The sequence below is a fragment of the Streptomyces sp. NPDC052109 genome (assembly GCF_040680195.1).
Classification (GTDB): Bacteria; Actinomycetota; Actinomycetes; order Streptomycetales; family Streptomycetaceae; genus Streptomyces.
This window is the reverse complement of sequence record NZ_JBFAWF010000002.1, coordinates 509,142-617,921: the sequence shown is the minus strand read 5'-3', so window position 1 is coordinate 617,921 and position 108,780 is coordinate 509,142. Positions and strand designations below refer to the sequence as shown.

Below are 108,780 nucleotides of genomic sequence, written 5' to 3'. Positions count from 1 at the left end.
GCCGCCCCGGCCGTAGGACCGCCCGCAACCGGGGCGTTCGCCGTGAGCTGCGGCTGCTGCGGCGCCGCAGGCAGCAGGACCTGCTCTATGCCCGCCGCCGCCAGCCCCGCCGGGGCCGTCTCGGCCAGCGGAACGCCGTACCGGGCCAGCCGCAGCGGCATCAGGGACTCCACCGGAGCCTTGCGGCGCCACGCCCGCCCGAAACGGGAACGCAGCCTCGCCTGATAGACGAGACGTTCCTGCTCCAGCTTGATGACCTGGTCGTAGGAACGCAGCTCCCACAACTTCATACGGCGCCAGAGCAGGAACGTGGGGATCGGGGAGAGGAGCCAGCGCGTCAGCCGGACCCCCTCCATGTGCTTGTCCGCCGTGATGTCGGCGATCCGGCCGATCGCGTGCCGGGCCGCCTCCACCGCGACCACGAACAGCACCGGGATCACCGCGTGCATACCGACACCCAGCGGATCCGGCCAGGCGGCCGCGCCGTTGAAGGCGATCGTCGCCGCCGTCAGCAGCCACGCCGTCTGGCGCAGCAGCGGGAAGGGGATGCGGATCCAGGTCAGGAGGAGGTCCAGAGCGAGCAGGACACAGATACCCGCGTCGATGCCCACCGGGAACACGTACGAGAAGTTCCCGAAGCCCTTCTTGATCGCCAACGCGCGGACGGCCGCGTAGGAACCGGCGAAACCGATACCGGCGATGATCAAGGCGCCGGTCACGACCACGCCGATGAGAACGCGGTGCATCCGAGTCAGCTGCAGTGGCGCGGCCACTCGTACTCCCCTCCCATTGCCTGTTGTTGCGCGCAACAGGGTGGCACACGCACACGGCGAACGTGGTACCGGTCGGGTCTTCCGACCCCTCGGTCAGCTCTTCTTCGTGGCCGACTTGGACGGAGAAGCGCTGGAAGAGGCCGACTTGGCGGGCGACTCGGACGGCGACGCCTTCGACGCCGACCGCGACGGCGACGCCGGGGCGCTCGAGGCGGAACCGGACGACGAGGAGCCGCCGTTGGCGGAGGACACCGACGCGACCGCCTCCTTGAGCGCCTGCTCCGCTGCCTTCGTCAGATCGTCGGCGTCCGGGGTCTTCTCACCCGCGAGACCGGCGCCGTTGTAGTCCAGCGTGACCACCGCGTTCTCGACCCGCGCGACCACCGTCTGCTGCTTGAACAGACCTTCCTTCTTCTTCAGGTCGTAGCGCACCGCCGTCGCCTCCGTGCCCGTGCCGGACAGCGGAGTCTCCTTGGTGTTCTGCGCGCCGGCCACCGACTCGGCGTCCTTGACCTGCTGGGCGAAGTACGTGTGGGCCTGGGTGTCACCGGAACCGCGCGCGGTGTCCGAGTCGAAACGGAGCAGGGAGACGTTCAGCCAGCGGAACTGCGACCCCTTCACGCCGTTGTTGTCCAGGCTGCTCCAGGAGCAGGAGGCCCGCGACGGGTCGTTGGAGCTGCCCTTCTTGGCGGACGACACGCCCTTCGGCACCAGATCGCCCAGGGTCTTCTTCGTCAGCGCCGCGCACGCGTCGGGAAGCTTCTTGTAAGCAGCCGCCTGCACGGTCGGGGACGCGCTCGCCGAGGGCGCGTTGCTGCTGCTCTGGGACTGCTGCGTGCCGCTGTCGGCACCCTTGCCCTTGGAGTCACCCGAGTCCGACGAACAGGCGGCGGTGATCAGCACCGCCGGAACGGCTGCCGCGCAGACAAGCACACGGCTCAGGCGCTTACCACGCGTCTGCTGCTGGGCACGGTCTTCTCGCTGGGCTGCTCGCTGCATGGTTCCTTCACTACGCTCGGTGTTCGTGCGGGTTCCTGCGGGGCCACGGTACGCGGTGAAGGAGCTGTGCGGTTTCCGTTCGCGTGCATCGCGAACGGGTGGACGACGGGCCTCGGCGGACCTCAGCCGCCGAGCTTGTCCGCCAGTTGAGAGGCCAGATTACGGGCCCTGTCCTGCATTTCCTTGCTGTCGGGGACCGTTCCGGTGGCCGTCGGCTGCTCCTCGTACTCGAGAGTGACGACCACGTTGGACGTGCGGAACACCACAGTCACCGTGCGCTGCTCGGCGGTCGAACCGGACGAGGCGAGCTGATCGTCGATATACGCCTCGTCACCGAGACCCGACAGCACCCGCGGCTGCAGATCGTCCGTGGAGGAGGCGGAGCCGGAAGGGGAGGAAGCGGAGGAAGAGGAAGCGGAGGAAGCGTCGGAGACCGGGGTGCCGCCGTTCGCGGAGGACGAGGGAGCGCCACTCGACGGGGGCGCGGCGGTCGGCGTCGGCGACCCGGACGCCGCCGAGGACCCGCTCGGCTCCGGCAGGTGCGCCGCCGACTCCTTGCCCTCGAACAGCGTCTGCGCCTGGTCGTCGTCGCTGACGGTGTTGTCGTACGACACCACGCGCTCGAAGTCGACCGAGAGACGGTCGGTGGCGTCGGCGGACTCCACCTTCCAGTGGCAGCCGACCTTGCGATCGGTGTCGTAGGTGAGTTCGGCCTCGCCCTGGTAGGCCTTGTCCCGCTGGTCCGGGTCGGTGATCTGCTTGATGCCGGGCAGCATCCCGTCCAGGGTGTCGTGGCCGACCGCGCCACAGGGTTCGGGCAGCGTACGGTACTTGCCCGGCTGGGCGGCGACCGTGGTCGTGCCGGCGTCGCCCGGATTGGCGTTGTCCGTCGGGCTGTCACCGCCCGAGCCGCTCGTGCAGCCGGCCAGCAGCGCCGCGAGGAGGGCGGCGGTGCCGGTTACGTACGCCTTCCGCTGCACGGTCGGGCTCCTTCCGGTGTGCGCTCGCTTGGTGCTCCAGTGTCCCCGCTGGTTATTCGCTTGCCGCAGCGGGGCGTCCCCTGGAGACAATGTGTATCGCACGCACTGCCGTGGCCGCCGGTCCCTTGTCCCTTTTCAATGACCCTGGCGCCGATTTTCCGCTTTGTTGCTTATAAGGCTTGCGTAAGCCTTTGTTGTCGTTTTCGGGGGAATGAGGAACGTATGTCGTACAGCGAGATGCCGGGCGCGAAGGTCCCGATCCGGATGTGGACCGACCCCGCGACGGTCGAGGACGTGGCCCTGCGTCAGCTCCAGAACGTGGCGACCCTGCCGTGGATCAAGGGCCTGGCCGTGATGCCGGACGTGCACTACGGCAAGGGCGCGACGGTCGGTTCCGTCATCGCCATGCAGGGCGCGGTGTGCCCGGCGGCGGTGGGGGTGGACATCGGGTGTGGGATGTCCGCCGTCAAGACGTCGCTGACGGCCAACGACCTGCCGGGGGACCTGTCGCGGCTGCGGTCGAAGATCGAGCAGGCGATTCCGGTGGGGCGGGGGATGCATGAGGACCCCGTGGAGCCAGGGGACTTCCACGGGCTGGCCACGGCCGGGTGGGGGGAGTTCTGGGGGAGGTTCGACGGGGTCGCGGAGGCGGTGAGGTTCCGTCAGGACCGGGCCTCGAAGCAGATGGGAACCCTCGGCAGCGGAAACCACTTTGTCGAGGTTTGTGTGGACACGTCCGATGCGGTGTGGCTCATGCTCCACTCCGGTTCCCGGAACATCGGCAAGGAACTCGCCGAGCATCACATCGGTGTGGCCCAGAAGCTCCCGCACAACCAGGGCCTGGTCGACCGTGACCTGGCGGTCTTCGTCTCCGACACCCCGCAGATGGCGGCCTACCGCAACGACCTGTTCTGGGCGCAGGAGTACGCCAGGTACAACCGCACACTGATGACGGCGCTGCTGAAGGACGTCATCCGCAAGGAGTTCAAGAAGGCCAAGCCGACCTTCGAGCCGGAGATCTCCTGCCACCACAACTACGTGGCGGAGGAGCGGTACGACGGCATGGACCTGCTCGTCACCCGCAAGGGAGCGATCCGGGCCGGCTCCGGCGACTACGGGATCATCCCCGGTTCCATGGGTACGGGGTCGTACATCGTGAAGGGTCTCGGCAACGAGAAGGCCTTCAACTCGGCCTCCCACGGCGCGGGCCGGCGGATGAGCCGTAATGCCGCCAAGAAGCGCTTCTCGACGAAGGACCTGGAGGAGCAGACCCGGGGCGTGGAGTGCCGTAAGGACTCCGGCGTCGTGGACGAGATCCCGGGCGCCTACAAGTCGATCGACCAGGTCATCGACCAGCAGCGGGACTTGGTGGAGGTCGTGGCCAAGCTGAGGCAGGTCGTGTGCGTGAAGGGCTGACCTGCCGTCAGTGGCCGTGCCGTACCGCGTAGATCATCACGAACGCCACGAGGTGGATGCCGAAGAGGAAGTAGCCCAGGAAGTACCAGACCCTGCGTTCGTCCCTGGTCTCCTGGGCCAGTCGGCGTTTCTCGAGGGATTCGAGGGGACTGTCCTCCCGCATCAACGCTCCCGGTGGACCTTGGTGTTGGAGGCCTGGGCGCGGGGGCGGAGGATCAGGAGGTCGACGTTGACGTGGCTGGGGCGGGTGACCGCCCAGGTGATCGTCTCGGCGACGTCCTCCGCCGTGAGGGGCTCGGCCACGCCCTCGTAGACCTTGGCCGCCTTCGTCTCGTCGCCGCCGAAGCGGGTCAGGGCGAACTCGTCGGTCTTGACCATGCCGGGCGCGATCTCGATGACGCGGACCGGCTGGCCGACGATCTCCAGGCGGAGGGTCTCGGCGAGGACGTGCGCGCCGTGCTTGGCGGCCACATAGCCCCCGCCGCCCTCGTAGGTGCCGTGACCGGCCGTGGAGGAGACCACGACGACCACGCCGTCGCCGCCGGCCACCAGTTTCGGCAGCAGGGCCTGGGTGAGGTTCAGGGTGCCGATGACGTTCGTCTCGTACATCGTGCGCCAGTCCGCCGGGTCGCCGGTCGCCACCGGGTCCGCGCCGAGGGCGCCGCCCGCGTTGTTGACCAGGACGCCGATCGTCTGGAAGGCCGTCGCGAACTCGTCGACCGCGGCGCGGTCGGTGACGTCCAGCTGGTAGGCCATCGCCGAGTGGCCCGCCCTGGTCAGCTCGTCCGCGAGGGCCTCGATACGGTCCTTGCGGCGGGCGGTGAGGACGACGCGGTAGCCGGCCTCCGCGAGCTGCCGGGCCGTGGCGGCGCCGATGCCGCTGCTCGCACCCGTGACGACGGCGATGCGGGAGGCGGGGGCCATGGATAGCTCCTCTGGGCCGGTGGCGATGGTCTTCGTCCAGCCTAAGTGAGGCTCAGCCGCCGTTCCTCGGCGCCCACATGATCACGGCCATCCCGGCGAGGCAGATCAGCGCGCCCGTGATGTCGTAGCGGTCGGGGCGGTAGCCGTCGGCGACCGCGCCCCACAGCAGTGAGCCCGCCACGAAGATCCCGCCGTACGCGGCCAGGATGCGGCCGAAGTGGGCGTCCGGCTGGAAGGTGGCGACGAAGCCGTAGGCGCCGAGGGCCAGGACTCCACCGGTCATCCACAACCAGCCCCGGTGTTCGCGCACGCCCTGCCAGATCAGCCAGGCGCCGCCGATCTCGAAGACGGCGGCGACCACGAACAGGGCGGCGGAGCGGAGGATCGACATGGGCAGAAGCCTGTCACCTGTTGGAGGGCGCCTTTCCTCGTGGTCTGCGTGGCATACATCGGTGTGCCAGTCGGATCGCGAGCGTGGAGTCAGGTGAGCGGCGTGCGGATGTGGACGTGGGTGGTGGCCGGGGCCTTGTCCGGTGTGGCCTGGCTGCCGGGGGCCGCCGTGGCCGTTCCGGCCCTCGGGGCCGAGGCTGACCTGGCCTTCCACGGGACGGCGGTGATGAACGGCGACCGGGTGGAGGTGAAGCTGACCCCGCGCAACAACGGTCCGGCCGCCGTGGCGGACGGGACCGTGCGGTTGCGCTGGTCGGCGGCGCTGGCGGAGGAGCAGCAGTGGCCGGCGCGGTGTGCCCGGGAGGACGAGCGGACCGTGGTGTGCGGGACGGGCGCGCTGACGGCGAACGCGGTGGGCGAGCAGCTGGACGTGCCGGTGCGGCTCAGGGACAGGCCGTCGGAGGTCACCCTGCAGATCGAGACGGTGTGGGGCGGCGGCACGACGGACAAGGACCACTCGAACGATCAGCTGAAGGTGCTGGTCCTGGACACCGGGGACGCGTACGCGTTCTGAGGTGCCGCTGCTCAGCCGGGGTTCTGGGCGTCGTAGCGCTCGCGGGCCTCGCGTACCTCCTCGAAGTGGGTCTCCGCCCATGCCTTCACGGCGGTCAGCAGTCCGGCGAGGCCGGAGCCGAGCGGGGTGAGCGCGTAGTCGACGCGGACCGGGACGGAGGGGGTGACGGTGCGGCTGACGATGCCGTCCCGTTCGAGGGTGCGCAGCGTCTGGGTGAGCATCTTGGGGCTGACCCCGGCGATCTTGCGGGCGAGGTCGCTGTAGCGCCGGGGGCCGGCGGCCAGGGCGGCGACGACGAGGCTGACCCACTTGTCGCTGAGCCGGCCGAGGAGCTGGTTGGTGGGGCACTCGCGCAGGAAGGCGTCGTACTCGGCGCGGGCCTGTGCGCGGCGCTGGTCGGCGGTCATGGTCGCCATGGGCCCTCTCCTTGGAGTCTGCTACGCACTCTCAGGTAACTACTTACCATTCGATAGTAGCTCTCCTACGGTTGGTGTCGCGGCCGGAAGGTGCCGCGGGAATCATCAACCGCCTTGTGCTGGGGGAGAGTTGTCATGCGTGCTGCTGTGGTGCGGACGTTCGGCGGGCCGGAGTGCGTGGAGATCGCGGAGGTGCCGGTGCCCGAGCCGGGTGCGCGGCAGGTGCGGATCAAGGTGGCCGCGGGTGCGCTGAACCCGGTGGACGCGGCGGTGCGCGCCGGCGTCTTCGGCGGGGCCGGCAAGACCCTGGGGCTCGGCTGGGACGTGGCCGGCACCGTGGACGCGGTGGGCGCGCCCGCCGCCTGGGAGGCCGGGGATCCGGTGGTGGCGCTGGTGCCGGGTGTGGCGGACCCGCTGGGTGCGCACGCCGAGTACGTCGTGGTGGACGCCGGCGCGGTGGCGAAGGCGCCCGCGTCCGTGGACGCGGCTCACGCGGGCACCCTGCCGCTGAACGGGCTGACCGCGCTGCAGGCCCTGGATCTGCTGGGGCTCGCGCCGGGCGAGAGGCTGCTGGTGACCGGTGCGGCGGGTGCGGTCGGCGGGTTCGCGGTGCAACTGGCCGCGCACCGGGGGATCGAGGTGACCGGCCACGCCCGGGCGGGCGACGAGGAGCTGGTGCGCTCGCTGGGAGCCGCGCACTTCACGGTGGACGGGGTCGGGCCGCGGAGTGTGGACGGGGTGCTGGACGCCGCCGTGCTGGGGGCGCCCGCGCTGGAGTGGGTGCGGGACGGGGGTGCGTTCGTGGCGGTCCGTGACGGGGTGCTGCCCGAGGCGGAGCGGGGGGTGCGCGCGGAGAACGTGTGGGTGCGGGCCGACGGGGCGCAGCTCGCGGAGCTGGTCCGGCTGGTGGACGAGGGGGTGCTGACGCTGCGGGTGGCGGAGGCGTTCGCCCTGGCGGAGGCGGCGAAGGCGCATGCTCGGCTCGCGGAGGGCGGGACGCGGGGGCGGCTGGTGCTGGTGCCCTGAGGGCCGCACGCCCACCCGCACCGTGCGCCCCGGGGCGCCCGGAACGCGCCCCCGGAAGGGGGCCCGGAATAACCCGGCCAGGGGGACGGTTTCGAGAGGTATAGTTGAACCGTCAACCACTTGAAGGGTGAGCGACCATGCAGTTCGGGATCTTCACGGTCGGCGACGTCACGCGGGACCCCACCACGGGGCGTACGCCGACCGAGGCGGAGCGCATCAAGGCCATGGTCGCCATCGCGCTGAAGGCCGAGGAGGTCGGCCTGGACGTCTTCGCCACCGGCGAGCACCACAATCCGCCGTTCGTGCCGTCGTCCCCGACCACGATGCTCGGCCATGTGGCGGCCCGGACGGAGAACCTGATCCTCTCCACGTCCACCACCCTGATCACCACCAACGACCCGGTGAAGATCGCGGAGGACTTCGCGATGCTCCAGCACCTGGCCGACGGGCGCGTCGATCTGATGATGGGCCGCGGCAACACCGGGCCGGTCTACCCCTGGTTCGGCCAGGACATCCGGCAGGGCATCAACCTCGCCATCGAGAACTACGCCCTGCTGCGCCGGCTGTGGCGCGAGGACGTCGTCGACTGGGAGGGGAAGTTCCGCACCCCGCTGCAGGGCTTCACCTCCACCCCGCGCCCGCTGGACGGCGTACCGCCGTTCGTCTGGCACGGCTCCATCCGCTCCCCGGAGATCGCCGAGCAGGCGGCGTACTACGGCGACGGCTTCTTCCACAACAACATCTTCTGGCCGGCCGACCACACCAAGCGGATGGTCGAGTTCTACCGGAAGCGGTTCGCGCACTACGGGCACGGCGCGCCGGAGCAGGCGATCGTCGGCCTGGGCGGCCAGGTGTTCATGCGGAGGAACTCGCAGGACGCGGTGCGCGAGTTCCGCCCGTACTTCGACAACGCCCCGGTCTACGGCCACGGGCCCTCGCTGGAGGAGTTCACCGAGCAGACCCCGCTGACCGTGGGCTCCCCGCAGCAGGTGATCGAGAAGACGCTGTCCTTCCGCGAGTACGCGGGCGACTACCAGCGCCAGCTGTTCCTGATGGACCACGCGGGACTGCCGCTGAAGACCGTACTGGAGCAGATCGACATGCTCGGCGAGGAGGTCGTGCCCGTGCTGCGCAAGGAGTTCGCGAACGGCCGCCCGGCGAACGTGCCGGAGGCGCCGACCCACCAGTCCCTGCTCGCCGCCGCACAGAAGGAGAAGGCCGCATGAAGCTCGTCGTCGTGTCCGCGGGACTGAGCGTCCCGTCCTCCACCCGGCTGCTGGCCGACCGGCTCGCCACCGCCGTGGCGCGGCAGGCCGAGGTGGACGTGGAGGTGGTCGAGCTGCGGGACCTCGCCGTCGAGATCGCGCACAACCTCACCAACGGGTTCGCCGGGAAGGCGCTCGCCGCCGCGCAGGACGCGGTGGCGGGGGCCGACGGGCTGATCGTGGTCACGCCGGTGTTCAGCGCGTCGTACAGCGGGCTGTTCAAGTCGTTCTTCGACGTGCTGGACAAGGAAGCGCTGGTGGGCAAGCCGGTGCTGATCGCCGCCACCGGGGGCACGTCCCGGCACTCGCTGGTGCTGGAGCACGCGCTGCGGCCGCTGTTCGCCTATCTGCGGGCCGTGGTCGTGCCGACGGGCGTGTACGCCGCTTCGGAGGACTGGGGCGAGGAAGGGCTGCCCGGGCGGATCGAGCGGGCGGCGGGGGAGCTGGCCGGTCTGATGGCGGGGCTGTGGGCGGCCGCGCCGCAACGGGAGGCCGAGCCCCTGGTCGTACCGTTCGAGGAGCAGCTCGCCCGGCTCGGCGCGCAGGCAAGGTGAGAAGACGGTAGGGCGGCCACCCGGGTTGCCCGTGTGACGGTGAGAGGCCGGTAAAAAGGGTGATCGTAGGTCCGCTCGTCCCGTCCGAACCACCGGAGGCCTTGGCAGACTGGGTGCGTGCCCCAGACTGTGCTGCTCGCTGAAGACGATCGTGCCATCCGTCATGCCCTGGAGCGTGCCCTGACCCTGGAAGGGTACGAGGTGACGGCGGTGGCCGACGGCGTCGAGGCGCTGGCTCAGGCCCACAAGACGCCGCCGGACGTCCTCCTGCTCGATGTGATGATGCCGGGGATCGACGGCCTCCAGGTCTGCCGGGTGCTGCGCGCCGAGGGCGACCGCACGCCGATCCTCATGCTGACCGCCCTCGTGGAGACCGCCGACCGCATCGCCGGCCTGGACGCAGGCGCGGACGACTACGTGGTCAAGCCGTTCGACGTCGAGGAGGTCTTCGCGCGGCTGCGGGCCCTGCTCCGCCGTACCAGCCCGGTGCCCGCCGGCAGCGGTGGCGGGGGCGGCGTGGACAACGGCGGCCGCGAGCCGCAGATCTCCGACCGGCAGGTGGAGGCCGCCGGCATCCGCATGGACCTCCAGGCCCGCCGGGCCTGGCGCGGCAAGCGGGAGCTGGAGCTGACCCGCACCGAGTTCGAGCTGCTGGAACTGCTGGTCCGCAACGCGGGCATCGTGCTCGACCACTCCACGATCTACGACCGGATCTGGGGCTACGACTTCGGCCCCGGCTCCAAGAACCTCGCCGTGTACGTCGGCTACCTGCGCCGCAAGCTCGACGAGCCCGGCGCCCCGCAGCTGATCCACACGGTGCGGGGCGTGGGTTACGTGCTCCGGGAGGACTAGGTGGGCCGCCTGCGGCGGCTGCTGGCCCCCGGCCGGCCCAAGCTGGTCTCCCTGCGCACCACCTTCGCCGTCTCCTTCGCGGCGGTCACCGCCGCCGTCACCATCCTCGTCGGCATCCTGTCCTACGGCAGCGCCGCCCGGCTGGTCCGCGTCGACCAGCAGTCGGTGTTCACGCAGGTCGTGCAGGACGTCCGGGACGAGGTGCGACAGCACGAGATGGTCCCGGAGGACTTCTCCTCCTCCCGCCCCGGGCACGACCTGGTCCGGCCCGCCCGCACCGACGTGCAGGTGCTGGGCGCGCAGGGCCAGATCGTGGACCACGGCAACCCGAGTCTGCCGGTCACCTCCCGGGACAAGGCCATGGCGCTCGCGACGACGGCCGGGAAGGTCGTCGAGCACAAGGACGTACCGGTGGAAGGGGACCTGTTCCGTATCGCCACCGTCTCGCTCGGCGACGGGCGGGGCGCCGTCCAGGTGGCGCAGGAGTTCAGCGACACCGAGGACCTGCTGCGGACGCTGCAGCAGCGCACGCTGATCCTGATGGCGGCGGTCGTGGTGGCGGCCGGCCTGTTCGGCTGGTGGCTGGCCCGGCGGATCACCCGGCGCCTGGTCGTCCTCACCTCCGCCGCCGAGGACGTGGCCCGCACCCGGCAGCTGGGCATCGAGGTGCCGGTGGCCGGGCTGGACGAGGTGGGGCGCCTCGGCCGCGCCTTCGACCGGATGCTCGGCCGGCTCGCCCAGTCCGAGGAGGACCAGCGGCGCCTGGTCCAGGACGCGGGCCACGAACTGCGCACCCCGCTGACGTCCCTGCGCACCAACATCTCCCTCCTCCGCCGCATCGACGAGCTGCCCCCCGCCACCCGGGACGAACTCGTCGCCGACCTCGGCCAGGAGGCGCGGGAGCTGACCGACCTGGTCAACGAGCTGGTCGACCTCGCCGCCGGGCAGTCCGACACCGAGCCGCCGCAGCGGGTGGACCTCGCCGACATCGCCGAGGAGGTCGTGGGGCTGGCCAAACGCCGTACCGGACGGGAGATCGTGCTGCGCACCAGCGGTGACACCGTGACCGACGGGCGGCCCGGGATGCTGCAGCGGGCCATGTCCAACCTGGTGGAGAACGCGGCCAAGTTCGACCGGGCCGGGAAGGCGCCGATCGAGGTCAACATCACCGGGCCGGCGCGGTCGGGGACCGTGCGGGTGGAGGTGCTGGACCGGGGGCCGGGCATCGCCGAGGGCGACCTCATCCGCATCTTCGACCGCTTCTACCGGGCGGCGGACGCGCGGTCCCTGCCGGGATCGGGTCTCGGCCTGTCCATCGTCCGCGAGGTCGCCATGGCCCACGGCGGAGCACCGTTCGCCTTCCGGCGCGAGGGCGGGGGAGCGGTGATCGGTTTCACCGTGGGCGGGTGAGGGCCACCGAGCGCGGGTGCGGGGTGGGCGAGGGGCGTCTCTGGCCTGGGTCGCGCCGGATCGCCGTGGCCGGGGACACGCACCACGTACTGCCCTCCTGCGGGACGTGCTCGCCGAGGCCGGCCCTACGTACCGGCCCTTCGGGCGGGCCGGGTTGATCGACGCGGTGGTGCGCGGGGTGCCGGGGCTGGTGTGCGCAGGGCCGCCGTTTCCGTGGATGGAGACGGCGCAGCGGCGCGGGACGGCCCCGGGGTGGGGTGGCTGGACGCGACCGCCGAGCAGGAGGCCGTTCCCCTCGGCTCCCCGGCGCCCGCCCGGCCAGACCGTGGCGATCTTCTTCAGGTCGACCTTGCTGCAGGCCCCTCTCGCCGCGTGAAGAGGACGCTGATCGCCGAAAACCCGGCGCTCGCCGACCGACCGTGGCCCAGCCGACGAGCCGACGACAAAAGGCTCAGCGGGCCAGCAGGTCCTGGATCGCCGCCGCGATCTCGTTGGGTGCCTCCTCGGCCATGAAGTGCCCCGCTCGGGTCAGCCGGTGGTCCAGGTCCGCCGCCCACGCCTTCCACACCCCGGCGGCGTCGTAGCCCAGCTGCGCGCCCCAGTCCCGCTGGACGACCGTCACGGGCATGGCCAGCTGCGACCCGGCGTCCAGGTCCGCCTGGTCGTGCACGACGTCGATGTCCGCCGAGGCCCGGTAGTCCGCGACGATCGACGTCACTGCCGCGGCGCTCGCGCGGAGGTATTCGGCACGCACGTCCTCGGGCATGGCGGTCGGGTCGTTGGCCCAGGCGTCGAGGAACGAGCCGAAGAACGCGTCCGCGCTGCCTGCGATCATCGCCTCCGGCAGGCCCGGCGGCTGTGCCATCAGGAAGAGGTGGTAGGCGACCGCCGCCGAGACGCCGTGCAGGACGTTCCACATGTCGAGCGTCGGCACGATGTCGAGGATGCCCAGGTGCGTGATGGTCTCAGGGTGGTCCAACCCCGCCCGGAAGGCGACCAGGGCGCCCCGGTCGTGGCCGACGAGGGCAAACCGCTCGTGGCCGAGCGCCGCCGCCAGGGACAGGACGTCGGCGGCCATGGTGCGCTTGGCGTACACATCGGGGGCGGTGGCCGCCGGCTTGTCGCTGGCGCCGTAGCCCCGCAGGTCAGGGCAGATCACCGTGTGCTCGTCGGCGAGCCGCTCGGCGACGTGTCGCCACATCAGGTGGGTCTGGGGAAAGCCGTGCAACAGCACGACCGGGCTGCCGCTGCCGCCGACAGCCGCAGCCAGTTCCACACCGTCCGCACCCGGCAGGCGGATGTGATCGAAGCCGGGAAGGGTGAGCGTCATGAGGGACCGTCCTTGCGGTCGGGGATGTGACTGGATCAGCGTGGACGACGTCGATCAGCAGCCGATCAGTACGGTTGGGCGCGGCCGGCCCCCGGCACGGAGGATGGGGGCATGCGAATCGACGTGCTCGGTGCGGTGCGGGCCCTCGGCGACGACGGCAGCCCGGTTGACCTGGGGGGACCCCGCCATCGTGAGGTACTCGCCCGGCTCGTCGCCGCCGAGGGGCGGATGGTCACCACCGACACCCTTGTCGATGACCTGTGGACCGATCCGCCTGCCCGCGCCGTGGGCGCTTTGCGTACGTTCGTCGCCGCGCTGCGCCGCGCTCTCGAACCCGACCGGCCGCCCCGCAACCCGCCGCGCGTCATCGTCACCGAAGGTCCCGGCTACGCGCTGCGTCTGCCACGCGAGGACGTGGATGTCCATCGGTTCCAGGACACCCTGGCCCGAGCCCGGCGCAACGCCGACGCGGTGACCGACCTCGGCGCGGCACTCGCGGCCTGGCGCGGCCCCGCCTACGCCGATGTGACCGGCTCCGCATGGGCGCAGCGCGAGCGGACCCGGCTGGAGGAATTGAGGTTGGAGGGGGTGGAACTGCGCGCCGGCATCCTCCTCGGCTCCGGGGCAGGGGCTGATCTCGTCGCCGAACTGGGCGCCCATGCCGCCGAACACCCGTGGCGCGAGCCGGCCTGGGAGCTGCTTGCCCGCGCGCTCCACCGCGCGGGCCGCCAGGCCGACGCGCTTGCCGCTCTCCGCCACGCCCGCACGATGCTCGTCGACCAGCTCGGACTCGACCCCGGTGCCGGCCTCCAGCGCCTGGAGACGGACATCCTCAACGGGGCCACACCCCTCGAAGGAGCAAGCACCGCGTGGACCGGCCCCGGTACCCGGCTCGGCCCGCGCACCACGGTGGACCTGGCCCGTACCCTCGCGCTGGCGGGCGGCGACGCCCTCGTCCGCTCGCGGTGCGACCGCCTCGCCGCCATCCAGGCGGCGGAACGCACGGGAGACCTCACCCTGACCGCCCGGATCATCGGCGCCTACGACGTGCCCGCCATCTGGAGCCGGGCCGACGACCCGGAGCAGTCCCGCGCCGTCGTCGCGGCTGCCGAGCGCACGCTCACCGCACTCGCCCCCGACGCCCCCGCCGACCTACGCGCCCGCCTCCTGGCCACGGTCGCAGTCGAGAGCCGCAGCGCCGATCTGTCCGCGACCGAGCTGAAGCGTGCGCAGCAGGCGGCGCGTCAGGCCGAGGAGCTGGCACGGGACCTGCCCGATCCCGCTCTGCTGGCCTTCGCCCTCAACGGGGTGTTCCTTCAGTCCTTCACCCGCCCCGGACTGGCGGCAGTACGGGACAGGACCGGCGCCGAGATCCTCGACCTGGCCGACCGGCACGAGCTGCCGAACTTCGCCGTCCTCGGCCGATTCGTCCGGCTGCAATCCGCCTCGGCCCTCGGCGACCTCGACGCCGCCACCTCGCACGCCCATGCAGCCGACCAGCTCGCCGCCACCACCGAAGCGCCCCTCGTCTCCGTCCTCACCGCGTGGTTCAGGGCCCGGGCCATGGCCGCCCGCAGCACCGAACCCGGCGGGCCGGCAGCGGCCGAGGTCGCAGCGCACTACCGCGCTGCCGAGGAAGCCCTCCAGACGGCCGGAATGGCGGGGCTGCACCGCGGCCTGTTCCCGCTCGCCCTCCTGGGACTGCGCCTGCTGCACGACCGGCCCGCGCCCACTGACCCGCACCTCGACTGGGGCCCGTACCGACCCTGGGCGCGACCCCTCGTGCTCCTCGCCCAGGACCGGGGCGAGGAGGCCCGTTCCGCGCTCGCCGCGGTGCCCGAACCGCCGCGTGACCACATGCAGGAGGCCATGTGGTGCCTGACCGCCCGCGCCGCCGTACGCCTCGGCGAGCGCAAAATCGCCGCAGACGCCGAGGCTGCTCTGCGTGATGCCTGTACAGAACACGCCGGCGCTGCCAGCGGCATGCTGACCCTGGGCCCGGTGGCACGGTACCTGGCGGAGGCGGAGGCATGCGTCGGAGCGGGGTGAGCGGCCGCAAGCGTTCGCGCAGGGCGCCGCGGTGGGCGACAGCCCCGGTGGTCTGCTGTCAACTGCGCCGAGGGGCCCAGCGGGCCGTCGGCAACCGCTTGGTGATGAAGCCGCAGGCCGTCGTTCGCAGAACCCTCTCGAAACCCGTATGTCGTGCGAGACAGTTCTGACGGACCGCCGCGGTGGACCTGACGTCCGATCAAGCCGCAAACGCGGTAGAACGAAATGACTGTCCGAAGTGTGAAGTCCCGGCCGGCAGCGCCTGCCGCACCCGGAGCGGGAAGTGCGCGACGAAGCAGCACACCGCCCGGGTCGTCCGGGGCAGCCCTACGACCCCGTCCGGGGCAGCCCCTACGACTCCGTCCGGCCACCCATCCCCGGCAACGTGAGGAAGCCCTCCGCCCGGGCGGAAGCCAGGCCGATCCTCGGGATGTCGCTGGACTTCGCGAACAGCAGGAAGCGCGGCTCCCACACCGGGCGGTACTTGGCGTTGGCCCGGTACAGGGACTCGATCTGCCACCAGCGTGAGAAGAAGGTGAGGGTCGAGCGCCACAGGCGCAGGACCGGGCCCGCGCCCAGGCGGGCGCCGCGTTCGAAGACCGAGCGGAACATCGCGAAGTTCAGCGACACCCGCTGGATGCCCAACTCCTTCGCGTGCAACAGCAGTTCCACGACCATGTACTCCATCAGGCCGTTCTCGCAGTCGCGGTCGCGGCGCATGAGGTCCAGGGAGAGGCCGTGCTCGCCCCAGGGGACGAAGCTGAGCAGGGCGCGCGGTTCGTCGTTCGCGTCGCGGCACTCCAGCATCACGCAGCGGCCGTCGGCGGGGTCGCCGAGGCGGCCGAGGGCCATGGAGAAGCCGCGTTCGGTGGCGCCGTCGCGCCAGTGGTCGGCGCGGTCGACCAGCAGGGCCATCTCGTCGGCGGGGATGTCCTCGTGGCGGCGGATGCGGACGGTGTAGCCGGCCCGCTTGACCCGGTTGTGGGCCTGGCGGACCACGCGCATGGCACGGCCCTCGAGGGTGAAGTCGGCGATGTCGACGATCGCTTCGTCGCCGAGTTCGAGGGCGTCCAGCCCGTGCCGGGCGTAGATCGTGCCGGCCTCCTCGCTCGCGCCCATGACGGCGGGGGTCCACGCGTGCCGGCGGGCCTCGCTGAGCCAGGCGTCGATGGCACCGGGCCAGGCCTCGGGATCGCCGATGGGGTCGCCGGAGGCGAGGGAGACCGCCCCGACGACGCGGTAGGTGACGGCGGCCTTGCCGGTGGGGGAGAAGATGGCGGCCTTGTCGCGGCGGAGCGCGAAGTAGCCGAGGGAGTCGCGGGCGCCGTGCTTGGCGAGCAGGACGCGCAGCTGCTCCTCGTCCCCCGGGCTGAGCAGCCGGCGGCCGCGCGGAGAGCGGAAGCAGGCGTACAGGACCAGGCAGAAGGCGGCCGCGAGCAGGAGGTTGATGATGATGTCGACCCAGCGGGGCGCGTGCACGGAGTCGACCTGGTCGGCGAGCGGGCCGACGCTGATGCCGCGCAGCAGGGTGTAGGCGAGCTCTTCGAACAGCGGGGCGTGCGGCAGCTTGTTGGTGGCGTGCACGAGCAGCGTGCCGACGCCGCCGGTCACCAGGACACCGCCCACGCCGACGGCCAGCGCCAGCTTCGGGCTGGACGGGTCGCCGATGGCGTTGAACTCACGGCGGCCGATCAGCAGCGCGACGACGAAGAGACCGGTGAGGGCGGTGGAGACCCAGTTGAAGGCGTGGTCGCGGAACGGGTGCTGGGTGAGCGCGAGGACGTAGAGCACGAACAGGGGGCCCGCGCACAGCAGGTTGACCACCCACGCGGCCCGCTTGCCGCGGCGCATCACCAGCGCCAGGAAGATCGCCGCAGCGGCGGAGACCAGGCCCGCGGTGGCCAGGTACGGGGTGAAGAACTGGCCGGCGTGGTGCACGTGGGCGTGCACGTGGCGGGCGGTGAAGAGCTTGCCGTCGTTGTGCTCCCGGACCTCTTTGCGGAACGGCAGCGACATGACCGCGATGATGTTGAAGACGGCGATCAGCCGCAGGTACCACACGGTGGCCGAGGCCGCCCGGGCACGCAGGCGGGGGCTGGGCAGGGGCAGCCGGGGTGCGCGACGGGGACCGCGCTGGGCGGGAACCTGCGGGGAGGTCACGGTCTGCTGCTGAGCGGGCATGGTGACTGGTCACCTTGGGAGAGGGGGACGGAACAGCCCCGGTCGGGGCAAGCTGACCCTACAGCTTGTAGGGTAGTCCGCCGGGCGGACTACGGGAGAGGAGCGTACCGGGATCCGCTCTTACCCGATCCTTCCCGTGCCGCCCCTCTTACCCGGCCTTACCGCGTCCTTTCCCGGCCGCCGCCAGATGCCAGGCCAGGTTGCCCACCGCCGCACCGGCCGCGACGACGGCGACGATCACCCCGCCGGTCGCGAGGCCGTCGCTGAACAGGTGCGGGCGCCGGTCGAGGCTGTGCAGCCCGAAGCCGCACAGCTCGTACACGCCGACGGCGGCGACGAGGAGGCTGACGACCAGCAGGGTCAGCGTCGGCGCCAGGGTACGCGCGCAGACCTCGCCGCCGGCCTCCGTGTCCGTGTCCTGCATGCATCCCCCGGTGAACAGATATGTGAACAGCCCTGCGGCCGCTGGCGATTGGGAACCTACAATACGTAGGGTCGGCTAGCGTCGACGCCGTGCGCATCTACATCAGCGTGGACATGGAAGGCGTCACCGGGCTCGTCGACGCCGAGGACGTCCAGCCGGGCGGCCGGGACTACGAGCGTGGCCGCTCCATGATGGCCGAGGACGTGAACGCGGCCGTGCGGGGCGCGCTGGCGGCCGGCGCCGCCGACATCCTGGTCAACGACGCGCACGGACCGATGCGCAACCTGCTGCCCGAGGCGCTGCACCCGGCCGTCCGGCTGGTGCGCGGCAAGCCCAAGCAGATGGGCATGCTGGAGGGTCTGACCGGCGAGTACGACGCGGCGCTGTGTGTCGGGTACCACTCCCGGGCGGGTGCCCCGGGCGTGCTCAGCCACAGCTTCATGGGCCACGAGATCGAGGACATGTGGCTGGACGGCCGGCCCGTGGGGGAGATCGGTCTCGCCCATGCCACGGCGGCGGCGCTGGGCGTGCCGGTGGTGGCCCTCACGGGTGACGACGTGGCGTGCGCCGAGATGACGGCGTGGGACGCCTCGGTCGTCACGGTGCCCGTGAAGTACGCGCACGACCGGTTCGCGGCCGAGCTGCGCCCGGAGGCGGAGGCGTGGAGGGCCGTCGAGGCCGGGGTCGCGGCGGCCTGACCCCGGCCCCGCCGCGCCCCTGCGCCTCCGCCGCCGACGTGACCCTCACCGTCCGCTGGCAGTCCGCCTCCGTCGCCGCCACCCTCCTCGGTATCCCGGGTGTGACGGCCGACGACAGTCGCACGATCCGGGCGACCGGCGCACTTCCGGCCCTGTACCGGCAGTTCGGGGTGTGGCTGCGGGTGGCCGCCTCGCTCACGCACCAGCGGCCGTACTGCTAGGCCCCGGCCGGGAGGGAGTCGAGCCAGCGCAGCAGGCGGGTTCCCTCACGGGTCATGACGTCCGGGTCGCGCAGGGCGTTGGCCAGCAGGGACATGCCCTGGTACGTGGAGACGAGGGTGAGGGCCAGGTCGTCCGGGTCGGGCAGCCCCAGCTCGCGGAACTGCTGCGCCGCCCAGTCCAGCAGCCGCCGGATCACCGCGCCGGCCTCCGCGTCGAGGGTGCCCTCAGCGCGCTTGTCGAGTTCGACGGCCAGGGTGCCGGTGGGGCAGCCGTGGCGGGCGGCGATGTCGCGCCGGTCGATCCACGCTTCGATCAGCCCCTTGAGGCGGTCGCGCGGGTCGGCGAGCCGCTCCAGCCGGCCGGTGAGCTCGTCCAGGTGGGCGCGGTGTTCCGAGAGCGCGGCCTGGACCAGCTCGTCCTTGGTCTTGAAGTAGTAGTACACGTTCCCGACCGGGACGTCGGCCTCCCGCGCGATGTCGGCGAGGGTGGTGCGTTCGACCCCCTGCACGTGCAGGACCCGCGCCGCCGCCGCCGTGAGCCGTTGCCGCTTCTGTGAGGCCCGCGCCCGCCGATTCACTGAGTTGGTCACCCAACTGACTATAGACAACCCCGTAAGGCGGCGTGTTAGATCTAAGTGAGTCAACTAACTAACTGGATGGGGGTCGCAATGATCACAGTGACGGGCGCAACCGGCAACGTCGGGCGGGCGCTGGTGGAACTGCTGGCCGGAGCGGGCGAGGAGGTCGTGGCCGTGTCGCGGCGGACGCAGCCCGCGCGTGCCGTGCAAGGCGTCCGCTGGGCCCGGGCCGACGTCGGGGACGCCGCGAGCATGCGGCCCGCCCTCGCCGGGGCCCGCGCCCTGTTCCTCCTGCTGGGCGGCGAGCTCAACATCCGCGGCGAGCGCCCGGACGCCCTGCTGGAGGCGGCCGTGGACGCCGGGGTCGAGCAGGTCGTCCTGATCTCCTCGCAGGCCGGCGCCACCCGCCCCGACGCGCCGGCGCACGCCCGGCTGCGCGCGTGCGAGGCGGCGGTGCGCGCCTCCGGGCGGAACTTCACCGTCCTGCGCCCCGGCGGCTTCGCCTCCAACGCCTTCGCCTGGGCCGAGACGGTCCGCACCAAGCGCACGGTCTTCGCCCCGTTCGGTGACGTGGCGCTGCCCGTCGTCGACCCGGCGGACATCGCGGCGGTCGCCGCGGCCGTACTGGGCGAGGGCGGGCACGCGGGCCGCACGTACGAGCTGACCGGCCCGGAGCCGATCAGCTCGCGCGGGCAGGCCGCGGCCCTCTCCGCGGCCCTGGGTGAGGAGGTGGCCTTCGTGGAGCTGTCACGCGAGGACGCGCATGCTCACATGGCGAGGTTCATGCCGGAGGAGATCGTGCGCGGCACGCTGGACGTCCTCGGCGCCCCGCTGCCGGCCGAAGTGAGGGTCAGCCCCGACGTGGAGACCGTCCTGCACCGCCCGGCCCGCCCCTTTGGCGAGTGGGCCGCGCGCAACCTGCCGGCGTTCCAGTAGGACCCGGGCGCACTCCCGGGCCGGGGGAGCGGTGCGGGCGGTGTCCGCGCCCGCGGCTCAGTCGCCCTCCGTCCGCCCCGTGCGGCGGGCGTAGGCGCGGGCCGCACGGGCGCGGTCGCCGCAGCGGGTGGAGCACCAGTGGCGGCGGCCGTGGCGGAGCAGATACCGGTTGCAGGGGGCGGAGCCGCAGGCGGTGAGGCGGTCGGCGTCGGGGCCGGTGAGCAGGTCGGCGGCGTCGGCGGCGAGGACGGCCAGAGCGTGCTCGACGATCTGGGTGGCGGGGTGGGCGGAGGCGCGGTGCAGGCCGCGCTCGGGCGACCAGTGCAGCAGGGAGGCGGCCGGGGCGAGGCTGAGGGCCTCGTTGACGGCGGCGAGGGCGTCGGCGGGCGCGGGGCGGCCCTCGGCGCGGGACGCGAGCAGTGCGCGGAGGTGTTCGCGCAGCGACCGCAGCCGGCCGGCGCACGTCTCGCGAAGGCCCGCGCCGGCCGGCGCGAGCCCCCGCTCCACCAGCCAGCGCTCCGCGGCGGCGGGCGTGTCCAGCAACTCCGCCCGCTGTCCGCCGGGCAGCGCGATCGCGCTGTTGGCCAGGTCGAGGGCGGGGTGCTGGGCGGCGCCGGGAGCGGGCGGCAGGGCCGGCGCGGCGCTCTCCTCGACGGGGGCGGGGGTCGCAGGGCTCACGGCTGTCATGGTACGGCTTGTCGGCATCCGTGAGAAAGAGGTACGGTCTCTCACGGATGAACTTCCTTCTGTCCGTGAGGAGACCGTCATGGCCGCCCTTTCCGACCCTCTCGGCGATTCCGGCGAGCGGATACCCGTCCACGTGCTCGGCGGCCCCACCGTCCTCATCGAGTACGGCGGACTCCGCTTCCTCACCGACCCCACCTTCGACGACCCCGGCGACTACCCCTCGCCCAGCGGCCGCACCCTCACCAAGACCGCCCCACCCCGCGTCGGCCCCGCCGAACTCGGCCCCGTGGACGTCGTCCTGCTCTCGCACGACCAGCACGCCGACAACCTCGACCACTCCGGCCGGGCCCTGCTCGCCGCCACCCCGCGCACCTTCACGACACCCGCGGCGGCCGGCCGGCTGGGCGGCGGCGCCGAACCGCTCACCCCCTGGCAGTCCGTCGACCTGGTCCGCCCCGACGGCGGCACGGTCACCGTGACCGCCGCCCCGGCCCTGCACGGGCCGAAGGGCTCCGAGCCGCTCGTCGGCGAGGTCACCGGCTTCCTGCTGACCTCCGCCGATCTGCCGAGCGTCTACGTCAGCGGCGACAACGCCTCCCTGGAGCTCGTCCAGGAGATCGCCGACCGGTACGCCCCGGTCGACACCGCCGTCCTCTTCGCCGGGGCGCCCCGCATGCCCGTCCTCGACGACGCCCTCCTCGTCCTCGACGGCAAGGGAACGGCCACCGCCGCCCGTCTCCTCGCCGCCCGCCGCGTGGTCCCGGCCCACTGCGACAGCTGGGCCCACTTCACCGAGACCCGCGAGGACGTGGTGAAGGCGTTCGAGGAGGCGGGGCTGGCGGACCGGCTCCGGCTGGACTGACCGCCGTACCGCCGAAGGGCCGGGAGCCTCAGGCCTCCAGGCCGCGCAGAAACACCGCGAGACCGCCGAAGAACTCCTGGTCGGCGTCGACTCGTCGGGCGTGCGCCGCGGTCTCCGCCATGAGCGGGAACTCCTCCGGTGCCAGGGCGGAGATGGCCGCCGTGCCCTCGCCCGCCAGGGAGCCGAGCTGCGCCAGTTGCAGCGCGCCGTTGACCTGGGCGACCAGCCCGCGCAGGGCCACGACCCGGCGCTCGCCCTCGAAGCCCGCGCCCGTGAGGATGCCGAGCACCGTCTCCGACCAGCGCAGCACGGCGCGGGAGTGGTGCCGGTGGGCGACCGACAGGGGGATCACCGAGGGGTGCGCGCTCAGGGCGTCCCGCAGCCGCCGCACCATGATCTCCACGCGCTCGCGCCACGGCAGGTCCGCCGACGGCGCCCCGGTGTCGACCGCGCCGAGTGCGAACTCCACGACCAGCCGCTCCAGTTCGTCGCGGTCGGCCACGTACCGGTAGAGCGCCATCGTGCTCATGCCGAGCTCCTTGGCCACCGTGCGCATGGACAGCCCCGCCAGTCCGTCACGGTCGAGGACGGCGAGTGCGGCCGAGGCGAGCCGGTCGGGGGTGAGGGAGCGGGGTCGAGGCATGGCGCTTGACAGCGTACGGCATACGCTTACGCTCGTAGGTGTATGGCGTACGCCTACGTCGGTGCTGCACGAGGGAGGCACAAGTCGATGTACAAGTCCGCGCCCCGCAAGCCCTTCGGTCCCGGCTCGCGGGTCGGTCCCCGCGAGCTCACCCCCGTCTCCGGCCCGCCGGTCCCCGTGCCCGACCCGGTCCGGCTGGTCCATCTGCAGTTCCGCCGGTTCGCCGGCTGCCCGGTCTGCAATCTGCATCTGCGGTCCGTCGTACGGCGGCACGCGGAGATCGAGGCGGCCGGCATCCGGGAGGTAGTCGTCTTCCACTCGCCCCCCGAGGAGCTGCGGGAGCACACGGCGGACCTGCCGTTCGCCGTCGTGGCCGATCCGGACAAGCGGCTCTACGCCGAGTTCGGCGTGGAGCCGGCGCCCCGGGCGCTGCTGGACCCGCGGGTGTGGGGGCCGATCCTGCGTGCGGTGGCGCGCACTACCTGGGCGATCCTGCGCGGGCGGGAGCGCGGGCCGGCGTCCCGTCCGGCCGGCGGCCGCCTCGGACTGCCCGCCGATTTCCTCATCACCGCCGACGGCAGCGTGCTCGCCGCGAAGTACGGCGAGCACGCGTACGACCAGTGGGCGGTGGACGAGTTGCTGAGGCTGGCGCGCACGGCACGACGAGACGGTGCGGCCCGCGCCTGACGGGCGCCCTTCCGTGTCGCGGAGGAGCGGGGGCGGCTCCGCCGTGTGGGCGCGATCGGCCGACGCGCCCGCAGCGCACCCACCGGGACGTCCGCCGCCCAAGGAACACCCCACTGGCCGGCGTGCCGAGCGCGACCAGGGCCGCGCACGCCCGGCCACACCCCCGAGCCGCGTCGCCCTGTACGAGGAGCGCACCGGCGCGCTGTCCACCGGCGACGCGCTCCACGAGGGCGACCTCATCGACCGACCTGCCCGATTCGGCTCCGGCCGCCTACCGCCGGAGCCTCGCGCGCCTCACGGACCCGGACGTCGCGGTCGTCCTGCCCGGCCACGGCTGTCCCTTCGGTCCCGGCCGGTCGCGTGAGCCGGCCGACGCCTACGTGCGCCGCCCGTTCCGCGTGCCGCCAGGGCCTACTAGGACCGTGGTGACGGCGGCCTGACCCCGAGGACGTCGAGCATCGCGCGGGTGGCCGGGCTGGGGTTGAAGCGGCTCCAGGCCAGGTATTCCAGGCGGCGCGGCCCGTCGGCCACCGGGACCAGGGCCAGTCGGGGATCGGCCTCGGCCAGCGGGCGGATGAACGCCTGCGGCAGGAGTGCGATGCCGAGCCCGCGCGCGGCCAGTTGGACGATGAGCTCCACGACACCCGCCTCGTACGCCACGTCCCGGACCAGACCCGCCGCCGAGAACGCCCGGTCGGACTGGGCGCGGGCGGGCGTCCCGGCGACGAAGTCCACGAACGTCTCGTCGGCGATCTCCGCCAGGGTGATCCGGGAGGCGCCCGCCAGCCGGTGCCCGGCCGGCACCACCAGTACATGCCGGTCGTGATCGAGGACGATGGTCTCCAGACCGGCCGGCCGCTCGCCCTCCGGCAGGCCGAGGAAGGCGATGTCCAGCTCCCCGGCGCGGATCGCCGCCGCCAGCTCGTCGCTGCGTCCGGACCGCAGGACGACCCGGACGTCGGGATGCCGGGCGCGGTAGCGCTGCAGCACCTCCGGTACGTCGACGGCGGCCGTGGTCACGATCACGCCGACGGCCAGCCGCCCGCGCACCACACCGGTCGCGGCCGCGGCGTCGGCCACCGCGCGGTCGGCGGCGGCCAGGCACTCGCGTGCGCCCACGAGGAAAGCGGCGCCCGCGCCGGTCAGTTCGACCCGGCGGCTCGACCGGGCGAAGAGACGGGCGCCCACCTCGCGTTCCAGCGCGGCGATCCGGTGGCTCAGCGCGGACTGCACCACCTGACAGCGCTCCGCGGCACGGGTGAAGTTGAGGGTGTCGGCGACGGCGACGACGTAGCGCAGTTGCTGGAGATCCACGCATTCATCGTGGTCATTCATGGCTGCGATGACAACCATGCTTTGGAATCATGGCTGGGCGGGCCGAGACTCCCCCCCATGCATCGGAACAAGGCGCAGGCGACGACCGTCCTGCTGACCGCGCTCGCTCCCGCGTCCTGGGGCACCACCTATGTGGTGACCACGCGGCTGCTCCCGCCCGGGCATCCGCTGTTCGCGGGCCTGATGCGGGCCCTGCCCGCCGGGCTGCTCGCGCTGGCGATCACCCGGGTGCTGCCACGCGGGGAGTGGTGGTGGAAGACCGCCGTCCTCGGCGTGCTCAACATCGGCGCCATGCCCCTGCTGTTCGTGGCAGCCGAACGGCTCCCCGGGGGCGTCGCCGCCACCCTCGGCGCAGCCCAGCCGCTGCTGGTCGCCGGTCTCGGCCTCGCGGCGCTGCACGACCGGCCCACCCTCTGGCGGCTGACCTGGGCCGTGCTCGGCGTGCTCGGCGTCGGCCTGGTCGTGCTCGGGCCGCAGGCCCGGCTGGACGCCGTCGGGGTGCTCGCCGGCCTCGGCCATACGACCACCATGGCCTGCGGGGTCGTCCTCACCAAGCGCTGGGGCCGGCCCGCGGGCGTCGGCCCGCTGACCCTGGCCGGCTGGCAACTGACCGTCGGTGGACTGCTGTTGCTGCCCCTCACCCTGGCCGTCGAGGGGGTGCCGCAGCGGATCGACGCGGGCGCCGCCGGCGGCTACCTGTGGCTCGGCAGCATGGGCGGACTCATCGCGTACGCGCTGTGGTTCCGCGGGATCGGCAGGCTGCCGGTCGCCGCGTCCGCACCGCTGGTGCTGCTGTCCCCGCTGGTCGCGACGGTCATCGGGATCGCCCAGGGCGAGTCGCTGAGCCCGCCGCAGACCGTGGGCTTCGCCCTGGCGCTGACCGCGTTGCTGGCCGCGCAACTCGGCCCGGCCGCAGGGAAGAACACCGAAACCGAGGAGAGGACGCCCGATGACGCAGCAGATGACGATCGCCGTGCTGGGGGCGACCGGGATGGTCGGCCGCCGGGTGGTCACGGAGGCGAGCCGGCGCGGACACCGCGTGTCGGCGTGGTCGCGGAAACCGCCGGCGAGCGACGACCCTGACGTGACGCCGGTCGCCGTGGACGCGACCGACCCGCACGCCGTACGGGAGGCACTTGCCGCTTCCGTCGCCGACGCCGTCGTCCTGACCGTGCGCACCTTCCCGGCCGACGAGGACTTCCTGGTCACCGCCACCCGTACGGTGCTCGACGCCGCGGCCCGCCTCGGGATCCGTGTCCTCGTGGTCGGCGGCGCCGGCGCCCTGCGCAGCCCCGGCGCCCCGGACCTGCCGGTCGCCGACAACCCCGCGTACGTGCCCGCCGCGTGGCGGGCCGTGGCCACCGCCGGAGTCGCCCGGCTGCGGACCTGCCCGGCCCACGCCGGCGCCGGCCGGGTCTACCTGAGCCCACCTGCCCTGCTGGAGCCCGGCGGACGCACCGGCCGCTACCGGCGCGGCACCGACACCCTGCTGACGGATGCCGATGGCCGGTCATGGATCAGCGCCGAGGACCTGGCAGTCGCGGTGCTGGACGAGCTGGAGCGTCCCGGGCCGAACCGTCACATCACGGTCGTGGGGCACGCCCGGGGCGCGGGGCCGTCCCTGGAACGCGGCTGCCGTCGCGATGGCCGTCCTCCCCCGGGTTCGAGCGAAGCCGAGAACTCGGGGAGTGACCGGCCACGACGGCGCGGCAGACGAAGCACGGCCCGGCCCGGCCGGGCCGGCGGAGCGCCTAGTCGACGTCCACCGGACCGTCGTCCGACCGCTGCTCCCGGCCCGAGCGCAGCTGGAGCAGGCCGTTGCCGTCGGTCCTGTTGCCCTGGGGGGTGCCCTGGGTGCCCTGGCCGTCCTTGTCCTGGCCGCCCAGGTTCTGCCGGACCGAGTCGAGGATCGTCAGACCCTGGGACACCAGGCCGGCGGCGATCTCGCCGAGGCCGTCCGCGCCGTTCAGGACGTTGACGTTGGCGCCGGCCAGTCCGCCCGCGGCCTCCTTCACGATCTGCGGGAGCTGGTCGATCAGCATCCGGTCCAGCGCGACCCGGTCGTAGGAGGCCGCGGCCTCCGCCTGGATCTTCATGCGCTGGGCCTCGGCGGCGGCGAGGATCCTGACCCGCTCGGCCTCGGCCTCGGCGGGCTTGACCACCTCGGCCACCAGCTGCTGCTGGCGCAACTGGGCCTGACGCTGGGCCAGTTCCGTCTGGGCGTCCAGCACCTCCTGCTGGGCGTGCGCCTGCGCCAGCGGGCCGGCCTGCGCGGCCTGCGCCTGGGCGCGGTCCACCTGGGCCGAGTACTCGGCCTTGACGATGGCGGTCTGCCGCGCGTATTCGGCCTGCTTGCGGGCCGCCTCCTGCTCCGCCTCGACCGAGGCCTGGGTGGCCTGGGCCTGGGCGATCTGGGCCTGCCGCTGGATGGCCGCCTTGTGCGGCGCGGACATCGCGTCGATGTAGCCGGTGTCGCCGTCGTCGATCGACTGGATCTGCAGCGAGTCGACGATCAGGCCGATCTTCGCCATCTCCGTCTTGGACGTGTCCAGTACTTCGGCGGCGAGCTTCTGGCGCTCGGTGACGATCTCCTCGACCGTCATCGAGCCGATGATGGCCCGCAGATGGCCGGCGAAGATCCGGCCGGTCAGCACCGACATCTGGTCCTGGTCGGAGAGGAACCGCTGACCGGCGTTGATGATGCTCTCGGCGTCGTTGCCGACCTTGAAGGCGATGACGGCGCGGACGTGCAGGGCGATGCCCTGCCTGGTCACACAGGTCTCGGTGACCTCGGCCTCGCACATCGCAAGGGAAAGGAAGCGGGTCTTGCGGAAGAACGGGACCACGAACTTGCCGTGCCCCGTCACCACTCGGAACGGCGCGCCCCCCAGTCCCCGCCGGCCCCCCGAGATCAACATCGCCTCGTCGGGAGCGGGAACGCGGTATCCGAACATGCTCAACTCCTCAGCCTGCGCCGGCGGCCTCTCCACCGAGCGCGTCCAATGGATCCACCCACTCGATGACGCCGACTTCGCGGCATCCCCGTGATTCGATCACGAGGACCGTGGCGCCCGCGGGCAGGGGATCCTCGGACCATGCCAGGAACGTCTCGGAGCCGCCCCTGACCCGCACCAGCACCTCACCGGGGCCCGCGGCTCCGCGCGTCCCGATGAGCACCTTGCCCATGCGGCCGACCACGGCCTCGTCCTGCGGCATCACCGGCCGTCCTCCTCGTCCTGGCCTCAGAGTTCAGACGATAGACCCAGCCGGGCCGGGACCCAACGGTGCGGTCACCGTTGCCCCGGCCGGTGGGCGGCCAGGCGTTCGCGCATCTCCGTGTAGGTGTCGGTGTCGATCTCTCCCGAGGCGTAGCGCCGGTCGATGATCTCCTCCGGGGTCTCCCGGTGCTCGCCGCCGTCCCAGCCGTGGCCACGGCGTGCGGTGCCGCCGGACGAGCCGTGCGTCAGGCGGACCACGGCCCACACCGCGAGGCAGATCAGTGCGATCCACAGCAGGGGCATGAAGGCCATCCAGGCCCAGCCGCCGTACCAGTACATCACCGCGCCCTCCTTCACCCGCGAGGTTCGGACAACGCCCGTCACCACCATGGTGGGCCCCGCCGCGCCCCGGTGCCGAGTGGGCCGGCGGGCAGCCGCGCGGCCTGGCCGCGTGCAGGATCTGGAGCCACCGCGGCCCGGCCTCCGCGCGCCGCACCTCCAGGACACCACGGTGGAGGGCGTCGGCGTCCTCCGCCCGCCACAGCATCCTGGTGGCCCAGCGACCCGGGTCTCGCCACAGCGCGAGGCCCGGCCCTGGTCGACGAGTTCGCGCACCCGAGCGCGTGCGCGGCTGCCGGCAGCCGCTCGCGGTCCTCCACCGCCCGTCGGCGGGCCGGAGGGCTGCGGTGCGCAGCGAGAACGGACCACCGGCGGCTTCCCGGGCTGTGTGGTTGGAGCCTGCGGGTTCTGTGCACCTGTCATGCGAACGGCTGTGATTCCGTTGGAACTTCCGGCCGAGCGTGACCGCCTTCGCGGTGGGCCCCGGAGCCTCCGCAGAAACCTGTTGGCGGACCACGGCGACCGCTGCTAGCTTTCCGGAGGCCGTGCCAGAGACGAGGAGGTGGTACCCGTGAACGTATCGACGTGGGTGCTCCCCTCCGGGGTCGCGGTCGGGCGATAGGTCGTCCGGGAGCGCCGTCCAAGCGCACTCCCGAAAGGCACGACCATGCGATTCACTTCCGAACGGCGCCTCGACGACGGCGTCCTCGAGCGCGAATTCACCCTCGGCGAGATCCCCGGCACCTTGTGGACGCCTGGATCCGAACCGGCCCCGCTGATCCTGATGGCCCACAACAACGGCCTGCCCAAGGGGGAATCGCGGCTGGTGGCCCGGGCCCGGCAAGCCGCGGCGTACGGCTACGCGGTGGCCACCATCGACGCAGCCGGGTGCGGCGACCGGCCCCGTTCCGCCGCCGACGAGCAGGCTCGCGCCGACCTCCGCCGGGCGATGCAGGCCGGCGAGCCGGTCGATGAGATCTTCGAGTCCTTCATCGGCCCGCTGGTCGAAAAGGCGGTCCCGGAATGGCGGACCACCCTGGACGCCCTCCTTTCGCTGCCCGGGATCGGCGGCCCGGTCGGGTACTCGGGGTGGACCGCCGTCGGCATTCGGCTGGCGGTGGTCGAGCCGCGCATCGCTGCCGCCGGCCTCTTCGCCGGGGGCTACGTGCCCCGCGCCCAGCGCGAGGAGGCCCGGCAGGTCACCATTCCGCTGCTGTTCCTGCTGCAGTGGGACGACGAAGGGAACCCCCGGCAGCGGGCCCTGGACCTGTTCGACGCCTTCGGCAGCAAGGAGAAGACGCTGCACGCCAATCCGGGCGGGCACACCGGGACCCCGTGGTTCGAGGTGGAGGACGGGAACCGGTTCTTCGGCCGCCACCTGAAGTGAGGCCGGGCCGCCGGGCCGGCGGCAGCGCGCAGGCGGTGTCGGCCGGGCCGGCGGATGCGCAATCGCCCCGATCGCGGCGGTGCCGGCCATAGGCGGTACCGGCCGGTCAATCCGGGGACGCGCCGCCCCGACCGAACGCCCTCGGCGGGGTCTACGACGAGCGCCGGCCCACCTGCGGCCGAGTCGGCGTTGAACACGGGAACGGTCGGTCACTTCCTCACTCCACGCGGTGCGGCTTGTGGCGGACGACGTGTAGGCGGACCTCGGTGGGCATGTCGGGGAGGCCGGTGGACCGACGTGCGGTGCGGAGCGGACCTTCGCAGAGGGCACCGAGAGCGGCGCCGGGCGTGCCCTCGGGGGTGAGGGTGAGCCTGACGCGGGTGCGGTGGTGGGCAGGTCGGCCGGTGATGCGTACGGTCGCCTGGCCGACCCCCGGCAGGGCGCCGGCTTCGGTCGCGATCGCGTCGCTGAGCGCACGGTCGCGAAGGTCGACGCCCTCCTGCGGGGGTGTGCCGCCGACGGGCAGTGAGCCGGGGCGGTGTCGGCTCAGCTGGGTGAGCAGCCACCACAGGGCGAGCAGGGCGGAGACGACGAGGGCGGCGATGACCGCGGGCCACCACCAGCCCTGGCTGCTCCAGCGGGCCCGGTCGGCGGAGCCGAGCAGGACGTCGTCCGGGGTGATCAGGGGCCAGCCCGCGGGCGGGACCAGATCGTGTCGCCGGTAGAGGTCGAGTCCGGGGAAGAGGATCAGCAGCCCGCCGCCGAGCAGAACCAGTCCGGCGAGGGCCAGCAGACTGCGGTTGAGTACGGATCGCGGCGTCATGGTGCGGGCTCCGGTGCTGCGGGTTCTCGGTCAGTCGGTGCGTCGCCGCAGGCGTACGACGATGCGGGGGGGACGGGCGAGGGCCAACCGGTCGCGTTCCTCGTCGAGGACGGCGGTGAGGTCGTCCTTCACCTGCCGGGGGTCGCGGAAGCGGACGTCCGCGCGGGCTCGGATGCGGTGGCGGCCCACCAGGACGCGCGCCGAGCCGACTCCGGGGACCCGCATGGCGGCGTCACGCAGCAGCACGGCGGCCCCGTCGCGGTCCAGAAAGGCCCGCACTCCGGGGCAGCCGGCGGGGGAGCGCAGCGGCAGCCAGCGGCGCTGACCGGGAGTGAGGGCCAGGACCATCAGCCAGACACCGACGGCGGCGGCCACGGCGGCTCCCGTCAGCATCCACACGTCGTCCACGGGGCGGGTGGCCAGCTCGTCGGCCAGATGCCGTCGCCAGGACGCCGCCGGACGTCCCGCCCGTACGGCGATGACGTCGACCAGCGCCGCGACCGTGACCACGAGGATCACCGCGGCGACCAGCGCCGCCGTGATGCGACGCGCGGACCACGTGCGGTGGGCTCGGTGCCCTCCGCCGGGCTCACCGGGTGGGAGGTCCGAGGTGGGCACGGCGCGTTCCGGCGGATCGGGGTCCTTCGTCAGCGGCACGGCGCCACGGTGCGCGGACGACGCGGAGCTGCGGTCCGGAGGTCCGGGATCGGGGGTCATCGCGATCGCCCCTCCTCCACGGCGTGCCCGGCGACCCGGTCCGTGTGGCCGCTCACTGGACCCGCCCCCGGCTCCCGCCGGCGGCGGTCACCAGCCGCCGTACCGTGAGGAGGACCTCTCCCACCCGCAAGCCGGTCAGCTGGGCGACCCGTTCGGCGACGTCCTGCCGGATCCGCTCGCAGACATGGGGGATGTCGGTGGGGTAGGGCAGGTCCATGGTCAGATGCAGGCGCACCGATCCGGTACGGACGGCGGCGGAGGCACTCGGCGTCGCCGGTCCGCCGCGGTCGGGCGGTACGGCGGCGCGCCGCGACTGCGCCGTGCGCGCGGCCTGGGTGGCGATACGGGCGACCACCCTGTCCGGGATGACGGTGGCGCCCCGCTCGGCCGGGGGCGGCAGGCCGGCGGCCGGCGACGGTGGGCCCGGCGCCTCGCCGGGGGAACCGGGCCGGGTCTTCACCGCTGCCTCCGGGTCCGGAGGTCGAGGTCGCCCTGCACGACGAGGCCGACGATCAGCCCCGCCGCACCCAGGACCAGAACCAGCAGGAAGGCCCAGAAGCCGCCGAAGTAACCGGCGAAGCCCAGGGCCATGCCGGCCGCGACGCCCGTGGTTGCTGCGTTCATCATGCACTCACCCGTCTCGCGCAGGTACGTCGCCGTGCGCGCGATCTCCCGCGCCCGTGCGGGGCGCGGCGGCGGATCACCTCACGCGGCCCTCGTCCGGTTCGGCCTCTTGCTCCTCGTCGGGCAGATGGACGTCGTCGACGGCGATGTTCACCTCGACGACCTCCAAGCCCGTCATCCGCTCCACGGCGCTGATCACATTGGTGCGCACGCCGCCGGCCACGTCGACGATGGAGACGCCGTACTCGACGACGACGTCCAGGTCCACCGCGGCCTGACGCTCGCCGACCTCGACCTTCACTCCTCGCGTGACGGCTCCGCCTCCGCCCCCGGGGACGCGTTCCCGCATGGCACCGATGGCGCGGGCCATCCCCGCTCCCAGGCTGTAGATGCCCTCCACCTCGCGGGCGGCCATGCCCGCGATCTTCGCCACCACGCCGTCCGCAATGGTGGTCTTCCCCCGTGTCTCGGCCGGAGCCCCGGCCCCGGTGCGGCCCTTGAGCGCGCTGACGCCCGCCTCGGACCGGTTGCCCCCGCCGACGCTGGTGATGTTGTCCGTCATGGCCGTCGCCTCGATCGGTCGCTCGGACACCGGTGCGGCGCCCTTCGAAAGGTTGGACATATCGGGCATCGCAATCCTCACGCTCATTACATGTGACGTGCATCACATGAAACCGGTCGGGTACGCGGACGGTCCGAGCCTTGTGCGGGGGCGCCATGATCGAAAGCGCTGTTTCCCCATCGCCGGGCCGCGACCTGACGGGACGCGACCTGCCGGACGGTCTGCTGGCCGTACGGGCGGCCGAAGGGGACGAGGACTCCTTCGCCGTTCTCGTCCAACGGCACGGCCGCCCCCTCCTTGCCCTGGCCCGCTGCATGCTCGGCAACCCCCAGGACGCCGAGGACGCCGTCCAGGACGCCTTCGTCAGCGCCTGGCGCCGGTTGCCGGAATACCGCCACAGCGCGGAGTTCCGTACCTGGATGTACCGGATCACCGTCAACCGCTGCCTGACCATGCGCCGTCGCCGGCCGCCGTCCCTCTCGTTGGACGCAGTCGCCGAGCCCGCGGCGGGAGACGCCTGGAGCCAGCCCGCCCGGTCCGCCGAGCAGGACGCGGCCACCGCCGCGCTGTCCCGTGCGCTCGGCGATCTGGACGCCGGGCAGCGGCTCTGCTGGATCCTGCGGGAGGTGCAGGGCCTTTCCTACAAGGAGATAGCCCACGTGACACGGACCAATGAGCCGACCGTGCGCGGCAGACTGTTCAGGGCACGCCGATCCCTCCAGGAGGCGATGGGCCCATGGCGCTAGACGACCCGCACGCGCGGCCCTGCGAACCGTGCGAAGCCGACGGGCCCCCGTTCGAGGGCGATGAGGTGCTCCCGTGCGGCCGGCTGCTCAGCCGGGTCTGGGAACAGGCACGCGACGCGGCCCCGGCCACGGACCCGCACACCGTCACCTGCCCGCACTGCCGCGAGGCCGTCGAGGGACTGGCCGCCGTGAACGCGGCCACCCGCGCGTTGCGTGCCGAGGGCGCTCCCGGCCTGTACGCACTCGTCGACCGCGTCATGAACGTCGTCAGGGCAGAGGTACGGCTTGGGCGGCTGCTGCCCCTGGCCGACCCGGACCGGCCGTTGCGAATCGCCGAGAGCGCCGCGGCGAAGGTACTCCGGCAGGCCGCGGACACGGTCCCCGGTGCCAGGGCCGCGACCTGCCGGTTCGTAACCGTGGGCGAAGGCACCGACGTGCGGGTGACCATGACACTGGCCGCCGCTCTCGACCGCCCGCTGCCCGACCGGGTCCACCAGGTGCGGCGATCGGTCCTCCACTCGGCCGGACAGGACCTGGGTCTTGCCGTGACGGCCGTCGACATCACCGTGGTCGACGTCCTGGAACCGGAGCCGCCCCCCGGTCCCGGCCTCCCGACCGGCGGCGGTGTGCGATGACCGCCATCCACCCGGCCACGCTCTTCGGCATCGCGGCCGAGGCGGCCCTCGCGGTTCCCGGCGTGGCGGGCCTGCACCCCCGTCTCTCCCATCGCCTCGCGGCAGCCGCCGCGCCCACCCGGACGGGCGCCGCGCAGCACCGCACATCGCCCGAGGCGGGCATCCGTGCGGGCCGGGCGCCGGACGGTTCGGGATGGCACATCGAGGTGCGTTGCGTCCTGGCCGAGGGGCGACGGGCGCTGGACGTCGCCCGGAACGTCCACGACCGGGTGGGAGCCGCCGTCATCTCCCACTTCGCCGCCCTCGATGCCGTGGAGCGGGTCACCGTCGAGGTCACCGTGACCGGTATCGCCACCCGGCACGACGTGGCGTGAGTCCGGACGCGCGTCCCCGGCTGCAGCTCATGGGGGCGTCTGCTGCCGCTTGTATCGGTAGAGGCCGCGTTCCCCTACTTTCCAGCAGTTCAGTAGCGGTGAAGAACGCCGGCGGTGGTCGCCAGGAACCCCGCGGGATGGACTCCGCGTCAACCCCGGCTCGCCGGACCACTCGTGGGCGACGAAGGCCACCGTGAGAAAGCCGCTGCGGCCCCACGCCCCGGGCGCCGTGGATGATGTGGGCGACCTGGGAGGCCCCGATTGCCCTTGGCGCGCTTGGCCTGTCATCGGTTGTCGGGCAACCGTCAGGCCCACATGAAGGAGTTCGCGTCGGTCGAGGTCGCTCTGCCCTGGCCGCCTGGTGGCCCTCTCAGGCACTAGCAAGAGCGGGACCCGAAAGCCCCGCCCGAACCCGCCAAAACCCCAGCTCAGGGCCAAACCAGGCAATAAGGCTGATGCCCCGCCTCATGCAACCGATGGCTGAAGTCCTGCCACTCGTGCAGCGATTGAGGGTGGGAGGGCGCTGACCTGGGGTTTCGCAGGGGAATGTGCGTTGACCTGGGAAAACTCCTCTCGGTAGTTCTCGCGGGTCAACGCCGTTTCCCAGGCTCATGTGCCCTGGATGTGCCCTCGCGGCCTCTCACCAGAGAGCGCCTTGCTCGGCAGACGGACGGGTAGTGGGCGGCGCCGTCGCCAGGCTCACTCGTGTCTTGGCGTTGATCGCACGAGGTTCCGTCGTCACGGCTCCCGCCTCACGCAGCTGCCGGACAGCCTCGATCACTTGGGCGGGCCGGTAGACGGTTTCCAAGAGGGCGTATCGCTTGAGCTCTGGGATGGTTCGCCCGTCGGGCGTTTCGGAGATGAAGTCGTGCAGGATCCGTCGCAGCGGAGCCGTATCCGGTTCGAATACGAGCTCAAGCATCTGCTGTTGGGTGTCCCTCGGGTCGCGGTAGCGGACGCCATAGGAAGGGTCCACCTTCCACATGGCGTCCTTCATCTTCTCCAGCCCCAGTTCGTGCCGGGTGCCGAAGATCAGGTAGAGCATCCTGCCGCCCTCGTCGACCATCTCGAAGTACAGCGTGTGCGTGAACCCTGCCTGGTGCAGCGTGTTCCGATATTGCTCGCGCAGGAAGGTGAACTTGCCTGAGGGCGGCTGCTGGAAGACGCCCTGCCACTCCTGGCTTCCGAACGCTTCGTCGCCGAGTTGGCGGTGGCCATCGTGCTTCTCGGCGAATCGGGTGAGGAAGCTGGGTTCGAAGGTCACCATCACTTCGGTGCGGGGATGGCACCCCAGCTCCTGGAGGAGCGAGAAGGGGATGTCAGGTCCGCCGAAGCTGTCCAGCAGGACGAAGAGGGGTTTCCCCAGTGCTCCGATGCCACGCAGCTTCTGCAGGAGGGCCGGGTGGAAATCTCCGTGACGGATGTCCACCGCTATTCGTTTGGTGATGTCGTCCGTCTGCCGGGAACGGACGAGCTCCATCTGGCGCTGTAACTCCTCGACGCGCCGGGCGTCCTCCTCCATGAGGATCACGCGCATGCGTTTCGGGAACCTGCGCAGAGCCTCGGCGAAGACTTCGTAAGCGATAACCGGGGAGCCGGGCTCGCCCTGTTTGTAGACGCCGGCACCCGCGAAGCCTTCGGCGTAACTGATCACGTCGAGCCGTGACAGCAGAATCGGCGCCCAGTCTTCCAAGTACCGCTTCAGTAAGTCATGTTTGGCCGCCGTGTGCGGATCGCGTTCCCACACGGCATCCTTCGGTACGGCCACGATCGGTCCCCCTACTCCCGTCGGCCCCGCTGGGGAGAGGGTCACACACCGTTGCCATATGACACCAGAGTGCGTACGGCGTCTGCTGGAGTTTGGCCGTTAATGGGCTGCTACAGGCAGTCGGGGCGGCATCTCGTCCCAGGTCGCTCCGTCGAGTTCGCGGCCCCCCGACTTCGGGCTGCGGCCACCCCATTGCTTGAAGAAGAAGGGCACTTCGGCGTCGTTGCAGGCGTCGCGGATGTCCACCAGCCACTCCTCCGCCACGGGCCGATGGTGGGGCCCGGACTCCCCGCCGGCAATAACCCAGCCGATGCCGTCCAGGTGCAGACCGGTAAGGGGACCGAGCAGCGGCTCACAGGACAGGAAGCGCACGGCAGCGGGAACCTGTCGAAGGTCGTCGACACGATCCAGATGATCAGCATCTTCGACGGACACGCCCATCCACAGGTTGGAAGGCCAGTCGAGGTCGCCGGCCACACGCCGCAGCCTGCGGGCTCTCTTGGTCAGTAGCTGATACGTGTGCTGGGGAGTCTCGGCAATCACCTGGAAGACCTGCCGGACGAAGTCAAGGGGGACCTTGGCGTGGAAGAGGTCGCTCATGGAGTTGACGAAGACCATCCGTGGGGCCTTCCACTGACGGGGAATGGTCAATGCGTCTGGGTGAGGGGTGAGGCCGAAGCCCGGGCCTGATGTCCTCGGATCTCCGTCAGCCTGGTACTTGGCAACACCCATGGCCTTGAGGCGCCTGGATAACGTCAATGCGTAGCAGTTGTCACACCCGGGGGAGATCCGGTCGCATCCTGTGGTGGGATTCCACGTCGCCTCGGTCCACTCGATTGTGCTGCGATCGCCCATGGGTCCCCTCCCGTAGCGGGTGGACACTGGTCATCAGCGCTTTCCCACCCGGCGCTTCGACTGCGCTGCCTAACGAGCGACGTGCCGAACTGACACGCGATCGCCCCCATCCTTCACGTCGAACGAGTGTTCTGTGAAGGGGGTGTTGGAATCAAGGGCTGGCTGGAGGATCCGGAGGTTGTTAGCCAAACTCAGGGTGTCGACGAGCGCGTCGCAGAGCGCCGCAGTGTCGTCGAATGCCTGGCGGCACTTGGCATCAGTGACGGGTGGACGGGAACGCACAATGGTTCCGGCAGGCGCGCTCCGAGACGGGAGGCAACGTATGGCGAGGAAGGCCACCGGGCAGGGCGGCGGGAGACGGGCCATCCCAGCGCCTGTGCGCTTGGAGGTGTGGGTGCGTAGTGGTGGCCGGTGCGCGATCTGCAACAGGTATCTGCTCGATGGTGGGATGACGGACCGCACCGTCCGGCAGGGCGAGCTCGCACACATCGTCGGTCAGCAACAGACCGCAGGCTCCCCGCGCGGTGAACACGACCTGGTGGAGCGCGACACCGCCGACAACTTGATGCTGGTTTGTGCCGACGAGCACGACGAGATCGACGCTTCCGGCACCCTGGACGTTTTCACCGTGGAACGGCTGCGTGCGCTCAAACGCGCTCACGAGGACCGCATCAAGCACGTCACCGGGCTGGCCGACGACCGGGCGACCACGGTGCTGCGGATGGTGGGCCGGGTGCGTGGCCAGGAAGTCGAGCTGACCCGCCAGACCGCTGCTACCGCGGTGATCACCTCCGGGGACCGATTCCCGCTATTCCTGGAGTCCTATGAGCGGCACGGCGTGGAGATCGACCTGCGCCACGTGGCCGGTGAGATGACGATCGATCTGCGTGACATCCCCGATGAGGAGACTGGAGGCTCGCCCTACTACCGGGCAGCCACCGCCGTCATCGACGAGGTCATCGACAACCAGCTCAACCGCGGTATCGCCCGTGACAAAGTTGCGCACTTGAGTGTTTTTGCCTTCGCCCGGCTGCCGCTGCTTGTCTACCTCGGATCCCGTCTGGACGACACCGTGCCCACCGACGTCTATCAGCGTCACCGCGAGGACGAGTCCTGGTCGTGGCCTTCGGCAGCGCCTGTGGTCGGCTTCGCGGTCCACCTCGACGTTGACCAGCCGCCCGGGCATGAGGCGGTGCTCGTGCTGAACATCTCAGGCACGATCCAGCCCGAGGAAGTCCCACACCAGCTCGCCGGACTGCGCCGGTACCGCATCAGCCCTGTTGGTGTTGCCGCCGCGCCGGACGTGCTGCGCAATCGCGTTTCCTTGACCCATTTCCAGGAGGTACTGCGGTCGCTGTTCGCGGATCTGGAGGCGAGTGCGAAGCAGGTGCGGCGCCTGCACGTGTTGTTCGCGGTGCCGCTCTCCGCCGGGGTAAGCCTGGGGCGGGTACGCGACCGCCAGGTGCACCCGGCGCTGGTGCTCTACGACCGCACGCCGAGCGGATATCGACGAGCTTTGGAGATTCCCTGACACTGGCACTCGCCGGCGATCCGATAGCCAGTTACTGCGTTCCCGTTCGCCTTGGCGACTGCGCAACCTCCTGTGCACGTGGGGTGGGTCAGGGCGTGGTCGGTGTCGGGTCGTGGGCCAGGAAATGGTGATGGGGCGATCCGGCTGCGTGAGGGAGCGCGATCAGATGTGTGCCCGAGCCGGGAGTAATCAGGTGCATCCCCAGGAAGGACGTCAGTGTTCCGGCGACAGCAGCCAGGTCGGCCGATGACCCGTGGAAGGTGGGCATCGAACAGCCGCGGGTCGGCACAAGTTCGTCGCCGTCCGGGGTGTCCTGCCACAGGCGGTGGTAAAGCTCCAGAGCGGGGTCGGCCAGTACGATCTTCCCGGCGGCAGTGTCGATGCCGCTGGGACCCTGTGCGGTGGTGGGCGCGGAGACGCTCAGTAAGCCCAGGGTGCCGGTGCGGGTGTCGGTGGCTACCTGGGCCAGGACCGGGTGGGGTCCCCCACTAGTCGCGAAGCGCTCCAGGATGTGGCCCATGGCAATGCTCACGGTCGCGTCGATAATGACTTCGGCGCCCGCCAGAGCTGCAGCATCGGGCAGTACGCCGTCGTGGACGTGGACCGCGACATTGTCATCCACTGCTCGCAGCCGTCGGGCCAGAGCTTGGGCTTTGGAGGCTCCAACGTCAGCCTCGACGTAGTTCTGCCGGACCAGCAGTCCGCCGGTGACTGTTCCGGGGTCGCACACCGTCACCTGTGAGGCGCCGGCGCGGACGACGAACTCGGCGATCCAGGAGCCAAGGCCGCCGCAGCCCCAGACATGCACGTGTTTCCCCAAGAAGCCTCCGATGAGGCTTCCGTCATCGCGACGTGTGGTCACGGTGGGTCGTTCATCGGACACAGGGCACCATTCGATCAGTAGGTCCGAGCGGATCCGGGAGGCGTCGATGTTCAGCGCGGAACCCTGCTCGTGGGCCATTTGCCGCAGCGCATCCGCCGCGGGCGCGGGAAGACGTGCACCCAAGAGATGGGGCGGGCCGCCCGCTGGGTGTGGGACCGCCAGGATCAGGTACTGCGGCGAGCCATCGGGGTTGCGCGCCGCACTGGCCGCGAGCGTGGTCAGTATCGCCGGAGACTGGGCGACCGCCTGCGGTGAGCTTCTCCGCTGTCGATCGAACGGAGGGTTGTCCACGTAGGCCAGCAGCTCGGCAAAGGTGGAGCCGCCGCCGAGCGGCAGCGCGCCCGCAATGGTGATTACGGGCACCCGTACGGCCCCGCCTTCCGGGGGCGGACTGTAGGCCAGGTCCATGCGGTGCTCGGTACGCGCGATCAGGTAGCCAGTCTGGATTCGCTGGTCGGGGCCGGGAATGCGTACGACCAGCGTCGGGGTTCCGTGCGTTTGGTGAAGCACTCCGCCGACGGCGTGGTACATCGCCTTTGATGCGTTGAACTGGCCCGCTGCCGCGTGGCTCAGCCAGGACCACAGCCGGTTTAGATACGCCCGCATGCCCCCGCGCAGCGGATCCCACTCGCGGGCGGGATCCAGGAAGATGCACAGTCGGCGCCCCTGGAGGACATGCGGGTAGCCAGCGAACCTCCAGTGCTCGACTTCGACGGTGGTTGCGGACAGCGGTGAGGCCGGCAGGGTCAGGACGAACTCCTCGTGCTCCTGCAGAACCAAGCCGCCGTCAGCAGTGGCCAAAGGCCCGGTGTGAAGCCGCAGCGTCACCCTGAGCTCACCGTTCTGGCCGCGGGTTGGAACTCCCATCAGACGCAGCACGTCCGGCTGTTCGGCTGCGGCCTCGCGCAGCTCGGCCAGGGCCTTTTTCTGCCAATCCGTCGGTGCGGGTCGGTTCTTGCCGCCGCTCACCCGGCGCGACCAGGCCGCGCGACAGCGGTGGCCGTAGTGGCAGCCACGGGGAACTTGGAGCCGCTGGTTGCTGCAACCGGGGCCTTGAACTCGGGGCCGAAAAGGTCCTGCCACAGCCGTAGGCTCGTGTCTTTGTCCTCGGCGTAGTAAGCGTTGTGGATCTCGGCGGCGTGCTTGTGGATGCGGTCGCGGAAGTAGGAGTACGTGTTCTGCTCCCAACGATGATCGAAGGTCAGCCCAGACCCTGAGGGATCGGCGACCGAGGGCTTGATCTCGTTGGCCTGCAGATAGGTGTCCAGGTCAGCGACGATGTGCAAGAGCGTAGTGGGCACGTCACGGTAGTAGCCCGGATCGGAGAACTTCTTGTAGGCATGAACTTGGTTGCCGAGCAGCGTCGTCAGGATCACCGACCGCGTCCCGGTGAACGATCCCTTGTGGTCGCGCAGGAACTTCATCAACCGGATGACCTTGCGCAGATTCCCCTGCGCGATCTGGTCCTGAGTACGCATCCAAGTGGTGAAGCCCTGCGAGTTGGTGTTCTCCCAGGTGTCCTCGTCGCGGTTGACGATGACCTCTCGCCCGTCGACCAGCACCACATAGGGAACGATGTCCACGTGCATGGAGTTGCTGTAGACCAGCCGCACACATCGGCACTTACGCGAGTGCGGCATGTTCTTGTAGATGCTGTGCCGGTGCAGGGCCGCATACACCTCCTCGATATACGTCTTGGGGCTCTGTGACCAGTCCGGGTTCTCGGCCATCAGCAGCATCACGTCAGCATCGAATTCCGTCCCGCCGACCGGGTCGATGATCGTGCGATGAGCCCATGAGCCCTGCGGAATCTTGCCCAGGACTAGCGAGCCGATTTCCTCGTCCGCCTTCAACGCCCGGTAGATCGCCTCCACCCTGGTGTCGAGAAGGTCGAGCTTGACTTGGCCCAGGTTCACCGTGGTGCGCAGGAACTCATTGAAATGGTCGGCGAGCTGCATGGTTGTCCTCGGATTCGAACGGGCCGACCGCCCCCGGACCGCATCAGAGAAAGGGAGCTGACGGCGCAACACACTTGCCTCATCCAGCCTAGGCGCCACCACTGACATCACGCCGTCGCCAGCCCCAAGCGGCCCAGGCACCCTCGTCGACGCGGGCACCGCTGGGCGCCGGTGTCCGACCGCACTGAAGATTTCAGCCGGCATGGCTCTGGCCTCGGCACTGAAGTCTTCGGATATCCACCAGAGCCTGTCCGGTGTCCCTCCCCGCCGACCGGACAGGCTCTGGTCCTAGCGGTCAAGCTTCAGTCGACAAGACGGATCTGGATGTTCAGGGCGCTGGGAGCCTGGCGCACGGATTGGAAATGCTTACCAGTGCTGGCACGGTGATCAGGTGACGGACCTCGACTGCGGAGTACGAGCGGAGGAAGTGGCGGGGGCCGGACAGGTTGGCCTCGGTCATTGCCAGTTACTTCGAAGCCTCTTCGATGGCCTCGAAGATGTCGGCGTCCGTCTCCTTCTGCCAGTCGGGCAGGTCGGGCCAATCGGCGACGTAGCCGGGCTTAGGGTCCTCGAAGTGGCGGTACATCTGGGCGGTCCAGCACGTGGCGACGAAGCGGCTCTTCTGTTCGCGGGTGAGGCGGGAGGCGTGGCGGTCGCTGAGGTCGAGGAACTGTCGCACCTGGTCGTGGACGGCGCCAGCGGCCTGCCGTTCCCAGTCCGGGGTGTCTTCCCAAGGGGTGATGTAGCCGGGCTTGGGTTCGCCGGGGAAGTGCTTGCGCACTCCGGTGATCCAAGCCTCGCGGAACAGTCGTGCGCCCTCGGTCTGCGACATGGCTTCCCCTCTCGTCACGTCGTGCACAGTGCGTCGATCTCGGCGCCCAGTTCGACCACACGGGCGTCGCGGGCGAGGGGGCCGAGGTCGGTTCGTAGCCCCTGGAGTTTACGGGCGATGTAGCCGGAGGACGTCGTCCGGGCGAGCTGCAGGGCCTCGCGGCCGTAGGTGAGGACCTGGTCCGGGTCGCGGCGCTTGGCACCGATGGACGCGAGGTCGGTCAGGACTGCGCCGCGTCGCCGGAAGGACTGGCCGGAGGCGAGCAGGTCCTGGCTCAGGGCGGTCGAGAGGGCCTTCTCGGCGAGGTCGAGGCGCCCGAGCTGGAGGTAGCGGGCGCCGCGTTCCTCGGCGAGGCGGGAGCCGTCGAAGCGCAGCCAGCCGCCGTTGTGGGCCTGGCCGCTGAGGTCCGTCACTTTCTCCGCCTCGTCCAGGGCACGCTCGCAGGCGGACAGGTTTCCGAGTCCGGCATACGCCTCGGCCTGGACGGAGGCGACCCAATGGCGGGTGGACAGCGAGCTGTCCCCGCGCCGCGCCACCCTCTCAGCGGCCGAGAGAGTGCCGGCCGCCTCGGCGTAGCGGCGCTCGTAGAGGTCGACGTATGCGTGCCGGACCAGGGCGCATGCCCACAGGTCATAGGACTGGGCTTCCTTGCTGGCGGAAGCGGCGAGCGTGTAGGACGCGGCTGCGTCGGTGTAGCGGTTGCCGTCGAAGGACAGTTCTCCGGCGAGCTGGAAGAGGTCGCCGGCCGCGCTGCACAGGGCCTGGGATTCCGCCGCCGGTTGGCCGTCGAAGGTGTCGTTGAGCGTGGTGAGCTGGTCACGGACGATCGGGTACACGGAGCCCTTGGCACGAGCGAGTTGGTACACCTGCCACAGGTGGCCGTTCATGCGCAGGAAGTCCTCGGACGTCCCACGCCGAGCTCCGTCGGCGAGGGCGGCACTCTCGTCGGCGGTCAGGGCCACCAGGGCGCTGGTGACGGCTATGGCGCGCAGAAACTGGCGTCGGATCATGTCGTCGAGGTCCCCTGAGCCGTGGTGGTCGCGAGGCGGCGACCCTGCCGACTCCGGACGGGCTGCTTGTGGCTGTCCCACCAGGGCGTCGAGTTCGTCAAGGTCGAGGTGCAGCAGCTCGGCCAGCCGTGGCCGTAATGGCGGCTGGGGGGTGGTGGTGCGCGTCTCCCATCGCCCGATCGTGCGCCGGTCGACGCCGAGGGCGTGCGCGAGCTCTTCCTGACTGTAGCCCAGCGCCCTGCGCCGCTCCGCAAGCCCCATGCCGCCCCCTTTCCACGTTCCGGTCCGTGTCTACCCTGGCGGCGCTGATCTGTCCCATGAGTGTCCCAGGACTGCCTCATGGATGCCGTGGTCCGCGCCAACCCGAGCCGGTTTTCTGGACGTTGTCAGCCACGACAACCGTGGACACCGGAGAAGGGGTGCGGGCATGGGAACACACAGCGCCATGTCGTCCGAGGCGGTGCAGCTCCCGATCGTCCTGGAGACGGTCGACGAGAGTGTGGCCACGGCGCTCGCCGTCGGGCTCGCGATGCCCGATCGCCCGGTGATCGACGCGACGACCCGGGAGCTGGTCGGCCACCTCAGAGCGCTGATGGCCGAGGACCTCGGCTTCGACGAGGACCCGGCCGTCCAGGCGCTGTTCCGGGAGGGCTACCGGGTCCTCGACCTGACGCGCCGGCCGACCGCGGAGTCCACCCACTTCGGCGCCTACCAGTACATGCGTGAAGTCGGCCTGCTGACCCGGCGCTTCGCCGACGTCTACCGCGAGAGGCAGGAACAGGACGGGCAGGTCGATGGCTGACGAATCCCCCACGGACCTGCCCGTGCGCAGGGCCGGAGCGACCCTGCCCGAGCAGGAGCGGGCACGGCGCCTGTTCATCAGCCCACCCGGCCTACCACCCATCGTCCGGCACCCCGAGAAGGGCCACAGCAAACCGTGAGAAACCAGATCACGGCCCAAGTCCTGTACGTCGTCTCGGTCCTTGCGCTCGGCGGCTCGATCACGCTGGCGGTGTCGCGAGGATGGTGAGACGGGGAAGCGACAGGCGCCATGGCCCTTACGGCTGGCGGCAGTGGCTGCTGTCAGCCCAGATCATCGGCTCTACCTCACCGGTCGCCTGGGCCTTCTGGTACTTCGACCGCTCCTAGCCCCCGACGGGCATTCACTGATTCCCGCTCCGGCCGCGCGAGCCCTCAGGAAGACCCGGTTTCCCCGCCGGGGCAGGCTCAGTAGCTCCCCAGCGGCCGGAGCGGGACCCACGACGGCGCGCCGGCGCCATGCCGCCGTGGCAGCAGCACCCCCGAGAAGCCCCCGTCCCGGTCGCCGGATCTGCCCGCGGCCGGGACGGGCCCAGGGCTCCGCAGGTCGCGGGGCTCGTCCACTCACTCCGTAGGAGAGGAACGACCATGAACATCGACGAACTGTTCACCGGCGACCTGGTCACCGGTATCCCCAGCATGGACGCGGCGCTGCTCGACAAGATGCCCGGCGGCGGCGACAACAACGGCGACCACTGCAGCTGATCAACCCATGAGCGCGGTGGAGCAGGGCCACGCGCCCTGCTCCACCGCCTCGTGAGTGAAGGAGAAGCGGGTGCTTTCCTTTCGTGTGCGGCTGGCCGATACACGGAGCACGACCTGGCGCTGGGACACCGACCGTTGGGTAAACGGACAGAGCTGGATCAGACCGGCTCACGTAGCCGTCCCGGACGCAGAACTCGTGCCGGGTGACGGAACCGGCGTCTGTGCGCTGGTGAGAGAGGACAAAGGCGGGGAGGTGGACTTCACGTCACTGCTTCTCCGCCCCGACGAGGTTCAGGTTTCGGCGGGCGTGTTCGGCACCGCGCCGCTGTACCTCGTAGCAGTCGGAGAAGACCTATACGGCTCCTGGGACTTGGTGGACCTGCGGCCCCACCTTCGACCTGACCGACTCAATCCCCGGGCTGTGGCACGCACCCTGAGCCGACAACACCGCTACAGCGCCGACACCCTCTTCGAAGGGGTGTACCGGCTCACGGAACGCGCTACGGCCGTCTTCACGACGGCCGGACTCACGATCCTCTACCCCGAGCCCGCCCAGCACGTGCTGGAACCCCGAAAGCTACGCGCGGATGTCGACCCCGTAGACGCTTTCGATGCGCTGCTGACCGGGGCCGTGGCCGAGTGGCGTTCAACGGTGAACTGCGTCGGCGTTGAATTGTCCGGTGGGGCCGACTCGGGCAACGTGTCTCTCTCAACCGCCGCAGCCGGCTTCGGATCCGTCCACACATTCGGGCTGCTCATGGACGGCAGGATCGGCCGGCTCCAGCAAGACAGACGCCGCATGCTCGCGGATCACCTGGGTCTGCGGGACACGGCCGTCCCGGCCATGCAGTACCCGCCGTTCGTACCCGGAGGGGTACGGGAGCGCGGAGTGCCGCACGACCCGGCAGGAGCCTTCTACCAGGAGGCTTTCGACGTCGTGCGCGAGCACGTGGCAGCCCACGGTTGCGAGGTGATCTTCACGGGCGGTGGTGGGGACGAGGTCAATGCCTGCCACTCGCGTACGAACGCCGAACTTCCCGCAGCCGATCCCGTCCCGTGGCTCGGCGACAAGACCATCGAGGCCCTGGCCCAGGTGGACGAGAACCTCGCCCCCATCCCCGTGCTCCCTGTACCCACGCTCGTGGCCTTCGGCCTGCACAACCCCGCCTACCTGCGACTCGGAATCTGGCCGATCGCTCCACTCGTCCACCCCCGAGTCGTCCGCTTCATGGAACAGCTGCCACACGAGCACAAACGGGGCAAGGCGATGTTCCGCAACCGCCTGCGGCGCGCGGGACTGGCCGAGTCCGTCGCGTCCCCCAGTGAACCGGAGAACTTCCTCGCAGTCATGGAGAGGGGCCTGCGAAGTTACGGTCTTCCGCTTCTGGACGACGTGCTTCGCGAGTCACTGCTGGTCGATCTCGGCTACGTTGATCCGGTCGCCCTGGCCCGCGCCCGGGATCACGCCGAGAAAGCCCCCGTGGTGCCTGACCTGCTGTGCGACACACTCGCCCTGGAAGTCGGACTCCGGAGCCTTGCATGAGCAGCCTGGACATCGTGGAGGCAGAATGCCTCGAAGCGTCCAACCTCTTCTACCGGGACCCTGCGCTGTACGACAGCGTGCAGGCCGACAGCGACAGCGCAAGCGTCTGTCGGGAGCTCATCGACCGGCACTGCCCGAAAGCCCGCACTTTGCTGGACTTCGGCTGCGGTACCGGCAGGGACTTGGAGCTGCTGGCCCAGCGCTTCGACTGCATCGGCATTGATCTCCAGCCTGTCCTGGTCGACTACGCGCGCCGCACGCGCCCCGGACTCGACTGCCGGGTCGGGGACATGCGTACTGTCCGACTCGGTCACACTGCTGACGTCCTGGTGTGCCTGGGGAACTCGCTCGCCTACGTCCACGACAACGCGGACGTCCAGGCAACGTTCCAGACATTCGCCGCGCACGCGCATCCGAACACCCTGCTCGTGTTGTGCTCCCCGGTAGCCCCGATCGAGTCCCCGAGTCCTCAACAGGCTGGTGTCGAGACCCGCCTCGGGTCTGCCACCGTGGCCATCAGCTACGAGTGGGATCTGCGGACGCAGATCAACACCATGCGTCGGCACTGGGTGTTCGATTCGGGCGAGGAGTGCCACGATTCCATCCGGCGACGTGTTCTCGGCCCTCGCGAACTGGAGCTGTACGCGCTCACTGCCGGGTTCAAGGTCCTGGAGATCGTGAACGAAGCAGGTGCACTGCCTGTTTCTGGCCCCGGCGCCTACACCGTAGCTCGGTATCAAGGGTGAGGCGTCGGCTAATGCCGTCGCAGGATGGAGAGTTGGACCAGCCATCATCTGACTGTAAATGGCGCGGATGCTGGCGCGTTGCTCGACGCGGGAGGCGGTCGGGTTGGCACAGTCCTCTGTCGAATGCGGCGATCCGGAATGATCGGAGATTCGTCGTCAGCCACATGGTTCAGGTGACCCGCCAGTAAGGCTGAGCCATCAGATGCACAGCATCGAGGGCATCCGAAGGGACCAGCAGAGATGAGTCAGGGAGTGCCAGTGCCCAAGCACGAGCGGCGCCAGATCTCCGACGAGCAGTTCCACGACGCGACGCTGATCTGGAACTATCACCGGATGGGCCATGAGCAGCGGCCCTGCTCGGCGGCGATCGGCCTGGGCAGCCACGATGTCGGCGTCGCCACCACGGCCGTCAACCTCTACCGCGCCGGCCTCTTCCCGGTCGTGGTCTTCAGCGGCGGCAACAGCCCCACCACCCGCACCCGCTTCCCGCGCGGCGAGGCGGTCCACTACCGCGAGCATGCGCTGAGCCTGGGTGTGCCGAACGAGGCCATCCGGGTCGAGCCGAAGGCAGCCAACACCGGCCAGAACATCACCTTCTCCCGCGAGCTGCTGGCCGAGGCCGGCATCGCGGTCGAGTCGCTGCTGCTGATCTCCAAGCCGTACATGGAGCGCCGCTCGTACGCGACGTGCCGCAAGTTGTGGCCGGAGGTTGAGGTCGTGTGCGCCTCCGAGTCGCTGGAGTTGGACGACTACATCAAGTCGATCGGTGACGAGAAGCTCGTGGTCGACATGCTCGTCGGCGACCTGCAACGGGTGATCGAGTACCCGAAGCTCGGCTTCGCCGTCGAGCAGGACGTACCGGGCGATGTGAGTAGCGCTTACGAGCGCCTCCTGGACGCCGGTTTCGACAGTCGCGTCGTCAGTACCTGATCCGCTGAGCATCGGGCCGAAGTGGCAGGTGTTCAGGAGCCGGGAAGCAGTGCGAGCACGGTGGACTGGACGAGCTGGGCAGCGGTGAGGAGGTTGGGGATGCCCCCGCAGCGTTCGACGAGGTTCTGGAGCATGTAGCGCAGGGTGCCGGGATCGCGTTCGGGTTCGTCCAGGCGCGGGTTGATCATGTCGAGATCGCGCAGGGCGGCGTCCACTTCGGGGTACTGGCCGCGCAGTTCTTCCAGGCGGCGTCGGAGTCCCTCGATGCTTTCGCGGGCTTCGGTGACGGCTTCGTTGGTGATGTTGTTGGTCTGGCTGACGTTCTGGGAGAACGCTGCAGCTTGGGCTGGCCCGGTCATGTGACCGGTGTTGATGATCCCGAAGTTGGGACCGTTCGGGGCCGGGTCGGGCTGGCGGCGGATGGGCATGCGGGGCTCCTGGGCGTCTTGCCGGTCAGTTCGTCATGGAGGGGTTGGCAGAGAGCGGTGCGGCCTGCACGGGGCCGGTCATGGTGCCGCCGTTCATGACGCCGAAGTTATAGATCGCGGTGGCTTGTTGCTGGTAGGCGGCGATGTCGACGTTGTGGTTGCGCAGGAAGATCTCGGTGGAGTCAAAGACGCGGCGCTGCATCATCTGCACGTAATAGCGGGCGTCGTCATTCGTGTGCATGTCTTCGATCCAACGGACGCTATTGACCTCGCGAAGGCTGACCGGCCCGCTGCCGGGATCGAGTTCCGGGCGCTTGCGCGGCTTGCGGCGTATGAGCCGGTCGAGCCCCACGTAGATGTCACCGAGGGCGTTGAAAGCCGTTCGGCCGAACCATTTGAGGGCGCGGGGGTCGGCGGGCTTGAGTCCGGCGACCTGCGGGTTGAGCGGACCCATGATGTGCGGGCGGACGGTGACGCGTAGGAAGCCGCCCTGGTAGGCGAAGTGGACGAGTATGGCGGCGATGAGGTCGCCGTTCCAGGCGGTCACCCGTGCCCAGATGTAGCGGCGGGCGATCTCCTCGGCGGGCTTGTCGCCGAAGCTGTCCACGGCGAGGGTGTGCAGGCTGCGCCACGTGTCGTCGTCGATCTCGTCCCACCGTTTGTAGTGGATGCCGGAGATTCCGATGACCTCCATGCGCGGGATGGGGTGGTCCCGGTGATGGGCGGGAGCCGGGTCGTTCAGGCGGCGCGCGACATGGGTGTGCAGCTGGGCGACGGTGAAGTGCTTGAGCGGTTTGCGGGCCACCGGCTTGTTGTGCTTGGCCAACGCCTCCAGGACCGCCTTGGCCACTTCGGTCATGTCCGGCTGGCCCGGGCTTTGCGCCGGTGTGCGGAAGCCCGGGGGCGGCGTGGTGGCATCGTCTTCTTCGTCCTGGCCCTCGGGGGCGGGCTCGACGTCGATGCCGATGACTGCCTCGTGCCATGCCTGGAGACCTGCCCCGAGGAACCGGTGTCGGTCCCCGCTTGGGCGGCGTTCGTAGAGGTATGGCAGGGCGTGAGCCTGCGCGGCCGGTGCGGGTGCGTGCAGTTCTCCGGCCAACAGGGCGTTGAACCGCACCTGTGCCAGATAGCGCTCGCCCAGGTAGACGGCCCATACGCCGGCCAGCAGGACCAGGGTCGCCCAGCCCGCACTCAGAGCGCCGGCGGTCGTCTGCCAGACGACGAGCGTGATCACTGCGAAAACGGCTGCTCGTCGTCTTCGCATGTGGCGGATGGCTCGGTCACTAGCGTGAATGACAGGTTCCTGGTGGAACCCGTAGACCGGTACCGGCCGGGCTGACTTCTTGATGCGGCGACGGACCCAGACCGCGTAGTCCTCGCCCAGCACGACCGACGGAGGCGTCGGCTCGGACGAGTCGGCGGTCTTTTCTTCCTCCTTGGCGGGGAACAGCCATCGCAGGCGTTTCCGTATGGCCGCCTTCAATCTCTTCCACTGTTCTGCCAGTTGGGTGCGCAGCACGGCGAGCCAGTCCGTGCGGGCGAAGGCGGCGGCGCTCAAGCGGCGGGTGACGCCTTCGGTGTACGCGCCGTGCCGGATCACTTCCCCGGCAACGTCCGCGGTCCCGAGCGGTACCGCAGGCGCCGAAAAGACTGACTGGTGCTCCGCGAACGCCAACTTCCCACCCCCGTGTCTACCGGGCCAACCGCGATGACGCTGCGGCAGGCACAGAGGGGCATCGTCCACGCGCTTGGCAAGAGCGGCCATACCGCAAACCCGCACAAGCCGTGCACGGAGGCATCCTGGTTGAACATTGACCGAAAGATGCCTCTGCTCCGAAGCCAATCAACGCGTGGCTCGGATGCTTGGAGGCTTCGTCGTGCACCAGAAGGTTGGTGTCTCGATGAGCGCTTGATCAGCGCCGCATGGTCCGGGCTTCCTGCGAGGGCAGCACGGCGGGGCGCTCTGCAGCACGGCGGGCCCGGGCTGCCTCGGCTCGTGGACTGGGCGCGTGACGCTCGCCGAGGCGGCGGATGCGCCAGGTCAGGGCGCGGGCGGGGCTGTGGGCGTCGTCCAGGGTGCGCTGGCCGAGCGCCTGGTCGAGGACGGTGGCTGCGTTGTGTCCTGCTGCTTCGGCCTCGGCGAGCACGGTGGCGAGCGCGTCCCAGGCGGGGTCGGCCAGGATGCGCTCGGCGTGTTCCGGTACAGCCTCCTGGAGGTGGTGGGCAAAGCGGCGCTTGGTCTGGAGGCCAGGGGAGCGGCGTGCGAGGCCCGTCAGGACCGGGCCGGCGACCTGCGCGTACGCGACCTGCAGATGGACGAGGGCTTGTTCCGCTGCTGCCTCCTGCTGGGCGTGCTGGCGGACGCGGTGCCAGTGCATCGCGTAGGCGACCGCGGTGAGGGCGACGTCCAGCAGCATCGCCAGTCCGGCACCGTCTTCGTGCCGTGCGGGGTCCTTCCAGATCGCCTGGACGCTGCGGCGCAGGACGCGGGTGCTGTCGAGGTCGGCGGCGATGCGGGAGCGGGTGGCGCGCTCGAAGACGGCGGCGGCCTGTTCGAGTTCGGCCTTGAGCGCGGCCGGTGCGGTGACCGGCAGGAGGTCCAGTGCGGCGCCGAGCGCGACCAGCTGCCCTTGGGCGGTGTGGTCGTCGCCGTGGGTGAGGTGGTGGGGGATGCGTTCGGTGGCGGCGGTGGCCTGATGCCACGGGTTGCCCGGCCGGGCGGTGACTGGTTCGGGGCTGGTGGTGGCGAGGCGTCGGCGGATCTGGGGGAGGGAGAGGTCGGGGGCGAGGGCGGAGCCGGAGTAGAAGACCGGCTCGCCCTGGTCGTTGGTGTCGCCGGGCAGGGCGAAGTTGCAGCCGAGTGCGTCGCCGGACGGGCCGCGCTTGAGGCGCACGTTCACGCCGGTGGCCTCCAGCAGGGCGAAGAACTCGGCCTCGTCGGCCGCGGCGGCGACGGCTCGGCGAACCCGCAGGCGCAGGACGTCGCGGGAGGTGGTGTCGTGGCCCAGGCGTTTGGCTTTGAAGTGTTCCTTGCTGGTGGGGCGTTTGGCGGCGGTGCCGTCGCCCGGTTTCAACCGCCTGAGCCCGTAGTCGACTTCGATCTGGCGGGCTTCGCGCTGGACGGCGCGCTGGTCGTAGTCGCGCTGGGGGCGGCGGCCGTCCTGGCGGACGAGGGTGGCGGCGATGTGGATGTGGTCGTCGGCGTGACGGACGGCCACCCAGCGGCAGGCTTCCGTATCGCCTTCGGGGGCGATGCCGGCGGCGGCCACGATCCGGCGGGCGATGGTGGCCCACTGGGTGTCGGTGAGGATCGGGTCTTCGGGTGCGGCACGGACGGGGCAGTGCCACAGGGTGTGTTTGGGTGCTTTGTCGCCGAGCATCTTCACGGGCTGGTCGAGCTGCGCGGCGAGCTGCGCTTCTACCTCCCTCGGGTCGCGGTGGGGGCTGCGGCCGGGGTCGGGGGCGAAGTTGTTCCAGGAGGCCACCAGGTGCGGGTCGATGTGTTCGTTGGCCCGGCCCTTGCTGAAGAGGTAGCCGATCGTGCGGCGTGTGGCCTCTGGCCCCTTGCCGAGGATGATCTTCGGGATCAAGGGCTCACCGCCCCTCGGTGATCTGGGCAACCGCGGTGTCGACCTCGGTGATGGACGCCTCGACACGCTCCAGGAGCCGTTGGACGGTGTCGGAGTGGGGCCAGGCGCCGTCCCTGTTGAGGTGCCAGGTGAGCTGGTTGAGGTTGTTGCCGATGCCGCCGAGCTGCCGGTTGGCGGCCATGAGCGCCTTGACCATGGTGCGGTAGTCGGCGACGGCTGCGGTGGGGTCGTCGGCGCGGGCGGCGGCGAGCGAGCACTCGGCGACGTAGCCGCCGGGCTGCATGCGGCTCAGGGCGGCGGCCTTCTGGACGAGGGCGAACTCGGCGTCGTTGTAACGGGGGTGGACGCGGCGCTCGCGCAGCTGCTTGTCACGGAGACGGCGACGCGGCGCAGGCTGTTGCGGCACGTTCGACGACGGCTCGCTGCCTCCAGTCCCGGTCGGCTCCCCTGGGCCGACCGACTCCGGTGCCCCTGCGCCGGATGCCTCCGCACCCTCCAGGGCGGGGGCCGGGTAAGGACTCCTTACCCGACAACTTGCTGCGCGTGTGACGGGGGTGCGGGGCATCTGCTTCTGGGGCATGGGGTGTTCGGGGTGCAGGTCGCGCATCGGAGTACTCCGTTGGTGAGTGAGGGTGGGAGGTGTGTCGCGTGCGTCGCATCCGTCCCATGCCTGGTCAGGACAGGTACGGACAGTCGGGCAGGTACGGAGAAGTCCGTCCCGGCGAGGACATCCGTCCCCGCGCTGACCTGCGCGGGGACGGATGCGACGCATTGATACGGACCCTGGGGGAGGCGGGTCAGCGGGCGGGCTTGGGGCCGGTGGGGCCGCCGGGCGGGCCGACGGGCAGCTGGCCCGCCGGGGCGGCGGGCGGCTTGCCCTGAGCCCGGTGCGCAGGTGTGGCGTCGTGCGCGGGGGCGGGCGCCGTCTCGGTGAGGTCGGGGCAGTGCCGGGCCCAGCTGTCGAGGAACCGGTTACGGGCGTACCCCTTGGCCTGCCTGCCCTTGTCGAAGCGGTAGTTGGCCGGGCTGATGCCGAAGTCCCTCAGCATGTTGCCCAGGTGGTGGGCGTTGAGTCCCTTGGTGCCGTGTTCCGCCCAGGGGGCGTCGGGGTCCTGGAGCAGGGCGGTGACCAGATCCAGGGAGGACATGGCTTCGGGGTTGCCGTGTGCCTGGAAGATGCGGTGGATGTCGCGCAGCAGCCGCGTCTTCAGGTTGGTCTGCTCGTCCTGGACGGCCTCGAACCGGGTCATCGCCACGCAGGCCGCACGGGCACGGGCGGGCCAGTGGCCGCCGGCCAGGTCGGCGATGATGACCAGCGGTTCCCAGGTGTCCGCCGCCCGGTCCTCCACCGGCATGGTCGGCGCCATGCGGGCGGCCGTGCCGCGCAGCGGTCCCAGCCAGGCGGCCAGCTTGTCCCGCAGCGCGTTCAGTTCCGGTGTGGCGTAGCGCGAGCGGAACGGGGTCACCTTCTCGCCGGTCTTGCGCTTTTGCATGCGGAGCACGACCGCCCGGTCGGTGATCGTGTCGGGCAGGTCGCCGATCGAGGCCAGCGCGGCCATGGCGAAGGTCGGATACGGGGTGGGCTTGTGCTCCGGACCGGAGATGCGCCAGGCGGGCCGGTTGCGCTGGTGCCCGGCGTTCAGCAGGCCGCGCAGTTCCTCGTTGTCGCCGGCCTTGCTGAAGATGGTGTCGGCCTCGTCCACCAGGATCGTGCGCGGGTTCTTGCCGATGACGCGGAAGAGCACCGCCGTGGACATGTTCACCGTCATGATCGGCTGGTGCACGGTCTCGTGGAGCACGTCCAGCACCCGGGACTTGCCGCAGCCCTTCGTCGGGCCGACGACCGCCAGACGCGGCGCGTGCTGCAGAACGCTCTGGATGTGCGTGGCCGCCACCCACAGGGTGACCGCGGTCAGCGCCTCGTCACTGGGCAGCACGACGTACTTGCCGATCGCCGTCCGCAACTCATCCAGCAGCACGGCACCCTCACCAGAACCCTGTTCCGAGGGGTCTGCCGGTCCCCGAGGAGGCCGGGGACCGACCTCGTGATCCGGTCCCCGCGCGTCAAGGGGACCGGTCCCCTCCTGCTGGGCGGTGTCCGCTACGGGGGTGTCGGGCCCCACCGGCTGGCGGGGACCGTGATCACGGTCCCCTGGTGAAACGGCTGTCTCTTGGGGACCGGTCCCCGATTTCTCGCCGCTGACCTGCGGGTTTGCACCGGATGTCGATACGGGGACCGGGACATGCGGGGACCGAGCAGCGGGCACGTCGCGGGGACGGTCCCCAACAACGGCATCAGCAGACGGCTGGGGACGGTCCCTGTGTGCTTGCGTATCCGCCGGGTGTTCGACGGTCCCCGACGCGGGGGACCGCGTGTCCTGCTGATCCTGGCGGCGCCAGGGGATGCCCTCGCCGGGGACCGCGGGAGTGGGCCAGCTGGTGGGGGAGGTGTTCGTGGTGCTGGGGGACGTAGAGTCGTCCATAGGCGTTCCTCTCCGGTGAGGGGCAGGACGGGCAAGGTCCCGCCCCTCACCAGCTCGTTCGATCAGGGATGGGCGATCGGCAGGGGAGTCTTCGGCCCTCGGCGTTGGCGCGCCGGGGGCCACTTCGTCGTCCGCGTCAGATGCGGGGTCAGGCCGTGAGGTCGTACGACGTCTGGGCGTCCAGCCACGCGTCCACCTCCCGCCAGCGGTAGCGCAGGTGACGGCCGACCTTGTGGACGCTGGGGCCGATGCCCCGGTACTTCCACTGGTAGAGCGTCTTCACCGGCACCCCGAGATAGGCGGCGACCTCCGCAGGGGTGGCAAGCGGGCCACGCTGGGCAGCCGCAGCGGTGGCAGGGGCGTTGGTGTTACGGGGAGGGGTCTTCGGCACAGGGCTCCTTTTCGGTCTTGAACAATGGGCTGGACAACAAAGCCACACCACCCGGAGAAAAGTCCAGAGTTGGTTCTGAAACTCCTCACTACTTCTTTCGGTGTGGCCGGGGAGAGGGAAACAGTAAGGGTGGATCCCCGGTTGCCGAAATCGCTCCCGCCGGGCCTGAAATTTTCTTGCGGCGAAGCAACTGGTCGAGGTGCCGGAATCCGGTACCTCAGCAGCTCAGAGGTAACACCTGGCGGTCAGGGATGACGTGACTGACCAGCCGGACATCGCGGCTGATGTCTGTCCAAAACGCCCATCTCGAAAACGACGAGGGAAGGTAACACGGCACCTCGGCTGAAACGCCTCGCGATGTACCGGAATTCGACGAGACGAACGCCACTTCACCCTCGAACGACTATTGGAGAGTTTAAGAGCTAACTCTTGCCATGGCGCCCGGCTGCAAATTACAGCTATCTGTCATGCCCAATCGACCTGTCGGAATAGGCCCCGCCGGCCTCCACACCGCCCGCGCCATCGAGCACCTACGTCTCGTGCGCGGCCTGACTCAGCACCAGCTCGCGGCCCGCTGCACCGCGCTGGGCCGTCCGATGGCCAACACGGCCCTCAGCCGTACCGAACGCGCCCGCCGCCGATGCGACGTAGACGACCTCGTCGCCCTCGCCACCGCGCTCGGCGCCCCTCCCGCAGCCCTGCTGCTCCCGTGGCCGACGCACTCCCCGGTGTCCTACGCCACCTCCCACTCCCTCATCCCCACCCAGGAGGCCCTTCTTGGCTGACGTGTACGACCGCTGGCACAAGTCCCACCCCAAGCCCACCGAGGCCGAGTGCGGCGAGCACAAGAGCCGTACGAAGCGGATGGTCCCGACTGCCGACCACGGCATCGGTAAGCGTTGGCAGGTCCGTTACCGCGACCTGGACGACCGCCAGCGCAAGGAGAACTTCCACACGAAGGCCGAGGCGGACAACCGCGCCGCCGAGGTCGACGTCGAGATCCGGCAGGGCTCCTACGTTGTCCCCGCCGAGACGAAGCAGACGCTCGGCGCCTACGCGCAGAAATGGCTCGCCGCGAATTCCGTCGGCCCGACGACCGCGCTCCGTTATGAGGCGACGGTCCGCAACCACATCGTCGAGCACCTCGGCCGACGTGAGCTGCGGTCCCTCAACCAGCCCTCGGTCATCCAGGGTTGGATCCGCACACTCCAGGACGGCGGCCTGGAGGTGTCGACGATCGAGGGCATCTTCGACATCCTCTCCAGCATCCTCGGTGCGGCCGTGGAGGACGGGCTGCTGCCGAAGAATCCGTGCAAGGCGAAGTCGGTCAAGCTCCCGACCGCGACCAAGAAGAAGATCATCCCTTGGTCGCTGGAGCGCGTCCGCGCGGTCATCGCCGGACTCCCGAAGCGCTTCCAGGCCGGCGGCAAGCTCGCCTTCGGCTGCGGTCTGCGGCAGGGCGAGGTGTTCGGCTTCGCCGTCGAGGACATCGACTTCAAGGGCGGCTGGATCCACATCAACCGCCAGGTGCGGCGGGTCGGTACGAAGCCCGTCTTCGCCCTGCCCAAGGGCAACAGGATCCGGTCAGTGCCCCTGTCGGCTCAGCTCGCCGTCGCCCTCAAGGCGCACATGAAGGAGTTCCCGCCGGTCGACGTCACCCTGCCGTGGACCAAGCCGGACGGTGAGCCGAAAACCTTCCGCCTCCTCTTCGTCGACAAGAAGGGGCGGGCCTACAACCGCAGCGTCTTCAACATGGGCGACTGGAAGCGTGCCCTGGCCGCCGCTGGCGTGATCCCTCCCCGCGAGCGCGGGGCGCGCTACCTCCAGGCGGCCCCGGAAGACGGCATGCACGCCCTCCGGCACGCGTACGCCTCCGTGCTCCTGGACGCGGGGGAGAGCATCAAGGCGCTCTCCGAGTACCTCGGACACTCGGACCCGGGTTTCACGCTGCGGACGTACACGCATCTGCTGCCGTCCAGCGAGACTCGGACGCGCAAGGCGATCGACGACGTCTTCGCAGAAGCCGAGGCCGAAGTCGAGGACGACCGGCCCGGCACCCAGGGCACATCAGTGCCCCCAGCGAAACCCATGTGCCCTCGTTGTGCCCTGGCCGCCTGACGGCCTCTCTCCGCACATGACGAGGGCGGGGTCAGAAACCCCGCCCGAAACCCCTGAAACCCCAGGTCACGGCCACACAAGGCAATAAGGCTGATGCCCCGCCTCATGCAGCCGATGCGAGAAGTCCTGCCACTCGTGCAGCAACTGGTACACGTTGAACGCGTCCCGCGGACCACCCCGGTCCGGGACCGTCGACCAGATGAAGGCCGCCGCGCCGACCGCTTCCTCGCCGATGCCGCGCAGGGGGTCGACGACGGTCATGGGGAGTTTGACGACCGCGTAGTCGGGGTGCAGGACGACGAGTTCCAGGGGCGGGACCTTGTGCAGCGGGACGCCCTCGATGCCGGTCAGCACCATCGCGGCCATCGTCTCCGGCTTGATCTTGGTGAACATGCCGTTCATGCCCAGCTCGTCGCCGCCGAGTTCTTCGGGGCGCATCGAGATGGGGACGCGAGCCGCCGTCGCGCCGTCCGGCGCGCCGAAGTATTTGTACGTCACCCCCACCCGACCACCATTCCTGCTCCCCGCCCTCAGGCGGTCGGCCCGGTGGTCGAGCCGGCGGTCGACGGGTCGCTCCAGCTGCCGGTCCGTCTGCCGGTCGTACCGATCGGGCTCACCCGGTACACCCTGTGTCTGACGTGCGTCGCTCTGCCGTGTCTCAGTCGCTTCCTCCGCGTCGCGCCGGTGCCTTCCCCGCCGGGCACGTCGAGGACCCAGGTCATCAGTCCCCTCGCCCAGTCCGCCACCGCGATGCATATCTCCACCCGACTGCTTTTCTAGGACGCGTGGCCCCCGCCGCGCAACCCGATCATCGTGTCAGTGACCTCCCCCACGGCCGCCCACCGAAACGTGCGGTGGAACAACAGTCCACGGGTTATTGTCCGGCCTCTGATCATTACGTGCGTATGAGCTGTGTGTATCAGGTCTCAGTCTCGCAGATGGCGAATGCCGACGGGGGGCGGCGACGGCGGATGGCGGCGCCGATCTTGAGGCGGGCCACGCTCCCGCCGGTCCGCGGCCTACCCTGAGGAGGTCACCCAAGCACCGGAGTCCGAGAAGTCGGAGAAGTCGCACGCCATGAGTGCCCTGAGCGAAACGCCCTATCCCTACGATGCGCCCGCCTCCCAGGCGCTCTTCGACCGCGCCTCCGCCGTCACACCCGGCGGGGTGAACTCGCCGGTGCGCGCCTTCCGGGCCGTCGGCGGCACGCCCCGCTTCATGGTGTCCGGCCGCGGGCCCTACCTGACCGACGCGGACGGGCGCGAGTACGTCGACCTCGTCTGCTCCTGGGGTCCCATGATCCTCGGGCACTCGCACCCCGAGGTGATCGCCGCCGTCCAGGAGGCCGTCGCACGCGGTACGTCCTTCGGCACGCCCGGTGAGGGCGAGGTCGCGCTCGCCGAGGAGATCGTCGCCCGGGTGGAGCCCGTGGAGCAGGTGCGGCTGGTCAGCAGCGGCACCGAGGCGACCATGTCCGCCATCCGGCTCGCCCGCGGGTTCACCGGGCGGTCCAAGGTGATCAAGTTCGCGGGCTGCTATCACGGGCACGTCGACGCCCTGCTCGCCGCGGCCGGCAGCGGTGTCGCCACCTTCGCGCTGCCCGACACGCCGGGCGTCACCGGTGCCCAGGCCGGCGACACGATCGTGCTGCCGTACAACGACCTGGAGTCCGTGCAGGAGGCCTTCCACCGGTACCCGGGCGAGATCGCGTGTGTGATCACCGAGGCCTCGCCGGGGAACATGGGGGTCGTGCCGCCGGACCCCGGATTCAACCAGGGCCTGAAGGACGCCTGCCGGAAGAACGGCGCCCTCTACATCTCCGACGAGGTCATGACCGGCTTCCGGACCAGCCGAGCCGGGTGGTACGGGATCGACGGCGTGCAGCCCGACCTCATGACCTTCGGCAAGGTGATGGGCGGCGGGTTCCCGGCCGCCGCCTTCGGCGGGCGCGCCGACGTCATGGCGCACCTGGCGCCCGCGGGCCCCGTCTACCAGGCCGGCACCCTCTCCGGTAACCCGGTCGCCACCGCCGCCGGGCTCGCCCAGCTGCGCCTCCTCGACGACGCGGCCTACGACAAGGTGAACGCCGTCTCGGCGCAGATCCAGGCCCTCGTCACCGAGGCGCTGAGCAAGGAAGGCGTCGCGCACCGGCTGCAGACCGCCTCCAACATGTTCTCGGTGTTCTTCACCGACCGTCGGGTGCGCACCTACGAGGACGCCAAGCGGCAGGATTCGTACCGCTTCACCGCGTTCTTCCACTCGCTCCTGTCGAACGGCGTCTACCTGCCGCCGTCGTCCTTCGAGTCCTGGTTCGTGTCCACGGCCCATGACGAGCGGGCCGTCCAGAAGATCGCCGACGCCCTTCCGGCGGCGGCCCGAGCGGCTGCGGAGGCCACCGCGTGAGCACCAGCGTCAGCAACAGGGACAAGGACGTCACCGTCGTCCATCTGATGCGCCACGGTGAGGTCGAGAACCCGACCGGCGTGCTGTACGGGCGGCTGCCCGGCTACCACCTGTCCGAGCTGGGGCGGCAGATGGCCGACCGGGTCGCCGAGCACCTCGCCCCGCGGGACGTGACGTACGTCTGCGCCTCGCCGCTGGAGCGGGCGCAGGAGACGGCCACCCCGATCGCCAAGGCGCACGGTCTCGACCTGGACACCGACGAGCGGCTCATCGAGGCCGAGAACGTCTTCCAGGGCAAGACCTTCGGCGTGGGCGACGGGGCGCTGCAGCGGCCCGGGAACTGGAAGCACCTCGTCAATCCGTTCCGGCCGTCCTGGGGCGAGCCGTACGTCGACCAGGTCGTGCGGATGACGGGCGCGCTGAACGCGGCCAAGGACCGGGCGCGCGGGCACGAGGCGGTGCTGGTCAGCCATCAGCTGCCGATCTGGATCGTGCGGTCGTACGTGGAGCGGCGGCGGCTGTGGCACGATCCGCGCAAGCGGCAGTGCACGCTCGCCTCCCTGACGACTTTCACATATCTGGGCGACAGGATCGTGTCGGTCGGCTACAACGAACCCGCCATCGATCTGGTCCCGGCACATCTGCGGGCCGGTGCCACGCCGCAGAAGGGCAAGGGCACCGCCCAGGGGAAGGCCTTCGGGGCCTGAGTGTCGCTTTCTGACGGTCCGTTTGACCGCGGTTAGGGCGCTATTGCCTCAACTATTGCGAAAAACATAAGGATTATCGGAACCTCCCCGATCGTCGCGCCCTCTCAGTGGGTGACCACCAACAGGCGCGATGATCGGGGAACTCCATGCGCACCGTCTCCCGGACCTTCTCCCGCCGGGGAATACTCGGCCTCGGCGCGGGTGCCGCGGCCGCCGCCACCCTCGCCGGTTGCGGGAGCCACACGTCATCGGACGGCACCGGGGCCTCGGACGGTTCCGGCGGCGGGAAGAGCGACGGAAAGGGCGGCGACGCGAGCGGCGCGCCGCAGGGCCGCCTCATCGGGGACGGCTCCACGTCCTTCACCGGCAAGCAGCCGCACCAGCCCGGCGCGCCGGAGCCGCTGGAGCCCGGCCAGACCCCGCCGCAGTTCGTGGTCTTCTCCTGGGACGGCGCCGGTGAGGTCGGCAACGGCCTCTTCCCGCGCTTCCTGGACCTGGCCAAGGAGCACGGCGCGAGCATGACGTTCTTCCTGTCGGGCCTGTATCTGCTGCCCGAGTCGAAGAAGCGCCTGTACGTCCCGCCGAACAACAAGATCGGCGCCTCCGACATCGGCTACCTCAGCGACGAGCACATCAAGGCGACGCTGACCAACGTCCGCCGGGCCTGGCTCGAAGGCCACGAGATCGGCACCCACTTCAACGGGCACTTCTGTGGCGACGCCCACACCTCCGTCAAGTGGTGGACGCCCCAGCAGTGGCACAGTGAGATCAAGCAGGCCAAGTCCTTCGTCAAGAACTGGAAGACCAATACCGGCCTCACCGACATGCCGGCCCTGCCGTTCGACTACGACAAGGAACTGGTCGGCGGCCGTACGCCCTGCCTGCTCAACCAGGAGAACCTGCTGCCCACCGCCCGCGAACTGGGCTGGCGCTACGACGCCTCCTCGCCGGGCGGGCTGCAGATGTGGCCGGTGAAGAAGCAGGGGCTGTGGGACTTCCCGCTGCAGGAGATACCTTTCCCCGGCAGGAAGTTCCAGGTCCTCTCGATGGACTACAACATGATGTTCAACCAGTCGCAGAACTCGACCAAGGCGCCGGCCTACAACTACCCGGCCTGGCGCGAGCAGGCGGCCGGTGCGTACATCGCCGGCTTCAAGCGGGCGTACTTCTCGAACCGGGCGCCGTTCTTCATCGGCAACCACTTCGAGCACTGGAACGGCGGTATCTACATGGACGCCGTCGAGCAGGCCTTCAAGCACATCGCGCAGGCGAAGGAGAAGGGAGCCGACGTCCGGCTGGTCTCCTTCCGGCAGTTCTGCGACTGGATCGACGTACAGAAGCCCGAGGTGCTCGCCAAGCTGCGCACGCTGGCGCCCGGGCAGGCTCCGGCCGGCGGCTGGAGGACTTTCCTCGCGTAGCCTCCCGCCCGTCCCGCTGTCGGAAATGCCCCGTGTAAATACGCCCTGAAATGCGGTTTTCCGCCCGGCAGGGGGGCGCCACAGAGCGCCGGAGGGGACATGCGAAACTTTTCACATGAGTACCCGTAGCCGCGCCGTCCTGCTCAGCGCCGTGGCCGCCGTCGCGGCCCTGACCCTGTCCGCGTGCGGCGGCGGCATCTCCGGTGGAGGCGGTGACACCAACTTCGTCACCGGCAAGAACGGCATCGACACCGTCCCCGAGGGGAAGCGGGTCGCCGCCCCCGACCTGTCCGGCAAGACCTTGGACGGAAAGCGCCTCGACGTCGCCGGCTACAAGGGCGACGTCGTCGTCCTCAACTTCTGGGGCTCCTGGTGCGGCCCGTGCCGCGAGGAGGCCCAGTACTTCGCCAAGGTCTCCAAGCAGTACCAGGACAAGGGCGTGCGGTTCGTCGGCGTCAACACGCGTGACACAAGCCTCACTCCCGCGGTCGCCTTCGAGAAGGAACAGCAGCTCACCTACCCGAGCCTGTACGACCCGGCAGGCAAGCTGATGCTCCGCTTCGCGAAGGGCACCCTCAACCCGCAGCTGATCCCGTCCACGTTGATCATCGACCGGCACGGGAAGCTCGCCGCGCGGGCCCTGGAGGCGCTCGACGACACGGCGCTGCTGAAGATGCTCAAGCCGGTCCTGGCGGAGAAGTGACGTGAGCGCATTGCTGACGCTGGCCGCCGAGACGGGCCGGAACGAGACCGTTCTCGACGGCGCGCTGCTGATCGCGCTGCCGGTGGCGCTGCTCGGCGGGCTCGTCTCCTTCTTCTCGCCCTGTGTGCTGCCGCTCGTCCCCGGCTACCTGTCCTATGTGACCGGGGTCGCGGGCACCGATCTGGCGGAGACGCGGCGCGGGCGGATGGCCACGGGTGCCTTTCTGTTCGTCCTGGGCTTCACTGCCGTGTTCGTCTCCGGCGGCGCGCTGTTCGGCTTCTTCGGATCGACCCTGCAGGAGTACAAGGACATCCTGTCAAAGGTGCTCGGCGTGCTCATGATCCTTCTGGGCGTCTTCTTCATGGGGCTGATGCCCTGGCTGACACAGCGTGAGTTCCGCTTCCATCGGCGGCCGGCCGCCGGCCTGGTGGGCGCGCCCCTCCTCGGCGCCCTGTTCGGCGTCGGCTGGACGCCCTGCATCGGCCCCACCCTCGCCTCCGTCATCGCCCTGTCTTCCCAGCAGGCGAGCGCCGGCCGGGGCGCGATACTCACCGTCGCCTACTGTCTGGGCCTCGGCGTCCCCTTCGTCCTCACGGCGGTCGCCTTCCGCAAGGCGCTCGGCGCCTTCGGCTGGGTCAAGCGCCACTATGTCTGGGTGCTGCGCATCGGCGGCACGATGATGATCGTCACCGGTGTGCTGCTGCTGACCGGTGCCTGGGACAGCCTGGTGCAGCAGATGCAGACCTGGTCCAACGGCTTCACTGTGGGGATCTGATCGATGAGCAAGACCAAAACCGACAAGAGCCGGGACCAGGCGAGCCAGGACCAGGAGGACCTCGGCGCGGCCGGATCCCAGCTGTCCACCGCCCCCGTGGACGAGCTGTCCGCCGCGCCCGGACTCGGCGTCATCGGCTGGGCCCGCTGGTTCTGGCGGCAGCTGACCTCCATGCGGGTCGCGCTGCTGCTGCTCCTGCTGCTCTCGCTCGGCGCGATCCCCGGCTCGCTCATCCCGCAGACCGGCGCCGACCTCAACAAGGTCGACGACTTCCGCAAGGCCCACAAGACGCTCTCGCCGATCTACGACAAGCTCGGCCTGTTCCACGTCTACAGCTCGGTGTGGTTCTCCGCGATCTACATCCTGCTGTTCGTCTCTCTCATCGGCTGCATCGTCCCGCGCACCTGGCAGTTCGTCGGCCAGCTGCGCGGCCGCCCGCCGGGCGCCCCCAAGCGGCTGACCCGGCTGCCCGCCTACACGACCTGGCGGACGAACGCCGACCCCGAGCAGGTCCGTGAGGCCGCGCTCGCGCTGCTGAAGAAGCGCCGCTTTCGCGCCCATGTCGCCGGTGACGCCGTCGCCGCCGAGAAGGGCTATGTGCGCGAACTGGGCAACCTGGTCTTCCACATCGCCCTGATCGTGCTGCTGGTCGCCTTCGCCTCCGGCCAGCTGTACAAGTCGGACGGCACCAAGCTGGTCGTCGAGGGCGACGGGTTCTCCAACGCGCTGGCGCAGTACGACGACTTCAAGTCCGGCAGCCTTTTCCAGACCGACGACCTGGTGCCGTTCAGCTTCGACCTGAAGACGTTCACCGGCACCTACGAGGTCAGCGGCCCCAACAAGGGCACTCCGCGCACCTACCAGGCGAAGATCGACTACAGCGTGGGTGCGTACGGCAGGCAGAAGTCGACCACCATCAAGGTCAACGAGCCGCTGCACATCGGTGACGCAAAGGTCTATCTCGTCAGCCATGGCTACGCGCCCGTCATCACCGTCCGCGACGGCAAGGGCAAGAAGGTCTTCCAGGACGCTGTGCCGTTGCTGCCTCTCGACGGAAACGTCACCTCCAACGGCGTGGTGAAGGTGATGGACGGCTACAAGAACGCCCAGGGCAAGTCGGAACAGCTCGGCTTCCAGGCCTTCTTCGTGCCCACCTTCGACCCGAAGGCCGGCACGATGCTCTCCCAGTTCCCCGCACTGGTGAACCCGCTGCTCGCCGTGAACGCCTACCACGGCGACCTCGGCGTGAACGCCGGCATCCCGCAGAGCGTGTACCAGCTCGACAAGACGCACATGAAGGCGTTCAAGGACAGCAAGGGCCAGCTGCTGAAGAAGCTCCTGCAGCCGGGCGACACCATGACGCTGCCGAACGGCGCCGGGTCCATCACCTTCGAGAAGGACATCAAGGAATGGGCCGGTTTCGAGATCGTCCAGGAGCCCGGCAGCGGCTGGGCGCTCGGCGGTGCGCTCGCCGCGATCTTCGGCCTGGCCGCCTCGCTGTTCATCCAGCGGCGCCGGGTGTGGGTGCGCGCGGTGCGCGGCGCCGACGGCGTGACGGTCGTCGAGATGGCCGGGCTCGGCCGCAGCGAGTCCGCCAAGGTGCCCGAGGAGCTGGGCGACCTCGCCGGAATCCTCTACGACCAGGCGCCGGGGGCACCCGACCCCGACGACGACCCTTCAGAATCCTCCGACACCCCAGTCGTACCTGCCGAAGGGGCTGAGAAGTGACTCTCGCCGCCGCAACCAACGAACACCTGGCGAGCATCAGCAACACGCTGATCTACTCGTCGATGGCCGTCTACACCCTGGCCTTCTTCGCGTACATCGCCGAATGGCTCTTCGGCAGCCGCAGCAAGGTGGCCCGTACGGCCGCCGCGCTGACGTCGGAGACCTCCGCGAAGACTCCCGCCGTCACCGTGAAGCAGTCCGGGGGCACCGCCGTGCTGGAGCGGCCCAAGGTCGTCGTGCGCTCGGCCTCCGGCGCCCGCGACGTGCCGGACGGTCCCGGCGCGCACGGCGGGGACGCGCAGGGCGACCTCTACGGCCGTATCGCCGTCGCGCTCACCGTGCTCGCCTTCCTGGTGGAGCTGGCCGGCGTCGTCGCCCGCGCGGCCTCCGTGCAGCGGGCGCCGTGGGGCAACATGTACGAGTTCAACATCACCTTCTCCACGGTGGCCGTCGGCGTGTACCTCACGCTGCTGGCTCTGAAGAAGAACGTGCGCTGGCTCGGCCTGTTCCTGATCACCACGGTCCTGCTGGACCTGGGCCTCGCGGTCACCGTCCTGTACACGGCCAGCGACCAGCTCGTCCCCGCCCTGCACTCGTACTGGCTGTACATCCACGTCTCCACCGCGATCTTCTGCGGCGCGGTGTTCTACGTCGGCGCGGTCGCCACGATCCTGTACCTGTTCAAGGACGCGTACGAGACCAAGCTGCAGACCGGCGGCAAGCCGGGTGCCTTCGCCACCTCGGTGCTGGAGCGGCTGCCCGCCTCCGCCTCGCTGGACAAGTTCGCCTACCGGGTCAACGCGGCCGTCTTCCCGCTGTGGACGTTCACGATCATCGCGGGCGCGATCTGGGCCGGCGACGCCTGGGGCCGCTACTGGAACTGGGACCCGAAGGAGACCTGGTCCTTCATCACCTGGGTCGGCTACGCCTGCTACCTGCACGCCCGCGCGACGGCCGGCTGGAAGGGCCGCAAGGCCGCCTACCTGGCGATGATCGCCTTCGGCTGCTGGCTGTTCAACTACTACGGCGTCAACATCTTCGTCAGCGGCAAGCACTCCTACGCGGGCGTGTAATTCCGGACGGCGAAGGCCGGTTCCCGTGGCGCGACCACGGGAACCGGCCTTCGCCGTACGCACCGGACCGAAGCCCTGAATGCGAATGCCTTTTTATTCTGCAGGGGTCCATTCAGAAGAATTGCGAATGGGACCCTGTGGTGAATGCTACGACTTGACGTTGACCACGTCGGACCACGTCAGGCCGATGCTGTTGTTGCCGATGCAGGCCCAGAAGGTGTAGGTGTGGTTCTCGGGCAGGTCTCCGCCCTTGGACTTCCACACCGGGGACGCCAGGCCGAACGTGGTGGCCTCGCGTACGGGGTTCGTGCCCAGGTAGGCGCCGACGCCGTATCCGTCGGCGGTGGTGTCGCCCGCCTCCAGGGTGTCCCCGTTCGCCTTCCATTCGGCGGATCCGGCGTACCGGCCGTCGACGATGATGCCGATGACGCGCGAACCGTCGCTGTTCATCGAGCCGACGGAAAAGCGCACACCCGACGGCCCGGCCGCGGCGTTCCCCGCGCTCACGGTGAGGGCCAGGCCGGTGGCAGCAACCGTCGCCAGGATTCTGGCGGAGTTCTTCTTCAGAGAGATGTTCATTCCCACCCGGAATTCTTGCGTTCAGACTGGTCGGTCCGGATCTTGATCGAATTCTCACTCGAACGCCAAGCGAGTAAAGGACTGACAAAGTGGAATTATGGGTTTTAGGGCGCGAAATGCCCTCGTCCATTTCTGGGCGGGCGTGTGAGCCGCGGGTCACCCACACTGGTGTCATGAGCGGTTCCATCGCACAGGGCACCAGTCAGACCCACGGGAACACGCACATACTCCACTTCGTGGTGCGGCTTCCGGGGCGCATGGAGGACGTGTGGCCGGCGGTGGCCAGCCCCGAGGGACTCGGGGAATGGTGCACCGCCGTCGACGCGCTCGAACCGCGGCTCGGCGGCGCGGTCGGCCTGCGTGGCCTCGGCGGCGGGCAGGTCACCGCGTGGGACGTGGACCGGGTCGCCGAGTACACCCTCGAGGCCTGCGGCCGGATCCGGTTCCACCTCGAGCGCGGCGAGGACCAGGGGAGCGTGCTGCGCTTCACCCACGAGTTCCAGGGCGAGGGGGTACCGGAGTCCGACTGGCGCACCAGATTCGAGCGTCTGATCGAGGTCATGGAGTCCGGGCGGCCCCGTCCGGGGCGGCGGCCCCCTGAGCCCCCCGAGCCCGCCGAGCCTCTCCCCGGGCAGTTCACATAGGCCGGCGGCGGCCGCTCAGCACACCGCGGACAGGCTGCCGTGGGCCACCGAGGCGATGTGGTCGCGCAGCCGCTCGACGTACAGCCGCAGGTTCTTCGCCGCCACGTCCGTGTCCGGGTACCGGCTCGCCAGCCACAGCCCCTCGTGCAGCCGGTTCACCCACACGCACACCTGGTCGCCGTACGACACCCGCAGCAGCGCGTGCGCGCGCTGCTCCGCCCAGCGCTCGGCGCCCGGCACGGACCGGGTGTCGACGTAGGAGACGATCGAGTACAGGTCCGGCGAGGTCGGCCGGAAGTCCGCGCCGAGCAGCCGCAGCACCCGGGCCAGTGGCATCCGGGCCAGTGACCGGTTGGCCTGCAGTTCGGCGCGCACCGTCCGCAGGGTCTCCGGGAAGCCGGTCCGGTCCACCGGGACCTCGATCGGGGCGCCGCCCACGTACCAGCCCACCGAGTCGCTCCACCGCGACTTCACCCGTGTGTGGAACGGCACCACCGTCCGGTACACCGACTGTCCGCCCAGCTCGTGCACGATCAGCCCGGTCGCGGCCAGCAGACCGACCATGCTGCCACCGTTGGGCCGGCAGTACGCCTCGAACGCCGCCGCCTCCTGGGCGTCCGCCAGTGGTTCGCACAGCAGCCGCTGCCTCGGCAGCGGGGCGCCCGGCTCCAGCCCGAGGTCGACCGGGAAGCCCGGCAGCACACCGTCGCAGCGCCGGATGAACTCGCGCCAGCGGCCGACGATCGCGTGCCGGGCGTCGATGCCGTCGGCGTCGGCCCGCTCCAGCTCACAGAAGTCGACGTAACTGGCCGCCGGAGCAAGGGCGCCGGGCTCGGCACCGGCCGCCCCCGCCGCGTACAGCTCGTGCACCTCGGCGGCGATCCGGGTCAGGGAGTAGGCGTCGACGTTGCTGTGGTCGAAGGCCATGTACACGCTGGCGCCGTCGTCCCGGACGACCGCCGAGTAGATCAGGTTCGGCCAGCGCAGCGCGTCCGCGACGGTGTCGAAACGGTCCTGGAGATGGCGGACCAGCTCGTCCGCTCCGGGGAAGTCGCCGGCCTCCTCCCGGTGCAGGGACACGTCGGCGGCGTCGAGGGTGAACCGGCGCAGTTCGTCTCCCGAGGGTCCCGCCCAGCGGAAGCCGCTGCGCAGCGTCTCGTGCCGTACCGTCCAGGCGCGCAGCGCCTCCTGGAGCACATCGAGGTCGACCGGGCCGGGCAGATCGAAGGCGGTGCCGAGCCAGGTCGGCACGAACAGCCCGTCGTCGCGGACGCACCTGGCGGTCCTGATGTGCGACTCCTGGATGTACGCCGGCGGCCGGGAGTCCTCCGGGAGTGCCGTCGCCGTCGCCACCGTCGCCGGACTCAGCGTCCACTCGACGAGCCGTCCCGGCCGGACCTCGCAGCGCTGGATGTCAGAAATTCGCACGCGTCTCCCATCGCAGAAGGGGCCCCTGAGTGCGGGCCCCCTTTGAAGGCAATGTCGTGGGACGCGGCCGGGACATGCCCGTTCGGTTCATTTCAACGGAACGGGTGGCAGGCCGAACGCGGAAGTGAATAACCGACGGTCACGCGCCGGGGTCCGGTTCACCCCACGGTGATCGAGTTCAGCTTCTCGCGCAGATACGCATGGGAGTCGACCGGCGGGTACGCCACCCGGCCCACCGGCGCCGGTAGGGACTCCACCAGGGTGCCGGGGGTGCACTCGCCGAAGTACACGAGCGACATCAGCTCCTCTGCGGGCGCGTCCACCGGCGGCGGCAACACCCGGTGCCGGCCCGAGCGCCACCGGTCACCGGTCCACCGGGCGAGCAGGTCACCGACGTTGATGGTGAAGGCGGCCGGATCGTACGGCGCGTCCTCCCACCCGCCCGCCTCGGTGTGGACCTGGAGCCCGCCCTTCCCCGCCTGCCGGTCCAGGATGGTCAGGGTCCCGAAGTCGGTGTGCGGCCCGATCCGGAACTGCCCCGGCAACGGCTCGCCGACGACGTCCGTCCCCGGATACCAGTTGATGTTGAAGCCGTACGTCGGATGGTCCATGTGCCGGGAGAAGAAGTCCCGTTCGAGGCCCAGCGCGTAACCCAGCAGCGACAGCAGCTCCTTCTCCAGGCCGGCCATCCGTGCCAGGTACTGCTCGCACAGCGTCCTGAGACCGGGCACCTCGGCGGGCCACACGTTGGGCGCGTACCACTCCGCGTTGACGACGGGATCGTCGAAGGGCTCGTCCGTCGCGAACGTCAGCGACTCCTTCAGATCGGGCGGAGTCTCGGTGCCCTCCGCATACCCGTTGGCCTCGGCACCGGGCCCGAGCCAGCCGCGACCGCCGACCTTCGCCGCGTAGGCCTGCTTGACCTCGACGGGCAGCAGGAAGAACTCCCGCGCCGCCTGCCGGATCCCGGCCCGCAGCCCCGGCTCCACCCCGTGCCCGGTGACCAGCAGGAACCCGGCGCTGCGCAGCGCCTGGTCGACGGTACGGGCGAGGTCGGTGCGGGCCTCCTCGTCGCCGTCGAGCCAGGGCCGCAGGTCGATGACCGGAACACGCGACTCACTCACCGATGTCCTCATTCCACAGCTCCGGGTTGTCCTCGACGAAGGCGCGCATCACCCCGACGCACCCGGGATCCTCCAGGACCACGATCTCCACACCGTGCGCGGCGAGCCAGTCGTGGCCGCCGTGGAAGGTGGTGGCCTCGCCGATCACCACCCGGGAGATGCCGAACTGACGGACCAGGCCGCTGCAGTACCAGCACGGGGAGAGGGTGGTGACCATGGTCGTGCCACGGTAGGAGCGCTGCCGTCCCGCCGCGCGGAACGCGGCCGTCTCCGCGTGCATCGAGGGGTCGTCGTCCTGGACACGGCGGTTGCGGCCCCGGCCGAGGAGCGTGCCGTCGGGGCCGTAGAGCGCGGCGCCGATCGGGATCCCGCCCTCGGCGAGCCCGGCACGGGCCTCTGCCACGGCGGTGGCGAGCCAGGCGCCGGCCTGTCGTTCGTCCATGCCTTCACTGTGCTGGGTGGTAAGGCGCGGGGCAACGGCGGACGGGGGCGCGGGGCCGTGTCGAGGTGCGGCTGCGCCGCATGGGCGCGAGCAAGCAGGACGCACCCGCACCCGGCGACGGCGGAGGCCCCTGGACGGCCTATCCGCTGATCATCGCGGTGATGACCCGTACGGCGTCGGCCACCGGCTGACCGACCGCTCCGACGGCGGCGGCGATCCCGGCGATCGCCCTCAGCGCCCGGTGCCGCTCCAGCGCGGGCACGGCGGCGTCGGGGCTGAGCGCGGGCAGGGACTCGTCCAGGAGCTCGGCGTCGGGCGCCGACACCTGTGCCCGCAACCGGGCGAGGTGCCCGTTCAGTTCGGCGAGGGCGGCGACCAGGGCCGGGTCCTGCTGCCCGGCTCCGGGGCCGCCCTGGTTCTTGACGATGCCCTGGTGGCCCCGGCCTCCGTAGATGTTCACGTTGTCGCCGTAGTAGTAGTTGCCACCGCTCATGCGCTGATCCCCACGTTTCCGCTGCCGCCGTACATGTTGACGTTGTCACCGAAGTAGTAGTTCTTCGGCGAGACGGTGAGGCTTTCCACCGTGACCCTGAACTCGGTGTCCGGGCGGTCGATGGCATAGGAGATCTGGCCGACGAGCTGGTCCAGGTAGCGCGGGTCCCGGCTGGTGACCAGCGCGGTGGACGCGCCCGAGGTCTCGACCGCCAGGACGTGCTGCGGGGCGGCGGTCAGGACGGACATCATCTCGACGAAGAAGTAGATCTCCGCGGCGATGGCCAGCAGCCAGATGAAGCCGACGTAACCGCCGCCGGAGTCCCCTCCGCTCGCCGCGAGGAACGGCAGGCCCGGCAGCAGCGCGACGAACCCGACGACCAGCGTCCCGGCGGTGTACCGCAGGAACCGCAGCACCGCCTCCTTGCGCCTGGGACGCATGACGAAGGCGTAGACGCGGGCGATGTTGTGCAGCGGGTACACCGCGGCGCCGATCCACAGGATCCGCTTGCTGACCCGCAGTTCGAGGCCGAACGGTGCCGGATGCGACGGTGGCGCGGGGATGTCGGGCATGGGCGGTGCCATGGCGGGCGCGGTCGGCGGTGCCGGAGGAGCGGCCTCCGCGGCCGGCGGCTCCTGGGCCGGGCGTTCGGGTGGCTGGCCGTACTGCATCTGCTTCTGTCCCCCAGAGGTCAGGCGATCTCTCGCAACTCGGTGATGACCATTAACAACATCCCCGGCGGCGGGATGGCAAGCCGTTATGACCTCCGAAGTGGTTGCTGTGCTACGGCAGTTGACGACATCTCAGTCGGTCACGCGCAGCAGCAGCTTCCCCGTGCTGGACCGTCCGCCCATCAGCCGGTGTGCCGCCGCCGCCTCCGCGAGGGTGAACTCGGCCGTCACCGGCAACGCCACCGTCCCGTCGACCGCCGTCGCGAACGCCCGCTCCGACAGCCGGCGCAGCGCGTCCGGCGCGGTCCTGGCCAGGTTCAGGATGGAGAAGCCGGAGACCGAGAGCCCGAGCGGGTCCAGCTCGGGCCGGCCCGCGCGCCACGGCTCGGCTCCGCTCGCGTTGCCGAAGGAGACCAGCCGCCCGAAGGCCGCCAGCGAGGCGAGGCCGGCGCGCAGGGTGTCGCCGCCGACCGGGTCCAGCACCAGGTCGACGCCGCGCCCGCCGGTGGCCTCGCGCACCTGCTCCTGGAAGGCGCCGACGAACACCTCGTCGTAGCCGTGGCCCTTGGCATGGGCGGCCTTGGCGGCCGAGGAGACCACGCCGTACGCCGCCCCGGCCCCCGCCGCCCGGGCGAGCCGGCCGACCGCCGTGCCGACCCCGCCGGCCGCGCCCTGGACGAGGACCGACTCGCCGGGCTGGAGCCGGCCGACGGTGTGGACGAGGGCGTAGGCCGTGGGCAGGACCGTGGGCAGGGTCGCGGCGGTGCGCAGGTCCAGGCCGGCGGGGACCGGGAAGACGGCCGTCGCCTCGGCCACCGCCACCTCCGCGTACGCGCCGCCCTCGGTGAGCGCCATCACCTCCTGGCCGACGGCGAGGCCCGTGACACCGGCGCCGAGCGCGCGGACCCGTCCGGAGACCTCGAGGCCGGGGACGTACGGCAGCGCGGGCACGCGGTAGCCCTCCGCGCGTGCCTTGAGGTCGGCGAAGTTCACGCCGGTGTAGGACACGTCGATGCTCACCTGTCCGGGTCCCGGCCGCGGCACCTCCGCCTCCACCGGCCGCAGTACCTCGGGACCGCCGTACTCCTGGAACTCCACCGCGCGCATGCCGCACCCCTCGCTCACCCGACTGTTCAATGAAAAGCGAACACTCGCGAGTGTATGATTTTCATCGAACACTCGGCAAGCGGAACGCGGCAGCGCACCACAGAGAGGGGAGCGGCGTGACCACCGGCAGTCACCGGGCCGTCCCGGAGCACACCCACCCCGACGACGTGCCCGTCCTCGCGGCGCTGGCCGCCCTCGCCGACCCCGTGCGCCTGACCCTGGTCAGGGAGCTGGCCGGCTCCACCGAATGGAGCCGCAGCTGCGGCAGCTTCGACGTGCCGGTCGGCAAGGCCGCTCTCAGTCACCACTTCGCGGTGCTGCGCGCGGCCGGCCTCGTGGAGCAGCGGGACGAGGGCCCCCGCCGGGTCAACCGCCTGCGGCGCGCCGAGTTCGACGCCCGCTTCCCGGGGCTCCTCGACGTCGTGCTGCGTGACGACGCGTCCTGACGGACCTTCACGTTCCTTTCCCCTCATGTGGGTCGAGCGTTCCGTCCGGCTCGAGGCGGTGTTCGGCGGGATCGGCGAACTCGTCGTGACCACCGGCCGGTTCGAGTCCCAGGACACCCGGGGCGAGACCCCGGCCCCGTGAGCTGGGGGCATCGGCGCCGCCGATGCCCCCATCGGCAACGCCCCCCACCGGCGCGTGGACCGGCACCGGGGGCTGTTCGTAGCGTCACCGGCATGACCTCACAGTCCAGGGGCACGGCCCAGCTGACCACCGCCATGATGCTCTCCGGCACCCTCGGGGTGTTCGTCGTCGAGTCCGGCGCCCCGCCCTTCGACGTCGTCTTCTTCCGCGTCCTGTTCGGCGCCCTCGCGCTCGGCGGCTATGTCGCCGCGCGCGGCTGGCTCCGCGACCACGGCTTCACCCGCCGCACCCTCGCACTCGCCGTCCTGGGCGGGGTGTTCATCGTCTTCAACTGGGTGCTGCTCTTCGAGTCGTACGAGAACACGTCCATCTCGGTCGCCACGGTCGTCTACCACACGCAGCCCTTCTACGTGGTCCTCCTCGGCGCCCTGCTGTTCCGTGAACGGCTCACCGCGGCCAGGGTCGGCTGGATCGCCGTGGCCTTCGCCGGGCTGATCCTGGTCTCCGGCGTCACCCCCGCCGACTTCGCGGCCGGCGGCACGTACCTGCTCGGCATCGGCCAGGCCCTCCTCGCCGCCTTGCTCTACGGCCTGTCCACCCTGGTCACCAAGCGGATCACCGGTGTCCGCCCGCATCTGATCGCCCTCGTGCAGGTCCTCGTCGGCATCCCGCTGCTGCTGCCCTTCGCGGACTTCGGCGCGATGAGCGGAACCGGCTGGCGGTGGGGCTGGCTGGCCGGGCTCGGCCTGATCCACACGGGGGTGATGTACGTCCTCATGTACGCCGCGTACGCCAAGCTGCCGACCGCGAAGATCGCCGTGCTGGCCTTCGTCTACCCGGCCGTGGCGATGCTGATGGACTGGCTGGTCTACGGGCACCACATCGGGCTCGTCCAGGCGCTGGGCGTCCCGCTGATCGTGCTGGCGAGCCTCAGGGTCACCCTCGCCCGTCCTGCTCGGCGACCAGCCGCCGCGCCTGCTCCACGAACAGCCGGGCATGCGCCGGAAGCCGCTTCCCGGCCCGCCACGCCAGTTGCGTCCGAAGCGTGAACGGCGGCTGCCAGTCCAGTCGTACGAGAGAGCCCTCCGCGAGTTCGGCGGCGGTCGTCACCTCGGGCAGCAGCGCGATCCCGAGGCCGGCCGCCGCCGCGCGCTTGGTGGCCTCGATGGTGCCGAACTCCATGAAGTCCACCGGCTTCAGCGCCGTCAGCTCCCGCTCGAACAGGTCCCGGTAGGCGCAGCCGGGTTCGGTGGCCAGCAACGGCTGGTCCGTCAGGCCGGCCGTCGTGACCGGCACTTCGGCCAGGGCGTGCCCGGGCGCCGCGACCAGCGCCAGTGGCTCCACCGCGAGCACGGCCGTCTCCAGGCCCGGGTGCTCGGTCTCCTGCTCCATCAGGAACCCGACGTCGTAGGTGCCCTGGCGCAGCGCCTGCCGGGTCTCGTCGCCGATGGTGGTGCGCAGTGCGAGCCGCACCTTGGGGTGGCGGTGGTGGAAGTACTCCAAGAGCGGCGGCAGCCGGTACGAGGTGAGCGACTCCATGGTGCCGACGGTCAGGGTGCCGGACGGCTCCTCCGGCTCGGTGACCGCCGCCCGGGCCTCCTCGGTCAGCTCGATGATCTGCCGGGCGTACGGCAGCAGCCGCTCACCGGCCTCCGTGAGCCGGATCCGGCTGCCGAGCCGGTCGAACAGCTCGACGCCGAGGGAGGACTCCAGGGTGCGGATCTGACCGGTCACGCTGGACTGCGCGAACGACAGCTCGGCCGCGGCCCGGGTGAAGCTCAGGACCGTGGCGACCTTCTCGAAGGTGACGAGCAGCCGGAGCTCCATCAGCCCTTCTCGGGGTCGTCGTCCTTGTTCAGGGACTTGAGGAACTCGGGGTTGTCGTCGGGGGCGACCCACTGCCCGGACGTGGCGCCGCCGGCCGGCACCGCCTGCCGCGCCTTCCCGGTGATCAGCCAGGCGACGGGCCCGACGAGGACCTCGCCGAAGAGCAGGATGATGATCACCCACGCGACCTTCGGCAGATGCCGCACCTCTTCCTCGGGGGTGTTCAGACAGTCCACGAAGGCGTAGATCCACAGGGCCAGGACCAGCAGAAACGGCAGATACCTGAGCATGGTGTGCGATCCCTCGACGAAGTGAGAAGGCCCCGAATGACCGGGTCAGGGTATCGGGTGACCATGACGGTTGCTCCGTGGTCGGCGGCCGTGGACCGGGGAGAGGTGGCCACGAAGGACCCGGCGTGCGCACGGATCGCCGTGCGCTGCCCGGACCGCCTGGACGGCGACCGGCGCGACCGGGTGAGCTACGCGGGGCCGGCCGCCTGGGGCCACGGACGGTGCGCCTGCGGCCCGCTGCGGCCGGGGACCCGCGCATCGCCGTGAACGGCGTGGACCGGGTGCTGCGCGAGGCCGCTTCCCGGGGCGGACGCCGGCCCGCCGTGGAGGTGACTCCCACGGGCTCGGTACGGCAGTCCGACACGGTGCTCATGCGGCTGAGCGGCCTGGTCGCGCCCGTGCCGCAGGCCGGCCACTGCCTGGGCGGCGGCTGACCCCGCTCAGCGCTTCCCGTTCCGGTCGGTGAACAGCGTGAACGGCAGTGACCGCGCCAGGTACTTGCCGGGCAGCCGGTGGACGAGCTGCCGGCTGCCGGGGTCGTACAGGCTCGGGTGGCTCAGCCGGTGGTCGACGGCGAACGCCCGGCCCGGTCGGCGTCGGTGTCCACGCCGAGTACCTGGACGCCCCTGGTCGCCAAGTGCCGCTGGGCCTGCGACAGTTCGGGCCCCTCGGCACGGCAGGGGCCGCACCGGGAGGCCCAGACGTCCAGGACGACGACCTTGCCGCGGAAGTCGGACAGCCGGACCCGGCCGCCGTCGAGGGCGGTGCCGAAGAGGTCGGGAGCGGCCTGGCGGCCGGCGGTGGGGACGCGGGTAACAGGGGAAGCGGCGGAGGAGCCCGGGTCCTGCGCAGGGGTGCACGCGGCGCGTGCGAACAGCGGGGCCAGGACCGGTGACACCGACGGCGTCTCGTGATCGCCGAGTATCCCAGCCGCCCCGGACCCCGGCGGGGCGGGGGCCGGCGCCGGGACAAAGCGGTACGTCGGCGATACTTGGCCTCATGGCTTACGACGATCTTCGCTCCCTGCTGCGGGCGCTGGAGCGCGAGGGCGACCTCAAGCGCATCAAGGCCGAGGTCGACCCGTATCTGGAAGTCGGGGAGATCGTCGACCGGGTGCAGAAGTCCGGTGGCCCGGCGCTGCTCTTCGAGAACGTGAAGGGCTCGGCGATGCCGCTGGCCATGAACGTCTTCGGCACCGACCGCCGTCTGCTGAAGGCGCTGGGCCTGAAGTCGTACGGCGAGATCTCGGAGAAGATCGGCGGCCTGCTGCGCCCCGAGCTGCCGCACGGTTTCGTCGGCGTGCGCGAGGCCTTCGGCAAGCTCGGCGCGATGGCGCACGTGCCGCCGAAGAAGGTCAAGGAGGCTCCGGTCCAGGAGGTCGTCCTGCACGGCGACGAAGTGGACCTCGACCGGCTGCCGGCGCTGTTCACCTGGCCGAAGGACGGCGGCTCCTTCTTCAACCTGGGGCTCACGCACACCAAGGACCCCGAGACGGGCATCCGCAACCTCGGGCTGTACCGCCTCCAGCGCCACGACCGGCGCACCATCGGCATGCACTGGCAGATCCACAAGGACAGCCGCAACCACTACCAGGTCGCGGCGAGAAGGGGCGAGCGGCTGCCGGTCGCCATCGCCTTCGGCTGCCCCCCGGCCGTCACCTACGCCTCCACCGCGCCCCTCCCCGGCGACATCGACGAGTACCTGTTCGCCGGGTTCATCGCCGGCAGGCGGATCGAGATGGTCGACTGCAAGACGGTCCCGCTCCAGGTCCCGGCCAACGCCGAGGTCGTCCTGGAGGGCTGGCTGGAGCCGGGCGAGATGCTGCCCGAGGGCCCCTTCGGCGACCACACGGGCTTCTACACCCCGCAGGAGCCCTTCCCGGCGCTGAAGATCGACTGCGTGACGATGCGGAGGCGTCCGCTGCTGCAGTCGATCGTGGTCGGCCGCCCGCCGACGGAGGACGGCCCCCTCGGCCGTGCCACGGAACGGTTCTTCCTCCCGCTCCTGAAGATCATCGTCCCGGACATCGTGGACTACCACCTGCCCGAGGCCGGCGGCTTCCACAACTGCGCGATCGTCTCGATCGACAAGAAGTACCCGAAGCACGCGCAGAAGGTGATGCACGCGATCTGGGGGGCCCACATGATGTCCCTGACCAAGCTGATCGTGGTCGTGGACTCCGACTGCGACGTGCACGATCTGCACGAGGTCGCCTGGCGGGCGCTCGGCAACACCGACTACGCCCGTGACCTCACGGTCGTCGACGGCCCCGTCGACCACCTCGACCACGCCTCCTACCAGCAGTTCTGGGGCGGCAAGGCGGGGATCGACGCGACGAAGAAGTGGCCCGAGGAGGGCTACACCCGAGACGGCGGCTGGCCGGACATGGTCCTGTCGGACCCGGCTACGGCGGCCCTGGTGGACCGCCGCTGGAAGGAGTACGGCCTGTGAGCAGCGCCTCTGCCGCGATTCCGCAGCCCGGACGCACCAAGGCGTTCCTGCGCCTGGTGATGATCGAGCACTCGATCTTCGCGCTCCCCTTCGCGTACATCGCCTCCCTCACGGCGATGTACGTGTGGGACAGGAACATCCACTGGGGCCGGCTGCTGCTGGTCACCATCTGCATGGTGGGCCTGCGCACGTTCGCGATGGCGGTCAACCGGATCATCGACCGCGAGATCGACGCCCGTAACCCGCGCACGGCGCACCGCGAGCTGGTGACGGGCGCGATGACCGTCCGGCACGCCTGGACGGGCGCCCTGATCGCCCTGGTGATCTTCCTGGGCGCGGCGGCCCTCCTGAACCCGCTGTGCCTGGCCCTCGCCCCGGTGGCGGTGATCCCGATGGTGATCTACCCCTACGGCAAGCGGTTCACGAACTTCCCCCAGGCGATCCTCGGCCTCGCGCAGGCCATGGGCCCGATCGGCGGCTGGCTGGCCATCTCCGGCACCTGGTCCTGGGACGCGGTGATCCTGGGCCTCGCCGTCGGCGTCTGGATCGGCGGCTTCGACCTGATCTACGCCTGCCAGGACGTAGAGACCGACCGCGAGATCGGCGTCATGTCGGTTCCGGCCCGCTTCGGCGTCCCGGCCGCGATCTGGGGCGCGCGGGTGTGCCACACCCTGACGACCGCCCTGTTCGTCTGGTACGGCCTGGCCACGCATGCCGGCGCGTTCTTCTGGCTGGGCCTGCTGATCGTCGCCGGCGCCTTCGTCTACGAACACCGCATCGTCCGCCCCCACGACCTGTCCCGCCTCAACAGGGCGTTCTTCTCGGTCAACGGCTTCATCGGCATTGCCCTGTTCGTGTGCGCGCTGCTGGATCTCGTGGTTCGGGGTCTGAAGGCCTGAGCCCGGTGCGGTCCACCATCGGGGGCAGACAGGGGGAGGCCGACGTGGCCGTCCCGGACGGCGACCGCCGGCACCCGCAGCTCGCCCGGCCTCGGCCGGGACACGCCCCCGTACGGTGGCAAGCCGACCGTGCGACGAAGCTCGGCAGCCTCACGGCGGACACCTCCGGTCTCCCCGTCACCCCGAGGTGCCCCACCCGGCCTGAGCACTCCCCGACCCACCGGTACGCTCAAGGTGTGAACGCAGGAGAAACGCAGCGCGTGCCTTGGATCGTGGGGGTGTCCGGTGCTTCCGGGACGCCGTATGCGGCGGCCGTGCTGCGGGCGCTGCTGGGGGCGGGGGAGGCGGTCGACCTGGTGGTCAGCCGGGCCTCGCGGCTGACGCTGCTGGACGAGACGGGGATCTCGTTCCGCGACGCCCACTGGCAGGACGACCTGCGGGAATGGCTGGCCCGGGGGGCCGACGGCAAGCCCGGGACCTTCGACGTGGACATCAGCGGGGTACGGCACTGGAGCGCGGGCGACCTCGCCGCCGGGCCGTCCTCGGGGTCCTACCCCGCGAAGGGCATGCTCATCGTGCCCGCCTCCACGGCCTGCGTGGCCGGTGTGGCGCTCGGCCTGTCGAAGGACCTGCTCCAGCGCACGGCGAGCGTCACCCTGAAGGAGCGCCGCACCCTGGTCGTGGCCGTCCGGGAGACCCCGCTGAACGGCCAGACACTCCGGCACCTGGTGGCCCTGGACGACGCCGGTGCGAGCGTCGTGCCGGCCTCGCCCGCCTTCTACGCCGGCGCCACCCACATCCAGGACCTGGTGGACTTCGTCGCGGGGCGGGTGCTGGACGCGGCGGGCGTCGAGCACGGCCTGTACCGGCGCTGGCAGGGTGAGCTGGGCGGCGGAGCAGCGGGCAACTAGCAGTACCTCTCATCACTTCAGGAACTTTCACCGGAAGGCTTCGATCGCATGGACGCGGTGGACAGGCAGCTCATCCAGGCCCTGAGGGAGAACGGCCGGGCCTCGTACGCGGAGCTGGGACGTCTCGTCGGCCTGTCGGGCCCCAGCGTCACCGACCGCATCAACCGTCTCGAGGCGGCCGGTGTCATCACCGGCTACCGCGCCACGGTGAACGCGGCCTCCCTCGGCCTCGGCGTCACCGCGCTGATCGGCATCTCGCTCTCCGACGCCGCCGACCACGAGGACGTCGCCCAGCGCCTGCGGGACCTGCCGGAGATCGAGGACTGCTGGTTCATCGCCGGCGACGACTCCTTCATGCTCAAGGTGCGCTCGACGGACGTCGACGGCTTGGAGAAGACCATCCGCCGGCTGAGTGGCACCAAGGGCGTCTCCCGGACCCGTACCACCATCGTGCTGTCCACGAAGTGGGAGAACCGGGTCGGGGAGCTGCCCGAAGAGGTCTAGGGATACCGTTGGCCGGGCTGTCGTAGAAAGGTGTTGGCATGGACGTCGGACTCAAGCGCGAGCTGGAGGAGAAGGTCCGCTCCGGTGAGCGGCTGACCCGCGAGGACGGCATCGCGCTGTACGAGTCGGACGACCTGGCATGGCTGGGCGGCCTCGCGCACGAGGTGCGCACCCGCAAGAACGGTGACGTGGTCCACTTCAACGTCAACCGGCACCTCAACATGACCAACGTGTGCACGGCCTCCTGCGCCTACTGCTCCTTCCAGCGCAAGCCGGGGGAGAAGGACGCGTACACGATGCGCATCGAGGAGGCCGTCAGGCTCGCCAAGGCGATGGAGAGCGAGAACCTCACGGAACTCCACATCGTCAACGGCCTGCACCCGAACCTGCCGTGGCGCTACTACCCGCGGTCGCTGCGCGAGCTGAAGGCCGCCCTCCCGGACGTCTCGCTCAAGGCCTTCACGGCGACGGAGATCCACCACTTCGAGACGATCAGCGGTCTTTCCGCCTCGGAGATCCTGGACGAGCTGATCGACGCCGGGCTGGAGTCCCTGACCGGCGGTGGCGCCGAGATCTTCGACTGGGAGGTCCGGCAGCACATCGTGGACCACCGGACCCACTGGGAGGACTGGTCCCGCATCCACCGCCTGGCGCACGAGAAGGGCCTGAAGACCCCGTGCACCATGCTGTACGGCCACATCGAGGAGCCCCGCCACCGCGTCGACCACGTGCTGCGGCTGCGTGAGCTGCAGGACGAGACCGGCGGTTTCCAGGTCTTCATCCCGCTGCGCTACCAGCACGACTTCGTGGACATGAAGGACGGCAAGGTCCGCAACCGCCTGCAGGCCCGCACCCAGATGGCGACCGGCGCCGAGGCGCTGAAGACCTTCGCGGTCTCCCGGCTCCTGTTCGACAACGTCCCGCACGTGAAGGTCTTCTGGGTCATGCACGGCGTGCAGACCGCCCAGCTGGCCCTCCAGCACGGCGCGGACGACATGGACGGCTCGGTCGTCGAGTACAAGATCACGCACGACGCGGACAACTACGGCACGCCGAACAAGCTGACCCGCGAGGACCTGCTGGACCTGATCCGCGACGCCGGTTTCCGCCCGGTGGAGCGCAACACGCGCTACGAGATCATCCGCGAGTACGACGGCCCCGACCCGGCCCGCAGGGATTCCCCCCAGCCGATGCGGGTGTGACTTCCGGCCGGGCCGTGCCGGTCCGGTCCCGGCGGCCGCGGGGCCGCACCGATGTGCGGCTCCGCCGCGTGGGCGCGACCGGCCACCGGCGACCCGCGGCCGGGCGACGCCCCGCACCGCCCCTTTCGTTCGCCGTGTCCGGCCCCGGGTACCCGGCGGGCATGGCTGTCACGAAAGCCCCCGAGGACGCCTACACGGCGGAGCCCTTCGTCCCGGACGGCGCCGACCTCTCCGCCCTGCGCCGCGCGGCGGCCGGCTGTCGGGGCTGCCCCCTGCACCGGGACGCCACGCAAACGGTCTTCGGGGCCGGGGACGCCCACGCGCGCGTGATGCTCGTGGGTGAGCAGCCCGGCGACCAGGAGGACCGGCAGGGCAAGCCCTTCGTCGGGCCGGCCGGCAAGCTGCTGGACAAGGCGCTCGCCGAGGCCGGGATCGACCCCGGCGAGGCCTATGTGACCAACGCGGTGAAACACTTCAAGTTCACCCGGGCCGAGCCCCGCAAACGCCGGATCCACAAGGCGCCGAGCCTGCGCGAGATGACGGCGTGCGGGCCCTGGCTCGCCGCGGAGCTGGCGATCGTCGAGCCCGAGCTGATCGTGATCCTCGGCGCCACGGCGGGCAAGGCCCTGCTCGGCTCGTCGTTCCGGGTCGGCCAGGTGCGTGGCACGGTGCTGGAGCGCGAGATCCACGGACGGCCCGAGCGGCTGGTGCCGACGGTGCACCCCTCGTCGGTGCTGCGGTCGCAGGACGACGCGGACCGGAAGGCCGCCTACCAGGGACTCGTCGCCGATCTGACAGTAGCCGCACGCACCCTCGGGTAATAGATACCATCGGCGTATGCCCCTTACCTTCACGCTCGACCCCGCCGTCACCCCTGCCCTGCGGGACGGCATCCTCGACCTCTGGACGGACGTCTCCAACGCGGGCGGAGCCGTCGGCTTCGTCGCCCCGGTGACGCGCGAGGAGATCCGGCCGGAACTGGTGAGGCACTTCGTGGCCATGGCCGAGGGGCGCAACCGGCTGCTCGTCGGGTACGACGAGGCGGACGAGGTCGCCGCGACCACCTTCTTCTCCTTCAACACGCACCGCCTGCAGCGCCACTGGCTGTGGCTCCACACGGTGATGGTCCACCCCCGCCATCAGGGCAAGGGGTACGGCCGCGAACTGCTGGCCGCCGCCGCGGACGCGGCCCGCACCTTCGAGGGCATCGACGCGATCCGGCTCGGCTGCCGGGGCGGCCACGGCCTGGAGAGGTTCTACGCCTCCTGCGGCTACAAGGAGGTCGGCCGGGTGCCCGGCGCGATACGCGTCGCCCCGGGGGACGACCGCGACGACATCACCATGCTGCTGCCGCTGGGCTGACCCCCGTGCAAGATCCCTCCACGCTCGTGCTTCACTGGACGATGACCCCTTTTGGAATCGGACGAGTGGATTGAGATGCTCCGCTACACGCTGATGCGCCTCGGCATCTTCGCCGGCTGCCTCGTGGTCGTCTGGGGAGCCGTCTACTCCGGCATCTTCCCGCGCGGCTTCGGCAACTCCAACGGCCTGTGGGTCCTGCTGCTCGCCATGGTGCTGTCGGCGCCGATCAGCTGGGTGGCGCTGCGCAAGGAGCGGGACCGCGCCTCGGTGCGGATCGTGACCCGGGTCGACCGGATGAAGGCCAACCTGGACGCCAACCGCAGCCAGGAGGACGTCGCCGACGACGCCGCGCGGGCGCAGGGCGGGGCAACCGCGTCCAACTAGTCTTGCCCTCATGGGTGGGGCGAAGACCAAGCGGATGCCGCGTGCGGTGCGGGAGCAGCAGATGCTCGACGCCGCCGTACGCGTTTTCGGGCAACGCGGCTACATGGCCGCCTCCATGGACGAGATAGCCGAACTCGCGGGCGTCTCCAAGCCGCTGGTCTACCTGTACCTGAACTCCAAGGAAGACCTCTTCACCGCCTGCGTGCGGCGCGAGGCCACCGCGCTGACGCAGGCCGTGCGCGCCGGGGTCCGCTCGGACGTGCCCGCCGACCGCAGGCTGTGGGACGGCCTGCAGGCTTTCTTCGCGCACACCGCCGAGCACCCCGAGGCCTGGTCCGTGCTGCACCTCCAGGCCCGTACGCACGGGGAGCCCTTCGCGGCCGAGGTGGCCGCGATGCGCGCGGAGATCGTCGCGTTCGTCACCGGGCTGGTCGCGGTCGCCGCCCGCGAGGCACACCGGGACCCCGACCTCCCCGAGCACGAGGTGGCGGGTCTGGCCGAGGCCCTGGTGGGAGCGGCGGAGTCCCTGGCCGCGTGGGCCAACGCGACGCCCGGCGTCACGGCCCGGCAGGCGGCTGCCACCCTGATGAACGTCGCCTGGGCGGGGCTGGGGAACCTGATGGGCGGCCGCCCCTGGACTCCGCCGGCTGGAGGAACCTGAGGGGTGCGGGGCCGTGTCGAGGTGCGGCTCCGCCGCGTGGGCGCGAGCAACCCACCACGGACCCGCACCGGGAAACGGCGCTCCGCCCCCTCCGGCGATCAGCCCACCGCCCCCCACTTCCGCAGAGCCGGTGCGACCCGCCGCCGTCCCACGCCGTACAGCCTCTTCGCACCCCGCCCGGCGGCCCGACGGATCACCATCCGCACGCCCCCGCCCGACGCAGGCGCCTGCGGCAACGGACGCCCGTCGAGGTCCAGCCCGTGCCGCCGCAGCGCCCCCTCCAGATAGAGCCCGGCCCGCTGCGGCGTGTAGTACGGCCGCAGCACCGGCAGCGAACCGGCCGCGCGCATGCGGGAGATCCGGGCGCGGGCCGCCCCGTAGGGGTCGGTGACCCCGATCCCCTGGGCCGCCGCCCACTCCGGCCGGACCCGCGGTAGCGAGCCCGCGTCCAGGTCGTCCCAGGAGGCGAGGCAGCCGGACTCGACGAAGTAGTGGTTGCCGTGCGCCTCGCGGACGCCGAGGTCGGTGAGGATCGCGGTGGGTATGCCGCGGTGCATGGACTCCAGGGCGGCCGTGGAGCTGACGGTGACCAGCAGGTCGGTGCGGTCCAGGACCTCGCCCATGTGGCCGTACACCAGCCGGAGGTTGGCCGGGGCGGGCTCGGCCAGCTCCTCGACGAGGTGCTGGTAGGGATCGGCCTCGGGGTGGGTGGTCTGCTCGCCGGGCAGGCTGCGCAGCTTGACCAGCACCTCGCGGTCGGGATGCAGCCGGGCATGCGCGGCGGCCCGTTCCAGCAGGTGTGTGCGGGCGGGCCGGCCCTTGGGCACCGACGGCTGGACGGCGAAGGTGAGCGTGAACGGCCGCTCGGGGGAGGGCGCGTACGGCGTGCCGTCCAGGAAGGGCAGCGCGCACTCGACCACCGAGTCCGGGTCGACCCCGACCCCGGCGAAGGCGGTGCGGAACCGCTCGGCGTCGTAGCGGGAGTTGGCGAGGACGACGTCCGTGCCGGCCCGGGTGAGGAGGCCGTCGACCAGCTTCTCGTAGACCACGCCGACGTATCCGGATACCACGAGGGGACGGTGTGCCAAGCCCTCCCAGGCACGCCCCAGGCCGTGGGTGAGGGCGAGGATCGCGCCTCCGGCGAGGGCGAGGACGAGGAGGTCGGCGCCCGCGACCTGCGGGTCGTCGGCGAGTTCGGCGGCGGAGAGCGCGCGCCGCGTGTCGGGCGCGATGCCCACCTCGGCGAGCTGGCGTTCGGTCGGCGCGGCGCGGGAGCGCAGGAAGACGGCGTCCAGGACGTGGTCCGGGGCGAGCTGCCGGGCCACGGCGGCGCCCCACTTCCAGCGGGTGTCGGAGTCCGCGACGACGGTGATGCGGCGGGGGTTGGGAGGCATGCGGCGAAGGTAAGAGCAGGGTATGAGGGTGAGCTGAGAAAGCCCTGGGAAACTCCCGCAGGTTCGCCGTCAACTCGCCATGACCGGCCGGCCGTTCACCGGGAGTTCAGTCGGAGTGCGCCTGTGGTTCTGCGGACGGCGGCCGTACTTCCCCGGACAGGTGGAGCCGGTCCCGGGCGCCTCGCAGCTCGAAGCGGCCGGAGCCGTCCGCGCCGTAGGCCACCGTGCCCGGCAGCAGCACCGGCGCCCGGAACCGGGCCCGGACCTCGGCCGCGTCGGGTGTGCCGTGCGCGGCCAGGCAGCGGGCCACCGTCCACATGCCGTGTGCGATGGCGCGGGGGAAGCCGAAGAGGCGGGCGGTGAACGGGTGCAGGTGGATGGGGTTGCGGTCGCCGGACGCGGCGGCGTACCTCCGGCCGACGTCCTCGGCGAGCCGCCACTCGGCGACGACGGGCAGCGGCGCCGGTCGCCCGTCCGGGGGTGTGGCGGGCCGGTCGGTGCGGTGCCGCGCGAGGTAGGTGCTCCGCGACTCCCATACGACCTCCCCGCCGGCCCGCATCCCGGTGACCACCGTGGCTTCGGTGCCGCGCCGATGCGGGCCCAGTCCCGCGATGCGGACGGAGAGTTCGTACTCCTCGGTCGCCGGAAGGGGGGTGCGCCGGGTGATCTCGATCGACGTGTGGACGAGTCCCAGCAATGGCAGCGGAAAGGCCCGGTCGCTCATCAGCCGCATGGCCGCCGGGAAGCCGAGGACGTGCGGGTAGGTGATCGGCAGGGCGCTGTCGCCGGTGCCGAACCCACAGACGCGCTCGTAGGCGGCCAGCCGGTCCAGGTCGACGCGCAGCCCGGGCAGCACCCGCCGCTCACGCGGGAACTCCGCCTCCGGCGAGGGCCGTTTGAACGGCGAGCGCAACACACCGCCCGTGAGATGCAGCAACGCGCCCACCATGTACCGTTTCCCCCCTGCTTACTCTGGAGTAAGGTTACCGCCGGTAAGTCTACGTGCCCCACAGCGAGAAGCCCAAAAGTGAGCCCCCGTCACATAACCCCCGAGGCTGCACACCCCCGGCCCTGGATCATCCCCGAACCCGCACAACCCCCTCACGGTGGACCCGTACGATCACCTGCCTAACCAGCGGTAACCCCTTGCTCCGTATCCATGGGGGCCCACCGCAGGTGCACAACGCCAGAGGAGCCGCCCGTGTCCACTCCCTTCCCGAACCACCCCGTCTCCTCCGGCGCCCCCGTCTCCGCCATCGACTACGACGGCCGTCCGGTCCTCGTGGAGCCCTGGGTCCAGCGGCTGGACGGCGCCGTCCGTGAGGTCTCCGTACCGCCCTTCACGCCCCCGGTGAAGCACGGCTCGCTCGCCGACCTGCCGTTCGACAACGCCGAGGCCGCCCCCGCCCAGATCGTGCTCAGCCGCCGGCTGCCCGACGGCCGCTGGGTGGACGTGACGGCCGCACATTTCGCCGAGCAGGTGCTCGCGGTGGCCAAGGGCCTGATCGCCGAGGGGCTGGTCCCGGGCGACCGCATCGCCGTCATGGCCCGTACGACCTACGAGTGGACGCTGCTCGACTTCGCCGCCTGGGCCGCCGGCCTGGTCACCGTGCCGGTCTACCCGACCTCGTCCGTCTTCCAGACCCGCTGGATCCTGCACGACTCCGGCGCGGTCGCCCTGATCACCGAGACCGCCGGGCAGGCCTCCGCCATCGGCCCCGAACTCCAGCACCTGCCCGATCTGCGCCATCTGTGGGTGATGGACAAGGACCACGTGACCCGGCTCGCCGAGGCCGGCGCCCAGGTGCCCGACGGTGAAGTCGCCGTGCGGCGCGGCATGCTGGGCCCCGACACCCTCGCCACGCTCATCTACACCTCCGGCACCACCGGCCGCCCCAAGGGCTGCGCCCTCTCGCACGGCAACTTCTTCGCCGAGGTCGACAACGCGATCGAGCTGCTCTACCCGATCTTCAAGGCCCAGGACGAGCAGCCGTCGGTCCTGCTGTTCCTGCCGATGTCCCATGTCTTCGGGCGGATGGTGGCCATCGCGTGCGTGCGGGCCCGGGTTCGCCTCGGGCACGCTCCGAGCCTGGCAGCCGAGGACCTGCTGCCGGACCTCGCCGCCTTCAAGCCGACCTGTCTGCTGACCATCCCGTACATGCTGGAGAAGATCTACAACTCGGCCCGCGCGAAGGCCGAGGCGGGCGGGCGGGCCGCGGTCTTCGACCGGGCGGCGGCCGTGGCCCGGCGCTACGGCGAGGCGCTGGAGGCCCGGCAGACCGGCACCGGCAGCGGCCCCGGCCGGTCCCTGAAGACGGCCCGCACCTTCTACGACCCGCTGGTCTACCGCAAGATCCGCTCCGCCATGGGCGGTCGCGTGCGGTACGCCATCTGCGGCGGCTCCCCGCTCGGCAGGCGCCTCGCCGCGTTCTACGCCGGCGCCGGCATCGAGATCTTCGAGGGCTACGGCCTGACCGAGACCACCGGCGCCACCACCGTCACCCCGCCGCTCAAACCCCGCCTGGGAACCGTCGGCTGGCCGCTGCCCGGCACCCGGGTGCGGATCGCCGCCGACGGGGAGATCCTCGTCTCCGGCGACCACGTCCTGCGCGGCTACTGGGATCCGCAGGCCGGCGGTGTCGTCCCCGCGACCCGGGACGGCTGGCTGGCGACCGGCGACATCGGCGAGCTGGACGACGAGGGCTATCTGACCATCACCGGCCGCAAGAAGGAGCTGCTGATCACGGCCGGCGGCAAGTCGGTGGCCCCGGCCCCGCTGGAGAACTGGCTGCGCCAGCACCCGCTGATCTCCCAGGTGATGCTAGTCGGCGACGCCCGCCCGTACGTGGCCGCCCTCATCACCCTCGACCCCGACGGGATCACCCACTGGCGGCAGATGATCGGCAAGCACCCGGTGCCGGCCGAACTGCTCATGGGGGACCCGGAGCTGCAGGCCGTCCTGCAGCGCGCGATCGACGAGGCCAACAAGCTGGTCTCGCGGCCCGAGTCCATCCGCCGCTTCACCGTCCTGCCCGTCGACTTCACCGAGGAGGCCGGCCATCTGACCCCCTCGATGAAGCTGCGCCGCGAGCAGATCACGGCCGACTTCGCGAGCGAGGTGGAGGGTCTGTACGCCGGGCGGTGACCCCGGCTGCCGCAGGCTCTCGGGCCGCGCGGGCCCGACCGGGGGTCGACACCCGCTCCTCGCTGGTCCCGCGTCGTCCGGACTCGGCGAGGCGGGGAGCGGGTTGCCGCCTGGGTCGGTCGTGGCCCGCCACCGATCTTCGTACGTCACCTGACTCTCAGTCAATCCTTGGGTTTGCTCGCTGGATCCAAGTGCTAGCTTGGGTGTTGTGACCCTGGACGACCTCCGCGTGTTCGTCGCCGTCTGCCGTGCGGGCAGCCTCAGTTCCGTCGCCCGCGACCTCGGCTGCACCCAGTCCGCCGTCAGCCAGCACGTGAAGCGGCTGGAGCGGGAGACGGGTGTCGCGCTGCTGGAACGGCAACCGCGGGGCGTCGTCCCGACCCAGGCCGGGCGCATACTCGAAGCCGCCGCGGCCGAGGGCATCCACGGCCTCGACCTGGCCGTACGGCAGCTGCGCGATCTCATCGACGGCCACAGCGGGTACGTCCGCGTCGCGACCGGGGCCACCACCGTCCGGCACTTCATGTCCGAGGCGGTGGTCACCTTCCGCCGCCGTCACCCCAAGGTCAACCTCGAGTTCCGCACGGTCAGTTCCGGGCGGGGCACCTTCGACGCGCTGGCCGACGGCACGCTCGACCTGGCCTGGATCACTGTCGGTCCGCAGGTCCGCGGCATCGACCAGCGGACGGTCGCCGAACTGCCCTGGCTGCTCGCCGTCCGCGCCGACGACCCCCTCGCGCGGCGGCCGGATCTCGACCCCGCCGAACTGCGGGACGTCCGGCTCATCCGGCTCCCCCCGAACTCCACGTCCGCCGTCCACCTGGACGCGGCCTGCGCCGAGCTGGGCGTCCGCTTCACCTACGACACGAGTGTCGCCGACTGGGACACCGCCTTGCTGCTGGCCGAGTTGGGGGTGGGCAGGGCGGTCGTACCGGCCGTACCGGGCCTTCCGGTGCCGGGGGAGGGCGAGCTGCGGCTCGTCCCGCTACGGGGGCTGCGCCCCCTGCCGGTCGGCTGGGCCGTCCGCCGCTGGGACGCCCTCAGCCCTCCGGCGCGAGCGTTCGCGGACACGGTCGCGGAGTTCCGGGCCGCGGGCGCTGCCGCGCACTGAGCGGGAGTTCCGCCCTCGCGGTCCCGCCGACCGCGTACCGCGACACGCCCCGGCGGGGTGCGGAGCCGGCTCTGGGCACTGTCGAACGAACGACAGCTCGTCAACCGCGACGACATCCCGCTCCAGGACCGCGTGGCCGCCGTCCTCGTCCTTCTCTACGCCCGGCCGCCAACACGGATCACCAGGCGGCTCCGACGACGTCCAGCACGAGGACGGCAAAGTCCTCGTCCGGCTCGGCGACCCACCGTCGTCCGTCCCCGCCCCGTTCGACGAAATGCTGCTGGACTACCTGGGCAAGCGGCCGAACACCAAGACCGCGATCAACCCCGATGCCCGATGGCTCTTCCCCGGCCGCCGGGCCGGACAAAGAGACCGGAGGAACTTGGCGTCACTGTGCCCCCGGTGACCACCAGCGGTGACTACCGCCCGTCAGGCGCTGCTTGACCTTGCCGCTGGCGGCAGGGTTACACGATGACCGGTATGAACAGCACCACAACGCAGAGCAGCAGGGTCGTCGCCGTCACCGGAGCCGGCACCGGGATCGGCCGGGCCACCGCCCGCGCCTTCGCCGCTGAGGGCGCCCACGTGGTCGCGCTCGGGCGGCGGGCCGAGCCTCTCAAGGAGACCGCCGCCAGGCACGACCGGATCACGCCGCTGGCCGCCGACATCACCGCCGAGGGCGAGCCGGACCGGATCATCCGGGCCGTGCTGGAGACACACGGCCGACTGGACGTGCTGGTCAACAACGCAGGCATCGTGCGCAGCGGCGCCCTCGGCACGCTGACGCCGGAGATGATCACAGCTCAGCTCGCCACCAACCTCGTCGCCCCCATCCTGCTGGCCCAGGCCGCGCTGCCACTCCTAGAGAAGTCGGGCGGGGTGATCGTCAATGTCAGTACGTCGGTAGGGCAGCGGGCCTGGCCCGGGAGCTCGGTCTATGCGGCTACCAAGACCGCTCTGGAACTGCTGACCCGCAGCTGGGCGGTCGAACTGGCACCTCGCGGGATCCGGGTGGTGGCGGTCGCCCCCGGCGCGATCGACACCCCCATCGGCGAGCACCAGGGCCTGACGCCGGAGCGAATGGCAGCGGTGCGGGAATGGCAACTGGCGCACACCCCACTGGCCCGGCTCGGCCGCCCCGAGGAGGTGGCCTGGGCGGTAACCCAACTTGCCGCACCGGCCGCGTCGTTCGTCACCGGAGTGGTACTCCCAGTCGACGGCGGGGCGGTCGTGGCGTGATAGGAGTAGCCCGGGAGGTGGGATGGGTGCGGATCGGCGAGCTGGCCAGGGCGACCGGGACAACTGCCCGTGCGCTGCGGCACTACGAACAGGCCGGACTGATCTCCTCGCAGCGGGCCCCCAACGGCTACCGCATCTACGACGACCGGGCGATGGTGCGGGTCCGCAATATCCGCTACCTGCTGGACGCCGGGCTCACCCTGGACGACGTGCAGGTGTTCCTGCCGTGCCTGGACGGCGATGTGGCCGCCGTACCGCCCTCGGACAAGGGCCTGCGGGTCGCGTTGGAACGGCTGGGGGTCCTCAACGAACGGATCGCTGCCCAGACCGAGGCCCGCGACCGGCTGGAAGCCGCGTTGCGACAGGCAGCCGGTGGCCGGATCCGCCCAGTGGCCTGAACGCCCGCCTCGTCGCAGAGCCGGAGGAACCTGGAGTCGCCACGCTCCCCACGGCCACTCACGGTGACCACGAGCCCTCACCGGCCAAGGTATACGCGACTATCGATTACGCGAGGTCGCCAGTTCACCCCTTCAGGCTGCTGCCGCACGCCACACCGAGCCGGAAGGCCCTCACCCGTTTCGGGATCCGTCAGCCGCGACCTGTCTCGCCTGTCCACAACCTCGCAGGACGGAACAGCTAGCCCAGCCCTGCCAGTCGGAGCAGCGCGGCCGTCGCCGCCGCGCCGACCACCACCACGGGGAACGGCGCCCGGCGCCAGGCCAGGACGCCCCCGACCAGGACCCCGGCGGGCCGGGCCCAGCCCGCGAAGCCACCGGACTCCGTCAGCGCACCGGTGGCCAGCAGGGCGACGAGCAGCACCACCGCCCCGGCCGAGGCCAGCTCCTGCACCCGGGCGGGTATCTCCACCCGCCCGTGCAGCACCGGCCCCACCAGCCGGAAGGCATACGTGCCCAGGGCCAGCGCGAGGATCACCACGACCGTGGCGTTCATGCGGCGGCCTCCCCGGGCTGTCGGCGATGCAGGAAGAGCCCGGCCAGAGCGAGCAGCACGGGCACCCCCGCGGGCACGGCGGGCGTCACCGCCAGGGCCGGCGCGGCGCCGAGCAGCGCACACCGCCGTACCGTCGCGTCCGCCCGCAGCGAGGGCAGGACCAGGGCGATCAGGACGGCGGGGAACGCGGCGTCCAGGCCGTAGCGCGCGGTGTTCCCGAGCGCGCTCCCGGCGAGCGCACCCGCCGCCACCCCGAGGTTCCACACCGCGAACAGCCCGACCCCAGAGATCCAGAACGCCCTGCGCCGGCGTAGCGGATCGGACTGGGCGAGCGCGAAGGCCACCGTCTCGTCGGTGACCAGATGCGCGCCGAGGAGACGGGCCGCGCGGCGGGTGCCGATGATCTCGGCGACGGCCAGGCTGAAGGCGGCCGTGCGGGTGTTCAGCAGCAGCCCCGTCGCCGCGGCCGCGACCGGACCGCCCCCGGCGAGCAGGACGCCGACCGCGCTGAACTGGGCCGAGCCGGCGTACACCACCAGCGACATCAGCACCGGCACCCACATCGGCAGGCCGCCCGCCACGGAGACGGCGCCGAAGGAGACGCCGACGATGCCGCTGGCGACCCAGACGAGCGAGCTGTCGCGCACCAGGGACATGTCGTCGGACGGCCGTCGCTCGTCGCGTGGTCGGGTTGTTCGCTGTGCCGAACGCATGTTTTCTACAATGGACGGAGAGTGCCTGTCCGTCAAGGCGAACGATCGTACCGATGGAGCGAACGACATGGCTGAGCCGCCTGCCCGGACCCCCGCCCGGCTCCCGCTGGAATGGATCGCCGCGTCGCTCAAGCGCGAGCGTGCCCGCACCGGGCTGTCCCTGTCCGAGCTGGCCAAACGCGCCGGCATCGCGAAGTCCACGCTCTCCCAACTGGAGGCGGCGAGCGGGAATCCGAACGTGGAGACGCTCTGGGCGCTCGCGGTCGCGCTGGGTGTGCCGTTCAGCGCGCTGGTGGAGTCGCCGGTGCCGAGCGTCCAGGTGATCCGGGCCGGGGACGGTCCGCAGGTCGCCTCGGGGCAGGCGACCTTCGTCGCCACGCTGCTGTCCGCGAGCCCGCCGGGGGCCCGCCGGGACCTCTACCGTCTGCGCGCCGAGCCCGGCGCGGCCCGCGCGTCGGAACCGCACATTCCTGGGACCGTCGAGCATCTGATCGTCGGCTCGGGCCGGGTGAAGGCTGGCCCCGCCGACGAGGAAGTGGAACTCGGCCCCGGCGATTACCTGACCTATCGGGGGGACGTCGCGCACTCGTACGAGGCACTGGAGCCCGGCACGACCTTCATCCTCGTCATGCAGCACACGTAAACGCGTGCGGGCGGGGTGCACCCGGAGAATTCGCCGAGTATTCATCGACGGTCGAGCCGGGCCGGGAAAAGGCAGGAGCCCCGTCGCCGGAACGGCGTGGGGCTCCTTGGGTACTGCTCTCAGGTTCTGCGATCAGGTGTTGGTCAGACCGGGGTGACGTTCTCCGCCTGCGGGCCCTTCGGACCCTGGGTCACGTCGAAGGACACCTGCTGGTTCTCCTCGAGGGAGCGGAAGCCGGTGGCGTTGATCGCGGAGTAGTGAACGAAGACGTCGGGGCCGCCGCCCTCCTGGGCGATGAAGCCAAAGCCCTTTTCGGCGTTGAACCACTTAACGGTTCCGGTAGCCATAAGCCCTCCTTGGGCTCAAAAGGGTTGCCCTGCTCCAGAACCTGCACGTGCGAAACGGTGCTGCGCAACTGCATAACTCTGAAAACGACGAGAGCCCGCGGTCACATGCTCCGCAGGCTCTGTACTGCAAGGGAAACCAAACTGCAACTTGCGGCGAGCCTAGCACGCGGGCAGCCGAAAGCAATAGGGGTCAAGATCACGTCACCCGGATGTTTGAACATCCACTAGGCCGTTCGACGGTATCGCGGCGGCGGGGCCGGTCCCGGCACCGTACAGCAGGGGGTCTAGTCTCGCGATGTGGACAATTCTCGCACCCGGCCGCGCGTCGGTCACATCCAGTTCCTGAACTGCCTGCCCCTGTACTGGGGGCTCGCGAGAACCGGCACCCTACTCGACTTCGAGCTCACCAAGGACACCCCGGAGAAGCTCAGCGAGCGACTGGTGCGCGGCGACCTCGACATCGGCCCCGTCACCCTGGTCGAGTTCCTGCGCAACGCCGACGACCTGGTCGCCTTCCCGGACATCGCCGTCGGCTGCGACGGCCCGGTGATGTCCTGCGTGATCGTCTCGCAGGTCCCGCTGGACCAGCTGGACGGCCGCCGGGTCGCCCTCGGCTCGACCTCCCGCACCTCCGTCCGCCTCGCCCAGCTCCTCCTCGCGGAGCGCTACGGCGTGGAGCCCGACTACTACACCTGCCCGCCCGACCTCAGCCTGATGATGCAGGAGGCGGAGGCGGCGGTGCTGATCGGCGACGCCGCGCTGCGCGCCAACCTGCTGGACGGCCCGCGCTACGGCCTCGAGGTGCACGACCTCGGCGCCCTCTGGAAGGAGTGGACCGGTCTGCCGTTCGTCTTCGCGGTCTGGGCGGCCCGCCGCGACTACGCCGACCGCGAGCCGGACATCACCCGCCAGGTCCACGAGGCCTTCCTCGAATCCCGCAACCTCTCCCTGGAGGAGGTCGCCAAGGTCGCCGAACAGGCGGCCCGCTGGGAGGCCTTCGACGAGGCGACCCTGGCCCAGTACTTCACCACCCTCGACTTCAGCTTCGGCGAGGCCCAGCTGGAGGCGGTCGCCGAGTTCGCCCGCCGCACCGGCCCCACCACCGGCTTCCCGGCCGATGTGAAGGTGGACCTGCTGCGGCACTGACCGCGCGTCACTACGCTGCTGTCCCGAGGCGTTCGCCCAGCCGTCTCGGGGTAGAGGCGTTGAGTCGGAGGCGTTGGGGGGAGCGCGGCATGCAGCCGCTGGACGTGGACGAGCCGGCCACCGTCGGGCCCTACCGGTTGCTCGGCCGGCTCGGCTCCGGTGGCATGGGCCGGGTCTACCTCGGCCGCAGCACGGGCGGCCGTACGGTCGCAGTGAAGATCGTGCACCCGCACTTCGCGCTCGACGAGGAGTTCCGCGCCCGTTTCCGCCGCGAGGTCGCGGCCGCGCGGCGGGTCGGCGGCGCCTGGACCGCGTCCGTCCTGGACGCCGACCCGGACGCCCCCGTGCCCTGGGTCGCCACCGCGTACGCCGCCGGCCCCTCCCTCAGCGCGGCCGTCACCGACACCGGCCCGCTGCCCGCGCACACCGTGCGGGCGCTGGGCGCGGGCCTCGCCGAGGCGCTCGCGGCCGTCCACGAACTGGGCCTGGTCCACCGGGACGTGAAGCCGTCCAACGTGCTGCTGACCCTGGACGGGCCGTTGCTGATCGACTTCGGTATCGCCCGGGCCATGGACGGTACGGCGTCCCTGACGTCCACCGGCGTGTCCATAGGCTCGCCCGGCTACATGGCACCCGAGCAGATCCTCGGCAAGGGCGCCACCGGCGCGGCCGACGTCTTCTCCCTCGGCGCGGTCCTCGCCTACGCGGCCAGTGGTGAACCGCCCTTCCGCGGCGACTCCTCGGCCGCGCTGCTCTACAAGGTCGTCCACGAGGAGCCCGAACTCGGCCCCCTCACCGGCGAGCTGCGGGAGGTGGCGGCGGCCTGCCTGGCCAAGGACCCGGCGGGCCGCCCCGCCCCCACCGAACTGGGCCGCCGCCTCGCCCCCCGGGGCGCCGGCCACCTGGTCACCGGCGGCTGGCTACCGGGCGCCCTGGTGGAACAGGTCAGCCGCAGCGCCGTACGCCTGCTCAACCTGGACACGGGGGAGCCGGCACGATCGGGACCGGTGGCTTTCGAGAGGGATTCGGTTTCGGGGGCGGCCGCGGGGACGGGGCCGGGCTCGTCGTCGGGTGGGGGCTCGTCGGGTGCGAGTGCGGGTGCGGGTGCGGGTGAGGGTGCGGGCGCGGATGCGGCGTCGGCTCCTGCCCCGTCCCCGTTTCCGGCCTCTGCCCCGTCCGCGCTCCGGGCCTCTGGCCCGTCCCCGTTTCCGGCCTCTGACCTGGATCGGGCCTCGGCCGCTGTTCCGCCTCCGGCCGTCACCCCTGATGCGGCCTCTGCTTCGGTCCCGCCTCCGGCCGCCGCCTCCGATCCGGCCTCTGCTTCGGTCCCGCCTCCGGCCGCCGCCTCCGATCCGGCCTCGGGCGCGGTGCCGGGCTCTGCCCCTGTCCCGGTCGACTCGAACTCGTTCGGCGGGTCCGGTGCTTTCGGGCCGCCGCCTGTGATGAACCCGCAGGGCCCCGGCCCGGCGGCCGCTTCCGCGGCGGGCGGTACGGCTGGTGCGGCCCCGGGACCCGAGGCCGGTGCGGCCGGGGTTCCCTCGGAGTCCGCGACCGGGGCGGTCGGCGCGCCGCGCGGGGCGCCGACCGTGGTGCCCGCGCAGCGAGACGCGCCGCACGGCCGGGTCTCCGTCAGCGTGGCCGCGGCCTCCGTGCCGGGGGAGGACGGCCATGGGCGCCGGCTGAGCTGCTCGGTGGTGCTTGCGGTCGCCGGGGCACTGGTCGTGGGGGCCCTGGGGCTCGCCGTGCTGCTCCGTCCCTGGTCCCAGGACCGGTACGACGGGGGCGCGGGAGGTGCCCCCTCCCACTCCCCGGCGCCCACCACGGCCTCCGGCGTGCCCACCGGCCCGGGGGACGGGCCCGGTGCGATCCCGGCCCGCTACTTCGGTACCTGGGAAGGACAGGCCACCGGCCTCGGCGGCAATCTGCCCATGGGCACCTTCCGGCTCACCGTCCACCAGGCCGCCGTCGGCCGGGAGCTGGGGCGGCTCCGGCAGACCGACCAGATCGGCGGCGTGTGCACCGACGTCCTCACCCTGAAGAAGGTCACGAGGACCCAGATCCTCGCGACCTCGGTCGGCGCCGAGGACAACCCCGGGCACTGCGTACCCACGCCGCATCAGGTCGAGTTGACCCCGGTCGGCGACGATCTGAGGTTCACGTCGGACAGTTCGGCCGAGGGCAACCCGGTGGCACGCCTGTCGAAGATCGGGTAGCGCACCCGCTGGGGTCGGTCGCCGGTGACGAACGGGCCGGAGATCTGCGCCATGCCGGCCGTCCGCGCGGGGTAAGGACCCGCCATGGTGCGATGCGGGCGACAGCGACGGGGAGCGTGACGGAGTGAGCACGAGCGTGCTGGTCCTCACCGCCGCGCTGTGGGGCGCGCTGGCGGGTGCGCTGCTGCCGCGCGCCGCCTACCGCTTCGCCGTCCCGTCCGGTGAGCCGTGGCGCGACCGGTGTCCCGGTGGCCATCGGATCCGCGGCTGGGTCGGTGGGGTGGGATGTGGTGTGTGCGGGGGAGCGGGCCGGGGCACACACATGCTCCCCACCGCCCTCTCCACCGCTCTGAGCTGCGCTGCTCTGGCCGCCGCCACCGGCACCCGGCCGGAGCTTGCGGTCTGGCTGCTGCTCGCGCCCGCCGGGGTGCTGCTGGCCGTGGTCGACCTCCGGGTGCAGCGGCTGCCCGACCCGCTGACCCTGCCCCTCGCCGCGGCCGCCCTCGCCCTGCTGGGTCTCGCCGCGCTGCTGCCCGAGCACGCCGGCCACTGGCTCACCGCGCTGTACGGGTCCCTCGCGCTCGGCGCCGGCTACTGCGCCCTGTACCTCGTCAATCCCTCCGGCATGGGCTTCGGCGACGTGAAACTGGCCGTCGGCATGGGTGCCGTCCTCGGCTGGTACGGCTGGTCCACGCTCCTGCTCGGCGCCTTCGCCGGCTTCCTGCTCGGCGCGCTGTACGGCGGGGCCCTCGTCGTCGTACGGCGCGCGGGCCGCAGGACGGCGATCCCGTTCGGGCCGTTCCTGCTGGCCGGGGCCTTCGCCGGGCTGCTGATCGGCGCGTACGCGGCCTGACGTCTTTACGGTGAAAGCGCTGGCGTAGGCTGGTTCGGTCCGTCCATACCCCTTGACGAAAGGGACGCCCGGTGACCGAGAAGGCCGACCTCGCTTCTTTTGATGTCACAGCCGTGCTCGACCGAGCCGCAGCGGGCGGACGCATCACGCCCGAGGAGGCGCTCGTCCTCTACCGCGACGCCCCGCTGCACGCGCTCGGCGCCACCGCCGACGCCGTGCGCCGCCGCAAGTACGCGGGCATCGAGCACATCGCCACGTACATCATCGAGCGGAACATCAACTACACGAACGTGTGCGTCACGGCGTGCAAGTTCTGCGCCTTCTACGCGGCCCCCAAGGACAAGGACAAGGGCTGGACCCGTGACCTCGACGACATCCTGCGCCGCTGCGCGGAGACCGTCGAACTCGGCGGCACCCAGATCATGTTCCAGGGCGGCCACCACCCGGACTACGGCGTCGAGTACTACGAGCAGCACTTCAAGGCCATCAAGGACGCCTTCCCCCAGCTGGTCATCCACTCTCTGGGCGCGTCCGAGGTCGAGCACATGGCCCGGATCAGCGGTGTGTCGGTCGAGGAGGCCATCACCCGCATCCACGAGGCCGGCCTGGACTCTTTCGCCGGCGCCGGCGCGGAACTGCTCCCCGAGCGCCCCCGCAAGGCCATCGCGCCCCTGAAGGAGTCCGGCGAGCGCTGGCTGGAGATCATGGAGACCGCGCACAAGCTGGGCGTGGAGTCCACTTCCACGATGCTGATGGGCACGGGCGAGACGAACGCCGAGCGTATCGAGCACCTGCGGATGATCCGGGACGTACAGGACCGTACGGGGGGCTTCCGCGCGTTCATCCCGTACACCTACCAGCCCGAGAACAACCACCTGAAGGGCCGCACCCAGGCCACCCTCTTCGAGTACCTGCGGATGATCGCGATCGCCCGCATCTTCCTCGACAACGTCCGGCACATCCAGGGCTCCTGGCTCACCACGGGCAAGGAGGTCGGCCAGCTGTCGCTGCACTACGGCGCCGACGACCTCGGCTCGATCATGCTGGAGGAGAACGTGGTCTCCTCCGCCGGCGCCAAGCACCGCTCCAACCGCCTGGAGATCATCGACCTGATCCGCAAGGCGGGCCGGGTCCCGGCGCAGCGCTCGACGACGTACGAGCACCTCGTCGTCCACGACGACCCGGCGAACGACCCCCTCGACGACCGCGTGGTGTCCCACATCTCCTCCACGGCCATCGAGGGCGGCACGGCCCACCCCGAGCTGAAACTGCTGGCGTCCAACTGAGCGCGCGTTGCTGACGATCCACACCGCGGACCTGCTCCTCACCGGCGATCCGCGGTGGTCGCCGATGCCCGGGGGCGCGATCCTCGTCGAGGGCGGGCTGATCGCCTCCGTCGGCCCGTACGAGGAACTGGCCGCCGCCCGCCCCTCGGCCCGGGTGCGTCGCTGGCCCGGGCTCATCGCACCGGGCCTGCTCAACCCGTACGGGCCCGAACTCCTCGAGCAGGCCTACCATCCCGACCCGCGCGAGGCCGCCGAACTCGGCACCGAGCCGCTCACGGGCGAGGCGCCGGCCACCGTCGGCATGACCGACGCCCGCTGGGGCGCGAGCGCCCGGCGCGGGGCCCAACGGATGCTCGCGCACGGCACGGTGGCGGTCGCCGGGACGCTCTCGCGGCCGTCGGTGCTGGACGCCGTGCACCGGTCCGGGCTGACCGTCGAGGAACGGTTCGAGGCCCCTGCGGGACCGCCGACCCTCGACCCGCTGGCCGGGCACCGCCCTCTGGCCGAGGCGATCCTCATGCCGCTGCTGCCGCACGAGGGCACGACCGCGACCTTCGCCGTCTTCGACGCCCCCGACGAGACCACCCTCATCGCCCGGGGAGCAGGCACATGCGTGGCGACGGTGGTGGAGGGCCGCCTGGTGTTCCGCCGCCGTTGAGCCCTGCCCCCGAACGCCTCGCCGAAGGCCCCGGGATGCCGGCTCACCCCGCTGCAGTCGGTCGCCGCGTCGTCCTGGCAACGCCGGCGCCGGTCAGGGCCCCGGCGGCGCACACCCGCAGGACGGCGTCGGCCGCCAGGCGGACCTGCCCCAGGGCACCCCGTCCCCGTCCGTGTCCGTGTCCGCCCCGGCATCCGCCTCCGCGGGCGCCAACTGACCGGGGCGCGGCGCACGTCCTGACCACTCCGACGTCCTCGCGCGGCCGCAGGCGCGCACCCACCCGCCTGTTCCGCGCGCCGTACTCCTCCGAGACGGACGCCATCGACAACTACAGCTGGCCCGTCTACCAGAAGCTCGGCAAGGACGGCTACACCAGCGTCTTCGTCGACACCGACAGCGACGACTGGAAGCAGCCCGGAGTGCCGGACATCGTCAAGTGGGCGACACCGAGGGGCACCGAGGGCGCCGCCGTCCTCTTCCACGACGCGGGCGGCGACCGGTCGCAGACGATCAAGGCGCTGCCGGAGTACATCGAGCGGATGCGGGCGAAGGGCTACACCTTCACCACCGTCAGCGGCGTCCTGGAGCGGCCACGCGCCACGGAACGGCAGCAGGTGATGCCCGCTCCCGGTACGACGCCGAAGCGGCAGGGCAACCTCCAGGCCGCCCACCACAAGGCCACCGGCACGACCCTCTACGAGGGCAAGGCGCTCATCGCGGCCGTCGCCGTCGCCGAGTGGACGCTGCCGGTGCTGTCCGTCGGGCTGGTGATCGTGGGCGCGGCCGTCATGGGCCGCTTCGGGATGATGGTGATCCTCGCCCGCCGCCACCACAGACGGCGCAACAGACGCAGATTCAGCTGGGGGCCGCCGGTCAACCGGCCGGTGAGCGTGATCGTCCCGGCGTACAACGAGAAGGAATGCATCGCCAACACGCTGCAGTCGCTGGCGCAGAGCACCCATCCGACGAGATCATCGTGGTCGACGACGGCTCGACCGACGGACGTCCGAGATCGCGCGCGAGGCGGCCGAGTCGCTCGGCATGACGAACGTGCGGGTGCTCCGTCAGGAGAACGCGGGCAAGCCGGCGGCCCTGAACAACGGCGTCCGGAGCGCCTCGTACGACCTCGTCGTGATGATGGACGGCGACACCGTCTTCGAACCGGACACCGTACGGCAGCTGGTGCAGCTCCTCGTGCTGAACTTCCTCTGGTCGGGCCCGGACAACCGCTTCGGCAGCGCTCTGTGGGACCTGTCGACGTACCTCTTCTGCTGGCTCCTCGGCTTCGCCCACCACGACGGCGTGCTCCAGCGGACGAGACCGGCCCTGGTGGCCCTTCTCTCCCTCGCGGCGATGGGCTGCGGCGCCTGGTACGCCTTCTCGCACCAGGCCGACTTCGGCACCTACGACCTCGACGAGAACCCCCTCGCCCAGGCCTTCTGGTCGGCCGGCTTCGTGACGCTGCTGATGTGGGCGAAGGCGTACTTCCGGATCGACTTCGCCCGGCTGACCCGGTTCCGGCGCCTCGACCGGACCGTCACCGTCTTCAACGCGCGGGCGGTGACGATCTACCTCTGGCACGAGATCGCCCCGGTCCTCGCCGTCCCGCTGATCGACCGGTTCTGGAACGTGCCCGCCTTCGAGAAGTACCTGCCCCTGGACAGCCAGTGGTTCTTGTTCGGCATCGGCTGGATCCTGATCGCCCTCTTCGTCCTGCTCTGCGGCTGGGTGGGGGACGTCGCGGCACGCAGGAAGCCGAGGCTCCTGCCGTGACAGGGGGCTGCAACAATGGGCGGGTGACCCGCGCTTCCCTGAACAAGCAGCCGCACGAAGTCGCCTCGATGTTCGACGACGTGGCGGAACGGTACGACCTGACGAACGACGTGCTGTCGCTCGGCCAGGACCGGCGCTGGCGCAAGGAGGTGGCGAAGGCGGTCGACGCGCGCCCCGCGCAGAAGGTCCTCGACCTGGCGGCCGGTACGGCCACCTCCTCCCTGCCCTTCGCCCGCACGGGCGCGTACGTCGTCCCCTGCGACTTCTCGACCGGAATGCTCCAGGTCGGCAAGAAGAGGCACACCTGGCTGCCGTTCACGGCCGGCGACGCGACGCGGCTGCCGTTCAAGGACGACACCTTCGACGCCGTGACGATCTCCTTCGGGCTGCGCAACGTGCAGGACTTCGACGCGGCGCTCAGGGAGATGTACCGGGTGACCCGGCCCGGCGGGCGCGTGGTGATCTGCGAGTTCTCGCACCCGACCTGGGCGCCGTTCCGCACCGTCTACACCGAGTACCTGATGCGGGCGCTGCCGCCGGTCGCGCGCGCGGTCTCCTCGAACCCGGACGCCTACGTCTACCTCGCCGAGTCCATCCGTGCCTGGCCCGACCAGCCCGCCCTGGCCGAGCGGCTGCGCAAGGCGGGCTGGTCGAAGGTGGCCTGGCGCAACCTCACCGGCGGTGTGGTCGCGCTGCACCGGGGTTTCAAGGAGAGCTGAGCCCTCCCGCGCACCGGGCCGACGGGGACCTCAGCGGTTGATCATCTCGAAGGCGTCCCCCGGCTCGCCGAGTTCGCGTTGCAGCCCGCCCGTGGGCGGCCGCGGGATGCGTGGCTCGCGCACGCCCCCGCCGCCCTCTCCCTCACCGAAGTCGAACCACACGTACACCATCGAGTCCCGGGGTACCTCGGCGCCGGGCTGCGGGTACTGGCGTACGACGTAGTCGACGACCGCGAGGTGGAAGTCCGGGCGGTCCGGCGCATTGAGGAACAGGCCCTGCGCCCGGGCCGTTTCGCGCGCGTCCACGGCCATCAGTCCGACCAGCCGCGGCACGCGCACTTCGGGTGTTTTGGGTGTTATGCGCACAGATGTCACCCCCAGCGGTACTGGAAGGGTAACTCCCGCGCGTCCCGCCCGGAAGGCGCCGGTACCTTTCTGTAACAGGTGACTACTCTGTGTGAGTAGATGCGTGGTCGAGGCTGAGCCGGAAGCACAGGGCCCGCTCGTCCAGCGTGGGATGCGGGTACGTCTCCGCAGGCTTCATGCCGAGCCGCCGGGTCACCGCGATCGACCGCTCGTTGCCCGGCCGGACCATCGCCACCACCTCGGGTACCCCGGCCGCCCCCACCCGTCGAAGGGTCTCGCGCGCCGCCGCGGTGACATACCCCTTGCCCCAGTGCGCCCGGCCCAGCCGCCAGCCGATCTCCGTCTCGCCGACCGGTCCCCAGGCGGGCCGCCAGGGCTGCGCTCCGGTGAAGCCGATGACCTCCCCGGACTCGCCCAGCACGGTCCACAGGCAGAAGCCGAGCTCGGCGTCGTGTCTGCGCTGCCGCGCGGTGAGTTCCTCGTAGACCGACAGCGCGGCCGGTTTGCCGCCGTAGAACTCCATGACCTCGGGATCGTCGAAGACCCGGTGCCAGGCGATCGCGTCCTCATGGGTGGGGACGCGCAGCCGTACCGTGGGGAGAGGTCGGTTCACAGGGGCAACCCTTCAGCCGGGTGATCAATTCTGCTGAATAGACTGCCCATGTCCAGTGCCGGTCGGCACATTGATTGAGAACTTGGGGAGATCCCGCCGTGACCGTCGTGACCGAGCCCCTCTCCGAGAACACCGCCGATGTGATCGTCGTGGGCGCGGGGCCGGCCGGCTCCACGACCGCCTACCACCTCGCCAAGGCTGGTCTCGACGTGCTGCTCCTGGAGAAGACCGAGTTCCCCCGCGAGAAGGTGTGCGGCGACGGCCTCACCCCGCGCGCGGTCAAGCAGCTCGTCGCCATGGGCATCGACATCTCCGAGGAGGCCGGCTGGCTGCGCAACAAGGGCCTGCGCATCATCGGCGGCGGCTCCCGCCTCCAGCTGGACTGGCCGGATCTCGCCGCCTACCCGAACTACGGACTCGTCCGCAAGCGCGACGACTTCGACGAGCAGCTCGCCCGCAACGCCCAGAAGGCGGGGGCGCGGCTGTACGAGCGCTGCAACGTCTCCGGTCCGGTGATCGACGACCGCACCGGCCGCATCACCGGCGTCACCGCCAAGCTCGGCGAGGAGAAGCGCGAGGTCACCTTCCACGCGCCTTTGGTGGTGGCCGCCGACGGCAACTCCACCCGCCTGTCCCTCGCGATGGGCCTGCACCGCCGTGAGGACCGCCCGATGGGCGTCGCGGTCCGGACGTATTTCGAGAGCCCCCGCCACGACGACGACTACCTGGAGTCCTGGCTGGAGCTGTGGGACCGCCGTGGCCCCCAGGACCGGCTGCTGCCCGGCTACGGCTGGATCTTCGGCATGGGCGACGGCACGTCGAACGTGGGCCTCGGCGTGCTGAACACCTCCGCCTCCTTCAAGGAACTGGACTGGCGCGAGATCCTCAAGGCCTGGTGCGCCTCCATGCCGGAGGACTGGGGCTACACCCCGGAGAACATGACCGGCCCGATCCGTGGAGCCGCGCTTCCGATGGCCTTCAACCGCCAGCCGCACTACACGCGCGGCCTGCTGCTCGTCGGCGACGCCGGCGGCCTGGTGAACCCCTTCAACGGTGAGGGCATCGCCTACGCCATGGAGTCCGGCCAGATCGCCGCCGACGTCATCGTCCAGGCCCACGCGCGGGCCACGCCCGCCCAGCGCGAGATCGCCCTGCAGCGCTACCCGCGCGTCCTCAAGGACACCTACGGCGGCTACTACACCCTCGGCCGCGCCTTCGTGAAGCTCATCGGCAACCCGAAGGTCATGCAGATCGCCGCCCAGCGCGGCCTCACCCACCCGGTGCTGATGAAGTTCACCCTCAAGCTCCTGGCGAACCTCACCGACCCCACGGGCGGCGACGCGATGGACCGCATCATCAACGGCCTGAGCAAGGTGGCCCCGAAGGCTTGAGCCCCTTCTGGGCCCTGGATGTACCCGGGCCCGGTGCGACGACAGTGCGTGCATGGCGTCGCGGGGCGGGCGGGGGTTCGACGACAGGGGCTAGGCCCCGGTCGGCTCCTCGGCCCTGGCGGCCCGGCGGGCGAGCACCTCGTCCCGCCGGTCCGCCATCTGCCGCAGTGCGTCCTTTTTCTCCCGCTTCGAGAGCCGGTCCAGGTAGAGGTACCCGTTGGTGTGGTCGGTCTCGTGGATGAGGCAGCGCGCGAAGTACCCCGTGCCCTCGACGACGACCGGGCTGCCGTCCTTGTCCTGCCCGCTTACGAGGGCCCGGTCCGGCCGCGGTACGGCCATCACAGCACCCGGGACCGACAGGCAGCCCTCTCCCTCGTCCAGCAATCGCCGCCCGATCGTGGGCGTTTCGAGCACCGGATTGACGATGTGTCCGACATGTCGGACACCATCGTCATCAGGGCAGTCGTACACGAACAGCCGCAGATCGACCCCTACCTGATTCGCCGCCAGCCCCGCTCCTTCGGCGACGTACAGGGTGCGGAACATGTCGTCGACGAGTGCGGCGAGGTCGGGCCCGAACTCCGTGACGTCCCGGCACGGCCGGTGCAGGACCTCCTCGCCGACCTCGGTGATCCGGCGCACCGCACCGCGCCCGGCCTCAGGGGCGTGGCGGGGGTAGTGGTCGGCGGGCTTTCCCTGCACGAACACGCGTGGCATCGCGCGGTCTCCTTCGCTCATGGAGCGGACCGCCGGCCGGCGGCCCGCACCGAGCATGTCAGGAGCCCCGCGGTGACGCGCCGGGAACGGCGCAAGGACCGCTGCCCCCGAGCGGCTGCGGTCCTGTGCGCGTGAGAGATGCGAGGTGCGGTCAGAGCACCCGCACGGCACCGGTCGGCGGATCGTACGACAGAGGGTGCTCCCCGACGCCGCTCGACGGGTTCTGCGCGCCGACGAACATACCGTCGCCCACGTACACCGCGACGTGGTAGGCGCTGCCCGCGCCGCCCCAGTACAGGATGTCGCCCGGCTGCAGGTTGCTCAGCGACACCTGGGTGCCGGCCGTGGACTGGTCCTGGGAGACGCGCGGCAGGCTGATGCCCACCTGCTTGAAGGCCGTCTGCACGAGGCCGGAGCAGTCGTACGCCGACGGGCCGGTGGCGCCGGAGACGTACGCCTTGCCGATCTGGGCCTTGACGAAGGCGATGACGGCCGCGGCCGAACCGGTGGCCGTGGAGGTGCTCGTCGAGGTGCTGCCGGAGTCCGTGGCGGCGAGAGTCGTCCGCTCCGCGGTGCGCGAGGCGCGGTCGGCGGCGGCCTTGCGGGCGGCCTCCGCGGCCTTCCTCTTGGCGTCGGCGGCCTTCTGCCTCGCCTCGGCGAGGTCCGCCTTGGCCTGCTTCGCGGCCTTTGCGGCGGCCGCATCACGCTCGGCCTGCAGCTGGTAGTTCGCGGCGGCCTGCTGGGTGGCGTCCGCGGACTGCGCCGCCTGAGCGGCCAGGTCGGCCGTCAGGGTGGGCAGTTCGAGGGTCTGCGTCACCGGCTCGGCAGCGTTCGCCGAGCCCGACGCCCCGGCGACTGCCAGGGTGCTGAGGACGCCACCGGCAACTCCGGCCCGCATCGCGAGGGTCGACGCGCTGCGGCGGGGCTTCCGGTGGCTGCGTATGTGAGCGGTGTGGGACATGGGAACAACCGGTATCAGGGGCTCCTTCATATCTTCAAGAAACGTGTGGTGCGCCACAGTTGCTCAATCGAGACCGAGAATCCCGGGCGTGTCGCTCTTTATTGACGCCGTAACGGACATTGTGGACGTCGGTGATCAAGGGCTTGATCACGGCCTTTGATCATTACGTCCGAATTGCCCCACGCCTACCATCGGTTGAGGTCGTTGGCCAAGCCCGGCTCTCAGGGGCTTCTCATCGATGTGGCGGAGGTCACGGAACGGTCACCTGAAGCGCTGCGTCTCGTGCGCGCCGGGCTCGTGAACGCGTGCACGCACCCGAACCCCCGTCCACATCGCACCTTGGACCTCCCCCTGATGTGTGAACGCGCCCTCCTATCAGGCCCCTGCGTCCAGCGCCAATTTGCATGCAACGGAAGTCTCTTGATATTGAGACGCCCCTTCCGGCCTGCGACGACGAGCGAGAATGTCACTTCTGGTGATCAAGTGAACGCTTCGCGTATGAAGATCACTCATCATCCGACTTCATGATCCTTCGTCAGGTGGTGGAGATCACAAAGCTTGTGCAATACCCCGTGTCGCAGATCACAGAGCGGCGGGCATAAGATGCGAGGCAGTTGGGCTTGTGACCTGCTTCACATGTTCTCGATCTTCGCCCGGGACGAGCGGGACTCGGGGGACCGGTGAGACCGGTGAAGCCGGTGTGAGCCCAGTGAAACCGCCAGCAGTCAGTGCCGACTGAGAGGAGCGAGGAGCGGTGAACGCGTATGCGCCCATCCTCGTACTGGGAGCCCTCGGGGCAGGCTTTGCGATCTTCTCCGTGGTCATGGCCACGCTGATCGGTCCGAAGCGGTACAACCGGGCGAAGCTCGAGGCCTACGAGTGCGGTATCGAGCCGACCCCCACGCCGGCCGGCGGCGGGCGCTTCCCCATCAAGTACTACCTGACGGCGATGCTCTTCATCGTCTTCGACATCGAGATCGTCTTCCTCTACCCCTGGGCCGTCACCTTCGACGCCCTGGGGATTTTCGGGCTCGTGGAGATGCTGCTCTTCGTGCTCACCGTCTTCGTCGCGTACGCGTACGTATGGCGGCGCGGCGGCCTGGAATGGGACTGAGGGGCCTTTGACCATGGGACTCGAAGAAAAGCTGCCGAGCGGCTTCCTACTGACCACCGTCGAGCAGGCCGCGGGCTGGGTGCGCAAGGCGTCCGTCTTCCCCGCCACCTTCGGCCTCGCCTGTTGCGCCTTCGAGATGATGACCACCGGCGCAGGCCGGTACGACCTGGCGCGCTTCGGCATGGAGGTCTTCCGCGGCTCACCGCGCCAGGCGGACCTCATGATCGTCGCCGGCCGGGTCAGCCAGAAGATGGCGCCGGTGCTCAGGCAGGTCTACGACCAGATGCCCAACCCGAAATGGGTGATCTCCATGGGCGTCTGTGCCTCGTCGGGCGGCATGTTCAACAACTACGCGATCGTCCAGGGTGTCGACCACATCGTCCCGGTCGACATCTACCTCCCGGGCTGCCCGCCCCGCCCCGAGATGCTGATGGACGCGATCCTCAAGCTCCACCAGAAGATCCAGTCCTCCAAGCTCGGCGTGAACGCCGAGGAAGCCGCCCGTGAGGCGGAGGAGGCGGCGCTCAAGGCCCTGCCCACGATCGAGATGAAGGGGCTGCTGCGGTGAGCGACGCGAACGGCAACAGCGCGGGCGGCGTGAACGGCTCCGCGAACGGGGTGAACCCCGAGAAGGACCTCTCGGCCTCCAACCTTCCCGGCCAGCGCGGCCAGGGCGGCGAGGAGATCCGCGTCCAGCGCGGCATGTTCGGCGCCAACAACGGCGGCGACACCTCCGGCTACGGCGGACTGGTCCGCTCGGTCCGACTCCCGGGACCGGCGAGCAGGCCCTACGGCGGCTGGTTCGACGAGGTCGCCGACGAACTCGAAGGCGCCCTGGAGGAGCAGGGTCTCCTCCCGGAGAACGCCATCGAGAAGACGGTCGTCGACCGCGGCGAGATCACCTTCCACATCGAACGCGAGTACCTGGCCCGCGTCGCCCGAACCCTGCGCGACGACCCGGCCCTGCGCTTCGAGCTGTGCACCGGCGTCAGCGGCGTCCACTACCCGAACGACAAGGGCCGCGAGCTGCACGCCGTCTACCACCTGCGCTCGATCACCCACAACCGGCTGATCCGCCTCGAAGTCAGCGCCCCCGACAGCGACCCGCACATCCCGTCGCTGGTCCCCGTCTACCCGACGAACGACTGGCACGAGCGCGAGACCTACGACTTCTTCGGAATCGTCTTCGACGGTCACCCGGCCCTGACCCGGATCATCATGCCGGACGACTGGCAGGGCCACCCGCAGCGCAAGGACTACCCCCTCGGCGGCATTCCCGTCGAGTACAAGGGCGCCCAGATCCCGGCTCCGGACCAGCGGAGGTCGTACTCGTGAGCACATCGCAGGCATCCCCGCGCGAGACCACCGAGGGCACCGTCTACACGGTCACCGGTGGCGACTGGGACGAGGTCGTCCAGTCCGCGGTCCGCGCCGACGACGAGCGCATCGTCGTCAACATGGGGCCCCAGCATCCCTCCACCCATGGGGTGCTCCGTCTGATCCTGGAGATCGAGGGCGAGACCGTCACCGAGACCCGCTGCGGTATCGGCTATCTCCACACCGGCATCGAGAAGAACATCGAGTACCGCACGTGGACGCAGGGCAGCACCTTCGTCACGCGCATGGACTACCTGACGTCCTTCTTCAACGAGACCGCCTACTGTCTCGCCGTCGAGAAGCTCCTCGGCATCGAGGACCAGGTCCCCGACCGCGCCACGATCATCCGGGTGCTCCTGATGGAGCTGAACCGGATGTCCTCCCATCTGGTCGCCATCGCCACCGGCGGCATGGAACTGGGCGCCACCACGATCATGATCTACGGCTTCCGTGATCGTGAAATGATTCTCGACCTCTACGAGCTGATCACCGGCCTGCGGATGAACCACGCGTACATCCGCCCCGGAGGCCTCGCCCAGGACCTGCCGCCCGGCGCGGTGGACCAGATCCGCGAGTTCGTCAAGAAGATGTGGAAGAACCTCCCGGAGTACGACAAGCTCGCCACCGGGAACCCCGTCTTCAAGGGCCGCATGCAGGACATCGCCTATCTGGACCTGGCCGGCTGCATGGCCCTCGGTGCGACCGGTCCCATCCTGCGCTCCGCCGGCCTGCCGCACGACCTGCGCAAGTCACAGCCGTACTGCGGCTACGAGACCTACGAGTTCGACGTCCCGACCGCCGACACCTGCGACGCCTACGGCCGCTTCCTGATCCGCCTGGAGGAGATGCGCCAGTCGCTCAGGATCATCGAGCAGTGTCTGGACCGGCTCCAGCCCGGACCGGTCATGGTCGCCGACAAGAAGATCGCCTGGCCCGCCCAGCTCGCCCTGGGACCGGACGGACTCGGCAACTCCCTCGACCACATCAAGAAGATCATGGGCACCTCCATGGAGGCCCTGATCCACCACTTCAAGCTGGTCACCGAGGGCTTCCGCGTCCCGCCGGGACAGGTGTACACGGCCGTCGAGTCGCCCAAGGGCGAACTCGGGGTGCACGCCGTCTCCGACGGCGGCACCCGCCCCTACCGGGTCCACTTCCGCGACCCGTCCTTCGCCAACCTGCAGGCCATCGCGGCGATGTGTGAGGGCGGCCAGGTGGCCGACGTCATCGTCGTCATCGCGTCCATCGACCCCGTCTTGGGAGGCGTCGACCGGTGAACACCTCTTCTACGGAGCGGGGCGTCAGCCTGGGCATGCCCGAACTGCCGGCGCCCGCCTATCCGGACGATGTCCGGGCCCGGCTGGAGGCCGACGCGCGCGACGTCATCGCGCGCTACCCGGACTCCCGGTCCGCCCTGCTCCCGCTGCTCCACCTCGTGCAGTCGGAGGAGG

The 108,780-nt window shown here is 70.7% G+C and carries 121 protein-coding genes and 1 pseudogene (2 of these 122 running past the window's edge); 66 read left to right on the top strand and 56 right to left on the bottom strand.

Annotated features, from left to right (window positions below):
- From AB0L59_RS08520 to AB0L59_RS08510, 3 genes are all read right to left on the bottom strand, one after another.
- Nucleotides 1-746, bottom strand: the 5' portion of a protein-coding gene (locus AB0L59_RS08520) for a DUF2637 domain-containing protein (protein WP_365580857.1). Its footprint begins 487 nt before the window's first position; only the first 746 of its 1,233 coding nucleotides appear in the window; the start codon lies at nt 744-746; its stop codon lies beyond the left edge, outside the window.
- A gap of 120 nt (nt 747-866) precedes the next feature.
- Nucleotides 867-1,772 carry a DUF3558 family protein gene (locus AB0L59_RS08515; RefSeq protein ID WP_365580854.1) on the bottom strand — a complete coding sequence of 302 codons (906 nt, stop codon included), beginning with the start codon at nt 1,770-1,772 and terminating at the stop codon, nt 867-869.
- Nucleotides 1,773-1,894: 122 nt separating this feature from the next.
- Nucleotides 1,895-2,752: a DUF3558 domain-containing protein gene (locus AB0L59_RS08510; protein WP_365580851.1), complete on the bottom strand. Its 858-nt coding sequence runs from the start codon at nt 2,750-2,752 to the stop codon at nt 1,895-1,897.
- A 222-nt stretch (nt 2,753-2,974) separates the two neighbouring features.
- On the opposite strand from AB0L59_RS08510, the gene AB0L59_RS08505 reads away from it, so the two are divergent.
- A complete protein-coding gene (locus tag AB0L59_RS08505; RefSeq protein ID WP_365580849.1) occupies nt 2,975-4,168 on the top strand; it encodes an RtcB family protein in 1,194 nt (397 codons plus the stop codon).
- Between the two features lie 7 nt (nt 4,169-4,175).
- Here AB0L59_RS08505 and AB0L59_RS08500 read toward each other — a convergent pair whose 3' ends face one another.
- The 3 genes from AB0L59_RS08500 to AB0L59_RS08490 are packed head-to-tail and all read right to left on the bottom strand — an operon-like array spanning nt 4,176 to nt 5,483.
- On the bottom strand, nt 4,176-4,331 hold the full coding sequence (locus tag AB0L59_RS08500; protein WP_365580846.1) for a hypothetical protein: 156 nt from the start codon (nt 4,329-4,331) through the stop codon (nt 4,176-4,178).
- The gene (locus AB0L59_RS08495; RefSeq protein ID WP_365580844.1) at nt 4,331-5,092 is read right to left on the bottom strand and encodes an SDR family NAD(P)-dependent oxidoreductase; all 762 of its coding nucleotides are present in this window, start codon (nt 5,090-5,092) and stop codon (nt 4,331-4,333) included. The genes AB0L59_RS08500 and AB0L59_RS08495 overlap by 1 nt, the downstream gene beginning before the upstream one ends.
- Nucleotides 5,093-5,144: 52 nt before the next feature.
- Nucleotides 5,145-5,483, bottom strand: coding sequence for a YnfA family protein (locus AB0L59_RS08490; RefSeq protein ID WP_365580841.1), 339 nt, complete (start codon nt 5,481-5,483; stop codon nt 5,145-5,147).
- Nucleotides 5,484-5,591: 108 nt separating this feature from the next.
- On the opposite strand from AB0L59_RS08490, the gene AB0L59_RS08485 reads away from it, so the two are divergent.
- A complete protein-coding gene (locus AB0L59_RS08485) occupies nt 5,592-6,056 on the top strand; it encodes a hypothetical protein (RefSeq protein ID WP_365580974.1) in 465 nt (154 codons plus the stop codon).
- Between the two features lie 11 nt (nt 6,057-6,067).
- Here the strand turns inward: AB0L59_RS08485 and AB0L59_RS08480 are convergent, their stop codons facing one another.
- Nucleotides 6,068-6,472 (bottom strand): helix-turn-helix domain-containing protein, encoded by a 405-nt coding sequence (locus AB0L59_RS08480; protein ID WP_365580839.1) that lies wholly within the window; start codon nt 6,470-6,472, stop codon nt 6,068-6,070.
- A gap of 135 nt (nt 6,473-6,607) precedes the next feature.
- On the opposite strand from AB0L59_RS08480, the gene AB0L59_RS08475 reads away from it, so the two are divergent.
- The 5 genes from AB0L59_RS08475 to AB0L59_RS08455 all read left to right on the top strand — a co-directional run bounded on the left by AB0L59_RS08475 (nt 6,608) and on the right by AB0L59_RS08455 (nt 11,579).
- Nucleotides 6,608-7,498, top strand: a complete 891-nt coding sequence (locus AB0L59_RS08475) for an NADP-dependent oxidoreductase (RefSeq protein ID WP_365580836.1) — start codon at nt 6,608-6,610, stop codon at nt 7,496-7,498.
- A gap of 137 nt (nt 7,499-7,635) precedes the next feature.
- Nucleotides 7,636-8,724 (top strand): LLM class flavin-dependent oxidoreductase, encoded by a 1,089-nt coding sequence (locus AB0L59_RS08470; protein ID WP_365580833.1) that lies wholly within the window; start codon nt 7,636-7,638, stop codon nt 8,722-8,724.
- A complete protein-coding gene (locus AB0L59_RS08465) occupies nt 8,721-9,317 on the top strand; it encodes an FMN reductase (RefSeq protein ID WP_365580831.1) in 597 nt (198 codons plus the stop codon). Before AB0L59_RS08470 ends, AB0L59_RS08465 begins: the two co-directional genes overlap by 4 nt.
- Nucleotides 9,318-9,434: 117 nt before the next feature.
- Nucleotides 9,435-10,169 (top strand): response regulator transcription factor, encoded by a 735-nt coding sequence (locus AB0L59_RS08460; protein ID WP_365580828.1) that lies wholly within the window; start codon nt 9,435-9,437, stop codon nt 10,167-10,169.
- A complete protein-coding gene (locus tag AB0L59_RS08455) occupies nt 10,170-11,579 on the top strand; it encodes a HAMP domain-containing sensor histidine kinase (protein WP_365580825.1) in 1,410 nt (469 codons plus the stop codon).
- 451 nt (nt 11,580-12,030) lie between these two features.
- On the opposite strand, the gene AB0L59_RS08450 is transcribed toward AB0L59_RS08455, so the two are convergent.
- Nucleotides 12,031-12,909 (bottom strand): alpha/beta hydrolase, encoded by an 879-nt coding sequence (locus AB0L59_RS08450; protein ID WP_365580822.1) that lies wholly within the window; start codon nt 12,907-12,909, stop codon nt 12,031-12,033.
- A gap of 111 nt (nt 12,910-13,020) precedes the next feature.
- On the opposite strand from AB0L59_RS08450, the gene AB0L59_RS08445 reads away from it, so the two are divergent.
- Entirely contained in the window at nt 13,021-14,958 is a 1,938-nt protein-coding gene (locus AB0L59_RS08445) for an AfsR/SARP family transcriptional regulator (RefSeq protein ID WP_365580820.1), read from the top strand.
- Between the two features lie 351 nt (nt 14,959-15,309).
- On the opposite strand, the gene AB0L59_RS08440 is transcribed toward AB0L59_RS08445, so the two are convergent.
- Both AB0L59_RS08440 and AB0L59_RS08435 read right to left on the bottom strand, forming a co-directional pair.
- Complete coding sequence (locus AB0L59_RS08440) at nt 15,310-17,139, bottom strand: phosphatidylglycerol lysyltransferase domain-containing protein (RefSeq protein WP_365580818.1); 1,830 nt, start codon at nt 17,137-17,139, stop codon at nt 15,310-15,312.
- Nucleotides 17,140-17,287: 148 nt separating this feature from the next.
- Nucleotides 17,288-17,563, bottom strand: coding sequence for a hypothetical protein (locus AB0L59_RS08435; protein WP_365580816.1), 276 nt, complete (start codon nt 17,561-17,563; stop codon nt 17,288-17,290).
- A gap of 89 nt (nt 17,564-17,652) precedes the next feature.
- Between AB0L59_RS08435 and AB0L59_RS08430 the strand changes: the two genes are divergently transcribed.
- Together AB0L59_RS08430 and AB0L59_RS08425 are read left to right on the top strand one after the other, a co-directional pair.
- The gene (locus AB0L59_RS08430; RefSeq protein WP_365580814.1) at nt 17,653-18,261 is read left to right on the top strand and encodes a M55 family metallopeptidase; all 609 of its coding nucleotides are present in this window, start codon (nt 17,653-17,655) and stop codon (nt 18,259-18,261) included.
- Nucleotides 18,262-18,299: 38 nt separating this feature from the next.
- The gene (locus AB0L59_RS08425) at nt 18,300-18,482 is read left to right on the top strand and encodes a hypothetical protein (protein ID WP_365580811.1); all 183 of its coding nucleotides are present in this window, start codon (nt 18,300-18,302) and stop codon (nt 18,480-18,482) included.
- Here AB0L59_RS08425 and AB0L59_RS08420 read toward each other — a convergent pair.
- Complete coding sequence (locus AB0L59_RS08420; RefSeq protein ID WP_365580808.1) at nt 18,479-19,072, bottom strand: TetR/AcrR family transcriptional regulator; 594 nt, start codon at nt 19,070-19,072, stop codon at nt 18,479-18,481. The two genes, AB0L59_RS08425 and AB0L59_RS08420, sit on opposite strands and share 4 nt — an antisense overlap.
- Before the next feature lie 78 nt (nt 19,073-19,150).
- On the opposite strand from AB0L59_RS08420, the gene AB0L59_RS08415 reads away from it, so the two are divergent.
- On the top strand, nt 19,151-19,996 hold the full coding sequence (locus tag AB0L59_RS08415; protein WP_365580805.1) for an NAD(P)H-binding protein: 846 nt from the start codon (nt 19,151-19,153) through the stop codon (nt 19,994-19,996).
- A gap of 57 nt (nt 19,997-20,053) precedes the next feature.
- Here AB0L59_RS08415 and AB0L59_RS08410 read toward each other — a convergent pair whose 3' ends face one another.
- On the bottom strand, nt 20,054-20,674 hold the full coding sequence (locus tag AB0L59_RS08410) for an ABATE domain-containing protein (protein WP_365580803.1): 621 nt from the start codon (nt 20,672-20,674) through the stop codon (nt 20,054-20,056).
- A gap of 88 nt (nt 20,675-20,762) precedes the next feature.
- Here AB0L59_RS08410 and AB0L59_RS08405 point away from each other — a divergent pair, with 88 nt between their 5' ends.
- Nucleotides 20,763-21,545, top strand: a complete 783-nt coding sequence (locus AB0L59_RS08405; RefSeq protein ID WP_365580801.1) for an MBL fold metallo-hydrolase — start codon at nt 20,763-20,765, stop codon at nt 21,543-21,545.
- Nucleotides 21,546-21,573: 28 nt separating this feature from the next.
- Here the strand turns inward: AB0L59_RS08405 and AB0L59_RS08400 are convergent, their stop codons facing one another.
- Nucleotides 21,574-22,188, bottom strand: coding sequence for a TetR/AcrR family transcriptional regulator C-terminal domain-containing protein (locus AB0L59_RS08400; protein ID WP_365580799.1), 615 nt, complete (start codon nt 22,186-22,188; stop codon nt 21,574-21,576).
- An 87-nt stretch (nt 22,189-22,275) separates the two neighbouring features.
- Here AB0L59_RS08400 and AB0L59_RS08395 point away from each other — a divergent pair, with 87 nt between their 5' ends.
- Nucleotides 22,276-22,875: a peroxiredoxin-like family protein gene (locus AB0L59_RS08395; protein WP_365580796.1), complete on the top strand. Its 600-nt coding sequence runs from the start codon at nt 22,276-22,278 to the stop codon at nt 22,873-22,875.
- A 414-nt stretch (nt 22,876-23,289) separates the two neighbouring features.
- Here AB0L59_RS08395 and AB0L59_RS08390 read toward each other — a convergent pair whose 3' ends face one another.
- Complete coding sequence (locus AB0L59_RS08390) at nt 23,290-24,189, bottom strand: LysR family transcriptional regulator (RefSeq protein WP_365580794.1); 900 nt, start codon at nt 24,187-24,189, stop codon at nt 23,290-23,292.
- A 78-nt stretch (nt 24,190-24,267) separates the two neighbouring features.
- On the opposite strand from AB0L59_RS08390, the gene AB0L59_RS08385 reads away from it, so the two are divergent.
- Both AB0L59_RS08385 and AB0L59_RS08380 read left to right on the top strand, forming a co-directional pair.
- Nucleotides 24,268-25,293 carry an EamA family transporter gene (locus AB0L59_RS08385; RefSeq protein WP_365580791.1) on the top strand — a complete coding sequence of 342 codons (1,026 nt, stop codon included), beginning with the start codon at nt 24,268-24,270 and terminating at the stop codon, nt 25,291-25,293.
- Nucleotides 25,202-25,801: pseudogene (locus tag AB0L59_RS08380) on the top strand (NAD(P)H-binding protein); the annotation flags it as partial. The gene AB0L59_RS08385 and the pseudogene AB0L59_RS08380, both read left to right, overlap by 92 nt.
- Nucleotides 25,802-25,961: 160 nt before the next feature.
- On the opposite strand, the gene AB0L59_RS08375 reads toward AB0L59_RS08380, so the two are convergent.
- The 3 genes from AB0L59_RS08375 to AB0L59_RS08365 all read right to left on the bottom strand — a co-directional run bounded on the left by AB0L59_RS08375 (nt 25,962) and on the right by AB0L59_RS08365 (nt 27,767).
- Complete coding sequence (locus tag AB0L59_RS08375; RefSeq protein WP_365580788.1) at nt 25,962-27,164, bottom strand: SPFH domain-containing protein; 1,203 nt, start codon at nt 27,162-27,164, stop codon at nt 25,962-25,964.
- 10 nt (nt 27,165-27,174) lie between these two features.
- Nucleotides 27,175-27,426, bottom strand: coding sequence for a hypothetical protein (locus tag AB0L59_RS08370; RefSeq protein ID WP_365580785.1), 252 nt, complete (start codon nt 27,424-27,426; stop codon nt 27,175-27,177).
- A 74-nt stretch (nt 27,427-27,500) separates the two neighbouring features.
- Entirely contained in the window at nt 27,501-27,767 is a 267-nt protein-coding gene (locus AB0L59_RS08365) for an SHOCT domain-containing protein (protein WP_365580782.1), read from the bottom strand.
- A gap of 667 nt (nt 27,768-28,434) precedes the next feature.
- On the opposite strand from AB0L59_RS08365, the gene AB0L59_RS08360 reads away from it, so the two are divergent.
- Nucleotides 28,435-29,154 carry an alpha/beta hydrolase gene (locus AB0L59_RS08360; RefSeq protein WP_365580779.1) on the top strand — a complete coding sequence of 240 codons (720 nt, stop codon included), beginning with the start codon at nt 28,435-28,437 and terminating at the stop codon, nt 29,152-29,154.
- Between the two features lie 217 nt (nt 29,155-29,371).
- On the opposite strand, the gene AB0L59_RS08355 is transcribed toward AB0L59_RS08360, so the two are convergent.
- The 5 genes from AB0L59_RS08355 to AB0L59_RS08335 form a co-directional block, all read right to left on the bottom strand.
- A complete protein-coding gene (locus AB0L59_RS08355; RefSeq protein ID WP_365580777.1) occupies nt 29,372-29,977 on the bottom strand; it encodes an alkaline shock response membrane anchor protein AmaP in 606 nt (201 codons plus the stop codon).
- 30 nt (nt 29,978-30,007) lie between these two features.
- Nucleotides 30,008-30,694, bottom strand: a complete 687-nt coding sequence (locus AB0L59_RS08350) for a DUF6286 domain-containing protein (protein WP_365580775.1) — start codon at nt 30,692-30,694, stop codon at nt 30,008-30,010.
- A 52-nt stretch (nt 30,695-30,746) separates the two neighbouring features.
- Nucleotides 30,747-31,154, bottom strand: coding sequence for an Asp23/Gls24 family envelope stress response protein (locus AB0L59_RS08345; RefSeq protein WP_365580773.1), 408 nt, complete (start codon nt 31,152-31,154; stop codon nt 30,747-30,749).
- Nucleotides 31,151-31,321: a hypothetical protein gene (locus AB0L59_RS08340; RefSeq protein ID WP_365580976.1), complete on the bottom strand. Its 171-nt coding sequence runs from the start codon at nt 31,319-31,321 to the stop codon at nt 31,151-31,153. The genes AB0L59_RS08345 and AB0L59_RS08340 overlap by 4 nt, the downstream gene beginning before the upstream one ends.
- A 73-nt stretch (nt 31,322-31,394) precedes the next feature.
- The gene (locus tag AB0L59_RS08335; RefSeq protein WP_365580973.1) at nt 31,395-31,880 is read right to left on the bottom strand and encodes an Asp23/Gls24 family envelope stress response protein; all 486 of its coding nucleotides are present in this window, start codon (nt 31,878-31,880) and stop codon (nt 31,395-31,397) included.
- Nucleotides 31,881-32,035: 155 nt separating this feature from the next.
- On the opposite strand from AB0L59_RS08335, the gene AB0L59_RS08330 reads away from it, so the two are divergent.
- Genes AB0L59_RS08330 through AB0L59_RS08320 form a run of 3 tightly spaced genes read left to right on the top strand, consistent with a single transcriptional unit; the run spans nt 32,036 to nt 33,635 of the window.
- A complete protein-coding gene (locus AB0L59_RS08330) occupies nt 32,036-32,626 on the top strand; it encodes an RNA polymerase sigma factor (RefSeq protein WP_365580770.1) in 591 nt (196 codons plus the stop codon).
- Complete coding sequence (locus tag AB0L59_RS08325; protein WP_365580768.1) at nt 32,617-33,261, top strand: hypothetical protein; 645 nt, start codon at nt 32,617-32,619, stop codon at nt 33,259-33,261. Before AB0L59_RS08330 ends, AB0L59_RS08325 begins: the two co-directional genes overlap by 10 nt.
- On the top strand, nt 33,258-33,635 hold the full coding sequence (locus tag AB0L59_RS08320) for a hypothetical protein (RefSeq protein WP_365580765.1): 378 nt from the start codon (nt 33,258-33,260) through the stop codon (nt 33,633-33,635). Before AB0L59_RS08325 ends, AB0L59_RS08320 begins: the two co-directional genes overlap by 4 nt.
- A gap of 640 nt (nt 33,636-34,275) precedes the next feature.
- On the opposite strand, the gene AB0L59_RS08315 is transcribed toward AB0L59_RS08320, so the two are convergent.
- On the bottom strand, nt 34,276-35,403 hold the full coding sequence (locus AB0L59_RS08315; RefSeq protein WP_365580763.1) for a three-Cys-motif partner protein TcmP: 1,128 nt from the start codon (nt 35,401-35,403) through the stop codon (nt 34,276-34,278).
- Between the two features lie 99 nt (nt 35,404-35,502).
- Nucleotides 35,503-36,258, bottom strand: a complete 756-nt coding sequence (locus AB0L59_RS08310) for a phage Gp37/Gp68 family protein (RefSeq protein WP_360240066.1) — start codon at nt 36,256-36,258, stop codon at nt 35,503-35,505.
- A gap of 448 nt (nt 36,259-36,706) precedes the next feature.
- Between AB0L59_RS08310 and AB0L59_RS08305 the strand changes: the two genes are divergently transcribed.
- On the top strand, nt 36,707-37,789 hold the full coding sequence (locus tag AB0L59_RS08305) for an SAVED domain-containing protein (protein WP_365580760.1): 1,083 nt from the start codon (nt 36,707-36,709) through the stop codon (nt 37,787-37,789).
- A gap of 88 nt (nt 37,790-37,877) precedes the next feature.
- On the opposite strand, the gene AB0L59_RS08300 is transcribed toward AB0L59_RS08305, so the two are convergent.
- The 4 genes from AB0L59_RS08300 to AB0L59_RS08285 form a co-directional block, all read right to left on the bottom strand.
- On the bottom strand, nt 37,878-39,641 hold the full coding sequence (locus AB0L59_RS08300) for a ThiF family adenylyltransferase (RefSeq protein ID WP_365580757.1): 1,764 nt from the start codon (nt 39,639-39,641) through the stop codon (nt 37,878-37,880).
- The gene (locus tag AB0L59_RS08295; protein ID WP_365580754.1) at nt 39,638-40,630 is read right to left on the bottom strand and encodes a cyclic GMP-AMP synthase DncV-like nucleotidyltransferase; all 993 of its coding nucleotides are present in this window, start codon (nt 40,628-40,630) and stop codon (nt 39,638-39,640) included. Before AB0L59_RS08295 ends, AB0L59_RS08300 begins: the two co-directional genes overlap by 4 nt.
- 466 nt (nt 40,631-41,096) lie before the next feature.
- Nucleotides 41,097-41,462 carry a hypothetical protein gene (locus AB0L59_RS08290; protein WP_365580751.1) on the bottom strand — a complete coding sequence of 122 codons (366 nt, stop codon included), beginning with the start codon at nt 41,460-41,462 and terminating at the stop codon, nt 41,097-41,099.
- Between the two features lie 14 nt (nt 41,463-41,476).
- Complete coding sequence (locus AB0L59_RS08285; protein WP_365580748.1) at nt 41,477-42,733, bottom strand: helix-turn-helix domain-containing protein; 1,257 nt, start codon at nt 42,731-42,733, stop codon at nt 41,477-41,479.
- A 166-nt stretch (nt 42,734-42,899) separates the two neighbouring features.
- Here AB0L59_RS08285 and AB0L59_RS08280 point away from each other — a divergent pair, with 166 nt between their 5' ends.
- From AB0L59_RS08280 to AB0L59_RS08260, 5 genes are all read left to right on the top strand, one after another.
- Complete coding sequence (locus AB0L59_RS08280) at nt 42,900-43,274, top strand: hypothetical protein (RefSeq protein ID WP_365580745.1); 375 nt, start codon at nt 42,900-42,902, stop codon at nt 43,272-43,274.
- Nucleotides 43,267-43,413 (top strand): hypothetical protein, encoded by a 147-nt coding sequence (locus AB0L59_RS08275; RefSeq protein WP_365580743.1) that lies wholly within the window; start codon nt 43,267-43,269, stop codon nt 43,411-43,413. The genes AB0L59_RS08280 and AB0L59_RS08275 overlap by 8 nt, the downstream gene beginning before the upstream one ends.
- Before the next feature lie 638 nt (nt 43,414-44,051).
- Nucleotides 44,052-45,539, top strand: a complete 1,488-nt coding sequence (locus AB0L59_RS08270; RefSeq protein WP_365580741.1) for an asparagine synthase-related protein — start codon at nt 44,052-44,054, stop codon at nt 45,537-45,539.
- On the top strand, nt 45,536-46,285 hold the full coding sequence (locus AB0L59_RS08265; RefSeq protein WP_365580739.1) for a methyltransferase domain-containing protein: 750 nt from the start codon (nt 45,536-45,538) through the stop codon (nt 46,283-46,285). The genes AB0L59_RS08270 and AB0L59_RS08265 overlap by 4 nt, the downstream gene beginning before the upstream one ends.
- A 240-nt stretch (nt 46,286-46,525) precedes the next feature.
- Complete coding sequence (locus AB0L59_RS08260; protein WP_365580736.1) at nt 46,526-47,215, top strand: YdcF family protein; 690 nt, start codon at nt 46,526-46,528, stop codon at nt 47,213-47,215.
- 32 nt (nt 47,216-47,247) lie between these two features.
- Here AB0L59_RS08260 and AB0L59_RS08255 read toward each other — a convergent pair whose 3' ends face one another.
- The 6 genes from AB0L59_RS08255 to AB0L59_RS08230 all read right to left on the bottom strand — a co-directional run bounded on the left by AB0L59_RS08255 (nt 47,248) and on the right by AB0L59_RS08230 (nt 54,107).
- Complete coding sequence (locus AB0L59_RS08255) at nt 47,248-47,643, bottom strand: hypothetical protein (RefSeq protein WP_365580734.1); 396 nt, start codon at nt 47,641-47,643, stop codon at nt 47,248-47,250.
- A gap of 25 nt (nt 47,644-47,668) precedes the next feature.
- Nucleotides 47,669-49,318, bottom strand: a complete 1,650-nt coding sequence (locus AB0L59_RS08250; RefSeq protein WP_365580732.1) for a hypothetical protein — start codon at nt 49,316-49,318, stop codon at nt 47,669-47,671.
- Between the two features lie 238 nt (nt 49,319-49,556).
- Nucleotides 49,557-51,233 (bottom strand): mobilization protein, encoded by a 1,677-nt coding sequence (locus tag AB0L59_RS08245; RefSeq protein ID WP_365580729.1) that lies wholly within the window; start codon nt 51,231-51,233, stop codon nt 49,557-49,559.
- Nucleotides 51,234-51,237: 4 nt separating this feature from the next.
- Nucleotides 51,238-51,639: a MobC family plasmid mobilization relaxosome protein gene (locus AB0L59_RS08240; protein ID WP_365580727.1), complete on the bottom strand. Its 402-nt coding sequence runs from the start codon at nt 51,637-51,639 to the stop codon at nt 51,238-51,240.
- 391 nt (nt 51,640-52,030) lie between these two features.
- Complete coding sequence (locus AB0L59_RS08235) at nt 52,031-53,212, bottom strand: DUF3631 domain-containing protein (protein ID WP_365580723.1); 1,182 nt, start codon at nt 53,210-53,212, stop codon at nt 52,031-52,033.
- A 652-nt stretch (nt 53,213-53,864) separates the two neighbouring features.
- The gene (locus AB0L59_RS08230; RefSeq protein ID WP_365580721.1) at nt 53,865-54,107 is read right to left on the bottom strand and encodes a helix-turn-helix domain-containing protein; all 243 of its coding nucleotides are present in this window, start codon (nt 54,105-54,107) and stop codon (nt 53,865-53,867) included.
- Between the two features lie 467 nt (nt 54,108-54,574).
- Here AB0L59_RS08230 and AB0L59_RS08225 point away from each other — a divergent pair, with 467 nt between their 5' ends.
- Entirely contained in the window at nt 54,575-54,892 is a 318-nt protein-coding gene (locus tag AB0L59_RS08225; RefSeq protein WP_365580719.1) for a helix-turn-helix transcriptional regulator, read from the top strand.
- 1 nt (nt 54,893) lies between these two features.
- Nucleotides 54,894-56,225, top strand: a complete 1,332-nt coding sequence (locus tag AB0L59_RS08220; RefSeq protein WP_365580972.1) for a site-specific integrase — start codon at nt 54,894-54,896, stop codon at nt 56,223-56,225.
- Between the two features lie 66 nt (nt 56,226-56,291).
- Here AB0L59_RS08220 and AB0L59_RS08215 read toward each other — a convergent pair whose 3' ends face one another.
- Nucleotides 56,292-56,729: a hypothetical protein gene (locus AB0L59_RS08215; protein WP_003974483.1), complete on the bottom strand. Its 438-nt coding sequence runs from the start codon at nt 56,727-56,729 to the stop codon at nt 56,292-56,294.
- 582 nt (nt 56,730-57,311) lie between these two features.
- On the opposite strand from AB0L59_RS08215, the gene hemL reads away from it, so the two are divergent.
- The 7 genes from hemL (at nt 57,312) to ccsB (ending at nt 65,032) form a co-directional block, all read left to right on the top strand.
- Complete coding sequence (gene hemL, locus AB0L59_RS08210; protein ID WP_365580970.1) at nt 57,312-58,628, top strand: glutamate-1-semialdehyde 2,1-aminomutase; 1,317 nt, start codon at nt 57,312-57,314, stop codon at nt 58,626-58,628.
- A 47-nt stretch (nt 58,629-58,675) separates the two neighbouring features.
- Nucleotides 58,676-59,335 (top strand): histidine phosphatase family protein, encoded by a 660-nt coding sequence (locus AB0L59_RS08205; RefSeq protein ID WP_365580969.1) that lies wholly within the window; start codon nt 58,676-58,678, stop codon nt 59,333-59,335.
- Between the two features lie 146 nt (nt 59,336-59,481).
- On the top strand, nt 59,482-60,753 hold the full coding sequence (locus AB0L59_RS08200; protein WP_365580716.1) for a hypothetical protein: 1,272 nt from the start codon (nt 59,482-59,484) through the stop codon (nt 60,751-60,753).
- A 115-nt stretch (nt 60,754-60,868) separates the two neighbouring features.
- Entirely contained in the window at nt 60,869-61,456 is a 588-nt protein-coding gene (locus tag AB0L59_RS08195) for a TlpA disulfide reductase family protein (RefSeq protein ID WP_365580713.1), read from the top strand.
- A gap of 1 nt (nt 61,457) precedes the next feature.
- Complete coding sequence (locus AB0L59_RS08190; RefSeq protein WP_365580711.1) at nt 61,458-62,231, top strand: cytochrome c biogenesis protein CcdA; 774 nt, start codon at nt 61,458-61,460, stop codon at nt 62,229-62,231.
- A gap of 3 nt (nt 62,232-62,234) precedes the next feature.
- Nucleotides 62,235-63,959 carry a cytochrome c biogenesis protein ResB gene (locus tag AB0L59_RS08185; protein WP_365580709.1) on the top strand — a complete coding sequence of 575 codons (1,725 nt, stop codon included), beginning with the start codon at nt 62,235-62,237 and terminating at the stop codon, nt 63,957-63,959.
- The gene (gene ccsB, locus AB0L59_RS08180; RefSeq protein ID WP_365580706.1) at nt 63,956-65,032 is read left to right on the top strand and encodes a c-type cytochrome biogenesis protein CcsB; all 1,077 of its coding nucleotides are present in this window, start codon (nt 63,956-63,958) and stop codon (nt 65,030-65,032) included. Before AB0L59_RS08185 ends, ccsB begins: the two co-directional genes overlap by 4 nt.
- Before the next feature lie 147 nt (nt 65,033-65,179).
- Here the strand turns inward: ccsB and AB0L59_RS08175 are convergent, their stop codons facing one another.
- Entirely contained in the window at nt 65,180-65,611 is a 432-nt protein-coding gene (locus AB0L59_RS08175; RefSeq protein WP_365580704.1) for a hypothetical protein, read from the bottom strand.
- Nucleotides 65,612-65,784: 173 nt separating this feature from the next.
- Between AB0L59_RS08175 and AB0L59_RS08170 the strand changes: the two genes are divergently transcribed.
- Nucleotides 65,785-66,255 (top strand): hypothetical protein, encoded by a 471-nt coding sequence (locus AB0L59_RS08170; RefSeq protein WP_365580701.1) that lies wholly within the window; start codon nt 65,785-65,787, stop codon nt 66,253-66,255.
- 15 nt (nt 66,256-66,270) lie between these two features.
- Here AB0L59_RS08170 and AB0L59_RS08165 read toward each other — a convergent pair whose 3' ends face one another.
- The 6 genes from AB0L59_RS08165 to AB0L59_RS08140 all read right to left on the bottom strand — a co-directional run bounded on the left by AB0L59_RS08165 (nt 66,271) and on the right by AB0L59_RS08140 (nt 71,520).
- Nucleotides 66,271-67,683, bottom strand: a complete 1,413-nt coding sequence (locus tag AB0L59_RS08165) for a condensation domain-containing protein (protein WP_365580698.1) — start codon at nt 67,681-67,683, stop codon at nt 66,271-66,273.
- Between the two features lie 158 nt (nt 67,684-67,841).
- Entirely contained in the window at nt 67,842-68,819 is a 978-nt protein-coding gene (locus tag AB0L59_RS08160; protein WP_365580695.1) for a 2-oxoglutarate and iron-dependent oxygenase domain-containing protein, read from the bottom strand.
- Nucleotides 68,800-69,249, bottom strand: coding sequence for a nucleoside deaminase (locus tag AB0L59_RS08155; protein WP_365580692.1), 450 nt, complete (start codon nt 69,247-69,249; stop codon nt 68,800-68,802). Before AB0L59_RS08155 ends, AB0L59_RS08160 begins: the two co-directional genes overlap by 20 nt.
- A 139-nt stretch (nt 69,250-69,388) precedes the next feature.
- The gene (locus tag AB0L59_RS08150; protein WP_365580690.1) at nt 69,389-69,742 is read right to left on the bottom strand and encodes a hypothetical protein; all 354 of its coding nucleotides are present in this window, start codon (nt 69,740-69,742) and stop codon (nt 69,389-69,391) included.
- On the bottom strand, nt 69,739-70,413 hold the full coding sequence (locus AB0L59_RS08145; RefSeq protein ID WP_365580687.1) for a DUF6232 family protein: 675 nt from the start codon (nt 70,411-70,413) through the stop codon (nt 69,739-69,741). The genes AB0L59_RS08150 and AB0L59_RS08145 overlap by 4 nt, the downstream gene beginning before the upstream one ends.
- Before the next feature lie 132 nt (nt 70,414-70,545).
- Nucleotides 70,546-71,520, bottom strand: a complete 975-nt coding sequence (locus AB0L59_RS08140; RefSeq protein ID WP_365580684.1) for a zinc-binding dehydrogenase — start codon at nt 71,518-71,520, stop codon at nt 70,546-70,548.
- Nucleotides 71,521-71,636: 116 nt separating this feature from the next.
- Between AB0L59_RS08140 and AB0L59_RS08135 the strand changes: the two genes are divergently transcribed.
- On the top strand, nt 71,637-71,966 hold the full coding sequence (locus tag AB0L59_RS08135; RefSeq protein ID WP_365580682.1) for a transcriptional regulator: 330 nt from the start codon (nt 71,637-71,639) through the stop codon (nt 71,964-71,966).
- Between the two features lie 234 nt (nt 71,967-72,200).
- Nucleotides 72,201-73,157: a DMT family transporter gene (locus tag AB0L59_RS08130; RefSeq protein ID WP_365580680.1), complete on the top strand. Its 957-nt coding sequence runs from the start codon at nt 72,201-72,203 to the stop codon at nt 73,155-73,157.
- On the opposite strand, the gene AB0L59_RS08125 is transcribed toward AB0L59_RS08130, so the two are convergent.
- Together AB0L59_RS08125 and AB0L59_RS08120 are read right to left on the bottom strand one after the other, a co-directional pair.
- Nucleotides 73,045-73,935 (bottom strand): LysR family transcriptional regulator, encoded by an 891-nt coding sequence (locus AB0L59_RS08125; RefSeq protein WP_365580677.1) that lies wholly within the window; start codon nt 73,933-73,935, stop codon nt 73,045-73,047. The genes AB0L59_RS08130 and AB0L59_RS08125 overlap by 113 nt on opposite strands.
- Complete coding sequence (locus AB0L59_RS08120; RefSeq protein ID WP_365580675.1) at nt 73,935-74,225, bottom strand: PLD nuclease N-terminal domain-containing protein; 291 nt, start codon at nt 74,223-74,225, stop codon at nt 73,935-73,937. The genes AB0L59_RS08125 and AB0L59_RS08120 overlap by 1 nt, the downstream gene beginning before the upstream one ends.
- 63 nt (nt 74,226-74,288) lie before the next feature.
- Between AB0L59_RS08120 and AB0L59_RS08115 the strand changes: the two genes are divergently transcribed.
- Complete coding sequence (locus tag AB0L59_RS08115; protein WP_365580673.1) at nt 74,289-74,492, top strand: hypothetical protein; 204 nt, start codon at nt 74,289-74,291, stop codon at nt 74,490-74,492.
- Complete coding sequence (locus AB0L59_RS08110; RefSeq protein ID WP_365580670.1) at nt 74,489-74,659, top strand: hypothetical protein; 171 nt, start codon at nt 74,489-74,491, stop codon at nt 74,657-74,659. Before AB0L59_RS08115 ends, AB0L59_RS08110 begins: the two co-directional genes overlap by 4 nt.
- A 122-nt stretch (nt 74,660-74,781) precedes the next feature.
- On the opposite strand, the gene AB0L59_RS08105 is transcribed toward AB0L59_RS08110, so the two are convergent.
- Nucleotides 74,782-75,123: a TlpA disulfide reductase family protein gene (locus AB0L59_RS08105; RefSeq protein ID WP_365580667.1), complete on the bottom strand. Its 342-nt coding sequence runs from the start codon at nt 75,121-75,123 to the stop codon at nt 74,782-74,784.
- Nucleotides 75,124-75,224: 101 nt separating this feature from the next.
- Here AB0L59_RS08105 and AB0L59_RS08100 point away from each other — a divergent pair, with 101 nt between their 5' ends.
- The 9 genes from AB0L59_RS08100 to AB0L59_RS08060 all read left to right on the top strand — a co-directional run bounded on the left by AB0L59_RS08100 (nt 75,225) and on the right by AB0L59_RS08060 (nt 82,599).
- On the top strand, nt 75,225-76,676 hold the full coding sequence (locus AB0L59_RS08100; protein WP_365580665.1) for a menaquinone biosynthesis decarboxylase: 1,452 nt from the start codon (nt 75,225-75,227) through the stop codon (nt 76,674-76,676).
- Nucleotides 76,673-77,575: a menaquinone biosynthesis prenyltransferase MqnP gene (gene mqnP, locus AB0L59_RS08095; RefSeq protein ID WP_365580662.1), complete on the top strand. Its 903-nt coding sequence runs from the start codon at nt 76,673-76,675 to the stop codon at nt 77,573-77,575. Before AB0L59_RS08100 ends, mqnP begins: the two co-directional genes overlap by 4 nt.
- 260 nt (nt 77,576-77,835) lie before the next feature.
- Entirely contained in the window at nt 77,836-78,486 is a 651-nt protein-coding gene (locus AB0L59_RS08090; protein WP_365580968.1) for a UbiX family flavin prenyltransferase, read from the top strand.
- A gap of 48 nt (nt 78,487-78,534) precedes the next feature.
- Nucleotides 78,535-78,990, top strand: a complete 456-nt coding sequence (locus AB0L59_RS08085; protein ID WP_030640941.1) for an Lrp/AsnC family transcriptional regulator — start codon at nt 78,535-78,537, stop codon at nt 78,988-78,990.
- Nucleotides 78,991-79,028: 38 nt separating this feature from the next.
- Nucleotides 79,029-80,192: an aminofutalosine synthase MqnE gene (gene mqnE, locus AB0L59_RS08080; protein WP_365580659.1), complete on the top strand. Its 1,164-nt coding sequence runs from the start codon at nt 79,029-79,031 to the stop codon at nt 80,190-80,192.
- 161 nt (nt 80,193-80,353) lie between these two features.
- Entirely contained in the window at nt 80,354-81,013 is a 660-nt protein-coding gene (locus tag AB0L59_RS08075; protein ID WP_365580656.1) for a UdgX family uracil-DNA binding protein, read from the top strand.
- A 16-nt stretch (nt 81,014-81,029) separates the two neighbouring features.
- Nucleotides 81,030-81,554 (top strand): GNAT family N-acetyltransferase, encoded by a 525-nt coding sequence (locus AB0L59_RS08070; protein WP_365580654.1) that lies wholly within the window; start codon nt 81,030-81,032, stop codon nt 81,552-81,554.
- Between the two features lie 75 nt (nt 81,555-81,629).
- Nucleotides 81,630-81,938 carry a DUF4229 domain-containing protein gene (locus AB0L59_RS08065; RefSeq protein WP_365580651.1) on the top strand — a complete coding sequence of 103 codons (309 nt, stop codon included), beginning with the start codon at nt 81,630-81,632 and terminating at the stop codon, nt 81,936-81,938.
- Between the two features lie 10 nt (nt 81,939-81,948).
- A complete protein-coding gene (locus AB0L59_RS08060; protein ID WP_365580648.1) occupies nt 81,949-82,599 on the top strand; it encodes a TetR/AcrR family transcriptional regulator in 651 nt (216 codons plus the stop codon).
- A gap of 98 nt (nt 82,600-82,697) precedes the next feature.
- Here the strand turns inward: AB0L59_RS08060 and AB0L59_RS08055 are convergent, their stop codons facing one another.
- Nucleotides 82,698-83,993: a DUF6716 putative glycosyltransferase gene (locus AB0L59_RS08055; RefSeq protein ID WP_365580645.1), complete on the bottom strand. Its 1,296-nt coding sequence runs from the start codon at nt 83,991-83,993 to the stop codon at nt 82,698-82,700.
- A 106-nt stretch (nt 83,994-84,099) separates the two neighbouring features.
- A complete protein-coding gene (locus AB0L59_RS08050; RefSeq protein WP_365580643.1) occupies nt 84,100-84,930 on the bottom strand; it encodes a MaoC/PaaZ C-terminal domain-containing protein in 831 nt (276 codons plus the stop codon).
- Nucleotides 84,931-85,248: 318 nt separating this feature from the next.
- Here AB0L59_RS08050 and AB0L59_RS08045 point away from each other — a divergent pair, with 318 nt between their 5' ends.
- The 4 genes from AB0L59_RS08045 to AB0L59_RS08030 all read left to right on the top strand — a co-directional run bounded on the left by AB0L59_RS08045 (nt 85,249) and on the right by AB0L59_RS08030 (nt 89,886).
- Entirely contained in the window at nt 85,249-87,138 is a 1,890-nt protein-coding gene (locus AB0L59_RS08045; protein WP_365580966.1) for an AMP-dependent synthetase/ligase, read from the top strand.
- Nucleotides 87,139-87,346: 208 nt separating this feature from the next.
- The gene (locus tag AB0L59_RS08040; protein WP_365580641.1) at nt 87,347-88,249 is read left to right on the top strand and encodes a LysR family transcriptional regulator; all 903 of its coding nucleotides are present in this window, start codon (nt 87,347-87,349) and stop codon (nt 88,247-88,249) included.
- A 471-nt stretch (nt 88,250-88,720) separates the two neighbouring features.
- Nucleotides 88,721-89,488 carry an SDR family oxidoreductase gene (locus AB0L59_RS08035; RefSeq protein WP_365580639.1) on the top strand — a complete coding sequence of 256 codons (768 nt, stop codon included), beginning with the start codon at nt 88,721-88,723 and terminating at the stop codon, nt 89,486-89,488.
- 26 nt (nt 89,489-89,514) lie between these two features.
- A complete protein-coding gene (locus tag AB0L59_RS08030) occupies nt 89,515-89,886 on the top strand; it encodes a MerR family transcriptional regulator (protein ID WP_365580637.1) in 372 nt (123 codons plus the stop codon).
- 238 nt (nt 89,887-90,124) lie between these two features.
- Here the strand turns inward: AB0L59_RS08030 and AB0L59_RS08025 are convergent, their stop codons facing one another.
- Both AB0L59_RS08025 and AB0L59_RS08020 read right to left on the bottom strand, forming a co-directional pair.
- Nucleotides 90,125-90,439, bottom strand: coding sequence for an AzlD domain-containing protein (locus tag AB0L59_RS08025; RefSeq protein WP_365580635.1), 315 nt, complete (start codon nt 90,437-90,439; stop codon nt 90,125-90,127).
- A complete protein-coding gene (locus AB0L59_RS08020) occupies nt 90,436-91,152 on the bottom strand; it encodes an AzlC family ABC transporter permease (RefSeq protein WP_365580633.1) in 717 nt (238 codons plus the stop codon). The genes AB0L59_RS08025 and AB0L59_RS08020 overlap by 4 nt, the downstream gene beginning before the upstream one ends.
- A gap of 67 nt (nt 91,153-91,219) precedes the next feature.
- On the opposite strand from AB0L59_RS08020, the gene AB0L59_RS08015 reads away from it, so the two are divergent.
- Nucleotides 91,220-91,795, top strand: coding sequence for an XRE family transcriptional regulator (locus AB0L59_RS08015; protein WP_365580631.1), 576 nt, complete (start codon nt 91,220-91,222; stop codon nt 91,793-91,795).
- A 143-nt stretch (nt 91,796-91,938) separates the two neighbouring features.
- Here AB0L59_RS08015 and AB0L59_RS08010 read toward each other — a convergent pair whose 3' ends face one another.
- Nucleotides 91,939-92,142: a cold-shock protein gene (locus AB0L59_RS08010; protein WP_004984723.1), complete on the bottom strand. Its 204-nt coding sequence runs from the start codon at nt 92,140-92,142 to the stop codon at nt 91,939-91,941.
- 297 nt (nt 92,143-92,439) lie between these two features.
- On the opposite strand from AB0L59_RS08010, the gene AB0L59_RS08005 reads away from it, so the two are divergent.
- The 5 genes from AB0L59_RS08005 (at nt 92,440) to AB0L59_RS07985 (ending at nt 98,298) form a co-directional block, all read left to right on the top strand.
- Nucleotides 92,440-93,288, top strand: coding sequence for a menaquinone biosynthesis protein (locus AB0L59_RS08005; protein WP_365580628.1), 849 nt, complete (start codon nt 92,440-92,442; stop codon nt 93,286-93,288).
- Between the two features lie 89 nt (nt 93,289-93,377).
- The gene (locus AB0L59_RS08000; RefSeq protein ID WP_365580625.1) at nt 93,378-95,501 is read left to right on the top strand and encodes a serine/threonine-protein kinase; all 2,124 of its coding nucleotides are present in this window, start codon (nt 93,378-93,380) and stop codon (nt 95,499-95,501) included.
- 124 nt (nt 95,502-95,625) lie between these two features.
- Nucleotides 95,626-96,354 carry an A24 family peptidase gene (locus AB0L59_RS07995; RefSeq protein WP_365580622.1) on the top strand — a complete coding sequence of 243 codons (729 nt, stop codon included), beginning with the start codon at nt 95,626-95,628 and terminating at the stop codon, nt 96,352-96,354.
- A 71-nt stretch (nt 96,355-96,425) separates the two neighbouring features.
- Complete coding sequence (mqnC, locus tag AB0L59_RS07990) at nt 96,426-97,640, top strand: cyclic dehypoxanthinyl futalosine synthase (protein WP_365580619.1); 1,215 nt, start codon at nt 96,426-96,428, stop codon at nt 97,638-97,640.
- Nucleotides 97,641-97,647: 7 nt separating this feature from the next.
- On the top strand, nt 97,648-98,298 hold the full coding sequence (locus AB0L59_RS07985) for a hypothetical protein (protein ID WP_365580616.1): 651 nt from the start codon (nt 97,648-97,650) through the stop codon (nt 98,296-98,298).
- A 367-nt stretch (nt 98,299-98,665) separates the two neighbouring features.
- Here AB0L59_RS07985 and AB0L59_RS07980 read toward each other — a convergent pair whose 3' ends face one another.
- Both AB0L59_RS07980 and AB0L59_RS07975 read right to left on the bottom strand, forming a co-directional pair.
- Entirely contained in the window at nt 98,666-98,830 is a 165-nt protein-coding gene (locus AB0L59_RS07980) for a hypothetical protein (RefSeq protein WP_365580614.1), read from the bottom strand.
- Nucleotides 98,831-98,992: 162 nt separating this feature from the next.
- The gene (locus AB0L59_RS07975; RefSeq protein ID WP_365580611.1) at nt 98,993-99,223 is read right to left on the bottom strand and encodes a hypothetical protein; all 231 of its coding nucleotides are present in this window, start codon (nt 99,221-99,223) and stop codon (nt 98,993-98,995) included.
- 35 nt (nt 99,224-99,258) lie between these two features.
- Between AB0L59_RS07975 and AB0L59_RS07970 the strand changes: the two genes are divergently transcribed.
- Together AB0L59_RS07970 and AB0L59_RS07965 are read left to right on the top strand one after the other, a co-directional pair.
- Complete coding sequence (locus AB0L59_RS07970) at nt 99,259-100,071, top strand: glycosyltransferase (protein WP_365580964.1); 813 nt, start codon at nt 99,259-99,261, stop codon at nt 100,069-100,071.
- A gap of 23 nt (nt 100,072-100,094) precedes the next feature.
- Nucleotides 100,095-100,790: a demethylmenaquinone methyltransferase gene (locus tag AB0L59_RS07965; RefSeq protein ID WP_365580608.1), complete on the top strand. Its 696-nt coding sequence runs from the start codon at nt 100,095-100,097 to the stop codon at nt 100,788-100,790.
- A 30-nt stretch (nt 100,791-100,820) separates the two neighbouring features.
- Here the strand turns inward: AB0L59_RS07965 and AB0L59_RS07960 are convergent, their stop codons facing one another.
- The gene (locus AB0L59_RS07960; RefSeq protein ID WP_365580963.1) at nt 100,821-101,129 is read right to left on the bottom strand and encodes a PASTA domain-containing protein; all 309 of its coding nucleotides are present in this window, start codon (nt 101,127-101,129) and stop codon (nt 100,821-100,823) included.
- Between the two features lie 109 nt (nt 101,130-101,238).
- On the bottom strand, nt 101,239-101,769 hold the full coding sequence (locus AB0L59_RS07955) for a GNAT family N-acetyltransferase (RefSeq protein ID WP_365580605.1): 531 nt from the start codon (nt 101,767-101,769) through the stop codon (nt 101,239-101,241).
- A 98-nt stretch (nt 101,770-101,867) separates the two neighbouring features.
- On the opposite strand from AB0L59_RS07955, the gene AB0L59_RS07950 reads away from it, so the two are divergent.
- The gene (locus tag AB0L59_RS07950) at nt 101,868-103,160 is read left to right on the top strand and encodes a geranylgeranyl reductase family protein (RefSeq protein ID WP_365580603.1); all 1,293 of its coding nucleotides are present in this window, start codon (nt 101,868-101,870) and stop codon (nt 103,158-103,160) included.
- A 90-nt stretch (nt 103,161-103,250) separates the two neighbouring features.
- On the opposite strand, the gene def is transcribed toward AB0L59_RS07950, so the two are convergent.
- Both def and AB0L59_RS07940 read right to left on the bottom strand, forming a co-directional pair.
- Complete coding sequence (def, locus tag AB0L59_RS07945; protein ID WP_365580601.1) at nt 103,251-103,877, bottom strand: peptide deformylase; 627 nt, start codon at nt 103,875-103,877, stop codon at nt 103,251-103,253.
- 151 nt (nt 103,878-104,028) lie between these two features.
- Complete coding sequence (locus AB0L59_RS07940; RefSeq protein WP_365580599.1) at nt 104,029-104,838, bottom strand: C40 family peptidase; 810 nt, start codon at nt 104,836-104,838, stop codon at nt 104,029-104,031.
- 754 nt (nt 104,839-105,592) lie between these two features.
- On the opposite strand from AB0L59_RS07940, the gene AB0L59_RS07935 reads away from it, so the two are divergent.
- The 5 genes in view from AB0L59_RS07935 to nuoE are tightly spaced (at most 13 nt apart) and all read left to right on the top strand, a layout consistent with a single transcriptional unit that may run on beyond the window.
- Entirely contained in the window at nt 105,593-105,952 is a 360-nt protein-coding gene (locus tag AB0L59_RS07935; RefSeq protein WP_003992243.1) for an NADH-quinone oxidoreductase subunit A, read from the top strand.
- Nucleotides 105,953-105,965: 13 nt separating this feature from the next.
- On the top strand, nt 105,966-106,520 hold the full coding sequence (locus AB0L59_RS07930) for an NADH-quinone oxidoreductase subunit B family protein (RefSeq protein ID WP_069779306.1): 555 nt from the start codon (nt 105,966-105,968) through the stop codon (nt 106,518-106,520).
- Nucleotides 106,517-107,287: an NADH-quinone oxidoreductase subunit C gene (locus tag AB0L59_RS07925; protein WP_365580596.1), complete on the top strand. Its 771-nt coding sequence runs from the start codon at nt 106,517-106,519 to the stop codon at nt 107,285-107,287. Before AB0L59_RS07930 ends, AB0L59_RS07925 begins: the two co-directional genes overlap by 4 nt.
- Nucleotides 107,284-108,606, top strand: coding sequence for an NADH-quinone oxidoreductase subunit D (locus tag AB0L59_RS07920; RefSeq protein ID WP_365580594.1), 1,323 nt, complete (start codon nt 107,284-107,286; stop codon nt 108,604-108,606). Before AB0L59_RS07925 ends, AB0L59_RS07920 begins: the two co-directional genes overlap by 4 nt.
- Nucleotides 108,603-108,780, top strand: the 5' end (the start) of a protein-coding gene (gene nuoE / locus AB0L59_RS07915) for an NADH-quinone oxidoreductase subunit NuoE (protein WP_365580591.1). The gene runs 689 nt beyond the window's last position; 178 of the gene's 867 nt are visible here — the first part of the coding sequence; the start codon lies at nt 108,603-108,605; its stop codon lies off the right edge, out of view. Before AB0L59_RS07920 ends, nuoE begins: the two co-directional genes overlap by 4 nt.

What these genes read in the sequence shown, in the direction of transcription:
- AB0L59_RS08290 (WP_365580751.1), bottom strand. Translation starts at nt 41,462, where the DNA reads ATGTCGCAGACCGAGGGCGCACGACTGTTCCGCGAGGCTTGGATCACC.
- mqnE (WP_365580659.1), top strand. Translation starts at nt 79,029, where the DNA reads ATGGACGTCGGACTCAAGCGCGAGCTGGAGGAGAAGGTCCGCTCCGGT.
- AB0L59_RS08475 (WP_365580836.1), top strand. Translation starts at nt 6,608, where the DNA reads ATGCGTGCTGCTGTGGTGCGGACGTTCGGCGGGCCGGAGTGCGTGGAG.
- AB0L59_RS08350 (WP_365580775.1), bottom strand. Translation starts at nt 30,694, where the DNA reads ATGACCCCCGATCCCGGACCTCCGGACCGCAGCTCCGCGTCGTCCGCG.
- AB0L59_RS08130 (WP_365580680.1), top strand. Translation starts at nt 72,201, where the DNA reads ATGACCTCACAGTCCAGGGGCACGGCCCAGCTGACCACCGCCATGATG.
- AB0L59_RS08445 (WP_365580820.1), top strand. Translation starts at nt 13,021, where the DNA reads ATGCGAATCGACGTGCTCGGTGCGGTGCGGGCCCTCGGCGACGACGGC.
- AB0L59_RS08015 (WP_365580631.1), top strand. Translation starts at nt 91,220, where the DNA reads ATGGCTGAGCCGCCTGCCCGGACCCCCGCCCGGCTCCCGCTGGAATGG.
- AB0L59_RS08395 (WP_365580796.1), top strand. Translation starts at nt 22,276, where the DNA reads ATGTACAAGTCCGCGCCCCGCAAGCCCTTCGGTCCCGGCTCGCGGGTC.
- AB0L59_RS08145 (WP_365580687.1), bottom strand. Translation starts at nt 70,413, where the DNA reads ATGCAGTACGGCCAGCCACCCGAACGCCCGGCCCAGGAGCCGCCGGCC.
- AB0L59_RS08295 (WP_365580754.1), bottom strand. Translation starts at nt 40,630, where the DNA reads ATGCAGCTCGCCGACCATTTCAATGAGTTCCTGCGCACCACGGTGAAC.
- AB0L59_RS08150 (WP_365580690.1), bottom strand. Translation starts at nt 69,742, where the DNA reads ATGAGCGGTGGCAACTACTACTACGGCGACAACGTGAACATCTACGGA.
- AB0L59_RS08335 (WP_365580973.1), bottom strand. Translation starts at nt 31,880, where the DNA reads ATGACGGACAACATCACCAGCGTCGGCGGGGGCAACCGGTCCGAGGCG.
- AB0L59_RS08310 (WP_360240066.1), bottom strand. Translation starts at nt 36,258, where the DNA reads ATGGGCGATCGCAGCACAATCGAGTGGACCGAGGCGACGTGGAATCCC.
- AB0L59_RS08470 (WP_365580833.1), top strand. Translation starts at nt 7,636, where the DNA reads ATGCAGTTCGGGATCTTCACGGTCGGCGACGTCACGCGGGACCCCACC.
- AB0L59_RS08260 (WP_365580736.1), top strand. Translation starts at nt 46,526, where the DNA reads ATGAGTCAGGGAGTGCCAGTGCCCAAGCACGAGCGGCGCCAGATCTCC.
- AB0L59_RS08405 (WP_365580801.1), top strand. Translation starts at nt 20,763, where the DNA reads ATGGCCGCCCTTTCCGACCCTCTCGGCGATTCCGGCGAGCGGATACCC.
- AB0L59_RS08200 (WP_365580716.1), top strand. Translation starts at nt 59,482, where the DNA reads ATGCGCACCGTCTCCCGGACCTTCTCCCGCCGGGGAATACTCGGCCTC.
- AB0L59_RS08440 (WP_365580818.1), bottom strand. Translation starts at nt 17,139, where the DNA reads ATGCCCGCTCAGCAGCAGACCGTGACCTCCCCGCAGGTTCCCGCCCAG.
- AB0L59_RS08175 (WP_365580704.1), bottom strand. Translation starts at nt 65,611, where the DNA reads ATGAACATCTCTCTGAAGAAGAACTCCGCCAGAATCCTGGCGACGGTT.
- AB0L59_RS08360 (WP_365580779.1), top strand. Translation starts at nt 28,435, where the DNA reads ATGCGATTCACTTCCGAACGGCGCCTCGACGACGGCGTCCTCGAGCGC.
- AB0L59_RS08195 (WP_365580713.1), top strand. Translation starts at nt 60,869, where the DNA reads ATGAGTACCCGTAGCCGCGCCGTCCTGCTCAGCGCCGTGGCCGCCGTC.
- AB0L59_RS08285 (WP_365580748.1), bottom strand. Translation starts at nt 42,733, where the DNA reads ATGGGGCTTGCGGAGCGGCGCAGGGCGCTGGGCTACAGTCAGGAAGAG.
- AB0L59_RS08330 (WP_365580770.1), top strand. Translation starts at nt 32,036, where the DNA reads ATGATCGAAAGCGCTGTTTCCCCATCGCCGGGCCGCGACCTGACGGGA.
- AB0L59_RS08340 (WP_365580976.1), bottom strand. Translation starts at nt 31,321, where the DNA reads ATGATGAACGCAGCAACCACGGGCGTCGCGGCCGGCATGGCCCTGGGC.
- AB0L59_RS08100 (WP_365580665.1), top strand. Translation starts at nt 75,225, where the DNA reads ATGGCTTACGACGATCTTCGCTCCCTGCTGCGGGCGCTGGAGCGCGAG.
- AB0L59_RS08305 (WP_365580760.1), top strand. Translation starts at nt 36,707, where the DNA reads ATGACGGACCGCACCGTCCGGCAGGGCGAGCTCGCACACATCGTCGGT.
- AB0L59_RS08435 (WP_365580816.1), bottom strand. Translation starts at nt 17,563, where the DNA reads ATGCAGGACACGGACACGGAGGCCGGCGGCGAGGTCTGCGCGCGTACC.
- AB0L59_RS08495 (WP_365580844.1), bottom strand. Translation starts at nt 5,092, where the DNA reads ATGGCCCCCGCCTCCCGCATCGCCGTCGTCACGGGTGCGAGCAGCGGC.
- AB0L59_RS08010 (WP_004984723.1), bottom strand. Translation starts at nt 92,142, where the DNA reads ATGGCTACCGGAACCGTTAAGTGGTTCAACGCCGAAAAGGGCTTTGGC.
- AB0L59_RS08515 (WP_365580854.1), bottom strand. Translation starts at nt 1,772, where the DNA reads ATGCAGCGAGCAGCCCAGCGAGAAGACCGTGCCCAGCAGCAGACGCGT.
- AB0L59_RS08485 (WP_365580974.1), top strand. Translation starts at nt 5,592, where the DNA reads ATGTGGACGTGGGTGGTGGCCGGGGCCTTGTCCGGTGTGGCCTGGCTG.
- AB0L59_RS08465 (WP_365580831.1), top strand. Translation starts at nt 8,721, where the DNA reads ATGAAGCTCGTCGTCGTGTCCGCGGGACTGAGCGTCCCGTCCTCCACC.
- AB0L59_RS08120 (WP_365580675.1), bottom strand. Translation starts at nt 74,225, where the DNA reads ATGCTCAGGTATCTGCCGTTTCTGCTGGTCCTGGCCCTGTGGATCTAC.
- AB0L59_RS08275 (WP_365580743.1), top strand. Translation starts at nt 43,267, where the DNA reads ATGGCTGACGAATCCCCCACGGACCTGCCCGTGCGCAGGGCCGGAGCG.
- AB0L59_RS08265 (WP_365580739.1), top strand. Translation starts at nt 45,536, where the DNA reads ATGAGCAGCCTGGACATCGTGGAGGCAGAATGCCTCGAAGCGTCCAAC.
- AB0L59_RS08505 (WP_365580849.1), top strand. Translation starts at nt 2,975, where the DNA reads ATGTCGTACAGCGAGATGCCGGGCGCGAAGGTCCCGATCCGGATGTGG.
- AB0L59_RS08375 (WP_365580788.1), bottom strand. Translation starts at nt 27,164, where the DNA reads ATGTTCGGATACCGCGTTCCCGCTCCCGACGAGGCGATGTTGATCTCG.
- AB0L59_RS08060 (WP_365580648.1), top strand. Translation starts at nt 81,949, where the DNA reads ATGGGTGGGGCGAAGACCAAGCGGATGCCGCGTGCGGTGCGGGAGCAG.
- AB0L59_RS07975 (WP_365580611.1), bottom strand. Translation starts at nt 99,223, where the DNA reads ATGCATTCCTTCTCGTTGTACGCCGGGACGATCACGCTCACCGGCCGG.
- AB0L59_RS08055 (WP_365580645.1), bottom strand. Translation starts at nt 83,993, where the DNA reads ATGCCTCCCAACCCCCGCCGCATCACCGTCGTCGCGGACTCCGACACC.
- AB0L59_RS08020 (WP_365580633.1), bottom strand. Translation starts at nt 91,152, where the DNA reads ATGCGTTCGGCACAGCGAACAACCCGACCACGCGACGAGCGACGGCCG.
- AB0L59_RS08355 (WP_365580777.1), bottom strand. Translation starts at nt 29,977, where the DNA reads ATGACGCCGCGATCCGTACTCAACCGCAGTCTGCTGGCCCTCGCCGGA.
- AB0L59_RS08185 (WP_365580709.1), top strand. Translation starts at nt 62,235, where the DNA reads ATGAGCAAGACCAAAACCGACAAGAGCCGGGACCAGGCGAGCCAGGAC.
- AB0L59_RS08160 (WP_365580695.1), bottom strand. Translation starts at nt 68,819, where the DNA reads ATGAGGACATCGGTGAGTGAGTCGCGTGTTCCGGTCATCGACCTGCGG.
- AB0L59_RS08075 (WP_365580656.1), top strand. Translation starts at nt 80,354, where the DNA reads ATGGCTGTCACGAAAGCCCCCGAGGACGCCTACACGGCGGAGCCCTTC.
- AB0L59_RS08385 (WP_365580791.1), top strand. Translation starts at nt 24,268, where the DNA reads ATGCATCGGAACAAGGCGCAGGCGACGACCGTCCTGCTGACCGCGCTC.
- AB0L59_RS08490 (WP_365580841.1), bottom strand. Translation starts at nt 5,483, where the DNA reads ATGTCGATCCTCCGCTCCGCCGCCCTGTTCGTGGTCGCCGCCGTCTTC.
- AB0L59_RS08450 (WP_365580822.1), bottom strand. Translation starts at nt 12,909, where the DNA reads ATGACGCTCACCCTTCCCGGCTTCGATCACATCCGCCTGCCGGGTGCG.
- AB0L59_RS08205 (WP_365580969.1), top strand. Translation starts at nt 58,676, where the DNA reads ATGCGCCACGGTGAGGTCGAGAACCCGACCGGCGTGCTGTACGGGCGG.
- AB0L59_RS08365 (WP_365580782.1), bottom strand. Translation starts at nt 27,767, where the DNA reads ATGTACTGGTACGGCGGCTGGGCCTGGATGGCCTTCATGCCCCTGCTG.
- AB0L59_RS08320 (WP_365580765.1), top strand. Translation starts at nt 33,258, where the DNA reads ATGACCGCCATCCACCCGGCCACGCTCTTCGGCATCGCGGCCGAGGCG.
- AB0L59_RS08370 (WP_365580785.1), bottom strand. Translation starts at nt 27,426, where the DNA reads ATGCCGCAGGACGAGGCCGTGGTCGGCCGCATGGGCAAGGTGCTCATC.
- AB0L59_RS08115 (WP_365580673.1), top strand. Translation starts at nt 74,289, where the DNA reads ATGACGGTTGCTCCGTGGTCGGCGGCCGTGGACCGGGGAGAGGTGGCC.
- AB0L59_RS08280 (WP_365580745.1), top strand. Translation starts at nt 42,900, where the DNA reads ATGGGAACACACAGCGCCATGTCGTCCGAGGCGGTGCAGCTCCCGATC.
- AB0L59_RS08500 (WP_365580846.1), bottom strand. Translation starts at nt 4,331, where the DNA reads ATGCGGGAGGACAGTCCCCTCGAATCCCTCGAGAAACGCCGACTGGCC.
- AB0L59_RS07980 (WP_365580614.1), bottom strand. Translation starts at nt 98,830, where the DNA reads ATGTACTCCGGCAGCGCCTTGATCGTCTGCGACCGGTCGCCGCCCGCG.
- AB0L59_RS08065 (WP_365580651.1), top strand. Translation starts at nt 81,630, where the DNA reads ATGCTCCGCTACACGCTGATGCGCCTCGGCATCTTCGCCGGCTGCCTC.
- AB0L59_RS08085 (WP_030640941.1), top strand. Translation starts at nt 78,535, where the DNA reads ATGGACGCGGTGGACAGGCAGCTCATCCAGGCCCTGAGGGAGAACGGC.
- AB0L59_RS08415 (WP_365580805.1), top strand. Translation starts at nt 19,151, where the DNA reads ATGATCACAGTGACGGGCGCAACCGGCAACGTCGGGCGGGCGCTGGTG.
- AB0L59_RS08035 (WP_365580639.1), top strand. Translation starts at nt 88,721, where the DNA reads ATGACCGGTATGAACAGCACCACAACGCAGAGCAGCAGGGTCGTCGCC.
- AB0L59_RS08155 (WP_365580692.1), bottom strand. Translation starts at nt 69,249, where the DNA reads ATGGACGAACGACAGGCCGGCGCCTGGCTCGCCACCGCCGTGGCAGAG.
- AB0L59_RS08025 (WP_365580635.1), bottom strand. Translation starts at nt 90,439, where the DNA reads ATGAACGCCACGGTCGTGGTGATCCTCGCGCTGGCCCTGGGCACGTAT.
- AB0L59_RS08070 (WP_365580654.1), top strand. Translation starts at nt 81,030, where the DNA reads ATGCCCCTTACCTTCACGCTCGACCCCGCCGTCACCCCTGCCCTGCGG.
- def (WP_365580601.1), bottom strand. Translation starts at nt 103,877, where the DNA reads ATGCCACGCGTGTTCGTGCAGGGAAAGCCCGCCGACCACTACCCCCGC.
- AB0L59_RS08255 (WP_365580734.1), bottom strand. Translation starts at nt 47,643, where the DNA reads ATGCCCATCCGCCGCCAGCCCGACCCGGCCCCGAACGGTCCCAACTTC.
- AB0L59_RS08400 (WP_365580799.1), bottom strand. Translation starts at nt 22,188, where the DNA reads ATGCCTCGACCCCGCTCCCTCACCCCCGACCGGCTCGCCTCGGCCGCA.
- AB0L59_RS08125 (WP_365580677.1), bottom strand. Translation starts at nt 73,935, where the DNA reads ATGGAGCTCCGGCTGCTCGTCACCTTCGAGAAGGTCGCCACGGTCCTG.
- AB0L59_RS07930 (WP_069779306.1), top strand. Translation starts at nt 105,966, where the DNA reads ATGGGACTCGAAGAAAAGCTGCCGAGCGGCTTCCTACTGACCACCGTC.
- AB0L59_RS08325 (WP_365580768.1), top strand. Translation starts at nt 32,617, where the DNA reads ATGGCGCTAGACGACCCGCACGCGCGGCCCTGCGAACCGTGCGAAGCC.
- AB0L59_RS08170 (WP_365580701.1), top strand. Translation starts at nt 65,785, where the DNA reads ATGAGCGGTTCCATCGCACAGGGCACCAGTCAGACCCACGGGAACACG.
- AB0L59_RS08480 (WP_365580839.1), bottom strand. Translation starts at nt 6,472, where the DNA reads ATGGCGACCATGACCGCCGACCAGCGCCGCGCACAGGCCCGCGCCGAG.
- AB0L59_RS08000 (WP_365580625.1), top strand. Translation starts at nt 93,378, where the DNA reads ATGCAGCCGCTGGACGTGGACGAGCCGGCCACCGTCGGGCCCTACCGG.
- AB0L59_RS08225 (WP_365580719.1), top strand. Translation starts at nt 54,575, where the DNA reads ATGCCCAATCGACCTGTCGGAATAGGCCCCGCCGGCCTCCACACCGCC.
- AB0L59_RS08140 (WP_365580684.1), bottom strand. Translation starts at nt 71,520, where the DNA reads ATGCGCGCGGTGGAGTTCCAGGAGTACGGCGGTCCCGAGGTACTGCGG.
- AB0L59_RS07940 (WP_365580599.1), bottom strand. Translation starts at nt 104,838, where the DNA reads ATGTCCCACACCGCTCACATACGCAGCCACCGGAAGCCCCGCCGCAGC.